Origin of the sequence: Devosia riboflavina (assembly GCF_000743575.1) — a bacterium.
Lineage (GTDB): Bacteria > Pseudomonadota > Alphaproteobacteria > Rhizobiales > Devosiaceae > Devosia > Devosia riboflavina.
Window position 1 is genome coordinate 343,823 of sequence record NZ_JQGC01000003.1, and the last position, 99,509, is coordinate 443,331.

The following is a 99,509-nucleotide window of genomic DNA, read 5'->3' on the forward strand; positions in this document are numbered from 1 at the left end:
GAAGCCATGGCGGCCGAGGAAGACGATCACCGCCGGCGGCTGCTCGACATTTATGTCGATCGGTTCGGCAAGCGGCTGGTGCCGATCCGTCGCGAACATGTGCGCGGCTTTCTCAATCGCAAGCCGGTCTGGTTGCTGAAGACCCTGACGCTTGAGCAGGCGCGCCAGCAGGTCTGGGAAATGGAGGAAAGCGCCTACCATTTTTATCTCGAGGCGGCGAAGCAGGCCAATGACGTGGGCATCCGCAAGCTGCTCGGCGATCTCGCCCGGGCCGAGCGCGGCCATGCGGCATCGGCCACAAAACTCGACGAAAAACTGCTGGGTGATGCCGGCCACGACACCGAGAAGGACGAGGCGCATCGCCAGTTCCTCCTCACTTATGTGCAGCCGGGCCTGGCCGGGCTGATGGATGGTTCGGTGTCGACACTGGCGCCGGTCTTTGCCGCCGCCTTTGCGACGGGCGATACGCACCAGACTTTTCTGGTCGGTCTTGCCGCCGCGGTGGGCGCCGGCATTTCCATGGGTTTTACGGAGGCTGCTTCCGACGACGGCAAGCTGACGGGTCGTGGCTCGCCCATCAAGCGCGGCCTTGCCGCCGGGATCATGACCGCCGTGGGCGGGCTGGGGCATGCCCTGCCCTATCTGATCCACGATTTCTGGACGGCGACCTTTATTGCCGGCCTCGTGGTGCTGCTCGAACTCTGGGCCATCGCCTTTATCCAGAAGCGTTACATGCAGACCCCATTCTGGCGGGCGGTGATGCAGGTGGTGCTGGGCGGCGCGCTGGTTTTTGCAGCAGGTGTGTTTATCGGCATGGCGTGAGGTCGGAGCCTAAGCCCCCGCCACCAGACTCGCAGCCTTCGAGCCGATCGCCATGGCCGGGGCATTGGTATTGCCCGAGACGATCTGCGGCATGATCGAGCAGTCGATGACGCGGAGGCCGTCAATGCCGCGGACCTTCAGCTCCGCATCGACCACGGCGGTGGGATCGTCGTCGCGGCCCATGCGTAGCGTGCCGACGGGGTGGTAGTTGGTCTTTACCGTCTGGCCGCAATAGTGGTTGAGGGCTTCCGGATCGTCCATCACAGCCTGGCCGGGAAGAAGTTCGGTATCGATCTTTGCCGCCAGCGGCGCTGATTTCAGCAGCTTTCGCGCTTCGTGGAGGGCCGCGATGGTGAGGCGGAGATCGTCGGGGGCACCGAAAAAATTGCAGTCGACCACCGGCTGATCGGCGGGGTCGGCCGAGCGCAGGGTAACGCTGCCGCGCGCCTCGGGGCGGAGGAGGCAGGACGTAAACGTGACGCCATAGGTGGGCTTGGCGGCCGAGACGTCGCGGTCGAGATAGACGATGGGGGCGCAATAGAGCTGGATGGTCGGGCGGCTGCCGCCATCGGGATCGAAGAACATGCAGGCTTCGATGCCGGTCGTGGTGACGGGGCCCGAATTGGTGAGGAGATATTGGAGGCCGTTGCGGATCATGTTCCAGCCGCGGTCCTGCCCAAAGTAACCTGACTTGCCCTTGGTGGTGGCAATGACCGGGACCTCGTGATGGTCCTGCAGGTTTTGGCCGACGCCGGCAATGTCGGCGACGACGGAGATGCCGTGCTGGCGGAGGTGCTCGGCGGGGCCGATGCCCGAGAGCATCATCAGCTTGGCGCTATTATAGGTGCCGGCGCCCACCAGCACCTCACGCTCGGCGCGGATGGTGTGGTTTTCGCCGTCCTTGGTATAGGCGACGCCGGTGGCGCGGCCATTTTCGATGAGGATGCGATCGACGCGAGCGCCGGAAATGATGGTCAGCTTGCCATCGGACTTCAGCGGATCGAGGAAGGCTTTTACGGCGTCCGAGCGCTCCTTGTAGCGACCCCATTGCCCATAGGTGTGCTGCATGATGCCGACGCCGAATTGGGTTGCGCCGTTGAAATCGGGATTGGCCTTGTGGCCGAGCGCCTGCGCTGCGGCGATGAAATCGTGGGTGGTCTGCGTCGTATAGCCGGGGTCGGAAACGCGGAGGGGTCCGCCATTGCCGTGGAAACCGTCGTGGAGGCGCGCATTGTCTTCCACGGCCTTGAAATGGGGAAGTATGGCGTCATAGGACCAGCCGGGATCATTGCCGAGGCTTTGGGCCCAGCCGTCATAATCCTCCTTCTGGCCGCGCATATAGACCATGGCATTGACCGAGGAGCCGCCGCCCAGAACTTTTGCCACCGGCACGATGGGCGCGCGTCCGCCAAGCTGGGGCTGCGGCACGGTCTTGTGCATCTCGAGGAACGTGTCCTGGCCCAGATATTTCATATAGCCGGCCGGCATGGCCATGATGCGATTGGTGCGGGCGCGACCGCGCTCCAGCATCAGGACGGAAAAGCCGAATTCTTTCACAAGCCGCCAGGCCGTGACCGAGGCAGCCGAGCCGCCGCCGGCGATGACGAAATCATATGTGGGCATAATATCTCCTCTTGGCGGGAGATTAGGCGGCGGAAAGCAGGTCTTCTAGTCGGCTATCGAGGATAGTGCCCACTCGCGCGCATTCCTTGGCAATTTCCCGGATGAAATCGACCAGCATGGGCCGCTCCAGCGCTGTCAATGAACGGACCACCATGGCAGTATCGCGATGGAGGGGCTCCACATCGATGGGCAGGATTTCGACAAGGCGTCCGGCCGCGATATCGTCGGCGACAGCTGAATTGACGAAAAAGCCGATGCCCTCGCCCTTGATGGCGAGGCGGCGGGCTGGCCCGGTGGGCAGTTCGACGCTGGTGGGCGCGCGCCGGGTCAGGGCGGTGGACGCTTCCGGAGCCACCTGCCACCAGATCAGCGAAATGACCCGCGGCACCAGTGCCAGCACCTCTTCGATTTCCGGCGTGGCGCTGAGCTTGGCGGCCTTATCGGCCGAGATGACCAGAGGTACGCGCTCGCGCATGGTCAGCAGCGGCACGAGATCGACGGCGAGGGGTTCAAGATTGGGCCAGCAGAGGATGCCCAATTCGGATTCGCGCTCATGCAGCATTTCGGCGATCTGGGCCTGGCGGCCCTCGTTTACCACAACGTCCACCGCCGGATATTTTTCCTGAAAGCGCAAGAGGCTTTCGGTGATGAGCGGGGAGACGAGGCTGCGCAGCGAGGCGATGGCGATGCGGCCGCGCTCGACCCGGCGCAGGGCCTCGCGCGCTTCCTGTGCCGTGCCGATGATGCGGCGGGCAAAGGGCAGAAAGGTCATGCCCTGATCGGTGAGGCTGACCGTCCGCCCGCGGACGAAAAGGGTGACGCCAAGCAGTTGTTCGAGCGCCCGCATACGCATCGAGGCAGTCGCCTGGGTGATGTTCAGATAGGCCGCCGCCTTGGTGAAACTCTGCTCGCGAACGATGCGGTCAAAAGTGCGAAGCTGGTCGAGGTCCATTGGATTGGCTTATGCAAGAGCGGTCGATAAGCCGGAATATGGTTTGTCACATAGAACATGTCTATGCGCTGAATGGCGCATGACGCATTGCGTTATATAACGCAGCGCGTTATGATTGCGCATGATCCAGAGCTTTTCGGACGGCGAAACGGAGCTGATCTGGGCCGGCCACCGCAGCCGCAGGCTGCCGGCGGACATTCAGTCCGTGGCTCTGAGGAAATTGCGTCTGCTTCACGCCGCCCGGGTCATCGGCGACCTGAGGGTGCCACCAGGCAATCGGCTCGAAGCGCTCAAAGGCGATCGCGCCGGACAATGGAGCATTCGTATCAACGATCAATGGCGCATCTGTTTTGTCTGGGATGAAGGAGGACCGAGCAATGTCGAAATCGTCGACTACCATGGATGAGGCCCTGCCCAATCCGCATCCGGGCGAAATCCTGCTCGAGGAATTTCTGAAGCCCATGGGGCTCAGCCAGAATGCACTCGCCCGCGCCGTGCATGTGCCGCCCCGGCGCATCAATGAGATCGTCTTGGGGCAGCGCGGTGTGACGGCCGACACGGACCTGCGACTGGCGCGTTATTTCGGACTGTCGGAAGGTTTTTTCCTGTCGCTGCAGATCGAGTTCGATCTTATGCAGCGTCGGCGCGAGTTGGGCGATGATCTCAAGGCGATAGAACCGCGCGCGGCCTAGCTGCTCTCGTTGCGTGCCCGGGATTCTTCGGCCAGAGCCTGCTTGCGCGCCTTGGCTTTGGCGGCGATTTCGGCGACGGCGTCGCCGAGGTGGGCCGTGCCGCGCTTTTTGGCGAGGTCCATCTGCTTCTGCCGTTCCGCTGCTGCTTCGTGCTTGGCCGTATCGTCGATGCAATAGGGGCAGGATAGGCCTTCGGCAAAGTGCTTTTGCTGGCGATCCGCTTCCGTCAGCGGATGGCGGCAGGCGCGGCAGAGGGTGGCGTCGCCAAGTTCAAGGCCGTGGCCGACCGAGACGCGCTCGTCGAACACGAAGCACTCGCCGGCAAAGCGGCTCTCTTCCTTGGGCGTCACTTCAAGATATTTCAGAATGCCGCCCTTGAGGTGGAAGACTTCCTCAAAGCCTTGGCTCAGCAGGTAGGACGAAGCCTTTTCGCAGCGGATGCCGCCGGTGCAGAACATGGCGACCTTCTTGTCCCGGGCGGGATCAAGGTTTTTCGCCACATAGTCCTTGAACTCGACAAAGCTCGCCGTCTTGGGATCGAGCGCACGCTGAAAAGTGCCGAGGCCGACTTCATAGTCGTTGCGGGTATCGACCAGCACCACGTCGTTGCGATCGATCAGCGCGTTCCAGTCTTCGGGCTCGACATAGGTGCCGACCTGTTTTGACGGATCAGCCTCGGGCGCGCGCAGGGTGACGATTTCGGGTTTGAGCCGCACCTTCATGCGCAGGAACGGCGCTTCGTCGGCGAAAGAATATTTGGTCTCGGCGCCAAGGAGGCGGCTACCGAAGGGACCGGAGACAAACAGAAAATCGGAGAGGGCGTCGATGCCTTCCGGCGTGCCGGCAACCGTGCCATTGATGCCTTCGGGCGCCAGGATAAGCGTGCCCTTGATGCCGCGATTGCAGCAGAAGGCGGCGAGCGGGGTTTTCAGCGCTTCGGCATCGGGCAGGGAGGCGAATTTGTAGATCGCCATCACCTTGTATGGATGATTGTCCTGTTGCACAGTGGTGGCAGATTCTGGGTTGAGCGCGGTCATGGCGCGCTCATACCACCGGCCGGGCCCGGCGTCACGGGCGGCCGCAAGCAAGACATCGGGAGGACTATTTATGACCTATCGGGCGGATAACGCACGCTATGACACCATGCCCTATCGCCGTTCCGGGCGCTCGGGCTTGAAATTGCCGGTCCTCAGCCTCGGCCTCTGGCAGAATTTCGGCGGTACGCGCGACTATCCCGGCGCCATGGAAATCCTGGGCTATGCCTTCGATCAGGGCATTACCCACTTTGACCTTGCCAACAATTACGGGCCGCCGGCGGGTTCATCGGAAGAGCTGTTCGGCCAGGCGATGGCGCGCGATTTCCGTCCCTATCGCGACGAGATGATCATCTCGACCAAGGCCGGCTACAATATGTGGCCAGGCCCCTATGGCGAATTCGGCAGCCGCAAATATCTGCTGGCGAGCCTTGACCAGAGCCTCAAGCGCCTGGGGCTCGACTATGTCGATATTTTTTACTCGCATCGTTTCGATCCCGAAACGCCGCTCGAAGAAACCATGGGCGCGCTGGCCCATGCGGTGAAATCGGGCAAGGCGCTTTATGTCGGTGTCTCCTCTTATCCCGAAAAGGAAACGCGCGAGGCGCATCGGATTCTGAAAGAGATGGGCGTGGCGACGACTATCCACCAGCCGAGCTATTCGGTGCTCAATCGCTGGATCGAAAATGACAAAACGATCGATGCCTGCGGCGAACTGGGCATTGGCGTGATCGCCTTCTCGCCGCTGGCACAGGGCGTGCTTTCCGGAAAATACTCGTCGGGCGGCGACAAGGCCGGGACGCGCGGCGCCAATCCCAATGGCTCGCTGCGCGCCAGCCATGTCGAGCCGCGCGTGCTCGAGGCGGTGGACAAGCTGGGTGTCATTGCCCGGAATCGCGGGCAATCGCTGGTGCAATTGGCGCTGGCCTGGGTGCTGCGGCGCAAGGAGGTCACCTCGGCGCTGATCGGGGTGCGGACGCTCGAACAGCTCAGGGATAATCTTGGGGTGATCGATAATCTGGACCTGAGCGCCGAGGAAATTGTCGCGATTGATGAGGCGACTAAGGACGGGCAGATGGAACTGCATCCGCGACCGCAGGGGTGGTTGCGCTAGGGCACGATGTTGCGGCTCAAGACGCCGTTCTTCCCGGATGCATCGCACCCCCACCCTTGATCCCTCCCCACAAGGGGGAGGGAGACGATGGAACCGAGACGGTTGAGGCCTGCGCCTCCCTCCCCTTGATGGGGAGGGAATGAGGGTGGGGTGACAGAGAGCCCCGGGACACCTTAGTCCCGCCGAGCCTCAAACCATCATCGACTGCAGCGCACCCATGGCGGCGAGCGAGCCGGAATTGTTGGCAAAAGTCACCGAATGCATGCCGGTCGTGAGATCGCCGGCGGCAAAAATGCCTGGCTTTGAGGTCGCCTGCATGTCGCCGATAGCGAGCATGATGCCGGTCGGCGTTTCCTTGGTTTCGAGGCCAAGTTGCAGGTGCAGGTCCGCCGAGGGCCGATTGCGCGGATGCGCATAGAGGGCTTCGAGCCCTATCTGCGAACCATCTTCCATGGTGACGCCGGAAATGCGCCCGCCATCGTGCTGAATGGAAGCCAGCTTGCCGTCGACAATTCTGACGCCGCGCTTTTCAAGCTTGCTGCGTTCTTCGTCGATGATGTCGTTGCCATCGAGGATCAGCGTGATGTCATCGGTCCAATTGGCATAGAGCACCGGGCCATGGAGCGACATGGGCGAGGAATAGAGGAGGCCCCAGCGTGTGCCGGCCACTTCGTAGCCATGGCAGAAGGGGCAATGGATGACCGTCTTGCCCCAGCTCTCGGCAAAGCCCGGAATAGCGGGAAATTCATCGACAATGCCATAGCTGAGAATGATCCGGCGGCCGGAAATCGTCTCGCCTTCGGCCGTGGTGACGATAAAATTGTCCGGCTCGCCCGAAATGCCGATGGCCCGGCCGCTGACCTGTTTCACCGTTGGATACTGTGCCACCTGGGCACGAGCCGCCTTCAACAGGTCCCCCGGCGGGGTGCCGTCGAAACCGAAGATATTGTGCGCGTGTTCGGCATAGCGATTGCGGTTGAGGCCGGTGTCGAGAACGGTGACCTGGCGGCGGGCCCGCCCAAGCTGCATGGCCGCGGTGAGGCCGGCAAAGCTGCCGCCGATAATGATGACATCCTGCATGAAAAAATCTCCGTTCGTCGCAATGGCGTTTGCAATGTAATAACATAACACAAATGTCAAGCCGAGGTTTCACTCCCGGTTGGTTTGACCTAAGGTGCGGTCCGGACAGCCCTTGGGAGAGAGAATATGCGTCGTCTCTTAGCTTGCCTTGTTATTGGCCTCATTGGGATTTCGCCGGCTCTGGCCTTCGATGCCGGAACGCAGGATGTGCTGGACCGGATGAAGGTCGGCAAGCTGGTTCCCATTACCGAGATCGCCACGCTGATGCGCAATTCCGAGCGCTGGTGCTATGCCGAGGACGAGGGGAGCTGCTCCTGGTCGGACATTTATCTCGATGTGACCGAGACGGGCGCGACCTATGAGATCGGCAATGCCTGGGACGCCGACCGCGACGTGATCTTTACCGATCATGGGACGTTCGAAGAGGGCCGCTATATCTGCGAGACGGGCTATGATTGGGTGCCGACGCTGCGCGCCGTCAATCGGGCCGATGGCTCGGCCATCAATGGCCGCCCACTCTGGGAGCTCAAGACCGAAATCGGCGAGGGCCGCAGCGAGGGCGTGGACTGTTTTGACTATGTGCTGAAGGGCGCGGATGCGGAGGCCGAGACCATTACCCTCTTGCAGCGGCAATTTACCGATGGCGTCACCGACACGAGCAATGACGTGACGGTGACCCTGCATTTCAATGCGGCAACGGCCTCGGCGCTGACCTGGTATTACTGACCGCCCTGGGCGGCAAGCCAGGTCGGATCGGGATCGATCGGCGTGATGACGTCGAGCAGCACGCCATTGGGGTCGGCGGCAATGAAATGGCGCTGGCCGAAAACTTCGTCGCGGAGGGGTTGGGCGATCCTTATGCCTTTGCTGGCAAAGCGCTCGGCTTCCGCCGCGGCATCGGCCACTTCGAAGCTGAGGATCAGGCCCGAGGTCGGCCGGCGGCCTTCGGGCGGAATGGTTTCGTGGTCATGGGCGATCACGGCCAATTCCTGCGAGCCGCTGGGCGCGCGCAGATGCATGTACCAATCGCTGGCAAAAACCTCGGTAAAGCCAAAAGTGTCTTTGTAGAAGGCGGCGGTGGCGGCGACATCCTTGACCTGCAAGAGCGGATAATAGGCTGAGAACATCGGTCTCTCCTTGCAAAAGTGACATTTTAGAAACATACTGGTTGTACGTAACAATAACAAACACGGTGTATGTATGCAAGCGCAGAGACGAACGCAGGAAGAGCGCCGCGATGCGACACGTCGCGCCCTGATCACGGCGGCGCGTCGCCTCTTTGCCGAATTGGGCTATGGCGCCACCAATACGCCTGCAATTGCGGCCGAGGCCGGGGTGACGCGCGGCGCACTCTACCACCACTTTGCCGACAAGCAGGCGCTGTTTGAGGCCGTGGTCGAGGAAGAGCACGCCCTGCTCGCCCTCGCCATCAACACCGCCGCGGAAGCCGAGGATGAACCCGGCCCCGTCCGCGCGCTGATCGAAGGCGGCGATGCCTATCTCGCCGCCATGCAGGATCCCGGCCGCCGCCGTATCCTGCTCATCGATGCCCCGGCAGTGATGGAGCGCAGGAAGCTCGACGAGATCAACGCCCGCTTCGGCCTCAAGACGCTGATCGAAGGCGTCTCCGCCGCCATCGCGGCCGATGCCATCCGCGACCTGCCGGTCGTGCCGCTGGCCCAGCTCCTCGACGCGCTTTTCGACCGGGCCGCGCAGGCGCCGGCCGAAGAACTCGCCGATTATCGCAAGAGCATCAAAGCCCTAATTAGGGGCCTAAAGACCTGATTCCAGATTTTTGACCTTTTCGGCCAGTGCCTGCACGGCGGCAATGAGCGGGGCGATGAAGCTGGAATAGCGCAGGGCCTGCTGGCTGTCGGCATCGTTATCGTCGACCAGCACGTGGCCGCCGAAATTGGCTGCGCCATGCGCCTGGGCTGTGGCGAGTACCTCCTGCGCGAGGAGGCCGTAATGCACGCGCGCGTCCGTCGCATTATCGCGCCAGCGATAGCGCACCGGGTTCAGCGCCAGGATGAAATCGAGGCCGAGATCGGTCGGGAAAATGTCGGTCTTGAGGCGCTGGTCCGAGGTCTGGATCGTGCCGGTGGCCGACCAGACGGCGCTCCAGCGCGCGCCGCTGGCGCCGAGGGTTTGGGCATTGTCGGCAATGGGCTTTACCGCGCCAGAGAAGCTGGCGCTGCCATCGCTGGCGATCACGAGGGCATTGCTCCAGGTGCTGCCATCGCTGCTGATTTTCAGGCGCCAGGCATTGTCGGCGAGCAGACCAATTTCGGCGCGGCCCGACCAATTGCTCTGGAACAGGAGGCTCGCGGTATCGCCCGCGCTCGCCTTGTTGAGTTTTAGCTGATGCCCTGCCCCATCATGGCTGAACAGCGTCGCGTCGGCCGCAATCGACAGGCGATTGGTGGTGTCGGCATCGGCATTGATGCCCAATTGCGGCAGGCCAGCGCCGGTGGCGGCGACGGCAATCCAGCCCGTACCGGAAAAGACCAGGAGCGTGCCGGTTGCCTTGTCGAAAACCTGCCAACCCGGCGCGGGGTCATAAAAGCGCCAGGCGCCCGCCTGGAAGGCGGCGATTTCCTCACTGTGTCCGGACCAGGCGCCGGTGGCGGCAGCCGGGACGATCCAGGCTTCGCCCTCGAGCGGCGTGGCCGGGGGGACTGTAGCGGTGCTCGCTTCGATACTGGCCTGCACCAGCGCGTCGAGCCGCATCAGGGCTTCATTATGGGTGATGTGTTTGAGCGCCTGCCCGGAAATGATCTGGGGCAGGCTGAGGCGGGGGGTGTCGTCCATGGGTCAGGCAGTCCTTGTTGAGAGATTGCCCCATTGTCCTCCCGCCGCGAGGGGCGGGGATTAGCGGGATAAGTGCAAGACCCTTCCCTTTATGCGCCGAGCCTATATGAGAAGCCCTCATAGATTGAGCCCGAGAGCGGAATGAGCGCACCCATCCACATCGTCCTCGCCTTTGACGACAACTTTTGGGCCCCGGCCTATACGGTCATGCGCTCGGTCTGCCTCTCCACCCATCGGCGTGGGGATCTCGTCTTCCACCTGCTGCATATGCCGATCAGCGACGAGCATCGCTATGATCTCGAAGGTGTGGTGCGCGAATTCGGCGCGAGCCTGCGCTGGTATCCCGTCGCCGATTCCGCGCTGTTCGATTTCTTCGTCGCCGAACTACCAGCCTCGACCCAATGGCCGAAGATCGTCTATGCCCGCATGCTGGTGGCTGATCTCCTGCCCAGCGATATCGAACGCGCCATCTATCTCGATTGCGACATGCTGGTGCGCGCGCCGATCGAAAAGCTGTTCGATATCGATCTCGAGGGCCAGCCCCTTGGCGCCGTGCGCGATGCCATAGCGCCGTTCATCGCGGGACGACGCGATATGCGGCAGAACAAGGGCATTTTCGATGCGGCTGACCCCTACTTTAATTCTGGCATGCTCGTCATGGACCTTCCCCAATGGCGCAGCATCGACATTAAGGCGGAGATCGCCGCCATCGCCGGTCGTGGGCTGATGGATCGGCTCTACTACGACCAGGACATGCTCAATCTGGTTTTTCTCGGGCGCTGGACACCGCTCTCCTGGCGCTGGAATACGATCGACGCCCATCCCGCCCACGAAGCGCTCGATGCGGGAATTCTGCATTACACGCTCAAGGGAAAGCCCTGGTTCCTGCTTTCAGGCATTCTGCGCCGCGCCGCCTATGCCAGGTGGTATCGCCACGTCATGACCAATGAACTTTTCTATCGCTTTGCGCGGCATCGCTGGAAGCGGTGGTGGCTGAAGAAGTTGCGCTTGGGGCGTTAAGCGGCCTTCGAGGGATCAATTCCCTCGCGGGCGCAGAGTTTTGCCAATGCGCTCCCCGCCTCGGGTAGAGGCAGGCCGGCGCGGCCGCGGTCGGTGAGTTGGCTGCGCCAGAGATGGATGCCGAGGGTTTCGGGTTTTATGGCCGCGTCGAGGTCGGAGCCCGCTTTCATCAGCGCTGGAATGCCTTCATAGGGCACGGGATAGAAGGTGGCCGAGGGCAAGACGCGGGCCGTGAGGCCGTGTTGCGCTACGAAATGGGTCAGCGCCATGGGGCCGGTGGCGCCATATTGCATGTGTTCGGGCGTTACCCTGTCGCCCACGAGACGGCGAATGGCGACTTCCACGCGGCGGAGCGGGGGCAGGTGCGGCTCAAGGAGCGGGCGCTTTTTTTCCTCGAAGACCGAGATGAGATCGGAGAGGAGCGGCGCATCCGACGGCATATAGAGCACGGCGCCATTGACCGAACCCGGCCGTTCCCAGGCCATGAGATAGTCGAAGGGACCCTCCATGGGCCGCAGGCAATACATGTCGAGATCGGCATAGACGCCGAGCCCGGCTTTCAGCGCGGCATAGCGGAAATGGTCGGAAAAGACGCCGGGTGTGCCGCGGCCCTTGTAAAAGACCAGCTTTTCCTGTGGCAACACATTTGTCGCGTCGCGCCATTCGGCACCTGCCGGCAGGCCGGTGACGGGCTCGTAGGAATAGACCTCTACCCGGTGACCCTGCCGGACGAAGGAGGTGATGCACAGAATTTCGAGCCAACTCATCGGGCCGTGCCAGAAGCTGACAATGGTGGGCAGGGTCATGCGGCAATCCTTGTTCGGCGCGGGCCTTAGCATGGGCGGCCGAGATGCCAAAGGGCTCTCATCCTAGTCGAGCGCGCCCAGCGCCTTTGCGATCTTGCCTTCGAAGCGTTCGAGACGTTGGGCATCCACGTTCTCGGCGCCGTGGAGGGAGAGCATCCTGAACTCCGCCTGCGGGGCGCAGGAGCCGACTATGGCCATTTTCAGCACCTTTTTTACTGGCTGGTGCATGACCAGCCTGTCGACCCACCAGGGCGAACCAAGGGTCGTCACCACGGTGACGGATTTCAGCCCGGTCAGTTTCGGGCGGATCGGCGTGCCATGCTCATAGGCAAAGCCGGGCGTCCAGACGCGGTCGAACCAGCCCTTGAGCATGGCAGGCAGGGAAAACCACCAGGTGGGAAAAACCAGGACAAGATGGTCGGCGGCGCTGAGCCTTGCCTGTAGCGGCTCGATATCGGGCGGAACAATCAGGGTCGTGTATTGGGCGCGCCTTTCCTCCGCGCTCAGGGCCGGCGCAAAGCCATGGGCATAAAGGTCGAGCCGGTCGACCTCGTGCCCGGCTTCGATCAGCATTTGCGCGATACGGCCGCCCAGATGCGCATTGAGGCTGTCGGCAAGCGGATGGCACTGGACCAGGTGGATGCGCATGGGACCTCGGGAACGAAAAGCCGCCGCCTCCTTAAGGAAGCGGCGGCACTTTGGCGAGAGCCGGCAGAGCCGTCAATTGGCGGCTGAGCGGCGGCGATATTCGCTGGCTATGTAGATCGCCGCAAAGGCGAAGACGGCGCCGACGCCGACCTGCAACCAGTCGAATTTTTGCAGGAAATCGACGGTGAAGGCCATGGCGTCAAAAGCCTGCTGCCCCTCCCAGACGCGGTCGAGATAGTCGAAGGCGATCGGGAATTGCGAGCGATAGTTGAGAAAATCCCAGGTGCGCGTCGCAAAGGGATGCATGCCGCCGCCCATGACGACCCATTCGAGCACGGAGAGGATCGAGGGCAGTAGCAGCGCGAGGGGAATGGCCCAGCGACCGGCCGCCGTGCCCATGGCCCCGACCAGCGCCATGTAGGGCAGGTACCACAACAGCGCACAGGCGATGACCACGAGCAAGACGAGGCTCATCTGCGCAAAGATGACCAGGATGCTCCAGAGCAGGGTGGCGCTGCCGAGGCCGGCGATCATCGTCGTCACATAGGCAACGCCGAACATCAGGACGATGCTGAGCAGGGCCACGGCAAAGATCGAGCCGGGCAGGATGGTCACGGCGGCGGTGAGCTTGCTCAACAGCACCTTCAGGTCCGAAGCCGGCATGGACTTCCAGAACAGCATGGCATTGTTGCGCTTGTCGGCGGCAAAGCCATCGGCGCAGTAAAAGAACAGCACGAAACCGAGATAGACCAGCCACCCGGCGGCGAGCGCGGCAAAGCCGGCCTCGAACACCCAGGTGGGCATGACGGTCAGCATCTGGCCGGAAAAGCGCGTGTTGATGCGGTCGACACTGAAGGCAAAGATGGTGAGCAGAAAGACGATCGCGACCATGACCAGGGGCGCGATGAAGAAGGCACCGCGATGCTCGATATATTCGCGATGCACGAGGGCAGCAAAAGCCTTCATCGGGCGGTCTCCGGATTGGCGGTCGGGCGCTGCATCAGCGCGACGAAGAGGTCGCTGAGGGTGGGCGTCGAGACTTTGCCCAGCGGTTCGAGGGTTTCGCGGGCGACACCGTCGAAGATGAAAACGGTCTGGCCGAAGCGGGTTTCCTCATAGACCGCGCCGAGGGCGCGGGCCTGAGCCTGCTGTTCCTGCTCATTGGTCACGAGCTGGGAAAATTTCTCGTTCACCGTCTCCATCTGCATATGGAGGATCAGGTCGCCGTCCCTAATGAACATGATGTCCGAAAGCATGAACTCGATCTCGTCCACCTGGTGGGTGGTGATGATCAGGGTGCGTTCCTCGGTCATATAGTCTTCGAGAAGGCGCCGGTAAAAGCGCTTGCGATAGGTGATGTCGAGGCCGAGGGTCGGCTCGTCCAGCACCAGAAGTTTCGCGTCGATCGCCATGACCACGGCGAGGTGGAGTTGCGCCACCATGCCCTTGGACAGGGTCTTGATCTTCATCTCGGGCTTGATGTCGGTGCCTTCGAGGAAGCTGCGCGCCTTGTCGGTCGAAAAATTGGGATGGATGTTGGAGAGGAGCGCAAAGAGTTCGCGGACGCGCAGGAAGCGCGGCAGGCTCGCGACGTCCGAGATGAAAGCGACGTTTTCCATCAGTTTGGCACGGCGAGCAAAGGGATCCTCGCCGAGGACGCGAATGGTGCCCTCATAGCTCGTGAGGCCCAGCATGGCGTTGAGCGTCGTGGTCTTGCCCGCGCCATTGTGGCCAACGAGCCCATAGATGCGGCCGGCGGGAATGTCGAAATCCAGCCCATGCAGGATTTCCTTGCGGCCGAATTTTTTCCTGAGGCCCCGCGCGGTGACGACGGGTTCCAGCGTCGAAGAGGTGTCGGTCATGGCTTTGGCTCCACCGGGGTTTCGGCAAAGAGGGTTTTGGGATCGAGGTCAAGTGCCTTGATCTGGGTGAGAATGCGCGGCCAATCCTCTTTCAGGAACTTGTCGCGCTCGTGGGTAAGCAGTTTTTCGCGTGCGCCTTGGGTAACGAACATTCCAAGACCCCTCCGTTTTTCGACCACGCCGATCTCGACCAGGGCTTCAAAAGCCTTGGTAACCGTCAGCGGATTGACCGAAAGTTCTGCTGCGATCTGGCGCACCGAAGGCAGGGCATCGCCCTCCCCCACCGCGCCACGCAGGATCATCTCGATCAGCCGCTGCCGGATCTGCACGAAGATCGGCTGGCTCGCGTGAAAATCATCCATGTTTCGTGCCTATCTAGTGTGCTACACATGTATCACACTAAATGAGGGAGTCAACTGTCGATGCGACGGCAAAAGCGAGCCGTGCCGGGATTGGCAAAAATATTGCCTATGGTCCGCCAATGGCGCCTTTCAGCGCCGTCCGGGGCCGCGCATGCTAAACTACGGTTCTCTATCGTTGTTTGCGGTCTTGCTCTGGCCACGATCGACTGGCATAAGGGCGACCATACGTTTCTGCCTAAGTCGGCGGCCTCTTTCCGGTTTTTCCGGTCCTAGGCTCTAAGATCCATGTTGCGAACGTCTGTAGGCCCTCTTGCATGTTGCGGAGGGGAACGCTCTTCGCTTCGGCTCCGAGCTTTAAGGAAATCAAAATGGCCACCATCACCGGCACCGTCAAATTCTTCAACGCCACCAAGGGCTTTGGCTTCATCACTCCCGAAACCGGCGGCAAGGACCACTTCGTCCACATCTCCGCCGTTCAGCGTTCGGGCGTCGATGGCCTCTACGAAAACGACAAGGTCACCTACGAAGTCGAGACCGGCCGTGACGGCCGCGAGTCCGCTGTCAACCTGACCCTGATCCAGCAGTAAGCTCCACAAGAGCGCTGCTGTCGCCGCAAGCGGCGACCTGAATTTTAGCCCGCCTGGCTTGCGCCTGGCGGGCTTTTTGCTGCTTGCGGGCATAAAAAAAATGGCGCCCTTGCGGGCGCCAGTTCACTTGGGAGGTTCGGGAATAGGGGGCCGGCCTTAGCCGTTATTGCCCCAATTGTTGTTGTTCTGGTTGTTGTCGCCAAAACCCTGGCGATTGCCACGGTGCTCGCTCATGAAGCGATCGAACTCTTCGCGATCCTTGGCCTTGCGGAGATTGGCCATATAGTCGTGGAAGGCGTCGATTTCGGCATCGAGGCGGGCGCGTTCTTCATCGAGGCGGCGAAGCTGTTCGGCGCGGTAGTCGTCGAAGGCAGCATTGCCCGAGGAGGAATAGTCACGGCCCATGCCGCCAAAGTGCTTCTTGTTGTTGCGCATATAGCCACATCCCTTGTTCCAGTAGGCCTGTGCTTTTTCGGCAGAGCCGCCAAACTTCTCACCCCAGAGGATGTAGCCGAGGACGGCGAGGCCGATGGGCCAGAAGATGATGAAGCCGAGTACCATGAGGGCGATGGTCAGTGGCGACCATTGCGGTTTGATGATTGCTGTGTTCATGTCGTTTCGTTTCCCAGTCACGTCGCGATGCTGATAACGTGGCCCTCCCGGGGGCAGGATCAAGAATGTGCCTATGGGATTTTTTGGCTTGAAATGACGCTTTTCCCTTCCTATGCGGCGCATAGAAGTTCCCCAAAACCATGAGTGAAGAAAGCCTTTCCATCAGCGACGACGCTTCGCATTGGCGCCCCTTGCGCCTGCAGACGCTGGTGCTGCTGCGCTGGCTGGCCGTCGTGGGGCAGACCGTGGGCGTGCTCTTTGTCCATCTGGGCCTTGGCTATCCGCTGCCGCTTTGGGAATGCCTGGCGCTGATCGCGCTTTCGGCCGGGCTCAATGTCGGGCTCTTCATGCGCTACGGCGCCAAGGGCCAGCTTTCCCCGCATTTTGCGGCCATTCAGCTCGCCTTCGATCTCTGCCAATTGGGTGGGTTGCTAGCGCTGACCGGCGGGCTGCTCAATCCTTTTGCCCTGCTGCTCCTGGCGCCGGTTTCGGTGTCGGCGACGACGCTACCGCCGCGGGAGACGCTGCTGATTTCGGCACTGGCTGCCGTTCTGGCCTCGGTGATTTCGGTTCTCCACATGCCCCTCCCCTGGGTGCCGGGCGAGGAATTGGTGTTCAACCGCATCTATGTGATCGGCATCTGGGTCTCGATCATTTGCGGCATTGCCTTCATTGCCGCCTATACGATCCGCGTCGCCCATGAATCGCGCCTGATCGCCGATGCGCTGGCGGCGACGGAACTCGCCCTCTCGCATCGCGAGCAGCTCTCGGCGCTCGATGGGCTCGCCGCCGCCGCGGCGCATGAACTGGGCACGCCGCTCTCGACCATTGCACTCGCCGCCAAGGAAATGCGGGCCGAGGTCGAGGAAGGCAGTCCGCTGGCCGAGGACGTGGAACTCATCATTTCGCAAGCCGCCCGCTGCCGGGCCATTCTCTCAAAGCTGCGAAACCTCGGCAGCGATCCGGCCGACATGTTCGCCAAGGCGCCGCTCACCGATATTCTGGCCGAAGTCGCGCGGCCGCATGAGGGCCGCGGCAAGGTGATTTTGTTCTATTCCGAACGCGCTACCGGCACGCCCCCGGTGTTTCCGCGCTCGGTGGGCCTGCTCTATGGCCTTGGCAATCTCATCGAGAACGCCACCGGCTATGCGCGGGAAACCGTGCGCATCCAAACCGAATGGGACCAGGCGACGATTACCGTCACGGTGACCGACGATGGCCCCGGCTTTGCGCCCGAACTCATCGCGCGGCTGGGCGAACCCTATCTCACGACGCGTCCACGCGATCCGCAGGGGGCAGACGCCCACCAACCCGGCGGATTGGGCCTCGGCATCTTCATCGCCAAGACCCTGCTCGAGCGCACCGGCGCCCGCCTCAGTTTTGAAAATGAAAAACCCACGGGCCATGCCCGCGTCACCATCACCTGGCCGCGCGCGGCACTGTGATCGTGTCGCACCCTGCCGATTTTGACGAAAGAGCGGCAAACGCCTAAAGAAAGCGCCATGAACACGCTCGAAGAACTCCTCGCGGCCGATCCCAGCCTGTTGCTGGTCGATGACGATGCGGCCTTCCTCACCCGGCTCGAACGGGCCATGGCCCGGCGCGGCTTTGCCGTACGCACTGCCGGTTCCGTCGCTGCCGGCGTTGCGGCGGTGGCCGAACAGCCCCCCGCCTTCGCGGTCGTCGATCTCCGCCTCGAAGACGGAAATGGGCTCGAAGTGGTTTCGGCGCTGCACCAGGCAAGGCCTGATGCCCGTGCCGTGGTGCTGACCGGCTATGGCAATATCGCCACCGCGGTCACCGCCGTAAAACTCGGGGCGATGGATTATCTCTCCAAACCCGCCGATGCCGACGACGTCATCAATGCGCTGCTCGCCACCGGCGAAGACAAGCCCGAGCCTCCGGAAAATCCGATGTCGGCCGACCGGGTGCGCTGGGAGCATATTCAGCGCGTTTATGAACTGTGCGATCGCAATGTTTCGGAGACGGCCCGCCGCCTCAACATGCACCGGCGCACGCTGCAGCGGATCCTGGCCAAGCGCGCGCCGCGCTGATCTTTCTTCACCTCTCCCTCTGGGGGAGAGGTCGACGCAAAGCGTCACCGAATTCGCATTCGCGAATTTCGGTAGGGGTGAGGGGGCCTTCCCCCCGCCGCTTGCCAAAGGCCCCCTCACCCGGCTTGCAAGCAAGCCGACCTCTCCCCCAAGGGAGAGGTGAAGGTCGGGCCGCCTCAAACCACAAACAAATTCGAAAACCCGCCAAAGATCATCCGCTGGCCGTCGAACGGCATGTCAGGGACGCTCTTCATCGCCGGGTCTTCCATCATCCTCTTCATCACCACGTCGCGCGTCGCCTTGTCCGGATATTCGATCCAGGAGAAGACGATCACTTCATCTTCCTTGGCCTGCACGGCGCGCTGGAAGTCGGTCACCTTGCCGGCAGGAACATCATCGCCCCAGTTCTCGACGGTGCGCGTGGCGCCCCATTGCCTGGCGAGTTCGGCGACGCCACGGGCGTGGGTGATGTACTGTTCCTTGTTTGCCTTGGGCACGGCAGCGACAAAGCCATCGATATAGGTCATTTCGTCTCTCCTCATTCTTGCAAGCAAAACAGCTCGGGCACCATCACGGTTGCCCGCTGCCTCGACTTTGACGAATGGGTGGGGCTAAGTTCGACGCCCAAGAAGAAAAATCTGGAGTTTTTCGATGACGGTGACCCTCCATTTCCACGGCGCAGCAGGGACGGTCACCGGATCGTGCTACCGCGTGGTGCACCCACAGGGGCAGTTCCTCGTCGATTGCGGGCTGTTTCAGGGCAATAAATCGGTGCGCGACCTGAACCTGAAGCCCACGCCGTTCAATCCCAAAGAAATCGATTTTTTGCTCCTCACGCATGCGCATATCGACCATGCGGGACTGCTGCCAAAACTCTATGCCGAGGGCTGGCGCGGGCCGATGTGGATGACCGAACCCACTGCCGGCCTTCTCGAATATCTCCTTCCCGACAGCGCCGGCATTCAGGAAAGCGAAGCCGAGCGCGAGACCAAGAAGCGCGGCCGCCGCGGCGATGAACCGGCCAAGCCGCTCTACACCATGGAAGACGCCACCGAGGCGCTGCTGCATCGGCAGACCTGCGGATATGGCGAGTGGATCAATCCCGGTCCGGGCGTGCGCGCCCGCTATTGGAATGCCGGCCATATCATCGGCTCGGCCTCCATCGAGGTCGAAGTGATCAATGGCGATGGCAAGCCGGTGCGCCTGATGTTTTCGGGCGATATCGGGCCGGACGAGAAGGTGTTTTACAACGAGCCGGAAGGCCCCTCGGACTTCGACTATATCCTCTGCGAATCCACCTATGGCGGGCGCGAGCGCGAAGACTATACGCTGGTGCAGCGCCGCGAAGCGCTGAAGACCGAAATCAACCTTGCCATGCAAAAGGGCGGCAATCTCGTCATTCCCGCCTTCGCCGTCGAGCGTAGCCAGGAACTCCTGCACGATATCGGCGTCCTCATCCGCAATGGCGAGATCGATCCGCGCCTCGTCGTGCTCGACTCGCCGCTTGCGAGCAAGGTGACCGGCGTCTATCGCAAATATGCAAAGATGTTCGAGGATACCGAGCTGACCGCGGACGAGCTCTTCAACGATCCGCGTTTCCGCATCATCGAAGCGGTTGAGGATTCAAAGGCGCTCAATGCCATCAAGGGCGGTGCCATCATCATGTCGGCCTCGGGCATGGCCGATGCCGGGCGCATAAAACACCACCTGCGCAATAACCTGATCCGCTCCAATGCCACCGTGCTCTTTGTCGGCTATCAGGCGCCGGGCACGCTGGGGCAGATCATTCTCTCCGGCGCCAAGGAAGTGCGCATTCACGGCACGCTGGTGCCGGTGCGCGCCACCATCCGCTCCATGGGCAATTATTCGGCCCATGCCGACCATTCCGAACTCATGGAGTGGATCAAGGAGCGTCTGCCGGCACATGGCGCCATCTTCCTCACCCATGGCGAGGACGAGGAGCGTACGGCCCTCCGCGCCGCGCTGATGGCCACAGGCCTCGGCGGTGACCAGATCGTCCTGCCCCAGCTCGACGACTATTTTGAACTCACCGCCGCCGGCATTGCCGCCGCAAGGGCGCCGGCGGCCCGTCGCGTGGACCTGAAACAGTTGCCGGCCGATTGGCACAATGCCTTCTCGGATTTCACCATCCGCCTCAGCCAGCGTCTCCACGACCTGCCCGACGGCGAAAAACTGGCGCTGATGACCTCGCTGCAGCGAAAACTCTCGGAACTGGGCGCCGCGCCCAGCCCCACGCCGGTGCCGACGCCGGTCACCCCGGTCGAGACGCAGGCGTTCGACGAATAGTTTTTTAGGATGCCGGGCGCGGCTTCAGGCGCCCAGCCATCACGAAGGTCAGGACAAGCAGGGGAATGAGCATGGAAAACGCCATGCGCACCCCGAGCCCCTGCGCCACTGCGCCGATCAGTGCCGGCGCGCCGAGATTGACGAGCTGGAAGATCAGCGTCGTCGCGGCCACATTCTGGCTCGCCGGGCGATCGCCGATGCGCGCGGCGGCGGATAGCATCAGCGGATAGAGCACGCAGATGCCGATGCCGACGATCACGAAACCGGCCAGCGCCACATAGGCATTGGGCGAGAGCACAATAAGCACCATGCCCGATATGGCGATGGCCGACAGCACACGCGCCACGGGCACCGGGCCAAACCTGTCGATCACCTTGTCGGCCAGAAACCGCCCCGCAGCCATGGCGGCCAAGAGCGCCGGCAGAGCCAGCGACTCGACGAAGGGCGACACTTCAAAATTGTCGCGGAGATAAATGATCGACCAGGCGCGCGAAGCGCCCTCGGTGAGACCGGCACCAAGACCGAAGGCGACAAGCCCAAGGGTCGCCAGCGTCGGCAACGCCAGCTTTTTTACTTTTTCGCCGCTATGCGGACGCGGCGGCATGACCGGCATGGGCACGACGACGACCAGCAGCAGCACGATGAGCACCGGTACCAGCGCCCAGAGGTGGATGGCGGGATCGACATGAAAACCGCGCAGCGTCGCGCCCAGCAGCGAGGTGAGCAGAAAACCGACGCTCCAGACGCCGTGGCAGGTGTTCATCACCCGCGCGCCCGTCGCTGCCTCGACCCGGTCGGCCTCGACATTCATGGCGATATTGCTGAGCGAAAAACCGATGCCATTGAAGGCGAGGAGGGTGAACAGCGCCACCGGGTGCAGCAGCACGGTGGCGAGCGCCGCCGTGATGATGACGATGGGCAGCACCGCCAAAATGGTCCGCCGCGGCCCAAAACGCTCGATGATGGCGCTCGAAAACAGGAACATGGAGAGCGCGCCGAGCGGCTGGCCCATCAGCACCAGGCCAAGCTGGCCCTCGGAAAGCCCCATGGCGACCTGCAGATCGGGAATGCGCGTATGGATGGCGCCAGCGGCCAGGGCGTGGGTGAAGAACAGCGCAATAACGCGCCAACGGGCAGAGGTCATGGTCTAGTCAATATTTTAGCGCGGACCGGGGTCCATCAGCACATGAATGCGGTCGGCGCCCATGCGGGCGAGCTTGAGCATCAGTGCCTTGCGGCGGGCGGGAGCAAGAGGGGTATCGGGACTATCGCGCAGAATGGCGCCATCATGCCCATCGGCAACAATGAGGCCCTCGCTTTCCGGGAAGATTTCCTCGTCGAGCTCGGGTGGTTTGGCAAAGAAGAACTTGTCGGAAAACTCGCGGTATTCGGGCCATTTGCGGTCGACCTGAAAATCGATCAGGCTCGACTTGATCTCGATGATCCAGATCTCTCCCTTGGGGCCGACTGCCAGCACATCGGCGCGCCGCCCATTGCTGAGCGGCACTTCGGCGTAGCAGGCCATGTCGTGCCGCTCACGCAGCATGCGCATGACCCCGCGCTGCACGCGCAGGGCCGTGGCCGACTGTCTTAAATCGACAATGGAGGGCAGGTCCTCAGCCATGGACAACCACGGCAGGTTTTCGCGCTGGCAGGGCGCGGATGACCAAGAGCGCCGCTACCAGTAATGGGACTACGACCCAATAGGACATGCGGATGCCGAACTCTTCGGCGACGAAGCCCAGCAGCGGCGGCGCGAGGAAGAAAACCACAAAGGTCATCTGCCCGAGCGAGGCGACATTGACCGAGGCCGGCCGATCGGTGCGCTGCGCCGCCGCAGAGACGGCCAGCGGATAGACGGCAGAGCAGCCGATGCCGGTCAGCACGAAACCCAGGAGCGCCACATATTCATGCGGCGCCGTCGCCACGAGGATGAGGCCGGTCATGGCGACCAGCAGCAGCGTTGCCGCCACGGCGCGGGGCGAGAACCGGTCGACGACGCCATCCATGGTCAAACGCGCAACGGCCATGGCCAGCGAGAATACGGTGACGCTGAGCCCGCCGATAAAGGGTTCGACGTGAAAAACGTCGCGCATATAGATCGCCGACCAGTCGATCCCGGCGCCTTCAGCGAGGAGCGGCGCGGCGCCGATGATGCAAAGCGCGGCAAGGCCAATGGTCGGGAAGGCGATGCGTGGCGCTTCGCCCGCATGGGAATCGGGCCGCAGCGGTGCATTTTCGATGCCGCGGAAGACGAAGAGGCCGGCAAGTACGACAACGATCAGCGCCGATACCAGATGCACCGTGACCGGCACACCGGCCTGCCGCAGACCGGAACTGATCAGCGCCGTGACGAAAAAGCCGAGGCTCCACATGCCATGGGTGCGGCTCATGATGCCGTAGCCGAGCTGGGCTTCGAGCCGATCCGCCTCGAGATTGACGATGATTTCTACCGCACCCGCGCAGATGCCGGCGAAAAACAGCAGCGGCACCACGAACAATGCCGAGGGCATGAAGGGCACCAGCGCATAGAGCGCCGAAGCGATGAAGATGGTGACGAAGATGCCGGTGCGCGCCGGATAGCGGGCGATGAAGGGGCCGGAAAAGGTGAGGCCCACCAGCGCCCCGCAGGACATGGCGATCAGCATCAGCCCCAACTGCCCCTCGCTCAGTCCAAACTGGAGCTGCAGATCGGGGAGACGCGACAGCATGGCGCCCATCGAGAGCGCGAAAATGAAAAAGACCCCGAAGATCCGGTGGTGCGGACGCATGAAAGAAATCTCCTTGCCCGGGTTCTGTCGCCCAGCGGCGTCAGAACCCGTCAGCAATCAGCCGAGCGGCGTCGGCTCGGGCGGCAGGCCATGGGGTGCTTCTACCTTTTTGGTGCCCAGAGCGAAACTGGAGGCCCAGAGGCCGGCCAGCAAGAGCGGCAGGCAGATAAGGTAGGACCAGCGGATGCCAAAATATTCGGCGACGAAGCCGAGCAGCGGCGGGGCGAGGAAGAAGACCACGAAGCTGACCTGGCCGATGGCTGCCACATTGACCGCGGCGGGGCGATCCGTGCGCTGCGCTGCAGCCGAAACGGCCAGCGGATAGACGGCCGAGCAGCCCGCGCCCATAAGGGCAAAGCCGACCAGCGCCAGCGTCGCCGTCGGCGCTGTGCCAACGAGCAGTGCGCCGAGGCTTGCGGCGGTCAACATGACCATGGCGACATAGCGCGGGCCGAAGCGGGCGACGATGGGATCTGCCGAGAGACGCATCGCCGCCATGAAGAAGGCAAAGAGCGTCAGGCCCATGCCGCCGATGAAGGGCTCCACGGCAAAGACGTTGCGCATGTAGATGGCCGACCAGTCGATCCCCGCGCCTTCGACGAGGAAAGCGGCAAAACCGATGAGGCAGAGCGGCAGGAGGCCGAGATTGGGGAAGGCAAAGCGATGGCTACCTTCGCCCTCGGCCCGCACCGGCTTTGGCGCCTCGGTGGCCGAAAACAGCAGGTAGCCGGCCACGGCCACGACGATGATGGCCACGATGCCGAGATGCCAGCCGGCAGAAAGCCCCGACTGCCGGATCATGGCGCCGAACAGTGCGGTGACGAAGAAGCCGACGCTCCAGAAGCCGTGGGCACGGTTCATGAAGCGCTGGCCGGTCTGCACTTCGAGCCGGTCAATCTCGACGTTGAGATTGATTTCCAGCGCGCCGGCGAGCAGGCCAGCGACGAAAAGCACGGCGAACATGGCCGGCGCCACCGGCAGCCAGGGAATGGTCGAAAAGAGCAGCGCGGGACCGAGCACCGTAAGCAGCGCCGTCTTGCGGAAGCCGAGTTTTTCGACGACCGGCGGCCCAAAAGTCAGAGAAATCAGCGAGCCGATGGCCATACCGATCATGGTCAGGCCCAATTGCCCCTCGGTGATCCCGAGATGGGTCTGGATATCGGGCAGGCGCGCCATCAGCGCGCCTGTCGTTACGGCGAAGAGGAAGAAGCTGGCATAGATGCGGTGCTGCGGGGCGATCATGAGGTGGCCTCACGCAGTACCGGCTTGGGCGACAGGACATGCGCCGTGGCAAATCCGAGCAGGACGAGCGGAATGCCGACGCCAAAAACCCACTGGATACCGAAATGCTCGCCGATAAAGCCGAGGAGCGGTGGTCCAAGGAGGAAGGCAGTGAAGGAGAATTGCGCCAGCGCTGCCACATTGACGGCGGCCGGGCGATCGGTCTGCTGGGCGGCAGCCGACATGGCGAGCGGGAAGAGGGCCGAGGAGCCGACGCCGATCAGCGCAAAGCCAAGATAGGCGACCCAGGCGGCCGGAGCAAAGAAGGCCAGCAGCACGCCGATACCGAGGACGGTGAGCAGCACGCGGGCGACGAGCACCGGGCTGAAGCGTTCGACAAAACTATCGGCAAAGAAACGCGCGACACCCTGCGAACCGGCAACGGTCGCCACGGCAAGGCCGGCCCAGAAGGGCTCGGCATTGAAAAGGTCGCGCATATAGATGGCCGACCAGTCGATCCCGGCGCCTTCCATAAGCATGGCGGAGAGACAGACGCCGACCAGGGCCATGATGGTAGCGGTCGGGCGGGCAAAGCGCGGGGCTTCATCGGTGCTGGTGCCGGCGCGATGCGGCGCGGGTTCGAAGCGGCCCAGAATGGTGAGCGTCGCGACGATGATCACCGGGATCATGATGAGCAGGTGATAGTGCACTTCGAGCCCGGTCTGGGCGATGAAGGAACCAACCATGCCGGCGGCAAAGAAGCCGAGGCTCCAGAAGGCATGGGCGCGGCTCATGATGCGGCGGCCGATGGCGTGCTCGACGCGGTCGGCCTCGACATTGATGATGACTTCAATGGCGCCGATGGTCAGACCCACCGGCAGCAGCAGGAGGAAAAATGTCAGCGGTGTCTGGGCCCAGCTCGCAAGAGCATAGAGCGCCGAAAGCAGGGGAATGGCCGTGAGCAGCACGCGGCGATAGCCGATGATTTCGACCACGCGACCGGCAAAGGTCAGCGAGATCAGCGTACCGACAGCCGAACCGATCAGCGCGAGGCCCAAGGCCCCTTCGCCGACGCCCATGGCCGTCTGGATATCGGGCAGACGCGGAAAGATGCTGCCCATGGCAAAGGAATAAATGAAAAAAGCCCCAAAGACCTTGATCTGGGGCGGCAGCTCAATGCCGAATCGCATGATGGAAAAATGCTCTAAAGATCAGACCGGGCCGACGTTAGGGCATTTCACACGCAAGTGAAATGGGCGCGCAACGGCCCGAATAGAGTTTATTGCAACGTTTGCATTGCTGCCACAGCGGGCTGCGTGTTGAAAAATTCGTCGCGCAGCACGGAAACGCCATCGAGCAGATTGCGGGTGATTTCGAGCCGCCGGAACGGCCCACCAATGCGATTGGCGATCGGGCTGGGCTTGAGCGAAGCAACGCGATTGCGCCGGTCGGGGCCAAAGTAGCCTTCGGTCTCGTAAAAGACCATGTTGTGCCCGATCTGCCGGGCGAGGCGCTGGCGCAGTTTCGGCTTGGATTGGGGCAGGGCCACGATATCGTCAAAGCCCATATTGATGCAGGCCATGATGGTTTCGACGGAGGGATCCCCCGCGCAATAGACCATGGGCGAAAAGCGAATGGCGCGCGAGGACGAGAAGCGGATGGCTTCGGCGACAGGCCTGATTTCCCTCAGGTCGGTCGTCGCCGAAAACAGAAAATAGCAGACCGGGGTTTCGCCCGCCTGCTGCTCCACCTGGTTGAGGCCGCGATAGTCCGACACGCCGGCAAAGCCGAGATCGCCGGCCATGTCGAAAAGCGTCTGCCAGGCCGCGTCCCCTGGCCCGACGACATAGGCGTATGCTTTCATAGCACCGCTGTCCCTGCTGCATTCCCGGAAGCGGATGCTAGGCCCAAGCCCCTAATGGGGACCTAACGAAACGCTCGGTAACTACCCGTAGACCGGCTTTTCCCCGCGAAACAGCGGCCCATTTTCCTGCATCAGCGCCGCGATGCGCTCGGTGACGGCGCGCACGGCAGGGGTGTGGCGCTCCTCATGGTGGCAAACGAGCCATTGGTCGGTTTCAAGCTCGGGAATGGTGCCGGCCATGCGGTCGACCCGCGGGTCGCTGTCCCCGACAAAGCAGGGAAAGACCGACATGCCCGCACCCGCCGCCACCAGCTCCATGACGCTCATGGCGTCATTGCCGCGCGTCGCGATGCGGTCGCCATGCCTCGCATTGAGCCAGCGCGCCGAATGGGTCTGGCTGCCCTCGCCGGCGGTGCCGACGAAATAGCCCGCCGCCACGCCGCTGATCAGTTCTGGCCGCGCATAGAGACCATAGGCGACTTTTCCAATGAGCCGCCCCGCCAGCCATTGCTCGGTCGGACGCTGGTTACGGATGCCGATATCGGCATTGCGCCGGCCGATATCGACCTTGTGGCTGGCGGTGACGAGTTCGAGCGCGAAGCGATCCCCCGCCGTCCAGATTTTTCCAATGTTGCGGGCGAGGAATGCCGAGGTCCAGGGCCCGGCGGAGACACGCACCACGCGCTCGCCGATAGCGCCGTCCTTCCAGCGTTTTAGCGACAGCATGGCGCCTTCGACCTCTTCGGCGCGCAGCAGCAGTTCTTCCCCCGAAGGGGTCAGCCGATAGCCGGTCTGGCTGCGCACGAAAAGCGGTTCGCCCACCTGGCGCTCGAGCGCCGTCACCCGCCGCCCGAGCGTTGCCGCCGAAAGGCCTGTTGTCTCCGTCGCTGCACTTAGTCCGCCCAGCCGCGCCACATCGAGAAACAGCCGGAGATCGTCCCAGGAGAAATCCATTTTTCATTTCTGCAAAGTGCCTTGCAGTCTCGACTGTAGCTCAACGGCATGGGAAAGCGCAAATATCTCCTCATCGGATCGCCGGGAGCGGTCCTGATCTCAAGCGAAAGCACCAGTTTTGAAACGCCGGATAGAAGTCCGGCGCAGGGGTGCTTTCGCGCGAAATTCCGAGGAGACGAAATCATGTTCGAACCCATCACCAATCGGCTGCGCCGCTGGCACTTGCGCAATATCACGCGGCGAAAGCTGTCGCTGCTCGACGATCGCCTGCTGACCGATATCGGCACCAGGCGCAGCGGCATCAACGACTTCATTTCCGCCCAATTTGAGAAGGGATGCTGACCATGATGGATAAGCGCAAACTTGGGCCCAATGGCCCCAGGGTCGGTGCCGTCGGCATGGGCTGCTGGGCCATTGGTGGCCATTTTACCCTCGACGGACGCAATGATGGCTGGGGCCAGGTCGATGACGCGCAATCGGTGCGTTCCATCGAACTGGCGCTCGATCTCGGCGCAAGCCTGTTCGACACCGCCGATGCCTATGGCACCGGCCATAGCGAAAGCATTTTGGGCAGCGCGCTCAAAGGCCGTCGCGACGAGGCCTTTGTCGCCACCAAATTCGGCTTTACCTATGACGAGGGCAGCAAGGCGCTGGTCGCGACCGATGTGTCGCCGAGCTATATCGAATGGGCCTCGGGCAAGTCGCTGAAGCGCCTGGGCATGGACCATATCGATCTCTACCAGATCCATGTCGGCGATCTCAGCGACGATGTCGCCGACCGGGCCGGCGAGGCCCTTGAAAGTCTTGTCGAAAAGGGCCGTATCCGTGCCTGGGGCTGGAGCACCGACAATGCGGCCTCCGCCCGGCGCATGCTGAAATTCCCGCATTTTGTCGCGGTGCAGCAGGAATTGAGCGTGCTCTGCGACGGGCCGGACATGCTGGCGCTCTGTGCCGAGGCCGAACTTGCCAGCCTCAATCGCTCGCCCCTCGCCATGGGCATGCTCAGCGGCAAGTTTTCCGCTGCCTCACGCCTGGGCAAGGACGATGTGCGGGCCGCGGGTCATTCCTGGGTGCGGTTCTTCGCCGATGGAAGGCCAAAGCCGGAAACTCTCGCCATGGTCGATGCGCTGCGCGACCTCCTCACCACAGGCGGCCGCACGGTGGCGCAAGGCGCGCTGGGCTGGAACCTCGCCCACTCGCCGCACACCATTCCCATCCCCGGCTTCAAGACCGAAGCGCAGGTCCGCGACAATCTCGGGGCATTGGAAAAAGGCCCCCTGCCCGCGGCCGTCATGGCCGAGATTTCGGACATTCTGAACAAGGAAATCGAACATGTTTGATGCCGACACACTGGCCGAAACAACCATGAGCACCAATCGCCTCGGCCGCTTCGGTCCGGTCAGCCGGCTTACCCTTGGCGGTGGCGGCATCGGCCAGGTCTGGGGTCCGACCTCGGAGGATGAGGCCGTGGCGACGCTGCGCGCTGCGGTCGATGGCGGGATTTCACTCCTTGACGCTGCGCCCGGCTATCTCATCTGCGAAGCCATGATCGGCCGGGCTTTCGAGGGCCGGCTGCCCAATGGGGTGCGCGTGACCACCAAATACAGTCTGGGCACCGTGCCCGAGGACGAGGTCTTTCCGCGGCTCAAGGCGTCGCTCGAAAAGAGTCTGATCGCCATGCGGCTCGAACGGGTCGACATGATGCTGCTCCATAGCGAAATCCGGCCGGACGATTATGAGTATCCGCCCGGCGAGCCGCCCAAGAATGAGCGCTCGACCAGTCTCTCGCTCTATCGCAATGCCGTGCGCCCGGCTTTTGCGCGACTGGTCGAGGAGGGGTTGATCGGCGATTGGGGCATAACCGGCATCAACCATGCCGCCGCCACCGTAGACGCGCTCTCATCCGGCCCCGTGCCGGCCGCTGTGCAGGCCATCGCCAATCTGCTCGACAGCCCCGGCGCCATGAATGGCACCGGCCTCGCCCCGCGTCCGCGCGATGTCATTGCGGCAGCGCAGGCGGCAGGCGTTGGCGTCATGGGCGTGCGCGCTGTGCAGGCGGGCGCGCTGACCAGCCGCTTTGACCGGCCCGATACGCATGGGCCGGACCGGGAGGATTTTGCCCGGGCCCAATCTTTCCGCGATCTCTGTGACCGCTGGGGCGACGACCCGGCGCTTGTCGCCCATCGCTATGCGCTCGGTATTCCTGGCGTCGATACGCTGGTGCTCGGCGTCAAGAACCGGGAAGAATTGCGCATGGCCTTCGAGGCCGAAAGGCGCGGACCGCTCGATCCCGACCAGCTCGCCGCCATCGAGGTTTTGCGCCTGAGATAACAAAAGGCCGCCCTAGGGGGCGGCCTTTTACTGACTTATGAGATCGGGAGAGATCACATCTGATCGAGGCAGACCGAGGTCGTGCCGCGATTGCGGAAGCCGAGGGCCGTAGCCGCGGCTTTCGAAAGGTCGATAATGCGCTTGCCATGAAAAGGCCCGCGATCATTGATGACCACTTCAATCGACTTGCCCGAGTTCTGGTCGGTGACCTGAACCTTGGTGCCGAAGGGGAGAGAACGATGCGCCGCCGTCATGGCGTTTTCGTTGAAGATTTCTCCCGATGCAGCCCGCTTGCCGTTAAAGCCGGGGCCATACCAGGAAGCGCCACCACATTGGGCGTAGGCTGCCGAGGAGGAAAGTGCGAGGGCAGCCGCCGCTGCGGCGACGAGAACGGCTCTTCTGATCAATGGTCTATGCTCACTGAAGTTGTCGATGAGCATTGCCTAAAGATGACGCGCGGCGTGATTAAGGGCGGAATCGCGCGGGATTGTGCTGTGTTGCCTCATTGCCGCAGGTCTGGCGGCATCAATTCATTAACCATTCAGCCAGTCTTGATCGATTCTTAGAAACTGAATCTCAGGAATTGCCGAATTAGCGCTCTGCTAACCGAGATCGGTAAGAATCAGGAAACCACTTTGTTCGCTGTGGCCATGAGGCAACGGTTCCCGAAAACTGGCCGCAAGCCCCGGATTTCGGCCGATCAAGCCTGTGAATTACGGGAAATCCGGCCTTTTCAGAAAATTCGAACAGTGAATGTGGCCGATTTGGGCGGCCCGAAACGGCAATTACGGCAAAGAAAATGGGCGATGGATGATCCACCGCCCAGGTCAGTCAGGGAGAAGACAGGTGCCTGTGGCTCAGCCACGGGGCTGCGGTACAATGCGCAGATAGGGCTTCAGTTCCTTCCAGCCCTCGGGATACTTGGCCTTGGCCGCTTCATTGGACACGGCCGGGACGATGATCACGTCCTCGCCGCTCTTCCAGTTCACGGGCGTCGCCACCTGGTGCTTGGCGGTCAGTTGCAGGCTGTCGATCACGCGCAGCACTTCATCGAAATTGCGGCCGGTCGAAGCGGGATATTCGATCTTGAGCTTTACCTTCTTGTCCGGGCCCACGACGAAGACGGAGCGGACGGTCAGGGTATTGTCGGCGTTCGGGTGGATCATGTCATAAAGACGCGCCACCTTGCCTTCGGTATCGGCCAGGAGCGGGAAATTGAGCGCCGCGCCCTGGGTCTCTTCGATGTCCCTTGCCCAGCCGCCATGGTCTTCGAGTTTGTCGACCGAAAGGCCAAGCACTTTGACGCCGCGCTTTTCAAACTCGGGCTTGAGCTTGGCGGTATAGCCGAGCTCGGTGGTGCAGACCGGGGTAAAGTTCTTGGGGTGGCTGAACAGCACCGCCCAGGACCCTTCAATGTAGTCGTGGAAGTGAATGGTGCCCTCGGTGGATTCGAGGGTGAAATCAGGGGCGGTGTCGCCGATCAGGATCGCCATGTTTGTCTTCCCTTGCCGCCACGGGGCGGCGCTAAATGTCTGAAAAGAGAATATCGTGCCCCATGCCGCCGTTTGAAGCGGCTGCGGGCGGAACGCTTTTGCCTTGTTTTAGCAAGACCCGGCAAGCCTTTGCCTGCCGGGGGCGCAGACGAGAATGGCCTATTGCACCATGACCGAGCCGGAAACCGCGGCGCCGGTCGGCGCGCCGTTCTTCCAGGTCACGTCGAGCCCGTTGAGCGGCACGACCGAAAGGCTCATCTTGCCCGAGCCCTGCTGGATTTCCCGCGCATGGGCGAGATAGATCAGCGAATTATTGGCCTGGTCATAAATGCGGGTCACGCGCAGCGACTTCCAGATCAGCGAACGGGCTTCCTTGAAGATTTCCTCGCTGCCGCTCTTCGGAATGTCGCCCACGGTGATCGGGCCCACAGCCGAGCAATCGAGCGCCGAATAGGACGGGTCCTCGAACCAGTTGCCCTGGCTGATGCGATCGATGAAGGAGCGGTTGAAGAACGCCAGGTGGCAAACGACGCCCTGCACATCGGGATCGGCCACAGCCTCGATGGAAATGTCATTGCCGGTCCAGTCGACCCCGACATTGCCCACCTCCGAGCGATTGCCGCAGGCGGCAAGGGCAAGAACGGCGGCTCCGAAAACGGCAAGGCGGGCAAATCTGTGCATTGAGTCCTCCAGCAATGTTTTTACAACATGGTTGGTGAAAAGAGCTGTCGCAAGTGGCCTTCCATCGTCATTGCCGGGCTTGTCCCGGCAATCCATCTCGCCGCCGCATGGACTACCGGGACAAGCCCGGTAGTGACGACGGAATGAAGAGCGTTGCGACTAGAAGCGATCTCTACGCGCCATGAACATTTCGAGCCATCGCACCAAGAGCGAGAGCGAAATGGTCATGGTGAGATAGACGAAGGCCACGACATTATAGGTCTCGAAAAACTGGAAGCTCGAAGAAGCGTGGAGCTTTCCAAGCTGGGTAATGTCCTGCACGCCCAGGGCGGAAACCAGCGCCGAGTCCTTCACCATGGAGACGAAATCATTGCCGAGCGGCGGCAGGATGGTGCGCAGCGCCTGGGGCATGATGACGAGGCGAAAGCACTGAAAGCGCGAAAGGCCCAATGAGCGCGCCGCCTCGACCTGGCCACGACCCACCGCCTGGATACCGGCGCGAAAGATTTCGGCGATGAAGGCGGAATAGCAGATGGTCAGCGCCAGGATCGCGCGCCAGACGAAATCGAAGCCGCGGATCGTTGCCGGCTCCATCCAACCCAGTTGAATGAGCGGACCGACAACCCAGTTGAAGGCCGCAACCAAAGCCGGCGCGCCGACAAAGGCGATGTAGAATAGGAAGACGAGGATCGGGATGCCGCGGATGATTTCGACGTAAAAGGTCGCGATCTCGCGCAGCACGCGGATATTCGAGGTGCGTGCGAGAGCAATGAGCAGGCCCAAAATGGTCGCGAGGCCAAAGGCGACCAGCGTCACCCAAAGCGTCGTCAGCACCCCGCCCGAGAGCTTTTGGAAAATATCGGCATATGTTTCGTCAGCCGTGATGGCCCAGAAGCCGAGCACGAACAGCAGCCCGACGGCGAGCAGCCACCAGGGCATACGGGCAAGAATGGAGGGACGGCGCGGGCGGGTGGTCATGATCACTTTCGGCAGGTTTGGAGCATTCGGCCCCACCCCACCCTCATTCCCTCCCCATCAAGGGGAGGGAGGCGCTTGCCTCAGCGCCTCGGCTCTATCGTCTCCCTCCTCCTTGCGGGCTTCGAGCCGCGCCGGAGGCAAGATCGCTCCAGTGGAGCGATCTTAGGGGAGAAGGATCAAGGGTGGGGGTGCGGCAAGCACCGGACGCGGCTACTCACCCGAATATTCAAAGAACCAATAGTTGATCCGCTCATCGAGCCAGCCTTCGGCCTTGAGCTGGTCGAGTGCGGCATTGAAGGGTTCCACGAGGTCCGAGCCCGGCGTCAGGATCAGCCCGAGCGGATCGGCCTTGATGGCTTCGCCCACCTGCTTGAAGGCACCGGGATCGGCGCCGATATAGCCGGCAGAAGCGGCCTGGTCGGCAATGACAGCATCAACATCGCCGGCCTTCACCGCCTGAACGGCCGCACCAAAGCTGTCGAAAACTTTCACGCGCGGATTGGCTTCGTCGCCGTCGAGCACGTCATAAATGGCGGTGTAGAAGGACGAGGTGCCAGCCTGGGCGCCGAACAGCAGCTCCGGATCACCGGCAAAGCTTTCCTTGCTGGTGATGCGCTCTTCATCGGCCCGCACGAGGAAATACTGTTCCACGGTGATGAAGGGTTTGGTGAAATCGATCTGCTCGTCGCGCTCGGCGGTGATGGTGATGCCGTCGGCGCCGACATCGAACTGACCGGTGCGCACCGATTCGATCATCACATCCCAGGCAACGAGGTCCCATTCGACCTTGGCATTGAGGCGCTTGGCGATCTCGTTGATCACGTCATATTCGAGCCCCACGCCCTCGCCGGTCTTGGGATCGGCGAAATTGAGCGGGTAATAGGCGTTTTCCGTCACCGCATGGATGGTGCGGCCGGCAAGATCGGGCAGGTCCTGGGCCATGGCCGGCAGGCTGAGAAAGGCCGCGGCGGCCACGGCGAGGAGGGAAGAGGTCCTAAACATCGATGCGTCCCCAAATGTTCTGGTCGCCGGACAATATTGCGGTTTGCGGCACGGGGCGAGGCGCCCCGGCCAATTTTAGTTCCGAAAAGACCGGCGCGCAGCGAACAAGCACGGCGCCATGCCGCCCAAAGCGGAAATCTCTATTCAGCAGAGCAAAACCCCGCCGACTGCAGCCCTCAGGCCTCGTCGACGACGTCTGCGCCCGGGCCATTCTTCTTCAGCGAAGCGATGGCATTGGTGGCGCTGGATTTCTGCTTATAGGTCTCGGTGCGGGCCATGGTTTCGTTGTTGGAAGCCACGAAGCGCACGAAATGCTGGCCGTCCTTGGAGGCGACGATCTCGAAGCGATAACCCTTGCCTTCTTCGCCCTGGGAGACGTCGACCGTCGCCGCTTCCGGCGCGTTCTTCTTCAGCGACTCGACCGCCGATTTGGCTGAAGCCTTCTGCTTGTAGTTTTCCGACCAGAAAATCGTCTCGGCATTATAAACGAAAGCGAACTTGAACTGCTCGTTTGCAGCCGCGGTGATCTTGAACTTATGAGCCATGACGCCAGGCCTCCCTCAGGTTCGATCACCAAAGACTAGCGAAAACCCGGCATTTGGAAAGACTTATTTGCCTTCGACGCGGTCGATATGGCCCAGGCTGCGCTCGGGATCGATCCGGTCGCGCACCATTTGCTTGAGGACCCGGCTATCGGGAAAGCCGCCATCGCGCTTGCGCTCCCAGACCAGCTCATCGTCGAACCGGATTTCGAAAATGCCACCGGTGCCCGGCACCAGCGTCACCGATTTGAGTTCGATGGAAAAGGTGGACAGCAGTTCCTGCGCCATCCAGGCCGAACGCAACATCCAGTTGCACTGTGTGCAATAGGTAATGGCGATGGCGGGTTTTCCCGCCGTCGCAATGGCGGGCTTTTCCGCCGTCGGAATCGCCGGCTTGGCGGCCGCGTCGTCGCTCATTTGCGCTTCTTCTTGCCCGTCTCGCTGGGATCGACGAGGCTCGCCAGAATTTCGTCGACGAGGTCGAGATCCTGCCTTTTGCCGGCCGCCTGCTGCTGCAGGTCGACGAGATAGGAGGTGGTGTAATAAAGCCGCCGCGCCAGCATGCCGGCAATGTGCAGCGAGAATTCGGGATGCCCGTCGAGGAAGGTCAGGGCATCGGGAATTTCGTAGGCTTCCACTTCGGAGAGAGCCTTCACGGTCGCGGAATGCGGCATGTCGAGCAGCACCGCCATTTCGCCGAAAATCGAGCCGGGCTCGTCGACATGGGTCACCTGCGTGCGTTCGCGGATGATCTCCACCTGCCCCTCGATGAGGACATAGAGTTTGCCCAGGCGCTCGCCCTCGGGGAGGATCACCTGCCCCGACTTGAAACGCTGCTTTTTCAGATCCCTGCAATAGTCGAGAATATCGGCCATGGCCCGCCCTCGTTCATCCGCCGCCGCCTAAATTAAAGGCTTTGCGGCGCAAAGCAATCTGGCTTGGGGCCCTTCCCCGGATCGTCACCCTCGGGCTTGACCCGAGGGCTCTATATTTGCCGGACCCGTTGTGAAGTACAGTGTCCTCGGGTCAGGCCCGAGGATGACGTTCAGAGTGCGATCCGCCTAAAGCAGCTTCTCGATATCGCCGGCAATATCGGCCGGTTCCGTCGCCGGGGCAAAACGCTCCACGACCTTGCCGTCCCGCCCGATCAGGAATTTCGTAAAATTCCACTTGATGGCTTCGCTCCCGAGCAGCCCCGGCGCAGACTCCTTGAGCCACTTATAGAGCGGATGCGCCTCCTCGCCATTGACGTCGATGCGCTCGAAAATCGGGAAGGTCACGCCGTAATTGACTTCGCAGAATTGAGCGATCTCTTCGCTGGTCCCCGGCTCCTGGCCGGCAAACTGGTTGCACGGAAAGCCGAGCACCACGAAGCCGCGATCCCCATATTGCCTATAGAGCGCTTCGAGCCCTTCATATTGCGGGGTCAACCCGCATTGGTTCGCCACATTGACCACCAGGATCACCTTGCCGGAAAAGTCGGCAAGATTTTGCGGCGCGCCGCTCAGGAGAGGCAGGGTGAAGTCGGCGAGCGTGGTCATGGAATTTTCCGGGAGGCAGAGGAGAATAGTCTCATGTGCACCCGCGGTGGCGATAGTTCAATGCGGCACAATGAAAAAGGCCCCGGTTTACCGGGGCCGCTGAGATCAATTGCCGAATAGGAGATCCATCAGCGTGCGCTGCGAATTCTCGTTCTGATAGACCGGCTGCTGCGGCTCTTGGCCCACGGAAGCGGGCGGCGCGAAGGGGCTCGTCGGTTGCACCTGCTGGCCCTGGAACTGCTGCTGATTGGCAGCCGGGGCGCTCGGCACCCAGACCTGCTGGCCCGTCGCCGGATCGGTCACCAAGACCATGGGCAGGCCGGTCTGCGGATCGATCGGGGCGGCATTGTTTGTAAACGCCGCATTCGGGTCGGTGGTGAAAGCCGCATTGGGATCGGTCTGCAGCGGCAAGCCGGTCACCGGGTCGATGGCCTGGCCCTGCGCATCGTACTGCGTCTGGGTCTGGTCAAATCCCCCATTGATCGGCAGGCCCGTATTGGGATCGGTCATCTGCCCGGTCTGGATCGGCGGATTGGTGCTGGCACCGGTCCCCACAGGCGCAAGGTTGGCATTGGGCAGGCCCGTGGTGGGATCGATGGCCACGACCTGGCCCGTCGTCGGGTCGGTCATGGTCTGCACCGGCTGGCCCGTGCCGCCATCGACATATTGCACCTGCGGCTGGCCGGTCGTCGGATCGATCACCGGCTGCCCCGTTGCCGGGTCGATCAATTGCTGGGCGATCAACTGGCCCTGATAGGAGCCGCCGGGAATACCGACCGGCGAGCGCCCGGCATGAGCCTTGGTCATGAATTCGGACCAGATGGCCGCCGGCACATTGCCGCCCGACAAGGTGGTCTTGGTGTCATTGTCATTGCCCAGCCACACGCCGGTGACCATGGCCGAGGTATAGCCGACAAAGAGCGCGTCGCGGGCGTTCTGGCTGGTGCCGGTCTTGCCGCCAAAATCCCAACCGCCCAGATTTGCGCCGCGCCCCGTGCCCACTTCCACAGCGGTCTTGAGCATGTCGTTCATTTCGGCGAGCACATTGGGATCGACGACGCGGCCGGGGCCGGCATCGGAGGCTTCATAGAGCTGCGTGCCATCCTTGGAGGTGATCTTGGTGATCACATTGGGAATGACACCCATGCCGCCATTGGCAAAGGGCGCATAGGCCGAGGTCAGTTCGAGCAGGTTCACTTCCTGCGTGCCGAGCGCGATGGACGGCACCGGGGTCATGGGCGAGGAAATACCCATGCGCGTCGCGACATCGATGACGGCTTCCGGGGTCACGTCGATGGCAAGACGACCGGCAATGGTATTGAGCGAATAGGCAAGGCCCTGGCGCAGGGTGACGGTGCCGGCATATTTGCCCGAGGCATTGCGCGGGCTCCAGCCATTATATTCGAACTGGGCGTCCTCGGCCAAAGTGTCGGGAGTATAGCCCTTTTCCATGGCCGCCATATAGACGAAGGGCTTGAAGGTCGAGCCGGGCTGACGCTTGGCGGTCACGGCGCGATTATATTGGCTGGCTTGGTAATCGACGCCGCCGACCATGGCACGCACCGTGCCGTTGACATCCATGGCCACCAAAGCGCCCTGCGAGAAGCCGCGCTTGGGGCCTTCATTGGCCACGGCTTCGCGGACGGCAAACTCGGCGTCCTTTTGCATCTTCCAGTCGATGGTGGTCTGCACCACCACGTCATCCTTGATCTCGCCGATATAGGCGGTCATCAGGCTTTCGACCCAGTCGGCCACATAGGATTCCGAACCCGCGACCACCGTGCGCACCGTGCCCTGATCGGACGAAATCTGCGCCGCATCGGCTTCTTCGCGGGTGATATAGCCCTCTTGTGCCATAGAATTGAGCACAAGGCGCTGGCGCTCGATGGCGCGCTGCGGATTGGCCTTGGGATTGTAGGCAGAAGGCGCGGGCAGAATGCCGACCAGCATGGCGGCCTGGCCGAGCGACAGATTTCGCGCGGAAACGCCGAAATAAGTCTGCGCCGCGGCTTCGATGCCGGTGGCGCCGGAACCGAAATAGACGCGGTTCATATAGAGTTCGAGAATTTCTTCCTTGGTGAAATTCTGCTCGAGCCAGATGGCGAGGATCGCTTCCTGAACCTTGCGGCCCAGCGTCTGATCTGGGGTGAGGAAGAGGTTTTTTGCCACCTGCTGGGTCAGCGTCGATGCACCGCGCGTCACTTCGCGCGCCTGCACCGATTCCACTGCCACGGCGATGAGACCGATGGGGTCGACGCCAAAATGGCTCATGAAGCGCCGGTCTTCCGAGGCAATGAAGGCGGCGGGCACATATTGCGGCAATTCGCGGAAAGTGACGGCCTCGCCGCCGGTCTGGCCGCGATTGGAGATCAGGCTGCCATCGGCCGCCAGAATTCGGATATTGGGCGGGCGATCGGGAATGGCCCAGCTATTGGACGAGGGGAGCTGCGCGCCGTAATAGACGATGACGCCGATGACGGCGAGCCCGCCCCAGAGGCAGGCGACAAAACCCCACCAGAGCAGGCCCATGAGAAAGCCGCCCGAGCGCGAACGGCGCTTCTTGGGTTTGGCCGTTTCGGCCTTGCCGCGGCGCGGTTCCTTTTCGGCGCGGGCCGGCTTTTTGCCGCGCGGCGGCTTGCCGCCATTGCCGCCGCCGCCAATGGGACCGCCGGAGCGTTCGTCATCGACAAAGCCGCCGACAGACTGACCCAGGCTCGGCTCGACGCGCTGGCCCTTTGGACCACGCGCTTGCGGCTTGGCACCCCTATTGGGCTGGGCACCAACGCGATCATCGGCCGAAATGCGGAAGTCCATCGAGCAAACCTGTCCTAGGGAGTCTCATCCCGCTTCTATCCTGTTCTCTCCATGAGGGAAACAAAAGGTAAGCGGGAGGTTAAAATCCGTAGCGGCCGGTCGGGCGGCTCAGCGCTGCCCACAATCCATGTCTCGCGTTCGGATGAGACGCTTTTCCTCGGCAAATGTGGCCGGTTTATGTGAGTTTGGCGCAGGATTGAACGACTGTGTCGTCGACGCCACAACAAAGGGCCTGGCCTGATCTGGGACAGGCCCCGGCAATCGGTGACACCGAGAATGCGCCGGGCTAGGCTCGGATATCTCATGACCAGCCGCAAGAGCGCGCCAATGCCCCGCTTTCTCACCGTCTACACGATGCAGCCCGAGGACCTCGCCCGGTTTCGCAACCTGCCAAAGGCCGAGCAGGACGCGGTGGATGCCGTGGGCATTCCGCAATGAGCCGAATGGGAGAAGCGCAATGCCGCATCCTTCCCCGATCGCGGCGGCATGGTGGGCAAGACGCTGCGCGTCAGCAAGCATGGTATTTCCTCGGCCAGCAATGCCTTTTGCGGCTATATCGTGGTCGAGGCGGAAAGCATCGAGGCCGCGGCCAAGCTCTTTGTCGACCACCCGCATTTCGCGCTCTTCCCCGGCGACGGCGTCGACATCATGCCTTTCCTGACCGAACCCGGCGCCTGAACACAGGCACTGCCTTGCGGGCGCCATCTGGCCAAGGCAGAAAGCAGCATGCGTTCCTGCCTCGCCCTTCTGATTTTCATGCTCTCCGCCCTGTCACCCGCCCGCGCCGACATGGCCGACGCGGCATTCGACCGGGCAATCGCCCAATTCGAAACCGCCCGCCCTCACCTGCCGGCCGAACTTTTCGGGGTCGATGTCGCAGCCTATCGCGCCGCGCTGACTTTTAGAAAATTCACTTCAAGCCACTGGGGTGGCAGCATCATCATGCGCGTCGAAAATGGCAGCGAGGCGAACACTTCCTGCGCGCGCTTTGCCGCCTTCGTCAGCCTGCCGCCGAGCGAGGGAAAAGTCCGCCTGGTCCTCTGCCCGCAGTTTTCAACGCCCGGCGCCGATGCCCTGCGCACGCTGACCATTTTGCATGAACTGGTCCACGTCGTCGCCGGCCCCAATGAATGCCGCGCCATGGCTTTCGCCGCCCACATAGAGCAGGCGGCGACCGGTCGTTTCACTGACATCAGCAACTATTGGCGCGCCAATAGTTGCGAGGGATCGGGGTTCAGCCTGCCTTAGCGCCAGCCGAGACCCGGCGCCACATGGGTGAGAATGCTCTCGATCACATGGGCATTGTAGTCGACGCCGAGCTGGTTCGGGACCGTAAGAAGCAGCGTATCGGCTTCGGCAATGGCTTCGTCGCGCTTCAGCTCTTCAATGAGCTTGTCGGGCTCGGCCGTGTAGCCACGACCGAAGACGGCGCGCTTTTCCGGTTCGATATAGCCGAACTGATCCTGCTCGGAGCGGCCCGTACCGAAGAAAGCCCGGTCCTCGTCATTGACGAGCGCAAAGATCGAGCGGCTGACCGAGACGCGCGGCTCATGGGTGTGGCCCGCTTCCTTCCAGGCAGCGCGATAGGCGCGGATCTGCTCGGCCTGCTGAATATGGAAGGGTTTTCCCGATTCATCGAATTTCAGCGTCGATGACTGCAGGTGCATGCCCATCTTGGCCGCCCAGATGGCCGTCGCATCGCTCGCCGCGCCCCACCAGATGCGGTTGCGCAGGCCCTCGGAATGCGGCTCGAGCCGCAGCATGCCAGGGGGATTGGGGAACATGGGCTGCGGATTGGGCTGGGCAAAGCCCTTGCCCTTCAAGACCTCCAGAAAGACCTCGGCATGCTGGCGCGCCATATCCTGGTCGGTCTTGCCCTCTTCGGGCCCAAACCCGAAATAGCGCCAGCCATCGATCACCTGTTCGGGCGAGCCACGCGAAATGCCGAGCTGCAGGCGCCCGCCGGCGATGAGATCGGCCGCGCCGGCATCTTCAGCCATATAGAGCGGATTTTCATAGCGCATATCGATCACGGCCGTGCCGAGTTCGATTTTTTTGGTTTTTGCGCCGGCCGCGGCGAGCAGCGGGAAGGGCGAAGCCAGCTGACGGGCAAAATGGTGCACGCGGAAATAGGCACCATCGGCGCCGAGTTCCTCGGCGGCAACCGCCAGATCGATCGATTGCAGCAGTGCATCGGCGGCCGAGCGCGTGCCCGATTGCGGCGAGGGATTCCAATGCCCGAAGGACAGAAAGCCGATCTTTTTCATCTTTGCCTCATGGGCTTAATTCATCTCAAGCCATAGCTAGGCGGTGCGGCACCTCGGCACAAGGCGCCCAATGGGAACGGATTGGTCCAGCCCGGTGAACGATCCGCGCCCTTGGCAAGGCCGCCTCAGCCTGCAATAGGAGGACATGACCGATTCAAATGATGACTATGTCTATGACGATGCCACCGGCGAGTGGCGACCGGCTTCCGAAGTCGCTGCCGCTCAGGCACGGGCCTCCGAGGTTCGCGACGCTTCCGGCAATCTCCTCGCCGATGGCGACTCCGTCGTCCTGATCAAGGACCTCAAGGTCAAGGGCGCCGGCCAGACGCTGAAGCAGGGCACGGTCATCAAGTCGATCCGCCTGACCGACAATCCCGAAGAAATCGATTGTCGGCACGACGCCATCAAGGGCCTGGTCCTCCGCACCGAATTCGTCCGCAAGCGCTGAGACTTTCGGCGCCAGGAGAAAATGTCGCCCGAATCGGCCAAACTCGTCATCGGGAGAACTGCCGATGAAGATTGCCGCCGCCCAGACACGCGTCGAAAGCGATATTCCGTCCAGCGGCGCCGCAATCCGGGCAGTGCTTTCGGCCGCCGCCGCCGAAGGCGTACGGCTCGTGACTTTCTGCGAGGGCGCGCTGCCCGGCTATGCCAAATCCCAGATTGAGCGCCCCGACACCTGGGAAGGCTTCGACTGGAGCGCACAGGAAGCAGAGCTCCGTGGCATTGCCGCGCATTGCGTCACACTTGGCATCGCTGCCGTCGTCGGCGGCGCCCATCGGCTGAGCCCCGGCACCCGCCCCCACAATTGCCTCTATGTGTTTTCGGCCAGCGGCGAACTCGTGACGCGTTACGACAAGCGTTTCCTCTCCAATACCGAAATCACCGACTGGTACACGCCGGGTGTCGATCCCATCACCTTCGAGATGGATCGGTATCGCTTCGGCCTCGCCATCTGCATCGAGTCGCAATTCCCCGAGGTCTTCAGCGCCTATGAAGCGCTTGGCGTCGATGCCATTCTCTTCGGGAGCTACGGCATTCCGGAATATTTCCAGATCGCCCTCCGCGCCCATGCCGGGCTCAATTGCCTCTGGATCGTCGCGGCCACCCCGGCGCAGAGGGCGCCGGATGGTCCGGCGGGAATCATCGGTCCCGATGGCAAGGTGATCGCCCATTGTCCGGCCACAGCCGAAGCCGGCTTCGTTGTCGCGACGCTCGACCGTAACAAGCCAGACTATGACATTGCGCTCAACAAGGCCCGCCCATGGCGCGCCAAGGCGCGGCTGGGTGACATTTATCGCGAGCGCATGGTGGATGACGCGCGCAGCAGGGAGCGCACGCGCTACTGAGCCCAAACGAAAACCCCCGCTTTGCGGGGATTTTGTTGTTCCGAAACTTCGTGCCATTCGAGCACAGCTCTCATAGCCTAGCCTGCTCAAATCGCGCCACCGGCGCGATTTGTCCCTGCGGGCCGTGTTCAATGAACCATAAAGTTGTGGGTGCAGCCCGGTTTTCGGGCCTTCTGTGAAATTCTTGAATCATAAGACGTCCCGTTCTTGAACCATAAAGACTGGGAAAGACGCCATATTGAACCATAAAAATGTATGGCCGCAATTCTTCATGGCCGTCAGGGTCATGAACATGCCATGGACTATCTACCCGGCAGCTTGGCAAAAGCCGGCTTGAGGTATGCCCTGAGGATGGGTTCTGCTTCTTTAGCTTGCCGGTTGAGCTCGGTGTCGTCAGTGCCGGGCAATGAAAGCTCGGCGTCAGCCATCGCGATCATGAGTTGCCGTTGGTGATCCAAACCCAACTTGACCAGCGCCAGATCGATATCGATTTCGCCTTTGGAATAGGCTCGCAGGATCTGGAGGGGCGAAAACAATGTCGACTGCGGGTTCGTGGCAATATCATCGGCCATGGCTGTCTCTCAAATGCAGAGGATTCCTGCCCTATTAGATCTTGAACGTGGATACCGGTTCATCGTCGCCGGGGCGCAGGGTAGGCACGCTATCGCCCATGATCAACTTAATGGTCTGCCAGGCCGTGTCGGCCTGCTTGATATCGAAGGTCTCCGACATCCAGATCACGAAGGTCTCGGTGCTCATCATGTCCATGTCTAGCTCCAACACCCTAAGGGCCGCCCGGACCTTGCGATCGTCCATGATCGCGACGATCGCTTCGCCTTCTTGAATCAGGCCGTCGATCACCGTCATCGCGCTGAGGATGCTCCGGTCGCCCCTGTTGCTCCAAGACGGCTTCGATTCCGGTTTGCTTCCGGCGTCGCGCCAGTTGGTCATGGCCTTGCGGTATTCCTCGCCCTCGACGGTGGGCTGTTCATGAATGCGATCGGCATTGTCCGCGAACCATGTGGCGAGAATATCGCGCTGGCCGGTGCGCTGGTCGCTACCAGGATCAGGGTCGCGCACGGCCTCTTCCTTGACCATGTCGGTGACCCAGACGTCGGCCCCCGGCACGAACAACCAATCGAGACCTTCCGGACCGAGCAGCGACAGCACCGACAACGGCGTATTGTCCGCAATGAGGATTCGAGGTTTCCGTTCAAACACGGGCGCCACCCTTGCCTATGCCTAGGCGACGTTCGGCTCCGGCGATCTCGGCGTCGATCGCCGGACGATCCTTGCCGGACAGGGCATGGTCGGCGATCTTCAGTACGAACGCATCGAAGTCCCCAGTGTCGCGCCCGAGCGGATCTGACGGCAGGCCACGCTTCTCCACGGGTTTGCGGCCCCGAAGTTCGGTGGGCACGGGTTCGTTGGCAGAAGTCTTCAGGCGGGAGAACTCCTCCACGGTGACCAGCACGAAGCGGGGCTTGCCGTGATTGGTGATCACGACGGGCTCGACGAATGCCGATCGCTGGACTTCGCCGGTCTTCTGCTGGAGGTCGAGGGAACTGAACTGCTTCATGGAATCACCTGATGACCATTGGAATATACGTGTTTTATGTGTAATATCAACTGAAGTTCTGCTGACAGGCTCCACCTTGAAGTCAGGCAGGCAGCGGATGAAGCCCGCATTCGGTGTCGATGGAGGAACCCCAATGAAGATCGGATACTCATTGCTCCTAGGGGAGTACGTACCAGCCGATCAGGCTCGCTACGGCGACATGACAGGTTTCCAGATCGTCTGCCCCTGCTGCAAGGATCCGCTGATAAAGGTAGAGCGTCCCACGCCCAAAGACGTCACGGAATTCTTCTCTCACTACGCGAGCAAGCCCGGGATGGCAGACTGCGAGATGCGCGTCGCTTCGATCACCCAGGAAGACCGTACCCGCACCGACAGCGCATCGCGCGGCCAGAACCTGAAGGTCTTCCTCTCGGTGTATCGGGACGCGATGAGCCTGGAATTCGCCAACGACGACAGCCCCTGGAATGAATACCGGGAGATGTATGGCGTACGCTGGTTCGCGGATTTCCTGGCGTCCTACCTGAAGTCGGATGAATGGATCGGCGAGAAACGCGAGGAGTTGCTCGACTGGGGTCTGGAGCCGATCGACGCGCATCGGATCGCGTCGGAGACCGGGCTCGCCATTTCATACCGTCGCAAGGTCGCCAAGGACATCACCGACCACCTGACTGCGCCATACGCCGAAAAGAACCGGAGGTTCTCCGCAGAGTTCGCGATACGGACGCTGGTTTCCTTCAGGTGGTTTCTCAGGCGCCATGGCGACCCCGAGGAAAACATCGACTTCTCCCTCGCCAAGATCCTGACCGACGATCGAGAGGCTTTCGACATCTGGCTGGACGAGGTGAAATCCGAGGACCCGGAGCAGGAGCGTCACTTCCTGCGGCTGACCCACCTGGGCATGACGTTCCTGCTCCGCTCGATCATGGGCATGCCCGTTCTCGACATGTTGCGGAACCATCGTGCCGGCAAGCGCCCGCTCGAGGGGATAACGGCCCTCGACCACCTGCATGTGCGCGGGGACATCGACCTCTCCCTTCCGCACGATCCGGCATGGGTGGCACAAGGCACAAGGCCGTAGGGCATTTTGGCCGCAGTCAACCGGATGCCTAAAACCATAACAAGCAGCAGCCTTATTATGGTTTGAGCCACACCTACCCGTCAGGCATCGACCGGCATACTCTCCGCGACAATCGTCTTGGCTGCAGCCACCGCCTCTTCCTTGAAATAGAGAACCTTCCAGAACGGTGGTCTGGGACATGCAGGCTCGATGCCGGCCTCATCCAACAGGGCGATCGTATCCCGAGAACGCTTGGTACCCAGGATATCCGACAGCTCGGGTACCGTGACATAGGTCCGCTTAAATCGGTCGATTTCCTCTGGCGCCAGGAATGTCCCCTTCACTCCCGGCATTTTCTTGAGCACCTCGCGCTTCACGAAATCCGCGGTGGAATTGTAGGAGAGACCCAGCAACGGCGCCGCCGCCATCATGGTGAGGCCAGGTTCCTTCGCCTGCCTTGCGGCCCGGGTCATCGCTGAGGTGGAGACCAGGAATCGCGGAAGACCCGATGCCTTCGGGTCGATGGCAGCGACCGGTACGGTTCCGGCCAGAACCATCTGCACTCCCTTGGAGACGGTGACGCGGGCGAATTGCGAAGCCATGTTCAGGGGCAGGAGCCGCACGTCGGCAGCTAGGGAATGCAACGGCAAGACGAGCAGGCTTTCCAGCAGGTCACCAGCTGCAGCGGCGGGGAAGTCGTATTGGTTCAGTCCCGAACTGCCGGCATGGAACAGCGGCACCACCAAGCCGTCCTTGATCATCGGATTCACAGCTGCGGGCTCGACACCCAGCTCCAGGGCGATCTCGTTCAGGTTCTTGGATCCGCGGAGACGCTCGGCGATCTCGTCGACCTGGGCCCTGTCCAGCCGCGCTGGCTGACCACGTCGGTCCTTCCCGTCGAACATGCCCAGTTCCATGGCAATCCTGCGGAACTTGCCGAATGCCACGCCGCAGCGATCGGCAGCATCCCGAAGGGAGTAACCATTGTCGATCGGGCCCTGCCCCATCAGGTTATGCCCACTCTTCAACGTCAGGTTGGCACGGGCGTGCTCGGCGATCGCACCCTTCATGGCCGAAGCCAGCGGCGACTCGGGTTGTTCGTTCACCCACTGGTAGAACTCACCATAGGCACGCGTGACGCCCCACTTTCCCCTGCGCCCGCGATCATCGGCCACCAGACGGTCGAGCAAGGCGACGAAGCCGGTGTCGAGATCCTCGACGATGCCGTATCCGAGGTTCAACAGCCCGCGCTGCCCGAGAGCCTTCCTGGCACGGCGAAGTCGCCCGCTCTCGTCGTGCCAGGCCTGTCCCAACCTCTCCATGGCCATGACGGCCTCGCCGAAGGACATGCCTCCCAGCAGCGGATGGGGCACGTGATCGGGATTGACCAGGCGGTCGACGAGATAGGCATCGACGACGATATCCTCCGGGGCTAGGCGGCAGGTCCCGACCTTTCTCAAGTCGTGGCCGGCCTGGCAGTAGGTCATGCCGAAGCTCTGCCAGTTCCGCTTCTTGCCGCAGCCGCATTCGGCGGCCAGTTCGACGGCGTGCCGGGGACACGACGTTATAGCGACCACGTCCCACCAGCCGCGGTGATACGGTTCTTCCTTCAGGCATTCTGGACACCAGCGGCGCCTCGCGACGCTGTAATGGTCGCGGTGCATGGTCTGTCCGAGGAAGTCCACGCGCTTGTGCGTCGCCACGGGTGTCGCACGCGCAACCGCCAGGGAATCGGCCTGGCACGCATGGGCGACATCACCGGGATCGACGTTATTCACCAGGAACCCGCCGTTCACCCCGAAGCGCCCGAACGCCTGGCGAACCAGTCGCGATCCGTTGTGCTCCACCGTGCGGGCGAGCAGGGCATAGGAAGGCTCGTCCGGCCTGTGCTGGACCTTGAGCGGATAACGGATGCGGTTCGCCATGCGTCAGGACTTCTCGAAGCTGTCGTCGTCGTCGCGCTTGTTCTTGCGCTTGGACAGGTTCGTCTTCTCGTCTTCGTTCTCGACGTCATCCTTGGCAGTGGGCTTGCGACGTCGCACGGGCGGCTTGCCGAAGGGGTTGACGCTCTCGTCATCGCCGCGTCGCAGGCGCTCGAACGCCTGTGCCAGATGCCCCTTGCCGACGAACTCGGCACCGTCCCGATGGGCGAACGAGGTCGCACGGAACACCAGCTTCATGATGTTGTCCATGATGCCGGCGGTGGCCTGATGCATGTGGCGGGCCATGTCATCGCTTCCGAGTTCGGGTTCCACCTTGAGGATCATCTTTTCCTGGATGGTGTCCATGATACCGAGCCACTCTTCGCGGTCGTCCTCGTCCTCCCAATCGAAAGGACGCACATGAAGGTCACCCACGCTGCGCCGCTGCATCTGGCCATAGAGCCTGTGCACCGAGATCAGCTCCTCGGTACCGGCCATCACGATCCGATACGTGCTCTCGTTGAGGATCTCCTTGAGACCCCGCATCGTCTTGGTCGCGAACTTCTCCGAGCGGTCCTCGACGATATGGGTGAACTCGTCGAACACGATCATGCGAACATCCTGCTCCTTCAGCTGGCGCTGCACGGCGAGCCGCATGTCCGAGGCATCGGTGCTCATCAACCCCTCGCAATCCAAGGCGATCAGCATGGCCTGCTGGATGTTGACGAGGTTCGGGTTGGCCGGCGTCGACACGCGGATGACGGGGCGGCGAACTCCTGCAGGAGTCTCGAACGGTCCACCTCTCTCCTTGACGAAGTGGCGAAGGATCGTGCTCTTGCCGGCACCGGAAACACCATACATCAGACCGGCCCAACCTTCATGGACAGTCGGATCATCCTTGCTCCCGGCGAGATTGTAGAGGTCGTTGAGCCACTCCATGCCCTCTTCGTAGCGGGATTGCTCGATGGTCAGTCGACCGACCTTCTTGAGCAGCTCGAGCTCCCTGGGGTCGGCGGTCGACAGCATGGACGCGATATCGGGGGGATACATCCCGTTCTCGTCCTGCATCGCCACGATGTTGATTCGGGGTTCAGTCATCTTTCACCTTCATGATTCTGCGCGGGCGGGTTCTCGCCGGAACGGGTTCGGCGGGGTCGGAAGCAATTGGCTCTGTGGACGCCGCAGGCACTTCGGTTGGAGGCTCTGTGTGCTTTGCGGGGGCATCGACGGGAGATGCCGTGCCTTCCCGCTGCTGGCGCCGCTGCTCGAGGCGGGCCTCGGCGTCGTCCTCGGGATCCTCCACCGGCGTCTCGAGGTCGAGGAACTTGGCAGTCTCCCCGCCCTGTTCATGGTGACGGTGCATCTCGTCGATCAGCTCGCGCCCGATGCCGAGGAAGTGGGCGACGCGGGCACTCATGCGGCGGGACTTCTTGCCCTTGAGCATGGACATACCGAGATCGAACAGCTCCTTCTTGGCCACCAGCAGTTCGGCCATGCGGAGGCGACCGAGGCCGGCGATCTCCTTGGCACGGCGCTGGATCACCTTGTGCTGGTGCTCGGAGAGACCGCTGGCATAATCCTGGCGGCTGCACCTGGCCGGGAACGAGATCCCCTTCTCGGCGTCGATGACATGGATGACCGAAAGGTCCTGGGGGTCGTAACGGACTTCGACCATCGGATCGTGGTCGAAACCGTTGCGGTACATCGACAACTCGTCGGACCTGTAGCGCAGCCCGAAGATACGGATGCCTCGGCGCTCGGCTCGCCGCTTCTTGTAGGCACCGACGAGTTCGAGCAGGCTGCCGTGATCGCGAACCGGACGTGGTGGGTTGATCGCCACCGCATCGTTCCAGATGTCGATGCGACGCTTGTAGGTCTCCGGCTCGATGCCGATGTGATGGACGTCCACCAGCGCCTTGGTGATGAACAGGCGCAACTGGCTGAGCGTGATGGTGGCGTCCTTGCGCGGGTCGTAGGTCACGTCCGGGTTCTTGTCGATCCGCAGGACGTTGCCGGGGAACATGTCGACATAGGCAGTCTGGACCGTGCCCCAGAAGCGTTCGATCTTGCCCTTCTCCCAGGGTTCGCCGGGAGGCACGTAGTCGATATGGCAGTTCAGCGCCTTGGCCGACTTCTCGAAGGACTCGGCGTGGAAGGCAGCATCGTTGTCGAGCACGAAGGTACGCGGCACGCCGTTCACCGGCCAGGCGTTCTTGATGATCGGAGAACCGTCCTCCTTGCGCGGGAGATGATCGAGCTTCTTGAAGCCGATCACGTGCTTCAGGCACCTGGCGGCCGACACGTAGGACGGAGGATCGAACCCGATGTCGAAACCGGCGATCATGCCGGAGAAGCAGTCGATGGCCGCCATGAGATACGGCGTGCCGAGCGGGAAGCCGGTGGCATCGTCGACCACGAAGATGCGGAGATACTTGAAATCGGCCTCCACCCGCTGGAAGGGAAGCCGCACGTCGGGACCGTCGCCGACCGGGTGCATCTCGGCCCGGGCGGCTTGCGGTCCCTGGCGGCGGGAAAGCTTGGTCGTGCGGTCGACGGAGCGGCAGGCGATGGTGAAGGTCTTGTACGAAGGCCAGAGCCAGGCTTCGGGATCGGCCTTGAGGATCTCCAGGCAGATATCCTCGCCGCCATGGTGGTTCATGCACTCGGCGATGACATTGATGTATCGGGTCGACATCTTCGGGCGACCGAGATCGAGCCACTCCTTTACCCCGTTTTGCAGGGCCTTGAGCATGAAGGGTTCGAGGCGTCGTTCCCGATTTCCCCGGCGCCTATACGACGGGCACAGGACGCGGATGTCGCGACCGGCACGATCCCAGTCCACCCACCATTCGTTGACGCTGGCCCAGCCATGGGGCGCGGTATCGCCATGCAGTTCGGCGACTCCGTCTGCCAGAGCCGTCATGTTGGCCTCGGTCCGCTCGAATCGCTTCCCCCTGGCATCCACCTCGAGGCAATATCGCTGGCGACGATACATCTCGGTCTGCTCGACATCGGTGAAGGCCCGCAGGGAGCGCTCCAGCGATTCCTGTTTGCCGAGCGGGAAACGGCCTTCGCTCGCCATGACGAAGCGCAGGCGCTGGCGGTCGTGCCAGTCCTTGATGTCGCGGTTGCGCATCTTGTGCTCGACGCCCCTGACCAGGGGATCGGTGACGATATACCCGTGCGGATTGGTCGACCGGCTCTGCACGATGTAGAGCTTGCCATCGAGGTTGATGCCGTCGCCGGGAAGGAGATGGACGTCGTTGTCCTGCTGGTCGTCGGCGACGCCATTATCCAGTTGCGACATGTCTACCTCCTCCTCGACACTGGCGTGTCGCCGTCGAACAACCGGTCGGTCGCGAACGAGAACTCGCCCGAGGCAACCATGTTCAGGACCGCCCCGTAGGCCTGCTCATAGGAAAGCACGCCCTTCGCCACTACCTCGTTAAGCGTGAAGGTTAGCGATCCCTGAGTGGCCGTAAGGACCGCCTCGATATCGGCCCGGGGAATGAGACCCGAACCTGCCTGCGTGTTGACGATCATGGCGTTGGTCAGCCGGGGCTCGGACAGGATCGCGTGGTTGGTGAAGATCAGCAGGGTACGGTTGTCCTGCCGGTAGGCCTGACGAATCCGCTTCCACTTCGCCTTGTCGCGAGCCAGCTCCAGGTCGGTCAGCACCTCGACGTCCACGGTCCGGTCCACGGCACCGCGCCTCCCCTTTCGGACGATGCCGTACATGGCCCGATACCTCTCCCAGCCCTTGCCGCTCCAGAACAGGATCGGTTCGGGCTCCGGATCGACGCGACGGATCTCTGGCTGCATATGGACGAGTTCCAGGAACGGGGCGGCCAATGTTCCCTTGGTGGGGATCATCGAACCGTCCTTGTGGGAGGAGAACCACCCGTAATGGGAGATCCGTGATGGCGGGGTGCCGTTGCGGCACGTGGCCTTGACGACTGCAGGCACGAACATGGCTGAAGGCATGACGGACTCCTGGAGGCGGTCCGGTCGCTGGGCGTTTCCGGATCGGATGGCAGTCGGGAGGGGTGGGTGCGCGGGGCGCAGTGCTTCGCCGGCGCCATGGCTCGAAGCCGATGACGGGCGGTAGCTCGGGTATTCGTTTCGATACGGTCATGGGCGTCTCCGGAGACAAGGGCGCCCTGGCCTGCCGGACGGGGGTCCGGCGGGATGGGCAGGCATGGGAACGGGAGTGCGCTTCGCCGGAATGTTCCGGTTACCGCGATGCGTCAGCGGGCCGCTCGGAGCGGCAGGCTGCGGGAAGGGCGACCTAGAAGCGGATCGCCGACGCTACGGGTATGCACATGATGGCCTCCTCGATCGCGCAATGGGCGCGTTGGCAGTAATCTGTCGGGGAAAGGCGTTGCCAGCCGGAAATCCGGCGGGCGGTCAGAAGCGACCTAGGCTCGGGGTCCGGGCTGACGTCGCGATCCCGATGGGACGGACGTGTTTATGGTCGGGTTTTCTGGTCATGGTCGGTGCACCAACCACGGCAACATCGTGAAGGCAATATGCAGCCCGACAATCTTGGCGCCGATGCCTGACGCGGGATTAACGCAGTCCTTAAAATTGGTCCTATCCTCCACCTGATTGTTCATAACCGAGGCCCACGTTCGTCCGGTCGGTCGGCGAGTAGGCCGATCAATTCGTCGATGCGATCACGACTTGCGCCGTCCACCTCCGGATCTAAGGCAGCAACAGCGTTTGCCAGACCCGGACTACCGTCGTCCACGGCATGCACGACCGCCCACAGGGCGGGTTGAACAGCGCATATCTGCACGGGCCTCCCGGCCTTTGACACGGCCACCGCGGTTATTGGATCGTCCTCGAGCAAGGACAGGAACAGGTCGAAATATTCGTCCGGCAGCACACCCTGTGCATTGGCCACGAGCTCGGAATGCGACGTCAGGCGAATATCCGGACCTTCGCTTCCCCTGAACATGTTGCCGTCCATGACGCGGTAATCCGGGTCCACCCGGAAGAACGCCCGGGTCATTTCACGGACCAGGTCGGTATCGTCGGGCACCATGAACTCCAGTCTGTCCTCCAACCCATGGATGTCGTCCCGGTCCAGACGAAGGCCGTATCGGACCTCGAAAGCCTCGACTGCATGTCGACCGGCGAGCGGAACAAGGTCGAGTATGCCGGCCTGGTGCAGGACCTCGAGGATATCGGTCACGGCATTCGGCACCCGGTTCAGGCGCAATGCCTTACCCATGCGCGCCAATACGTCGATCCTGGGGGCGAGCTCCGCGAGTTCGGAGCGAACCCGCTCCCTCGTCGCGAGGAATTCCACGTGCAGGGTTTCCGTTTCAGGCGATCTGGGCCCGACCGAGGTCGAGCGCTTCTTCTTCGTCACCGGATCGGGCTGGTAGCGGTACAGGTACTCCCTTCCACCTACGGTCTTCCATTGCATGCCGCCACCCACCATTCCCTTTTGCTGCAACAGCGGACCCAGGGTGTTCCAGAAGGATTCCACCTCGGCCAGATAATGCTTTTCGTCATTGGAAAGGGGTGTGCGCTCGATCATAATGATACCGTATAACCTATTAATCCGGTTTTTGGTAGTAATTTCTTTTGTACGCTGCTTTTATGGTTAATCTCCGTCTTTGCACTGGCCCGGGTGGTTCCTTGCTTCGAGAGCCTCCATGCTTCCGGTCAGCAATGGAGAACATCATGTCGTCTGCCGCACCGGATACGCTTTTGCCCTACGCATACGAAGGCATGATCCTCGCCAGCTGGCGCCGGAATGGTTTCAAGGTGGCGCTTCGAGCGGAAGGCAGGCATGACCGCAAGGTCAAACCAGTCATGGTGACAGCCCTGGTTACCTGGAAGGGCAAGGACGGCTGGGAGAAATCGTTCGAGTTGCCGTATCGACCCGGGGCCGAGGAAGGGACATTCGGCATCTGGACGAACGGCATCCACAGCAGGCGGCATTTCGAGTACGAACCCGTGCCGGGAGAAGGCACGGACATGAACGATCCAACGACGGAAGAAGCGCGCGACACCCTTTCCGAGATCATGGGTGACGAGGCGATACCGGTGATCGCTTCCCACTACGTGAAAGCCGTGCTGGAAAACTGGCGCCGCGATACCGCCGACCAGGTAGCGTTCGAAGGCCAGGCCGCGGAATTCGCTTCCGCAGCGGCCCGCGCCGAGGAACTGATCGCATCCATCGACACGGACGTTCGCGCGTCGGGTCGCACTCCGAACCACGACGTGTACCCGAAAGAGCGTATGGTCACACCCCTGGGCACCTTGAAGATGCTTGTCTTGGTACCCACCCCGAAGAAAATGGACAGCGGTCTCCCGAACGCGTTCGGGGTACGGGACTTCAAGTCGGAGGATATCCGGTTCAGCCTTACCCACACGGGTTCCCTGGTGAAGAAGGTGAGAGCCTTCGACGCGGACGAGGACAACAGCTGTCCTCCGGGAATCGGCGGTCGCCTGGTCATGGCGACCGGGATCGCGGCGTTTAACCGGGACGGATCGCGCTCCAGCCAGAACCCGAGCTATATCGAGGTCGCATTCGAAGGCGTCGAGAAGACCCAGGGTCAGCTCTGGATCGCCAACGCCATCGAACGCCATCTCAAGCTTCGACCGACCTTGATCGACGAGACCAGAGCGCATCTCCTCAAGAGCGATATCGAGCGTCTCGGAGAGCACATGCGGGGCAAGGAAGCAGAAGCGAGACGCGTCACTCCCTCTATGACCTGGGAGGATTGCATCGAGCTGGCCGAAACGGTGGCAAGCCAGTTTCCGGACTCGGATCTGGATCTGCCGATCGAGACCGATGCGGCGGCAGCACCCCGCATGTAGTTCCGGCGAGGAAGCTTTCTGTCGAGCTGGCCGCACCGACCGACCCCGATCGTGATGCCTAATGTATCGCAGATGTTACGTTACGCCGTATAACGGAACATCTGCGATACATTAGGCAGTGGGGAGCGGTTCCAAGGCCTGGCGGGAGCGTCGTTGATGCCTTCACCGACCTTGACTAGCACGGAGCCTACTGCCTGCAGTTCACGGACGACGCGCTGCCTGTCTTCGGGAAGAAGTTCGGCCCGCACTTCCATGCCGAGTGAGTAACCGTCGCGCATCCTAGCCGGGATCGGCTGCGGACTTCGCCGCCTGGATCTCCCGCTGGCGGTCCGGCCAAGTTCCCTTGATATAATCGAGCACGGCAGTGATCTCGCTGTCGCTCATGACCGCCCCAAATCCCGGCATGTCGGTCTGGTAGCCAGGCATGATCGCTCCCGGGCCGTCCTTGACGATCCTGAACAGTTGCCGGTCGGAGTGATGCCAGGTGTGGCCGCTGGAGTCATGGGGCGGCGCCGGCAGCCGACCGGTGGGTAGTCGCACCTTCCAGTTCGGCTGGCCTTCCAAGTTCACGCCATGGCAGCTGGCGCAATGGTCGACATAGAGTTGCCTGCCCGGAATGTCCTCTGCCCGGGCCGGACCGGCCAGCGCCGTCAACGCCGCGGCGATCAGGAGGACGGCGTGTAGAGCGCTTCGATGACACGGCATTGCGCGACGACTCCTTTCCCGCATTTGGCGACCATCCGCGACAATTCGGATCTGAGGTTCTGCAGTTTCACAAGCCGTCGCTCCACCTCGTCCAGCTGGGCCTGCGCGATCCGGCTGGCGTCCACGCATGAGGCCTCGGGCCGTTCCTGCAAGGCCAGCAGGGTCTGTACCGACTTGAGGTCGAAGCCCAGTTCGCGGGCATGGCGGATGAAACCGAGTCGGCGGACGTCACTATCCTCGTAGACGCGGCGGCCATTTCCCAGGCGTGGCGGCAGGGGAAGTACCCCGGATCGTTCGTAGTACCGGATGGTCTCGATGTTGACCCCGGTTGCCCGGGACAGGTCTCCGATCTGCATTTTCGGCTTGCTCCTGTAGTGACTACAGGTTGTAGCCTGCACGCCGATTCAACTCAAGAAGGAGCATGTCCATGAGTGCCGCTGCCGAAACCGTCCGATACCAGGTCACCGGCATGGACTGTTCGTCCTGTGCCTCCAAGATCGAGGGCGCCGCCCGCAAGGTGGAGGGCGTCCACGACGTCAAGGTCTCGATCGCGTCGCAGGTCATGACCCTCGAAGTGGACGATCCGACCCGCCGGTTGCCGGTGCTCGAGACCGCCGTAACCGACCTGGGCTACCAGCTCGACCGGATCGGTGCACCGAAGGCTCCGGCAACCGAGCACGACCATGACGGGGACGGTGATGACGACGATCATATCCCCGACCTGTCGCACGTCACGCCGGCTTACAAGCGGGCTCTCTGGATCGTCGTCCTGCTCAACGTCGGCTATGGCATCGTCGAGATCGCCGGCAGCTTCATTGCCGGCTCCCAGGCGCTGCAGGCCGATTCCCTCGACTTCCTCGGCGACGGACTGATTTCCTTCCTCGGCCTGGTCGCCGTGGGATGGGGTCTTGCCGCCCGGGCGAAGGCGGCCCTGCTACAGGGTATCTTCCTCGGCCTGCTCGGGCTGGGCGTGGTGGCTTCCACCGTCTACCGGATCTTCATCGAGCACCAGCCCGAGAGCCTGTTGATGGGCGGGTTCGCGCTGGTGGCCTTCGTCGTCAACGTCCTCGCTGCCGTGGTGCTGCTCCCCCATCGCAAGGGAGATGCCAACATGCGGGCCGTGTGGCTCTTCTCGCGCAACGACGCCATCGGCAACCTGGCCGTGGTCGCGGCGGCGGCGGTCGTCTGGTGGACCGGTTCGCAATGGCCCGACCTGATCGTCGCCTTCGCCGTGGCCGGCCTGTTCCTGCAGTCCGCATGGTCGATCATCCGCGACGCACGCTCCGATCTCAAGCAGGCTGGCTCATGAGCAACCGCGACGCGTCCCTGCTCGTCATCCTCGGGGTCATCGGGCTGGATGCCTCCACCAAGGAGGCGGCGCTGATGTACCTTGACGGCGGCTCGATCCCGGTGCTGCCGGTGCTGAACCTGACGCTGGGTTTCAACCGAGGCGTCAGCTTCGGCATGTTCGCGGGGGACGGGACCGAGGGCTGGTGGGCCATCGTCCTGCTGACCCTGGCCATCTGCTCGGCGGTGGCATGGCTATGGCACAGGAGCCCACGGCTGTTGGAACGGATCGGCTATGCCCTCATCCTCGGCGGGGCCCTGGGCAATCTGGTCGACAGGATATCGGACGGCGCCGTGACCGACTTCGTCGACCTTCACGCCGGCGGCTGGCACTTCCCGACCTTCAACCTTGCCGATGTCGCCATCACCTTCGGCGTAATCCTGCTGCTAGTCTCGACGATCCGAGGGGTCGTTGCCCGAGACGAGCAGGCCTATAACTAGATGACCAAGACGTCCCGTCGCTCTGGAAAGGTGGTTCCGTGCACATTCTGCAGGGAAGTGACCATCCTTCCAAGGCGCATCCATATTGAAGGTTGTACCCTTAACCTTGAACATGGCCACCGAACCCGCACCCATATTCAAGGTTTTGCCGCTTGGCCTGCGTTTCCTGGATACTTGCCTGTCCTGGCGCCATGCTGGTGCATGATGTCGAAGATGGATCTCATTGACCCCGCCCAGTTCCCCGAGCTGCGCCTTTTGCTGTGGAACCGCGATGCCACCCGGCCCATCGGGCGGGATGAGGCGTTCGAGCTCTATGAACGCAACTGGCGGCATGTTGCCGTTGATCAACTTACCCTCGCCGAAAGCACCCTCATCGAAGAACTCAAGGAGGAATTCGGAAGCGGGCACATGCTCACAGGACCGCGGTGAGTTCACGCACTATTGCCGCCTACTCCCTCAATCAGTTTTCATGGGACCAACGCCGCAAATATCGCTTTTCGGATTCTGGTAGCGTTTTACGGAAGAACGAACCAGGAGATATCGTTTTCAGATTCCGATCAGTGGCGAAACCAGTGGCAAATATTAGTGGCAGAAAATACACTTGAGGTTGGCTCTGAAGCCCGTATTTATCGTTCGAAAACAGAGTGATAAAGCGGATAATTAGTGGCGAAAACAGCGGCGAGAAATAACAAGAGTGGCATTCCAATAGGTGCCGGGCACATTCTGACAAGGTCGACCGAGACTATGGAGGTCGGGCTTCCGGGTCGAACCCTGTCTCTGCTAGGCGCCTTGAAGGGATGGCAGGAAATTCCGGACTCGCCGTAACCGATCCGACCTTGTCAAATCCGGCAAATGCCGGACTGAAGGTTTTCGTCGCCAGGCCCTTCCGCTCTTACAGAAACCCGCGAAATGAACGCGTCCCTCGGGAGAGGCCGTCAACTCGCTCTTGGATTTAGCCATGAGCCGCGGACTTCCTCTCGAAAGAATCGGCGATCAAGGAGTGATAGACGATTGCTGGGAGCGACGCGCGTCGACAGCCGCATCGATGATGATCTTCGCTTCCGGCTCGAGATCGGCATAAAGGCTGTTGCGCAGCAGGTCACCCAGGATCTCTTGGACGGTACCGCTATCGGAAGTAAGCTCGACCTTGGTTTTCAGGGCATCCGGATGCTGTCGAAGGATCGACAATATTTCCAGACCTTCGGTTCCCACGGGCACTACTTGTTCGATGGCAGGCTGAAGATCCTGCCACACCCAGTCCTCTAGCTCCTCGGGAGTGCCTTGATAGTTGGCTTTGGCCTTGTCGACACTCTCGATGAGGTTTTCACGGGCCGAATTGTATAGGTCGCGATAGGTCTTCATAGTGTGCTCCCACCATTGTCGGGCTAGAATGGAGCAGAAGAGAGCAAGACACAAAATCCCGCATATCTACGTCTTACTAGACCGTTGGGATCTAGTCGGCCAGAGTTGCGGTTGGCTTACGGGCCTACCCGCTTCCGCTCCTACAAGGGCCTGGAAGATGAACGCCTCCCAGCTCTGGGAAACCACGCTGGATCCCAACGACCGCACCTGCTCAAGGTCGAGATCGACTGACCGACGAAGCCGACCACGTCTTCACCGCCATGATGGGCGACCTGGCCAAAAGAAAACCCCAGGGATCGCTCCCCGGGGTTAACGGAACCTCTTTATGGTTCAACTCGGTCTTTATGGTTCAATGCACAGCCGCAGTCTAGACGTCCAGGTTGCTCACGTTGAGCGCATTGTCCTGGATGAATTCGCGGCGCGGCTCCACGAGGTCGCCCATGAGGGCGGTGAAGATTTCGTCGGCTTCGCTGGTCTCGTCGATCTCGACGCGCAACAAGGTGCGGGCATTGGGGTCGAGCGTCGTTTCCCAAAGCTGTTCGGCATTCATTTCGCCGAGACCCTTGTAGCGCTGCAGCGAAACGCCCTTGCGGCCGGCATCGGTGACGGCCTTGAACAGCGAACTCGGCCCAAAGATCGAAATCGTGTCGCCCTTGCGCTTGAGCGTCGGCACGCCGCCAAAGAGTTCGTCGAGACGCCCGGCCAATTGCCGCAATTTTCGCGCATCGGCAGACTGGAGCAGCGCCCGGTCGATCTGGTGGGTTTCCGTTACGCCACGTACGGTGCGCGAAAAGGCCAGCGCGTCCTCGTCGGTGATCACGCCGCTCCAGCCGCGTTCCAGCTCGTCGGAAATGCGGTCGAGGCGGTTGGCCACGCGCTTCAGCGTCTCGGCGCTCTTGTCCGGGTCCGCCATGCCATCGGGATCGAGCCCGCCGACAATCGCGGCCTGTTCCACCAGATTGCGATTATAGCGCGTGTTGAGGTTCTTGATCGCATAGTCGATGTCGCGCGCCTGCTGCAGAATGGCCAGGAGGTCCGGCCCCGCATGCTCGACGCCATCGCGGGTCGTGAACACGGCTTCGTCGAGACCGGCATCGAGCAGGTAGTTTTCGAGCGCGCGCTCATCCTTGAGATATTGTTCCGAGCGGCCACGCGTCGCCTTATAGAGCGGCGGCTGGGCGATATAGATGTGCCCGCGCTCCAGCAGTTCCGGCGTCTGCCGATAGAAAAAAGTAAGAAGCAGCGTGCGGATATGGGCGCCGTCGACGTCGGCGTCCGTCATGATGATGATCTTGTGATAGCGCAGCTTGTCGGCGTTGAACTCTTCGCGGCCAATGCCGGTGCCGAGCGCCGTGATCAGCGTGCCGACCTGGTCGGACGAGATCATGCGATCGAAGCGCGCGCGTTCCACATTGAGGATTTTTCCGCGCAGCGGCAGCACCGCCTGGTTGGAACGATCACGGCCTTGCTTGGCCGAACCACCTGCGGAGTCGCCCTCGACGATGAAGATTTCCGACTTTGCCGGGTCGCGTTCCTGGCAGTCGGCAAGCTTGCCGGGGAGCGAGGAAATTTCGAGCGCGCCCTTGCGGCGGGTCAGTTCACGCGCCTTGCGCGCGGCTTCGCGGGCAGCGGCGGCTTCCACCACCTTGCCGACGATGACCTTAGCTTCGTTCGGGTGCTCTTCGAACCACTGGCCGAGCTTCTCGTTGACGATGTTTTCGACAACGGGGCGCACTTCGGAAGAAACCAGCTTGTCCTTGGTCTGGCTCGAAAATTTCGGGTCCGGCACTTTTACGGACAGCACGCAGGTCAGGCCCTCGCGGGTATCGTCACCCGAAAGCTCGACCTTTTCCTTCTTGGCGATGCCCGAAGAAGCCGCATAGCCCGTCACCTGGCGCGTCAGCGCGCCACGAAGACCGGCCAAGTGCGTACCGCCATCGCGCTGCGGGATGTTGTTGGTGAAGCACAGCACGTTCTCGTGGTAGCTGTCGTTCCATTGCAGCGCCACTTCGACGGTGATGCCGTCCTTTTCCGAGACCATGGTGATCGGCTTTTCGATCACCGGCGCCTTGGACTTGTCGAGATATCGAACAAAAGCCTCAAGGCCGCCTTCATAGAACAGCTCGACCTCGACCGGTTCGGGATGGCGGTGATCGCGGAGCAGGATACGCACGCCGGAATTCAAGAAGGCCAGTTCGCGCAGGCGATGTTCGAGCGTCTTGAAATCGAACTCGACCATAGTGAAAGTGTCGGTCGAGGGCAGGAAGGTGATTTCCGAGCCCGAGCGCCCTTCATAAGTGCCCGGCTGCTTGTTCTCGACATAGGAGCCCACCACCCTCAGCGGCGCATCGGCGACGCCATGGGTAAAGCTCATCTCATGCACTTCGCCATCGCGGCGAATATTGAGTTTCAAGAAGACCGAGAGCGCGTTCACCACGGAAACGCCCACGCCGTGAAGGCCGCCGGAAACCTTGTAGGAATTCTGGTCGAATTTTCCGCCGGCATGGAGCTGGGTCATGATGACCTCGGCCGCCGAGACGCCTTCGTCCTTGTGGATGCCCACGGGAATGCCGCGGCCATTGTCATTGACCGAGCAGGAGCCGTCGGCATTGAGCGTCACGGTCACGAGGTCGGCATGGCCGGCCAGGGCCTCGTCGATGGCGTTATCGACCACCTCGTAGACCATGTGATGCAGGCCCGAACCGTCATCCGTGTCCCCGATATACATGCCGGGGCGCTTGCGCACGGCATCGAGCCCTTTCAGCACCTTGATGCTGTCGGCGCCATACTCGTTCGGGGTCGGATTTTCGCTATCGCTCATGGGGTCCGAATCAGTCTCTTTGAACTTGCTTTTGTTCTAGCGGAAGGGGGCTAAATCCCCAAGAAAATTGCCGGTTTTCGTGGCTTTTGCTGGGCATAAGGCGGCCAAAAACTGGATGTCATTCCCGCCAAAGCGGGAACCTCTGTTTTTGGGCTGCCGCGAGATAACGGAGGTCCCCGCTTTCGCGGGGATGACACGCCTGTGGAGGCAAACTAGTCCCGCGCCACCCGGCCCTCGCGCACCGTAAAACGCTGCGCCCGGTCTTCCAGCGCCTCGAAAAGCACGGTGTCGGTCCCGGTCAGAAAACACTGCGTTTCGAGCCCATCGAGGGCCAGAAACAGCGCGCGTCGCCGATCGGGATCGAGATGCGCCGCAATCTCGTCGAGCAGCAGGAAGGGCACAATGCCGGTCCGCAGCCGCACGAGGCGCGCATGAGCCAGGATCAGCCCGATCAGCAGCGCCTTCTGCTCCCCGGTCGAGCCCAGAGCCGCCGGCATGTGCTTTTGCGCATGCATGACTTCCAGGTCGACCCGGTGTGGACCTGACGTGGTGCGTCCCGCCGCCCGATCAAGGCCGCGCGCTGCATGCCAGCGCTGCACAAGAAGGGCCTCGAGTTCGGCCGACGTCGTCGCCTCGGCGCCATCCTCGAAAAGCGGGGTCAGCGACAGTCTTGCCGCCGGGAAACTGGCATCGTCGAGGCTTTCGGCGATCAGCGCCTGCAGATGGGAAAGACTATCGGCCCGGTTGAGATGGATCGAAGCACCAAGCTCGGCCATCTGCACTTCGACGGCATTGAGCCAGCGCAGGTCGGAACCCTCTTCGAGCAGCTTGTTGCGCTGCCGCATGGCCTTTTCGTAGTCGGAGACGGCCGAAGAGTGCGAGGGGATCAGCGTCGTCACCAGCCGGTCGAGAAACCGCCGCCGCTCGCCCGCAGGCCCGGAAAAGAGCCCATCCATGCTCGGGGTCAGCCAGAGCACGCGCAGATAGTCGCTCATGGCCTCAATCGAGCGCGCATTGGCGCCATTGACCCGCACCCGCCGCCCGCCATCGGGCAGCGCACCGGTGCCGATATCGGCCGGCCCGTCATTGGTCTCAATGGTCGCCGCCACGGCCCAGTTCGTATCCGAACCCTGCTGCTGCAAAGTCTCAAAACTGGCGCCGCGCAGCCCGCGCCCCGGCGAAAGCACGGAAACCGCCTCGAGAAGATTGGTTTTTCCCGAGCCGTTCGATCCGGTCAGCACGACATGACGCTCGTCGAGATCGAGCGCCGCCGAAACGTAATTGCGGAAGGCGGTCAGCCGAAGCCGGGAGATATGGCGGATCATTTTGTCGTCACGCTCCGGCCTGGCCGAATTCGCCGCGCGAATTCGGTGACCCCTCGCCCCTTGCGGGAGAGGGACAGACCAACTTTGCGTTCAGCAAATTGGTCAGGGTGAGGGGTATTCTTTCCTCCGCAGAGGAGTAAGTGATTGGCTCCAATACCCCTCATCCGCCCCTGTGGGGCACCTTCTCCCGCAAGGGGAGAAGGGAAGCCGGTGCTCGTCGCTGATAGCAGCCTTACACCCGCATCGGCATCAGCACATAAAGCGCATTCGCCTCGCCCTCTTCCTTCACCAGCGTCGGCGAATTGGCATCGTTGAAGAGGAAAACAGCGCTTTCCGACCGAATCTGGCTGATGATGTCGAGGAGGTACCGCGCATTGAAGCCGATTTCGAAAGCGTCGATATCAAAATCGACCGCCAGCTCTTCGCTCGCCGTGCCGTGGTCTGGATTGGTGACCGACAATTCCAGTAGACCATCATGGGCCTGCAGCTTGACCGCCTTGCCGCCGCGATCCGAGGCAATGGTCGAGACGCGATCGACGGCCACGGCAAAGGCGCCGCGATCGACCAGCATCTGCTTGTCATTGTTCTTCGGCGTCACACGATCATAGTCGGGGAACGTGCCTTCAATGAGTTTTGAAAGCAGCACAACCGGGCCGACGGTGAAGCGAATTTTTGTATCCGAAACTTCCACATGCACGTCGCCATCGACGCCATCGAGCAGTTTCTGGACTTCGCCCACGGTCTTTTTCGGCACGATGATGCCGCTCATGCCGCGCGCGCCTTCCGGTGCCGCGATTTCCGCACGGGCCATGCGATGGCCATCGGTCGCCACAGCGCGGAACAGCGGGCCGGTCTGGGAATTGTCGACGGCGTGGAAATAGATGCCGTTCAGATAGTAGCGCGTCTCTTCATTGGAGATCGCAAACTGGGTGCGCTCGATCAGCTCGCGCAGCAAGGCCGCCGAAACGTCGAATTCATGCGCGAAGGCGCCGGACTTCAGGTCCGGGAAAGAATCCGGCGAAAGGCAGGCAAGGTTAAAGCGCGAGCGGCCGGAGGTGAGAACCATGTTCTCCCCGCCATCGGTCTCAAGCCGCACTTCGGCGCCATCGGCCAGTTTTCGCACGATTTCATAAAGCGTGTGCGCCGGTACGGTCGTCGTGCCGGGAGTGGACACCATGGCCGGCACGCTCTCCGTCACCTCGATATCGAGGTCGGTGGCGCGCAGCTCGACATGGTCGTCGCTGGCCTTGAACAGCACGTTGGCGAGGATGGGATAGGTGTTGCGGCGTTCCACAACCCGATGCACATGGCTCAGCGACTTGAGCAGATGGTTGCGTTCGAGCGTGACTTTCATATTCGGCATCTATCCCAAAAAAGCGCGGCAATCCGGCCGGGGCCGGGCAGGGACGTTTACATTCTCGTAAGAGGTTGGCAAGGCCAGCGCGACCATTCACCGCGCCCAAACTGTGGATCAGCTCTGGAAATAGATGGTCACCGAAAAGCGCTCCTCTGCATCGGCGCCCAACGCCTCGAGCCCTTCAAAGGGCACGCAACGATCGACCGCCGCCAGAATGCTGTCGGTCAAGACGCCACGCTTGCTCGCCGCCTTGGCGGATTCGGGCGCCAACATCGCCTCGCCATCGAGCCGACCGTCGCCGAAAAAGGCAATATCGAGCGCCAGGCGCTGGTCTTCCTCGCCCGGCGGCACGATCCAGCAGGACATCAACTGCTGCTGCACGCGGATGGCGATGGCCTGGTTCTGCTTGGCAATGGCTTCGGCGGAAAGACCCTGCGCCAGGACGGGCGCAGCGACGGAGAGAGCTAGGAGGAGAGCAAAAAGTCTGATCATGCGATCATGGGTGCCGAGCAGCCGAGGCCAGATCAAGGCACAGATCTGTCATCTGTACGAGTTTTGGGGATTGTCGCAGAGGAGACACAGCTCCAGCATGCAGAACGCCACTTTCGCTCTCACGAAAATGGCGTCCGGCCAAATTTGGCAAGCGGAAAACCCGCAGAGCCCTACTCCTCAAGCATGCGCTTCAGGAGCTCGATTTCCTGACCGAGTTCCAGGTCATCCTTGATCATCTGTTCCACCTTGCGCACCGAGTGAAGCACGGTCGTGTGGTCCCTGCCCCCAAAGCGGCGGCCGATTTCCGGCAGCGAACGGCTGGTCAGCGCCTTGGCCAGATACATGGCAATCTGGCGCGGACGCACCACGTCGCGCGAGCGGCGCGCCGAGAGCAGTTCGTTGCGCGGCACCTTGTAGTGGCGCGAGACAATCTTCAAAATATCCTCGATGCGGACGCGCTTGGCGTCGCGGGCACGGATGAGGTCCGCCAGGGTCTTTTCGGCCAGCGGCACGGTGATCAGTTCACCGGTCAACTGATTGGCAGCAACGAGGCGATTGACGGCGCCATCGAGGTCGCGGCCATGGCTGGTCACGGCGCGGGCGACATAGTCGAGCACCGCCGGCGGGAAGTGCATGCCAAAGCGCTGCGTCGCCTGATCGGCGCGGCGCTGCACGATGGCGCGACGCAGGTCCATGTCAAAGGTCGAGATCGGCACGACAAGCCCGCCTGAGAGCCGCGAACGGACGCGCTCATCGAGCATTTCGAGATCGCGCGGCGGCGCATCGCCGGCAACCACCACCTGCTTGGCGCCCGTCAGCAGCGCGCCGAGCGTATGGCCGAATTCAGTGGCCGACTTGCCCTGCAGGAACTGCATGTCGTCGATGAGCAGAAGGTCGACCTTGCGCAGCCATTCCTTGAAGCCGAGCGCCGACTGGCGCTGCACGGCCGTGATGAAATGGTACATAAAATGGTCCGCGGTCAGGTAGACGATGTTCTTGGAACTATCGGCCTGGCTGACGGCATGGGCGATGGCATTCAAGAGGTGCGATTTGCCGAGGCCCACGGTCGAGTGGATATAGACCGGATTAAAGGTGACGGTGTTATTGATCGCCGCATTGGCGATCTGTTTGGCGACCCCAAAAGCCATTTCATTGGCTTCGCCCGACACGAATGTATCAAAGGTCATGCGCTGGTCGATGGCGCTGCCGGCAAGGGCATCGCCCTTCTGGGCCTGCTGCACGAGGCGGGCAACCGGCGCGGCACTGGGCGCTTCAACGGCAGCCTGGATGGCGGGCTTTGCAGCAGGGGTTTCTTCGGCCGGCTCGGCGGCAACGACCGGCGCGGGAGCGAGGCGCGGCCGGGCCTGGCCATTGACGCGCAGGGTTACATGAAGGCGCGCCGCATCGGGAACGTCGTGGCGGAAGGCTTCGACGATGCGGTCGGAATAATTGGATTGCACCCAGGAGCAGAGGAAGCGCGTCGGGGCGGACAGGTGCACGAGGTCATCGACGAGCTCTTCAAGCTCAAGCCGGGCAAACCAGGAGGTAAAGACATCCTCGCCGACGGCCGCCTTGAGGCGGGCGCGCACACGCATCCAGAGGTCGCGCTGGGTGGCGGCGGGGGAATTTTCGCTCATGACAGGGTCGCCACTCTGGTTGACGGAAGAGGAGGAAGGAGAGGCGGCCACTGACCAGTCATCCCGTCCTGCGATTGCCTGTCGCATCATTATTTAGCCCTGTTTCGTTTTGCCCGTGCGGTCCGCATGCCGCCGGAGCTTGTTGTTCTCGCGCCCGCCGCTCCGTTTAAGAGACGAGCAATTCCTTGCTTCTCCGGAGAGGAGAAACATCGACCGCGACAGTTCCCTGCCATGGCCCCAATCAATCAATGTCGTGGTGTCGGCCGGACGGCCGAAGGACTAATACGCAGTGCCACCCCGAAGGAATCCGGCAGCACACCGTTCCGTCAAAAAGGTCATAACCAGCCCATGCTGTTCCGGCCTCGTGTGCCGAGACAGCCCCCAAACTCTTGCCCGAAGTGATCGTGTCCACACCGTGCCGGGGTCTTTTCGAGCCCCGCTTTTCCGTGCTGACCAGATTACTTTAGGGGGTTGGTTTTGGCCCCGCAACTGGTGAATCGATGAAATAGGGTCTTGACTCGGAGACAGAGATTTTACCCTCGGGCGAGGTCCAAAATTGCCTTTCCACAAGAGCCTGTGACTCAATGCAGAATCGCTTTTTCGTCCCTTTAACAAAGGGTGAAAAAATTATTCTCTTCCCCTGATACCGCCGATTTTATGTCGATTTGAACGCGGTTTAACGGCGCTCCGATTCCTCGGGTAACCTGTTAAATCTCAAGCGCTTTCCGCCTTGCTGCCCAAAGGTGAGGCATTCTACCACACTGTCACGGAAATGAAATGTGACGAGGCCACGACGAAAAACTTGCCCGTTCGACCAGTAAAGAAAAAGGGCCCCTTGCGGAGCCCGTTTCTTCTGTCGCGTCTGCCTTTGGGCGCCGCTTCAGACGATCGCGTCTCAGGCCTGGAGGGCCTTCACGCGGCTGTTGAGGCGGCTGACCTTGCGAGCGGCGAGGTTGGCATGAACGATGCCCTTGGTCGCAGCGCGGTTGATTTCCGGCTCGGCAGCCTTGAGAGCAGCAAAAGCGACGGCGTGATCGCCGGCGGTGATGGCTTCTTCGACCTTGCGGATGAAGGTACGAACGCGGCTACGACGCGACTTGTTGACCGCGGTGCGGGCTGCGATCTTGCGGGTAGCCTTTTTGGCTGAAGGCGTATTGGCCATAACGGTCCTCTTTAGCGTCCAACCGGCCAACAAGCGTCTAAAGTCGCAGGCGTCCGGGGTAAAATGAAATCGGCGGCTTTCGACTGCCGCCAAGTTGGGCGGTCTATAGGGGAAAGGCGCCAAGGCGTCAACAGGACTCTGTCGCCAAAGCCGGCATCTGGCCGCGCCTCACGGCTGCTTCTGGCACACCGGGCAAAAGAATGTCGAGCGCCCCGACTGTACGATACGCTCCACCGTCCCCGTACACATCGGGGTGGGACACGGCTCTCCTTCCCGGTCATAGACGGCAAAGCGGTGCTGGAAATAGCCCGAGCCGCCCTCGGCATTGCGAAAATCGCGCAAGGTCGAGCCACCCACCTCGATGGCTTCCGTAAGAACCTCCCGCACGGCATAGGAGAGATCCTCCAGCGCCTTCTTGGGCTTTTCGGCCTTGGTGAGGAGGCTGCGCGCTTCAATGGTGGGCAGGATGTGCGCCCGATGCAGCGCCTCGGCGACATAGATATTCCCGAGCCCCGCCACCACGCGTTGATCGAGCAAAGCCGCCTTGATCGGCGCCTTCTTGCCCTTGAAAGCCGCGGCCATTTCCTCGGCATTGAAATCATTGCCGAGCGGTTCCGGCCCCAGGTCCTTCAAATAGGAGGAATCCTCGGGTCGCTCGAACAGATCCACAAAGCCAAAGCGCCTGGGATCGGCATAGATCAGGTGGCTCTTGCCGTGCTCGGGATGGTCAATGGAAAAGATGAGGTGATCGTGTTTGGGCTCGGTGCCTGGTTCATAATAGCGCGGCGGCTTGTCGATGCCGTGCTCGGCAAAGCGCCACGACCCGGTCATCCCGAGATGGCTCAAAACCGTAAAACCGTTGTCGAGGGTCATGAGCAGGTATTTGGCCCGCCGCCCTACATTGGTCACCGTCGCGCCCGTCACCTTCTCGGCCAGGCCCTCGGGAAAGGGAAAGCGCAGGTCGGGCCGGCGCAGGTCCACCTTTTCTATACGCGCATGCAGCAACCAGGGTTCGAGCCCCCGTCGGACGGTTTCCACCTCGGGCAGTTCAGGCACCAGAATCTCCTTTACCCTGCGCGTTCTTGCGCCATGGGCTTTTGGTCACGCCTTATATATGGTGCGCGCCGATCCCATGTGGATGCCTAGAGCGCTTCCAGCAAAAGTGGCAACGGTTTTGCGGTTCGGAAGCGCGACCAAACGAAGACATAGTCTAGCAAAGAGGCGTGAGCCATGACCGAGGCGCGCGAAACCACCCATTTCGGCGAACAGACCGTGGCGCTCGAGGACAAGCAGGGCCTCGTCAACAAGGTCTTTCACGATGTCGCGGACCGCTACGATCTCATGAACGACCTCATGAGCTTTGGCATTCACCGCCTCTGGAAAGACGCGATGATCGCCGACCTCGCGCCGCCCCGCATGGGTAGCCGCGGCTACAGGGTGCTCGATATGGCCGGCGGCACCGGCGACGTTGCCGAGCGCATCGTCAACGCTTCGCACGGCTATGCCGAAGTCGTCGTCTCGGACATCAATTCGGACATGCTGCGCGTCGGGGCCGAGCGCGCCAAGACCTGGCGCTATCCGAGCCAGGCCAGCTTTGTCGAAGCCAATGCTGAAGAGCTGCCCTTCGAGAGCAATTCCTTCGACGCCTATACGATCGCCTTCGGCATTCGCAATGTGCCCCGCATCCAGCAAGCGCTCAACGAAGCCCATCGCGTCTTGAAGCGCGGCGGCCGTATTTTGGTCCTTGAGTTTTCCCAGGTCGACGTGCCTGGCTTCGATGCCGTCTATCGCGCCTTTTCCGATACGGTCATTCCGCCCATGGGCCGCGCCGTCACCGGCGATGCGCAACCCTATCAATATCTCGTCGAATCGATCCGAAAATTCCCCGATCCCGCGCGTTTCGACGCCATGCTATCTACGGCCGGTTTTAAGCGGGTCAAGCACACCGCCTTTTCGGGCAATATCGCGACGCTGTTTTCGGGCTGGAAGATTTAAGGCATGGGTCTCGGTTCCTATTTCCGCCTTTTCCACGCCGGCTGGGTGCTGGCGCGCGAAGGCGCCTTCTCCGTGCTTCCCGCCGAATCCCTGCCGCCCTCGATGAAGCTCGGCATTGGCCTCGCGCGTATCGTCGAGCGCCCGAGCGTTAGAAAAACCGGCCGCGTCGATCGGCTCAATGCCGCGCTCAACAAGCTCGGCCCGAGTTTTGTAAAATTCGGCCAGACCCTCGCCACCCGTCCCGATATCGTCGGCCCGCAAGCCGCCGCTGATCTTTCGGGCCTGCAAGATCGCATGCCGCCCTTCGACCCCGCGCTTGTCCCGGGCATTTTGTCCACGGCCCTCGGCCCCAAGGCGGACCTTCTTACCGAGATCAGCCACCCCGTCGCTGCCGCCTCCATCGCTCAGGTGCACAAGGCAAAACTGCGCCAGCCCGGCGCATTGCCCAAAACCGTGGCCATAAAAATGCTGCGCCCCGGCGTCTCCGAACGCTTTCATTCGGACACCAAGGCGCTCTATGCCGGCGCGCATCTGGCCGAAATCTTTGCGCCCTCGAGCCGCCGTTTGAAGCCGACCGAGGTCGTGAGAACGCTCGACCATTCGATGCGCATCGAACTCGACCTCCGCCTCGAAGCCGCCGCCATTTCCGAAATGGCGCAGAATATCAAAGACGATACCGGCTTCATCATCCCCGACGTGCAGTGGGACCAGGTCGCGCAAAACGTCCTCACCACCACCTGGGTCGATGGCATTCCGATCCGCGACCTTGCCGCCATGGACGCGGCCGGCGTGGACCGCAAGGCGCTGGCCGCAAAACTGCTGCAGTCCTTCCTGCGCCATGCCATCCGCGACGGTTTCTTCCACGCCGACATGCACCCGGGCAATCTCTTCGCCGATCCCAAGACCGGCGATGTCATCGCCGTCGATTTCGGCATCATGGGCCGCATCTCGAAACGCGAGCGAAAGTTCCTCGCCGATATTCTGTTCGGCTTCATCACCCGGGATTACCGCCTCGTCGCCCAGCGCCATTTCGACATCGGCTATGTGCCAAAGCACCAGTCGGTCGACGATTTTACCCTCGCCATCCGCTCGATCGGCGAGCCGCTCCATGGCCGCACCGCTGCCGACATTTCCATGGCCAAGGTTTTGGGCCAGCTCTTCGTCATCACCGAACTCTTTGATATGCAGACCCGCCCCGAGCTGGTGCTGCTGCAAAAATCCATGGTGCTGGTCGAAGGCGTCGCGCGAAACCTCGATCCCGATCTCGATATCTGGACCGTGGCCGAGCCCGTCGTCGGCGATTGGCTGCGCCGCGAGGAAGGCCCCGTCGGCCGTCTCGAAGAGCTTGCCGGTCATTTTACCCGCATGAGCGAGGCCCTTGGCCGCGTGCCCGTTCTCGTCGCCGAGGCCGAACAGACGCTGGCCGAACACCGCGCCATGATGGCCAAAAACCAGCCCAACCGTTTCATCAACACTGCCCTCGCGGCGGTGCTGGTCGCGGCCTTCGTGGTTCTCGTCCTTGCCGGCTGGCGCCTCCTTACAGGTAATTTCTAGGCCAACTTGCCGCTTGCCGAGCAAGTGCCTAGATTGCCGGCAAATCGGCTGCGGGAGACTTTCATGGGTTTTAAGACCATCGCCAAACTGGGCGCCATGCTGATGCTCGGCGGCTCGCTTGCGGGCTGTATCGACGCCACTGTCGATGTCGACGTCACCAGCGAGACGACGGCCAAGGCGACGCTGACCCAGGTCATGTCAGCCGACTTCTACGCCATGTTCAAGATGAACAACGCCGAGAGCGACAATCCCACGGAGTTCTGCTCCGAAGGTGACCTCGTCGAAAATGCCGATGGCAGCGCCACCTGCACGCTGGTCGAAGAAGGCACATTCGCAGAACTGGCAGCAATGGAAGGCGAGGAAAACGCGCTCTTCTTCACCCCGGCCGGTCCCGGCCTCGTGCGCGTCGCCCTGCCCACCGCAGAACTGACCGGCGAGCTCGGCTCCAGTGACGACATGGACGCCGAAACCAAGCAGATGGTGGAAGCCTTCTTCACCGGCCATGCCGTCACCATCCGCATTTCCGGCGCCGAGGTCACCGAAACCAATCTCGAACGCAGCGACGACAGGACTTCGGCCGAGATCGAAATCCCCTTCCTCGACCTCATCAACGGCACGGCCGACCTGCCCGACGAGCTCTTTGCCGTGGTGCGCGCGAAGTAATTGCAAGCTAACGGCACCCGGCGCATGGCCGGGCGCCGGCCTTGCTAGCCGCCGAGGCAGGGCAAGACGTCCTCGGCAAAATAGGGCTTCTGATCGACCCAGAACATATAGTCGACGCCCAGAAACGCCCTGGCAAAGCCATGCAGCATGGGCACCAGGTTCTTGTGCGCGCCGATATCGCGGGCCGTGCCGGTTTCCCCGATATAATTGCCGTCCTGAACCGCGATGCCGAGCGGCACGGCGAATTCTCCTTCATGCATCATGGCGAGCGCGTGATTGAGCTGGCCCCTCTTGGTGACCATCAGGTCGGGCGCGCCGAGGCCAACCCCGATTTCATTGCCGAATTCATAGAGTCCGCGCAGATAACCCTTGTCCTCCCAGGGCAGCCATTCATCGGGCATGAAATTGGCGTAGAGCATGGTCACCGATTGCGGAAACGCTGCCTTCAGCGCCCGCATATTGGCCTTGAGCCCTTCGACATAAAGCTCGGGTGAAAACGAAGCATCGCTTTCGGCCGAAACCCCGATCGCTGTCTCCTGCAGGTTGATGCCCTCGATGCGGCCATCGAACTCAGCCCCCAAAGCCGTCAGGAGCGCAGCAAACCGCGCTTCCACTGCGCGATTCCAGCGCTTGGCCACCCAGCCTTCCACCGTGCCGTCCTCGGCCTGCTGCGCGCTGATACCGTCGTCATACTCGTCGGAGAGCAAATAGTCGGGCACCGGCTTATATTGAGGCGAGAACGATGCATCCTGGAGCTGGATGAAGAGCTTTTTGCCATATTGGGCGAGATAGCCGAGATCATCCTCGATGGCGGAAAAATCGTAGTTCCCCTCGCTCGGCTCGAGCTGACGCCACGAATACATGATCTGGGCGCCGGCAAAGCGGGGGCTTTCCAACAAGGCATGATCGCGAATGGCCTCGCGATCCCGGCTGAAATAGACGAAGTGCGCGATGCCGTCGTCGGCGATCGGGCAGGTCGCGTTCTCATAAGCCTCATATGCCTTGTCATAGCGATCGGCGGGATTGTCCCAGGCGAGAACGGAAACGCTGGGCAAAAGCGCGGCCAGCGCGACGACGAGGCCAAGCGAGAGTTTTGGATGCATCGGATTTCCTATCAAGTGCAGCGGCCCAAGGGTCCGCCTGTGCCCGATGGTCTAGCGTCCGTCCGCCGTGGCTTCGCCCGCGAAGTGGTGCAGCCCTGGTGCAGATTTCGTGCAGGGATCAGCTCGGCGGAAAGGCGATCTCGAACACGGCGCCTCCTTGACCCCGTAAGGGCATTAGCCTCGCGCCATAAAGATCGAGCACGGCCATAACGATGGCCAGCCCCAGCCCCGTGCCGCCCATGTCGCGGCGCGTGGTGAAAAAGGGTTCACCCAGACGCGCGAGATCGACTTCGGCAAAGCCCACGCCATTGTCGGCGACGCGCAGCACCGTGCCGTTCCAATCGAGCGTCATCCGGTCCGCGCCGTGATGGCGGGCATTCTGCGCCAGATGCGCCAGAATGGTCTGGCCATGGGTCACCGAGAGCGGCAGCACCGCCTCCCCCTCGCTCAGCACAATCTCCAGTCCCGGAATTTCCGGGAGCATATCCCGCAACAGGCCGGGTTTGCCGGGCAGGTACTGACGCGAGCGGGTGATTTCCCGCAACTGGTCGAGCAGCTTGCCCATCCGCTCGCCCTGGCCCTTGATGGTGGCGATCAGCTTTTGCCGCACGTCCTCGGCCAGGCCGCCCTCTTCGAGCAGTTCCGCCGCCCCGACGATGGTTGTCACCGGCGACTTCAATTCATGCGTCACATGATTGGTATAGATGCCGATTTCCTTGCCGCGTTGCGACAAGCTGGCGGCCATGGTCATCACCGCCTCGCCCAGTTCGGCGATTTCCCGCATGCCATAGTGGTCGAGCGGGGCAAGATCGTCATGCGCACCTTTGGCAACCAGACGCGACTGATCGCGCAGGGCCTGCAGGGGGCGCAGCAAAACCCGCACCAGAAACGTGCCCATCACCAGCGCCCCCAGCAGCGTCACCCCGACCAGCGCCAGAAAGGCCAGGCCCTCTTCCGAAAAATAGCTTTCGAGCTGCGGCGGCGTACGCGAGATATAGATGGCGCCGATCACCCGGTTGGCGCTGATGACGGGATAGGCCACGAGAACCCGAAATCCAGCGCCACGGCTCAAGGACAGGAAAGACCAGCGCGCATCGGCATCGCTGCGCCAGCGCAGGGCCGCCCCCACCTCACCGCGCAAAGCCTTTTCGACCTCGGGCACGCCGGCAAAGCTCGTGGGCGTAGAGGCCAGAAGGTCCAGCCCCTGGAAATCGAGAAAGACCACGCTCGATAGGGTCGTTCGTCCCGCCCGCTCTTCAAGCGCGCCCAATGCCCCGGCAATCGCCTCATGGCGCGGACCCAGCCGCGCCTCGCTCGCCACGCCATCGGGGCGGACCGGCTCGATCTCATTGCTGCGCAGGTTGAGGAATGACTGGAATGTCCGCGTCCTGGCGCTCCAGAACACGCGCTTGTCGGGCGGCAGATAGTATCCCGGAATGGGATAATCGCCGCCCTCCGCCTCAAAAGCCCCGGCATAGGCCGCGGCATAAATAGCGGCCTGCTTGAGCAGCGAGGATTCGGTTTCACGAACGAACCAATTGGTGCCGATCTGCAGTGCCAGCATGGCCAGAACCGGCACGGCGAGGAGGCTCGCGCAGAGCACCAGCACGACCAGCGCCATAGATGGGCGCCATTTTAGCGTGACCGGGCTCACGCCGGGCCCGGCCCGCTTATGCAGGAGCCCAGCCGCAGTCCCACGCCGCGCACAGTCTGCACCACATCGGCATAGCCAAGCGCCGCCGCCTTGGCCCGGATGTTGCGGACATGGCTATCCACCGTTCGCCCCGAGAGGTTGGCATTGCCGCCAAAAACCGCGTCGATCAACCTGTTGCGATCGACCATCCGATCCTTCTGGTCGAGCAGCATTTTCAGTATGGCAAATTCCGTTGCCGTCAGATCAAGCACACGACCGCCCAGGGTGCAGACATGCCGGCCGGCATCGACGCGTAGATCACCATGGCCCTGCACGGGGTTTTCGTCCAACCGGCCGCGCGCCAGGATAGCCTTGATGCGCAAGACCAGCTCCCGCGGCGAAAAGGGTTTCGTGACATAGTCGTCGGCGCCCAGTTCAAAGCCCAGCACGCGGTCGATTTCATCGTCCTGCGCGGTCAGGAACAGCACGGGCAGGCGCGATATCTCGCGAATGGAACGGCAACAGGCAAAGCCGTCCATATCCGGCATGCCCACATCGAGCACGACGAGATCCACATTGCCCTGGCGCACCGCGTCGAGAGCAGGCAGCCCGCCGGCCGCTTCCCGGACCTGCATGCCGGCCTTTTCCAGCGCGACCCGGACCACCATGCGAATATCGGGATCATCATCGACGACCAGAATGCTGGCCTGCATCGCTTCCCCTGGGGCTACCGATTTCCATGGTAGCGGCATAGGCGGGCGACGATGGGGTTGGCAAGATGGAGAGGGCCGGAGAAGGGTGTTGGCACCCTCCTCCGGTTCGATAGCGTGATTACTCGGCCTTGAGGAAGTCGGCGACGTCGAGGAGAATATATTCGTTGTCGTCGGCGCGGCCGGCTTCGCGTCCGGTCGAGCCCGGATAGTTGTTGTCATTGGCAACAACGATGGTGGTTGCGTCGACAAGATCGACGTCTTCGATGGTCACGAAGGGGAAGGTGAAAACCCCATCCTTGCTGCCGCGCGGCGCCAGCGCCTCGGGGTCCTGAATGTCAATCAGGTCGATATAGGCGATCTTTTCGAGCACACCGTTTTCGTCGGTCCGGGCGAGATCGACGAGATAGATGCGCTTGAACGCGGCGGCCTTTTCGCGGCCATCGTCGCCTTCATTATTGTCGCGCTCGATGATGAGGCCACGGGTGCCCTCAAAGATATTGAAGTCGCCAATGGCATTGCCGGCGTCTTCGAGCGGATAGTAGCGAACCGTATCGCTCCAGGCGGCGTCGGCCACGTTGAATTCGAGAACGCGCAGCACGGTCTTGTCGCCGATGGTTTCGAGCGTGCCCGAAGCTTCGTCGAAGAAGGGCTTTTCGAGCAGCGGATAGAGCGTCGTGCCGTCGATCGACTGCGCCATGCCTTCATAGCCGCCGGAACGGCCGGTATTGATGCCGGCCACCACAGCGCCGGCAGCCGGCTGCGAGGTGAACTGGTTGTCGGGCGACTTGTAGTCGACGCCGGCCGGATTGGTCTTGATGACCTGCAGCACGACGCCCTCGGCATCGACTTCGATCAGCCAGGGGCCGAATTCGTCGCCGATCCAGTAATTTTCGCCAACCGGCTGGATGGATTCAGGGTCGAAATCGGCGCCGGTGAGATAGCGGCTCTCGCTGTGCTCGGTGACGATCGGGAAGGGAACGACGCGGTTCAGGTCCTTGAGGAAAATGGTCTTTTCGATACCGACCTTGCCCGCGTCCCAATCCATTTTCAGGATGTTGAACATCAGCATGGCGTCGGACGAATTGGCCTTGTTGCCAAAACCATTGTCGGTGAGGAACAGGAAGCGGTCTTCGCCGAGCGAACGCACGCCGCTCATGCCCTGGAGCGGCTGGCCGGGGAACGGCATGGCAATGCCGGAAGCCGGATTGGCCCAGCCATAGGGCGTCTCGACGCGGGTGCCCGAGGTGAAGCGGCCGGACATCTGGAGGCCAGCCGGTGCATCGACCGGAGCGGGCAGGAAAGTCTGGGCCGGCAGTTGGGCATGGGCCTTGAGCACGGCTTCAAACTTGGCCGGGCCTTCGGCGCTATCCTGCGCCATAGCAAGGGATGCGAGGAGGCTGAGGCTGACGCCAAGGGCGAGCGCTTTGAGCATGGTTCTCTCCGGAAGAAAAATGGATGCCCTGCCCTAGCCAACAGGCATGTCGCCGTGATCACAGCGGCGTGAAGGCGCTGTGACAGCGCCGCGTGCCGCCAATGGGATGGCGCATCGAGGAGGCTACAAAACGACATCACCAGTCCGCCGTAACGTTATGACGTAACTACATTTCCGTGTCACATGGCCGGTCTAATGGGGTTGATGAACCGGCCAGTTTTCTCCTGTCCGGCCGCTCCAACCCAAGAAGGTGAACATCATGGTAAAGCTCTCCCGGGCTCTCTTCGCTGGCGTTTCCACGCTCGCCCTGACCCTGCCGGTTCTGGCCCAGACTGCCCTGCCGCAGGCCGATGACAGCTACTTCCTGGCCGCCCAGGAACAGCTCGCCGCCAAGGAAGCGGTCCAGCCGAACACCGGCAAGGCCAAGAACGTCATCATGTTCATCGTTGACGGTCTCTCCATCCCGACCATCACCGCTGCCCGTATCCACGAAGGCCAGTTGGCCGGCGTCGATGGCGAAAGCCACTCGCTCGCCTTCGAAACCCTCCTGCCGCACACGGCCCTGGTAAAGACCTATACGCACGACAGCCAGGTCGCCGACTCCGCCCCGACCGCCACCGCCATCACCTCGGGCATCAAGTCGCTCAACGGCACCATCGGCGTCGACCAAACCGCCGTGCTCGAAGACTGCTCGACCCAGGCCGGCTCGACCACGATGTCGATCTTCGAACAGGCCGAAGAAGCCGGTCTTGCCACAGGCATCATCTCGACCGCCCGCATCACCCACGCCACCCCGGCTGCTGCCTATGCGCACACCGTCGGTCGCGACTGGGAAGCCGATACCAACCTGCCCGAAGACGCCGTCGGCAAGTGCGCCGATATCGCCGCGCAGCTCGTCGACTGGTCGTTCGGCGACGGTTTTGAAGTCGTGTTCGGCGGTGGCCGCGCCAACTTCATGCTCGACAGCCAGAAGGATCCGGAAGACGAGACCCGTACCGGCGCCCGCAAAGAACGCGACCTGATCGCCGACTGGCAGGCCAAGTACAATGACGGCCAGTATATCTGGAACAAGGAAGGCTTTGACGCCCTCACCGCCGAAACCAGCCATGTCCTGGGCCTCTTCAACGGCTCGCACATGCAGTACGAAGCCGACCGTGAATCGGATGCCGGTGGCGAACCCTCGATCGCCGAGATGACCACCAAGGCCATCGAAATCCTCGAAAAGAACGAAGACGGCTTCGTGCTGATGGTTGAAGGCGGTCGCGTCGACCACGCGCACCACGCCGGCAACGCTGCCCGCGCCCTCACCGACGCCATCGCCGTTTCGGAAGCCATGAAGGCCGCCTATGACGCCGTGAACCCGGAAGAGACGCTCATCCTCCTCACCGCCGATCACAGCCACGTCTTCTCGATCGCCGGCTACCCGACCCGCAACAACCCGATCCTCGGCATTGCCGGCACGGGTGACGATGGCCTCCCCTACACCACTCTCGGCTACATGAACGGCCCGGGCGCGAAGACCCTCGAAGAAGGTGCCGATGTCACCGCCATGTCGGGCGAGGAAGTCCGCGCTGCCCTGCAGCGCGCCGACCTCACCGAAGTCGACACCACCGACATCGACTTCCTGCAGCAGGCCCTGATCCCGATGGGTTCGGAAAGCCATGCCGGCGACGACGTTGCCGTCTTCGCCCAGGGTCCGCAGGCCTATCTCTTCGACGGCGTTATCGAACAGAACCTGATCTACCACGTCATGGCCAAGGCCATCGGCCTCAACGCCGCCAAGTAATTATTGACCCCGCAGGTGGCCGCCGGTTCTCCGGTGGCCATTTGCTTTTCACGAGGCCGTGAGTGTCACACGCTGGGGGATGCGGTTCTCATAGACTGTGCCCGGATGCCGAGCCACCACCGAAAGGACGCCACCATGGATAGACGCAATTTTCTGGGCCTTGCCGCCTCGGGAACACTGCTGGGTGCGTTCGGACTTTCAACGCCCGCCTTTGCCGACCTCCCGTCCCTGCGCTTCCGCGACATGTATTCGCGCGGAAAAGACCTTTCGGACGAGGCTATCGCGCTCGAAGGCCAGCGCATCGTCATGACCGGCTATATGGCGCCGCCGCTCAAACCCGAGATCAATTTCTTCGTCCTCACCAAGACGCCCATGGCCACCTGTCCGTTCTGCGACGACGCGACCGACTGGCCGAACGATATCGTCCTCTCCTATTTCGAGGGCGACATGAAATTCACCCGCTTCTCCAATCTCATCCGCGTCGAAGGCACGTTCGACACGGGCATCGAGACCGATGGGCCGACCGGCTTCGTGAGCAAGGTGCGCCTGCTCGACACCAGCTACACCATTCTCTGAGTTTTCCATGCCGGGACTGCCTCTGGCCGTTTCCGGCCTGCGCCTCGCCTTTGCCGGCGCCGATGTCATCGACCTGCCCAGCCTCGCCATAGCGCCGGGCACCATGACCGTGCTCTCGGGCGCCTCGGGCTCGGGCAAATCCACCCTGCTCTACCTGCTCTCCGGGCTCCTCCGTCCCGATGCCGGCTCCATTGCCTGGGCCGGGACCGATATTGCACTTCTGGGCGAAAGCCGGCGCGACCGCTGGCGTCGCAAAGAGGCTGGCTTCATCTTCCAGAATTTTCATCTGATCGAAGAAATGAGCCCGCTCGACAATGTGCTGGTGCCCATCTGGCTCGACAGCTTCTCGGCCAATGCAAAAAGACGACGCGCGCTCGACCTGCTGCGCCAGCTCGATGTGCCGGCCGAGCGCGACAGTGTCGCCAAACTCTCGCGCGGCCAGCAGCAGCGCGTCGCCATCGCCCGGGCCCTGAGCGGCAATCCCAGCATCATCTTTGCCGATGAGCCCACGGCCAGCCTCGATGCAGCCGCGGGCGAAACCGTTGCCGCCATATTGCAGCGCCTCGCCCGCGAAGACGGGCGCACCGTTGTCGTCGCGACCCACGATCCCGCGCTCAAGGTGCTGGCCGACCAATCCTTGCTGCTCGATCACGGCAAAAGGGAACCGGCGCCATGAACCCCTTTCCCATCGCCTGGGCCTCGCTGCGCCGCAACAGTTTTACCGGTGTTTTGTTCCTGTTGATCGTGGCCCTCGCCGTGGCGCTTGGCATCGCCATTTCGGCCCAGGAACGCGCCCTCCGCATCGGCAGCGCCCGCGCCGCCGACAAGTTCGACCTTATCGTCGCCGCCCCCGGCAGCCACAATGACGTGCTGTTCTCGACCGTCTATCTCGATCCCACGGCCGTCGAACTGCTCGACCCAGCCATCACCCGCCTGCTGTTCGAGGAAGCCGAGGCCGATTTCGTCGCCCCGATCGGCTTTGGCGATGCCATCGGCAGTGATCCCGTCGTCGGCACCGTGGCCCCCTTCGTCGATCATCTCTCTGGCGGCCTTGCCGAAGGCCGGCTCTTCGAAGACATCAATGAAGCGGTTGTCGGTGCGCTCTCGCCCCATGCCGTCGGCAACGAGCTCGAAGTGTCGCACGGCCATGGCGGCGCCACCGGCACCGATGCGGATGCCGCCGCCGATGCCATCGAGGCCGGCGAAGCCGTGCCCGGCGGCGATGGCGATCATCCGCACATCACCATTGTCGGCCGTATGCAGCCCACCGGCACGCCCTGGGACCGTGCCATTGTCGTGCCCATCGAATATAATTGGGCCGCGCATGGCCTCGGCACCGGCCACTTGCCCCAAGACACCCATATCGGCGCGCCCTTCGATCCCGATGCCCTGCCCGGCCTGCCGGCCGTGGTGGTCAAACCGAAGGACGTGGCCGCCGCCTATGGGCTCCGCGCCGCCTATCGCACGCCGCAATCGACCGCCTTCTTTCCCGCCGAAGTGCTGGTGGAGCTCTATGCTCTACTCGGTGACGCGACAGCCATCATGAGCGGCCTGACCCTCGCCGCGCAGGCGCTGGTGGTCGCGGCGATCCTCGCGGGCATCGTCGCCATTCTCGACCTGCAGCGCCAGCGCTTTGCCGTGCTGCGCGCCCTCGGTGCCTCGCCGCTTTTCATCTTCACCACGGTCTGGATCTATGTCGCCGCCATCGTGGTCACCGGGGCGCTGGCCGGGCTCGTGCTCGGTTGGGGCGCGGCGTGGGTCGTCTCCGACCTTCTGGCGCAATCGACCGGCGTCGCCATGCGCGCCGAAATCGGCGCGCGGGAACTATCGCTGGTCAGCACGCTGGTCGGGCTCGGCCTCCTCCTCGCGGTGGTGCCGGCGCTGATCATCTACCGCCGGCCCGTGGTGGACGCCCTGCGCTGATCAGTGGCTGTGCCCGGCATGGCTATGCGCCATGGCGTCTGATGCTTCCACCTCGACGCTGATCTCCAGCTCACCATCGCCGAGGAGCAGGTGTAGCGGAAAGTGATCGCCCTCTTTGAGTTCAACCGTCAGGTCATTGAGCCGCAGGCCCAGGCCATTGGGGTCGAAATCGACCCCCCCGCCCGGAAGCTGGAATTCGCCGACCGGCTGATAGGCCATGGCGCCATCCGCTCCCATCGTGGCCCCCACGACTTCGACACTCCCAGCAATTTCCGCCTCGGCCCCGTTCAGCACCACGGGATCGCCCGCATTCTCGATTTCGAAGAAAACCACGGCATCGCCGCCCTCTGCCGTGGCGCGCGTCCAGGCATGGATGACGGTGATGGCGCCAAGGCTCGCCTCATGGTCATCATGCGCGTGGTCCTGCGCCAATGCGGGCGCCGAGGTCAGCAGTAGCAGCGGCAAGACGAAGGGGCGCAGAGAGCTGGTCATAAGAGGCTCCGGTCATGGTGCAATGATCGGCCTAAAGCCTCCAAACGACAGGCTGGTGACGCTCAGCTCTGGCGCGCCATCAATTTCTGTGCCTCGCCCGCCGGCATGGGCCGGCCGAGATAATAGCCCTGCACCTCGGTACAGCCCTCGGCCCGCAGGCGTTCGAGCTGCTCGGCGGTTTCGACGCCCTCGGCCGTGGTCGAAATGCCAAGGCTGACACCCATGCCGACGACGGCACTGACAATGGCCGCATCGCCGGAATTGTCGACGATCTCGCGCACGAAGGACTGGTCGATCTTGATCTTGTCGAAGGGGAAGGAGCGCAGATAGGAGAGCGAGGAATAGCCCGTGCCAAAATCGTCCATGGAAATACGAACGCCAAGGGCGCGAAGCTGATGCAGCACGGCGACATTGGCCTCGCTGTCATGCAAAAGCACCGATTCGGTGATTTCGAGTTCCAGGCGCCCCGGCTCGATACCCGACATGGTCAGGGCCGACGCCACCAGATTGGCGAGCTTTTGCCCCTTGAACTGCACCGCCGAAATATTGACCGCGACGCGCATATCCTCGGGCCATTCCGCCGCATCCCGGCAAGCCTGGCGCAGCACCCATTCGCCAATGGGAACGATAAGGCCGATATCCTCGGCCAAGGGAATGAATTCGATCGGCGGCACCATGCCGCGCTCTGGATGGTTCCAGCGCAGCAGCGCTTCAAAGCCGGTGATCTTGCCGGTCTCGACGGAAACGAAGGGCTGGTAGCGGAGGGTAAATTCGCCCACGACAAGCGCCCCGCGCAATTCGACCTCCAGCGCCCGGCGCGCCTTTACCCGCGCATCCATTTCCGGCTGGAAATAGCGGAAGGTGCCGCGGCCCTCGTCCTTGGCGCGGTAGAGCGCCATATCGGCGTTCTTGAGCAATGCATCGGCGCTTTCCCCGTCGGTGGGGGCCATGGCAATGCCGATCGACGCCCCAATGACCACCATCTGGCCATCGACGTCATAGGGCTGCGACAGGACCGCAATCAGCCGGTCCGACAGCATGCCGGCCTCGCCGGGCTCGGCGAGATCGCGCTGGATCACCGCGAATTCGTCGCCGCCGAGACGGGCAACGAGATCGTTTTCCCGCAGCGCCCCGCGCAGGCGCCCACTGACCTGTTGCAAGAGCTTATCGCCGACCGGATGGCCGAGCGTGTCGTTGACGTCCTTAAAATAATCGAGGTCGATGCAAAGGATCGCCGCCGGCTGCTCGTGGCGCTCGACATGGCGCAGGGTGCGACGCAGTTCGTCGAGGAAAAGCACGCGATTGGGCAGCGCGGTCAGGGCGTCGTGATGCGCCATGAAACTGATGCGCGCCTCGGTCTTGCGCTGCTCGGTGACGTCGACGACCACCGCAAGCCGCGCCGCCTGTCCCTGATAATCGACCTGGCGGGAATAGACCCGCACCTCGATGATGGAGCCATCGGCTTTGAGGTGCTTCCAGATATCGCCGGTATCGCTGGGGATCGTCGGCTGCGCCAGGATCTGGCGCACGCGCTCCCTTTCCTCTTGCGGCCTGATATCGAGGAGGCTCATCGACAGAAACTGTTCGCGGCTATAGCCATAATGCTCGACCGCGACGGCATTGACGTCGCGCATCTGCATGGTTTCGGGGCAATAGACGAACATGGGCAGCGGGCTGTCCTGGAACAGCAGACGGAAGGATTCCTCGCGGTTGCGGATTTCGGTGACGTCGATCAGGCTGGCCGATACCAGGTCCTCCATGGCCGAGGCGCGCATGGAAAAATAGCGCACGCCGCCAAGCGCGGAGGGATAGGAGAATTCGAATTCGACGGCCGCCTTGGTGCGCCAGGCTTGGACCAGTTGATCGACGGCCCCGGTGCCGCGCAGATGCGGAAAGAGGTCGGTGAGGCGCTGCCAGCGCAGGGCATCGATCGATTGACTCACGAGATCGGCGGCACCCTGGTTGAGCGCGACGAGCCGGAAATCATCGACCACGCCCTCGCGGCCACGCACCGGCGCCAGCGCCATGAGGCCGCCCGTGGTCGAGGCGAAGATCGCATCGACGAGGCTGTATTTTTCCATGCGCGGACGCGCATAGGCGAGCAGCAGCGGTCCGCCCCAGCGGCTCGAAAGCGGAAAAATGACGAGATCATAGGCGCGGACATAGCCGCTGCGCTCGGGATAGGCGACAAGATGCACGGGCTGTTTTTGCCGCAAAGCTTCCTCGAGGCCATCGAGCAGCACATGGGCGCAATCGGGCGGCAGCGCTTCGATATTGCGCCCCGCAGCCTCCCCGCCGATCCATTCTTCAAAGGCGGGGCCCGCATGGGCAAAAACGAAAGTGCCGTCGGAAAGCGCGCGCACGAGGGCGGTGTGATTGCCGGCGCGCCCGGTGCGGCCAAGCACGACCTCGTCATAAAGCGGCAGATGGGTCGGTCTCTCGGCCGTCCGCCAGTTCCGGTAGAGCACATGGAGATCGAGCCCGGCATTTTCGCCGTGCAGGAATTCCTCGATGCCCCGGCGTCCGGCGGCAGCGCCGCTGGGCTGGGGATTGGCCTGGACGATCGCGGCGGATAGCGACATCAAAATCTCCTGCCACCAGGATAAGCTGCTGGAACGGCGGGAAATATCTACATCACCAACAGTTCTCAGCTCGTTGCCGACTTCGTCATAAAGGCGTCATACGCGCCAGGCCGAAAAACACCCTTCGGCGCGCCTCTCGGCAAGTGTCATCCAATGGTTAAGGAGAGCCGCTAGAGCCCACTTCATCCAGGCCGCGCATCTGGCGCGGCACCAACGGAGACGACAAGATGCGCATGCTGCTCGCTGCCGGCCTGATGCTGGCCTCTGCCCTCACCCCTGCCCTCGCCCAGGAAGGCACGCTGGTGCTCTATACCAGCCAGCCGCAGACCGACGCGCAGCAGACGGCCGATGCCTTCATGGCAAAATATCCCGGCATCAAGGTTGATTGGGTGCGCGATGGCACGCCGCAGATCATGGCAAAGTTCCGCTCGGAACTGGAAGCCGGCGCCCCGCAGCCGGACGTTTTGCTAATCGCCGACGTCGTCACCATGGAAGGGCTGAAAGCCGAAGGCCTGCTGCTCGATTACGCCGATGCCGACCTGACCGGCTATCCGGAGGGTCTGCACGACGAAGACGGCGCTTATTTCTCGACCAAGCTGATCACCACCGGCATCGTCTACAATACCGCTGCCACCATGATCCCGGCGAGCTGGGAAGACCTGACCAAGCCCGAAGCCCAGGGCCAGATCGCCATGCCGAGCCCGCTGACCTCGGGCGCCGCCATGATCCACACCGTAACCCTCACCGAAAACCTGCCCGAAGGCTGGGATTTTTATAGCGCACTGGCCGCCAATGGCGCCCAGGCAGCCGGTGGCAATGGCGGCATTCTCACCGCCGTTTCCGGCGGCGAAAAGCTCTATGGCATGATCGTCGACTACATGCCGATCCGCGAAGCCGCCAAGGGCGCACCGGTGAAATTCGTATTCCCGACCGAAGGCGTTTCGGCCGTTACCGAACCGGTGGCGATCCTGAAATCGGCGCAGAACCCGGACAATGCAAAGCTCTTCATCGATTTCCTGCTCTCCGAAGAAGGCCAGCAGCTTGCCACGAGCCAGGGCTATATCCCGGCACGCGATGGCGTCGCCCTGCCCGAAGGCTATCCCGACCGCTCGGAAATCAAGGTTCTTTCCTATGACGCCGCGGCGGCTCTCGCCAATGATCAGGCCAACAAGGACCATTTTGCCGAAATTTTCGGCCAGTAAGCGCGCGTGACTATTGCGCCTATCCATGACGTGCCGCGCCCTGCAACGGGTGCGCGCATGACGAAACTGGCAGGGCGGGTCACTCCCGCCCTGCTGGCCATTCTGGTCGTCGCCATTCTCGCGGCCCTGCCGCTGGGCCGGCTGGTGGTCACGGCGCTGGTGGGGCCAAGCGGCATTGATTTCGCGCCGCTTTTGGCCCGGCTCATGCGCAGCGCCACCCAGAAAGCCATTTTCAATACGCTCGACACTTCACTCTTTGGCGCCCTGCTGGCCCTCGCCATCGGCGCCCCCTTCGCCTTTCTCGTCGCGCTGACCGATATGCCGCTGCGGCGCGCCCAAGGATTTTTGCTGCTGCTGCCGCTGATGATTGCGCCGCAGGTCACGGCCCTCGCCTATATGCAATTGCTCGGACCTTCGAGCGCACTGCTCGGCACTTTTGGGCTCGCCCCCGCGCCGGGTACTGCCAATCCATTGCTGGGGCGTGGCGGCATTATTTTGCTTTACGGCGTTCAGCACGCGCCGATTGTTTTCATTACCCTTCGTGCCGGGCTCACCGCCCTGCCGCGCGACTATGTCGAAGCCGCCCGGGCGGCCGGCGCAAAACCCTGGCGCGTGTTGCTTGATGTCATCGTGCCCCTGCTGCGCCCCTATTTCCTCGCGGCGCTGGCTTTGGCCTTCGTTTCGGGCGTTGGCAACTTGGGCATTCCGGCACTGTTGGGCATGCCGGCCAATTATTTCACGCTGGCGACGCTGATCTACCAGCAACTGGCCGGCAATGGGCCCAGCGTGTTGCCGCAAGTCGCCATGCTCTCGCTCGTCATCGCCGCCATCGCCATTGCCGGCATTGCCCTGCAATCGCTGGGCCAGAGCAAGACCGGCTTTGCCATCGCGCGCGGAATGCCGGCGCGCTTTGCGCTCAAGACTTGGCGCTGGCCGGCGGCGATCGCAGGCCTTGCGCTGATCTCGATCATTCTCATCCTGCCGCTCCTGGCGCTGGTGACCACCTCGCTGGTGCCGGCCTATGGCGTGCGCCTCAGCCTTTACACCGTAACGCTCGACAATTATGCCGAAGTGCTGTTGCGCCAGGCTTCCACCACGCGCGCCTTTTTCAACTCGTTCTATCTCTCGGGCCTTGCGGCACTGATCCTCGCCCTTTCCGCCGTGCCGGTGGCACTCGGCCTCCGCCATCTGCCCCCCCGCGCGCGGTCGGGCCTCCATGGCCTTGTCGACCTGCCCTATGCGCTGCCGGGCATTGTCCTCGCCATCGCCTGCATCCTGCTTTTCCTGCGGCCCCTGCCGCTGATCGGCAGTCTTTACAACACGCCCTGGATCATTCTCGTCGCCTATCTCATGCGCTTTGCCGCTCTCGCTTTGCGCCCGGTCGACGCCGCACTGGGCCAGATACCGCCACAAATGAGCGAAGCCGCCGCCGCTGCCGGAGCGGGAAGCTGGCGGCGATTGCTGACCATCACCCTGCCGCTGGCCGCGCCCGCCGCCGTCGCCGGGGCGCTGCTGGTCTTCATGAGCGCCTTCAACGAATTGACAGTTTCGGCCCTGCTCTGGTCCAACCGCAACGAGACCCTCGGCGTCATCCTGTTCTCGCTCGACGAAGCCGGCCTTTCCGCCCAGGCCTCGGCCATCGCGGTCGTGACCGTGCTCGTGGTCGTGATCCTGCTTCTGATCCTGAACCGGCTGGGTTCGCGCCTGCCCGCAGGCGTGCTGCCCTGGCGCTGACTTTTAAGCCGGAACGCTCCAGGCATCGTCGACGGTGACACGCACCTCTTCGCCAATGCCGCGCCGCGTCGGCAGGTCGGCGACGAGCGTGTCGCCATTGGCGAGGACAAGCGTCGTCTCATAACTCGCGCCGGTATAGCGCAGGCGCAGAACCGAAGCGGGCAAGCCGGTTTCTGTGAGACGCACGGCATGGGGCCGCACAAGCACCTTGCCTCGGGAAGAAGCCGAACCGCGAGCAGCAAAACCATGGCTCGCCGCAACAAGCGAGCCACGGCCGACAAAGCCGGCAACCATGGCATTGGCCGGCTCACCATAGATTTTCTCTGGCGTTCCGATCTGCTGCACCCGGCCGCCATCGAGCACCACGATCGTGTCGGCCAGGGCCAGGGCCTCCGACTGATCATGCGTCACGAAAACAATGGTGGCGCCGGTCCGCTTGTGGGTATCGGCAAAGACATCGAGCATGGCGGCGCGCAGATGCACATCGAGATTGGCCAGCGGCTCATCGAGCAGGATGATCATGGTGCCGGTAACCAGGCATCGGGCCAGCGCCACCCGCTGCCGCTGCCCGCCGGACAGCGCGTCGACGCTGCGGCGCTCATATCCGGTCAGCGAAACCATGGCGAGGGCTTCCGCCGTCCGGCGCTCGATCTCGGCGCGCCCAAAACCCCGACCCTTCAGCGGATAGGCGACATTGGCGGCGACATCCATATGCGGCCAGAGCGCATAGGACTGGAACACGATGCCCAGATTGCGCTCTTCCGGCGGCACCATGCGCGTGCCGTCGGCCATGACATCGCCTTCGAACCGGACCACCCCCATTGTCGGCTGTTCGAAGCCGGCAATGAGGCGCAAGAGCGTGGTCTTGCCGCAGCCGGAAGGCCCCAGCAGGGCCGTGAACGACCCCGCCGGAAATTGCAGCGAAATATCGGTGAGGGCCCGGCTATCGCCAAAAGACTTGCCGACGGCATCGAGTGTGATCGTGGTCATCGCGCCTGACTAGAGATGATCCATGACAGTTCAGCGACGCCGCTAAACGTCCTCGAACAGCGCCCGCCTGATCTCCTCCCAGCTCTGCTTGTTCGGCGCCGTCAGCAGAAAACCCTCGGTCATGGTCGGCCGATAGGGTTTTCCATTGACCAGCGCCGCATAGCCGCCGGCCTCGGCATGGATCAAAGCGCCCGCCGCGTGATCCCAGGGCATGATGCCGGCATTGAGACAGAAGCTCATCGCCCCGGTCGTCAGCATGCGATATTCCCAGGCCGAGCAGCGCCAGGTCGTCGTGCGCGAAAAACGCAGAAGGCGCGGCGCCATTTCGGCCTGCAATTGCGGCGTGAACATATGGAGCGGCACGAAGCCGTGCATCTCCGCAATCGGCCCCGGCCCGGCCACCGCAAGACCGCTCATCGCGCCATCAGCCGAGACATGCCAGGCGCCCAGCCCCGGCCGGGCGACCAGAAAATCGCCCATGACCGGATAATGGATGATCCCGGCAATGGTCCTGCCATTGGCCACAATGGCCAGCATCGAGCCGAAAGTCGGCACGCCATGGGCAAAGTTCCAAGTGCCGTCGACGGGGTCGATGATGGCCACAAGATCGGCCGCACCAATCCGTTCGAGGATGGACCTATCCTCCGACACCGCCTCTTCGCCGACCACGACGATCCCCGGAAGCCGCTCGGTGAGGAGCCCACCCAGCGCGTGTTCCGCCGAGATATCGGCGTCAGTGACGACATCGTCGGGCGCGGTCTTGGCCCGCATGCTGCCCGAGGTGATCGCCTCAAAGCGCGGCAGGATTTCGGCTTTCGCCACCGCCCGCATATCGGCCATCAGGGTTTTGAGCAGCGCGTCGCTGATCTCGTTCATGCACGTTTCTCGATATAGGCTTTCAGCGCCGCCGGCTGGTCGGTCTGGATGGCGCTGATCCCGGCGTCGATCAGGCGACCCCAGATCTTGTCCGGGTCCGCCAGCGCCGCCGTATCGGTCCATTCCCCGCTACTAACCATATCGAGCGTGTTCTTCCAGAGCGCCATGCCCGCCGCCTCGAACGCCCCGCGATTGGCCGCAATGGTATCGATATGATCGAAGCGGATTTCGCTCATGAACGGTTTCAGTTCGGAAAGCACCGCCAGCGTCTCGCCGGTCCCGTTCTCGGTAAAGCTTGCCATGGCCATGAAAGGTACGCCGGCAATGTCCTGCGCCTTGACCCAGGCGACGTGCTCCGGCGTCATCACGGTGGTCTTGAGGTCGACATAGGCCGCGGCATCCATTTCGCGGGCGCAGGCCGCGACCTCGGAAAACAGCCCGCGATCCTTCAAATCGAGATCAGCAAAGATGCGGCCGCGAATGATTTCGAGCGCCTGCTTCAGCGTCGGAATGCGCTGGTCGGTCAGCGCGCGCCCTTCCCCGCCATCATCGGCGCGGAGAGCAATGGCCTGCAATTCCGCCATGGTAAAGGTCTCGGCATCGCGGTCGATACCCGCCATGCGCAGCAGGGTATCGTCATGCATTAGAAAGAGTTCGCCATCGGCGCTTTTGCGCACATCGAGCTCGACGATATCGACACCGATGGCAATGGCATTCTCGATCGCTGCCAGGCTATTTTCCGGCGCGCCATGCCAGGCGCCGCGATGGGCAGCGACGGCGCAGCGGCGCGCGGGATCGGCGATAAAATCCTTATAGGTCATTGGTCTTGCTTTCATTGGGCGCTGAAGGCGCCGGGGATGGCACGGCCGGTTTCCGCGTCGAAAAGATGAAGACGCAGAGGCGGGAAGGTAAGCGAGAGATTGGCCTCGGTGCCGATATCGGCACCGAAGGGGGTGGCGATGCGGAGAAGATTGCCGCCGAGATCGGCAGCGAGAATGGCGTGCGAGCCGAGGTCCTCGCGATAGCGCAGTCCCGCCTTGATCGGCCCCTCGCCAACGAGAATATCTTCCGGGCGAATACCCAATTGGTAATCCCCGAAAACCGGGCATTCGACCAAGACCTGCCCATCGGCAAGCCGCAGCACTTTGCCGTCGCCGGTAACCGGCACGATGTTCATCGGCGGCGCGCCGATGAATTTGGCGACGAAGACCGAGGCCGGCTTGTGATAGATCGCCTTGGGCGTGTCGAACTGCTCGATCCGGCCCTTGTTGAGGATCAGGATGCGATCGGCCAGCGTCATGGCTTCCACCTGGTCGTGGGTAACGAAGACGGTCGTCGCCCCGATGCGGCGATGCAGTTCCGCCAGTTCCATGCGCATGTCATGGCGCAATTGCGCGTCGAGATTGCTGAGCGGCTCATCGAACAGCAGCACGCCCGGCTCACGCACGATCGCGCGGCCGATAGCCACACGCTGGCGCTGGCCGCCGGAGAGTTGCCCCGGCTTTCGCGCGAGGAGATCAGAGAGGCCGAGCATTTTCGCCACCGCCTCGACCCGCTCGACGCGTTCGGGCTTGGGCATGCCGGCAACCTTGAGGCTATAGGCGATGTTTTCGAAGACGCTCATATGCGGATAGAGCGCATAATTCTGGAACACCATGGCGCAGCCGCGCTCCTTGGGTTCAAGGTCCTGCACTTTTCGCGCCCCAAAGCTGATCGTCCCGCCGGAGACGCGTTCGAGCCCCGCGATCATCTGCATCAAGGTAGACTTGCCGCAACCCGAGGGACCCAGGACGACGGTAAATTCCCCCGCGCGCAGTTCGGCATCGAGCGGGGGAATAACCTGGGTCGTGCCATCGTAGGATTTGCTGACATTTTCGAGCACGATGGCTGAAGCCGCAGCGCGAATGGCGCTGTCGATGCTGGTGTCGATTGCGTTCATCTTACTTCTCCGAAAGCACGAGCCCGCGCACGAGATAGCGTTGCAGCACGGCGATCATGACGAGGGGGATTATCGAGACGACGACAGCGCCCGCCATAATCAGTGGAAAATCGGGCATCACGCCTTCCATGTCGGGCGCAAGGCGCGCGAGGCCGACAACGGCGGTCTGCATATTGGGGGTGGAGCTGGCAACGAGCGGCCAGAGATATTGCGTCCAGCCGCCGAGGAAGGTCAGCACGAAGAGCGCCGCAAAACTCGGCCGCGAGAGGGGCAGCAGGATATCGAAGAGAAACCGGATCGGCCCCGCCCCGTCCATGCGCGCCGCCTTGACCAGGTCCTTGGGCAGGACAAGGAAAAACTGGCGGAACAGGAACGTGCCCGTGCCATGCGCGACGAGCGGCGCGATCAGCCCGAAATGGGTGTTGAGCACACTCCATTCGAGCACGACCGGCGCGCCGAATACCCCGGCGATGAGGCCATTGAGCCCGATAATATCGAGCAGCGCATTGATCGGCGAGAGCACATTTGACGCCACCTGATAGGTGGTGATGACGCGGATATCGAGCGGCAGCATGATGGTGGCGAGGATGCTGGCGAAAACCACGCTGCCCCAGCGCACGGGAAAGAACACCAGCGCATAAGCCGAGATGAACGAGAGCACACAGGTGACCAGCGCATCGCCCACGGCAACCACCAGCGAATTGGCCATCTGCTGGGGAATGCGCGTCTCGGAGAAGATGCGGATCACATTGGTGAAGAACTGGTCGCCGGGATACCAGACGAGGCCATTGCGCAGCATGAATTCATAGGACTGCGTTGATGTCGTCAGCGTCAGATAGAGCGGCCCCAGGATATAGAGCATGCCGAGGAACAGCACTGCACTGGCGACGAGATTGAGGGAACGGGCGTTTTCGACCATGTTTCAGCGCTCGTAATTGATGCGTCGGCCGAGGAAGGCGAACTGCGCCCCCGTCAGCAGCACGACGAAGACCATGAGAATGGCGGTCTGGGTGGCGGCGCCCGAGAGGTCGTAGCCGTTAAAACCGTCGACGTAGATTTTGTAGACGAGGAGATTGGTCGAGCCGCCCGGCCCGCCCTTGGTCATGGTGTCGACCAGCGCAAAGGCCGAGGTGACGCTTTCGGTGAATTCGAGCACCAGCGTCAAAAACACCTGCGGCATGATCAGCGGCAATTGCACATCGAAGATGCGGCGCCAGGCGCCCGCCCCATCCATGGCCGCAGCCTGGTGCATGGTGCGCGGCAGCGATTGCAGACCCGCGAGCAGAATGACGAAATTGAACGGAATGCCACTCCAGACATGGGCAGCGATGAGCATGATGAAAGCATCGGTGCCGTCGATGCCCGGCGCCCAGATGCCGGGAAACCACTGGTTGAGCGGCGACAGGATGCCGACGAATGGATTGAAGATAAACGCAAAAATCACGCCGATCGACGCCCCGGCAACGCCTTTGGGCCAGACCAGCACGTTTCGCGCGGGCTGCGACAGCCGCAGTTGCCGATCAGCAGCCACGGCCAGGATCAGCGGCACCAGCACGGCAAGGCTCGAGCCGATCACCATGAAGATGACGGTCCGCTTGCCTGCTTCCCAGAATTGCGGATCGGAAAGGACGCGGGCGAAATTGGCCCAGCCGACAAAGATCGAGCCGCCGCCAAACGGACGCTCCAGGAAGAACGACCAATAAAAGGCCTGGAAGATCGGCACATAGAAGAAGATGACGATCAGCAGCGCCAGCGGCGTGACCAGCAGGACCGGCAGCCAGCGATTGGCGAACAGTGCTTGAGTTGGCGAGGACATGGATGCGGCCCAGAATGAGGGGACCGGCACGGAGCATTGCTACCCCGTGCCGTTCTGCCGGGGATCAGGGAAGCTTGACGCCCTGGTAGGTCTGCTCGAAGCGGCGCAGGAGTTCGTCACCGCGCTTCTTGGCATTGTCGAGGGCGGCCTGCATGGTCGGCTCGCCGTTCCAGGCTTTCTGGGTTTCTTCCATGAAAACTTCGCGGAACTGCACGTAGAAGCCCAGACGCACGCCGCGGCTGTCTTCGGTGCGCGGCTGGTTCATGGATTCGATGCCGATGGCAGCGGTCGCATATTTGGCAGCGTCGGCTTCGCCTGACGCTTCGATGGCGCCAAGCACGTCCTTGGTCACCGGGACATAGCCAGTGGCCGCGGTGAAGGCCATCTGCTGTTCGGGCCGGCGCAGGAAGTCGAGAAAACCCTTGGCGGCCGCGACTTCGGCGTCTTCGTGGCCCTTCATCACATAGATGGAAGCGCCGCCGACCAGCGTATTGTGGCGCTCATAGCCTTCATACATCGGGGCCATGTCGACACTGACTTCATACTTGCCCTCAAAGGCCTTGGCCGAAGCCGCATAAGAGCCCGAGGAACCTTCCATCATGGCGCATTCGCCGGCGTTGAAAGCATCGGCATATTTGCCGGCCTTGGTGTCGACGCCGAGACGGACGAGACCTTCCTTGCGCCATTCGACGAGGTTGGTCAGGTGCTGCACCACAAAGGTGGTGTTGAGCACATATTCGGCGTCGAGCCCGTCATAGCCATTGTGGTTGGAGGCGATCGGCAGGCCGTGGCGCGCCGAGAACTGTTCCAGCACGCGCCAGGTATCGCCATCGGTGACGAAGGGGCAGGCATGGCCGGCTGCCTTCAGCTTTTCGGCGGCAGCCTTGATCTCTTCCCAGGTTTTTGGCGTCTCGGTGATGCCGGCTTCCGCAAGCTGGGTCTTGTTGGTGTAGAACAGCAGCGTCGACGCATTGTAAGGCTGCGAGAACAGGCGACCGTCCGAGGTCTCGTAGTAAGCGCGGGCGCCGTCGATGTAGTTGGCCCAGTCGACGTCGGGCAGGATTTCCTGCACCGGCACCACGGCGTCGGACAGCATCAGGTCGAGCGTGCCGGCGTCAAAAAACTGGATCAGCACCGGCGCATTGCCCGAGCGATAGGCGGCAATCGCCTTCTGCATCGAGACTTCGTAGCTGCCCTGACCGACGCAGGTGACCTTGTCCTGCGATTGGGACGCGTTGAAGGCATCGCACTGGGCGAGAATGGCAGTCTCGACGCTGCCGGTATTGCCGTACCAGAATTCGAAATCGGTGGCCTGGGCCGCACCGGCGCCAGCCATCAGGGCAGCCGTAGTGGCTGCCAGAGTGAACATCTTCATCATTGCCTCGCCTGTCATGAAAGCGGTCGCGGTGAGCCCCGGTCGACCGACGATGCTATTACTACACTTTAGGTGTAACAAATCCATGACAGTGCTGACAAGGCACTGTGATTGCCTCGCCGTCTGGCCGATATCTCCGGCTGAAACCGGTGTTTCGTCGTTGAAATATTACACTCTTTTGGTAATGAAAGCGGGTGGAGAGAAACGATGACCTATTCGCCCGAAACGCTCATTGCCCCGCGTTTTTCCCGCGCCGCCGAGGGTGGCGTCGTCTCGCCCAATGAGCGCGCCCTTTTGCGGCTCATCTGGCGCAATCCGGGCATGTCGCGATCCGAGATCACGCCCCATATCGACCTGACCCAACAGTCGGTCTATCGCATCATCGACCAATTGGCCGAACGCGGCATCGTGGCGCTCGGCGCCCCAAAACCGGGCGTAGGCCGCGGCCAGCCGAGCCCGACCCTGCGGCTCGACGGGCGGCACGCCTATAGCTGCGGCATCTCGGTCAATACCGACGTCATCGGCATCTGCCTCATGGACCTCGCCGGCCGCATCCTCGGCGAAGCCAGCGTTCCCTTGCGCGAATCCAGCATGGCCGAGGCGCTGGACCTCGTGGCCGAGGAACTGGCCGGTCTGCAGCGGAGCAATGGACTGTCACCGGATAGTTTCTTCGGCATCGGCTTTGCCATTGCCGGCTATCACGTCGGCGGTACGCGCTACAATGCGCCCCTGCCGCTCCACGAATGGTCGCTGATCGAACTCGGCCCCTTGATGGCCGAATTTTTCGGCCGTCCGGTCTGGGTCCACAATGGCGCCAATACCGGCACCATCGCCGAATCCATGTTCGGCGTCGGCCGCTATATCAAGCATTTCGCCTATCTCAGCTTCAATTACGGCTTTGGCGGCGGGCTGATCAGCGATGGCGAACTGCTGCTCGGGGGCAATGGCAATGCCGGCGAATTCTCCGGCATTTACGACGCCGAAGAATCCAAGCGCCGCCCGGCGCTGCAATATCTGATCGAGCGCCTCAATCACAACGGCGTCGAAGTCCCCTCCATCAGCTACATGCGAAAATACTTCGATCCTAACTGGCCGGGCGTCGCCGAATGGGTGGAAGAGGTAACGCCGGCTTACAACCGCATGATCAACGCCATCCGCGCCGTCATCGACCCGCAGGCCATCGTCTTCGGCGGCCAGGTGCCCTCGGACCTGGCGCAGATGCTGATCGCCAAGACCCATATCTTCGACCGCCCGCGCTATGGCGTAAATCGCCCCGGCCCAAAGCTGATCGTCTCGGAAATTTCGACCGACGCCTCGGCCATGGGCGCCGCCGTCACCCCGTTCAGGGCCGCCTTCTACTAAGCGGACGTCCACAGGCTGGCTTGGTGCTGTTGTCGATCCCGGCGATGGGGGCTACAACCTTGCCAGGCGTTTCGACCGCAAAAATCGCGACAAACAACCCCAGAAAAGAGAGTGCGCATGTCAGGCTTTGCCGGGTCCTTTAAGCTGGAAATCAAGGTACTCGATCCGCGCCTTGCCGAATGGGGCCTGCCGAAATACCACTCCGAACTGGCCGCAGCGGTCGATATCCATGCCTGCATCGACACGCCCTGGACCATTCACCCGCAGGAAGCGCCCGTGCTGGTTCCCTCGGGCTTTGCCATGCACATTGCCGATCCCCATATCGCGGCGCTGCTCATTCCGCGCTCCGGCTCCGCCCATAAGCGCGGCCTGGTCTTGGGCAATAGTGTCGGGCTCATCGATGCCGACTATACGGCCCAGGTTTTCGTCAGCGCCTGGAACAGAAATCCATCCGGCGACCCCATCGTCATCCAGCCCGGCGAGCGGATCGCGCAGATGTTCTTCGTGCCGGTGCTCCGGCCCCACTATGAAATCGTCGAAGAGTTTTCCGCAACCAGCGGGCGCGGATCGGGCGGTTTTGGCTCGACCGGAACCGGCATCTAGCACGAGGAGGAGCGGCCGATGACATCGAACCTTGCCCGGATCGCCCAGGTTTTCGGGCTTTTTGCCTTGCTCACTCCGCCCGCTCTGGCCGGCGACCGGGCACTGATCGACTTCATCGGCTTTTCGCCCGATGCCAAATATTTCGCCTTCGAGGAATTCGGCATCCAGGATGGCTCCGGCTTTGCCTATTCCAATATTTTCGTCGTCGATCTCGAAAACGACACCTGGCTCGACGGCACCCCCATTCGCATGCGCAGCGAGGACGAAAACAGGCCCCTGCTGCAGGTTCGCTCCGAAGCCAATAGCCAGGCCATAAAAATCATCGCCGACAAGGAAATCTTTGTGCCGGCCGAGATCGCCGTCCTCATCGGCGATGGCGCCGTCGATATCGACGCCCAAAACCTCGCCTTCGGCCTCCCCGGCTATGAACGCGGCACAGTGCAGGAAGAGCGCCTGCTTTCCCTCAAGACCTTCCCGTTAAAATCCTCCGAGGATTGCGACCTTTGGTTCGATACCCCGCCGCAGGGTTTTGAATTGACCCTTGCCGTGGGCGAGAGCAGCACCATCATCCATCGCGACGAGACCCTGCCGAAGTCGCGCGGCTGCGTGCTCGATTATCGCCTCTATGCCGTGGTCCTTCCCGGGCTCGACGCGCCGCGGGGCAGGGGCGTTGCCATTGTCTCCACCTATCCCGGCGGTTTTGAAGGACCGGATCGGCGCTTCCTCGCGGTGCCCCTTGCCTTCTGACGCCCCGCTTTCGCCCGAGGAATCCCGGCGCTATGCGCGCCACCTCGTCCTCAAGGGTTTTGGCGGCGCTGCCCAGCAAAAGCTCAGGGCGGCGAGCGCGCTCGTCGTCGGCGCCGGCGGCCTCGGCAGCCCCGCCATAGCCTATCTTGCCGCAGCCGGCATCGGCCGGCTGGGCATTGTCGACCCCGACACGGTGTCCCTCTCCAATCTGCAACGCCAGATCGTCCACACCAGTGCCGGCATTGGCGCGGGCAAGTCCGAGAGCGCCAAAACCTTCGCGGAAAATCTCAATCCGCATGTTGCGCTCGACGCCCTTGCCGAGGCCATCACGCCGGAAAATGCCGAAGCCATGCTCGCGCCCTATGATCTCGTCCTCGATGGCACCGACAATCTCGTCACCCGCCGCCTCGTCGCCGCCGCGGCCGCTGCCCGGCAAAAGCCGCTGGTCTCCGGCGCCGTGTCGATGTTTTCCGGCCAAGTGACAGTCTTCGCCCCGCATATCGGCGGCCCCAGCCACGACGCGCTCTTTGCCGATGAGGCGGACGACGAAAACCTCCCCTCCTGCGAGCTCAACGGCATTTTGGGGCCTGTCACCGGCGTCATCGGCACCTTGATGGCGATGGAAGCGATCAAGATGATCACCGGCACCGGCACACCGCTGATCGGCCGCGTCCTCGTTTATGATGCGCGGGACGCGCAGTTTTCGGAAATTTCTTACTGACAGCCCCAGAACTTTCCTCAAACTCGATTGTCACCCCGGCTTTAGGCCGGGGCCCATCTTGAGATCTCGGGATGGATCCCGGCCTTCGCCGGGATGACAGCCGGTGGGGCGATGCACCACCGAATGAGGCTCTACCCCTCCCGCAGTTCCCGCGCGATCCACTCGATCACCCCGGCCAATCTTCGCGGCACGAATTGCCGCGAGGGATAGACGGCGTGGATCGGCAAAGCCAATTTCCGCCACCCCGTAAGAACTTCCACCAGTGCGCCACTCTCCAAGTCCTCTTCCACCAGCACGCGCGGCGCATAGGCCAGGCCCACCCCTTCCAGCGCCGCCGCCCGCATGGCCTCGCCATTGTCGACACCAAAATTGCCCCGGACCGCAGCCAGAACCTCGCGCCCCTCCGCATCCCAAAAGCGCCAGAGATCGCGCGGCGAGAGATTGAGGCTGATGACGCAACGATGGTTTCCCAGTTCGTCCGGATGCGTCGGCGTCCCCATGCGCCTAAAATAGTCGGGCGAAGCACAGCAGGCAAAATCATAGGTTCCTATCCGCCGCGCAATCAGGCTCGACGGTTTGAGATTGCCGATGCGAAAGGCCAGGTCATAGCCCTCGGCCACGAGATCCACATTGCGGTCGAGCAGCGCCATTTCCACCGATACGGCAGGATGGGCATTTGTGAAGCGTGCCAGGGCCGGTGTCAGCCGCTTCACCCCCAAGGTCGTCGAGCCGCTGATCCTGATATGGCCCACAAGATCCTCCGCCTGCGGATGGGCAATGTCTGCCAGCGCCTCGACCTCTTCGAGAATCCGCGTCGCCTTGGCGAGAAATTCCTGGCCGGTCTCGGTCAGCCGCTGGCTGCGTGTCGTCCGCTCGATCAGTTTTACGCCGTAATCCTCTTCCAGCGCCAGGATGCGGCGCCCGACCATGGCGGGCGACACATTGAGCCGCGCGGCGGCTTTTGAAAAGCTGCCCGCGGTCGCGGCCGTCACAAAGGTGCGGAGATTGACGAGATCGACCATTCGATACTTTTGCGCAATTATCTTGTTCTATTTCAAGACATTCACGCGAGAATAGTCCCGTCCTAAATTCTCTCCATCGAAACCGCCACACGGAGAGAAGAAATGACCACCGCAATCATCGGTCTTGGGAATATGGGTTCGGGCCTGGCCCGTCGTCTGGCCGGCAAGGGCAATCTCGTGCTCGCTGCCCGCAATGAAGCCGCCGCCGCAACGCTCGCCGCCGAAATCGGCGCCACCAGCGCCTCCATCCCGGCGGCCATTGCCGGTGCCGATACCGTTGTCCTGGCACTGCCCTATGCCTCGGCGCTCGAACTCGCCAAATCGGGTGCGCTCGATGGCAAGGTGGTCGTCGACATCTCCAACCCCATCAAGCCGGATTTTTCCGGCCTTTCCATCGGCTTTGAAACCTCGGCCGCCGAAGAAATCCAGAAGGCCGCTCCCGCCGCCAAGGTCGTAAAGGCATTCAACACCATCTTTGCCGGCCTCTTTGCCGCGCCCAAGGATGACACGGCCAATGTGCCCGTCTTCCTTGCCGGCGACGACGCTGCCGTGGCGCAAGTCGAAACCCTGGTCAAAAATTCCGGCTTCGCCGTCGAAAAGACCGGCGCGCTCGACGCCGCCCGTCTCCTCGAACCCGTTGGCATGCTCAATATCCGCTTCGGCTACGGCCTCGGCCGTGGCACCGCCATCGCGCCGGCCTGGTTGGGCCTTTAGGCCTTACCACCAAACGTCATCCTCGGGCCTGACCCGAGGACACTTCACTTAATGATCCAGCAAGCGCAGAGCCCTCGGGTCAAGCCCGAGGGTGACGGCGTTCGGCGAGCAGTCCAAAAACAAAAAGGCGGGCCAAAGCCCGCCTTCTTCAATTCCAAAAATGCCGTCGCCTCACTTGGGCGCCAGCACCATGACCATCTGGCGGCCTTCCGAGCGCGGCTGGCTTTCCACCTTGGCGATGGTTTCCATCTGCTCGCGCACTTTGACGAGGAGCGACATGCCGATATCCTGGTGGGCCATTTCGCGGCCACGGAAACGCATCGTCACTTTCACACGGTCGCCTTCGCCCAGGAACCGTTGCACAGCCTTCATCTTGGTCTCGTAGTCATGGGTATCGATGTTCGGCCGGAGCTGAACTTCCTTGACTTCGATGACCTTCTGCTTCTTGCGCGCTTCGGCGGCCTTTTTCTGGGCAGCATATTTGAAGCGGCCAAGATCAAGCATCTTGGCAACCGGCGGGGTCGAGTTCGCGGCGATCAGCACGAGGTCGAGCCCGGCTTCCTGGGCTTCGGCAAGTGCATCGCGCGTACGAACTATGCCGCGGTTTTCGCCTTCGGCATCGATAAGCTGGACGTCGGGGCTGGTAATGTCCTCATTGGCAAGCGGCCCATCTTTCTGGGGCGCCGTTGGTCTCATTGGACGACGAATGGCAAGCGTTCCTTGTGCTGTTTCTGCCGAGGGGTGAATTCGGGCCTAAAATCGTGTTAGCGGGGTAAGAAGTCAACAGCCGGATATGCTGATTTTCCGGGTGTTGCCCCCGGGGGACGCTTATCCGTTTGCCGGTAAAGATCGCAAACGAGCAAAGAGTTCCGCGTGACTTCCCTTCCACGACAGTTCCTTAGCATCGGCGCAGCGCAAAACCAGCGCAATATCGCCTATATCCAGCGCCCCGGACGATCTCCCGGGCTTTTCTGGCTCAATGGTTTCCGCTCGGTAATGACCGGAATCAAGGCCAGCACCCTCGACGCCTTCGGCGCGGAACAGGGTCTGGAGGTGACGCGATTCGATTATTCCGGCTATGGGGAGTCGGGCGGCGACTTCGACGAGGCCACGATCACGCGCTGGCTCGAAGAGACCATTGCGGTTTTTAGCCAGACTCACGGCCCCCAAATTGTCGTCGGCTCCTCCATGGGCGGCTGGCTGGCTCTGCTCCTCGCGCGACACCTCCTCAAAACCAGCCAGAAGCGTTTGCAGGGCCTGATCCTCATCGCCCCCGCGGTCGATGCCACCCATGACCTCATTCCCACCCGCTTCACGCCGGAACAGCTTGCCACCCTCGCCGAACGGGGTTTTGTCGAGCGGGTCAGCAAATATGGTGACGGCGACTATCGCTATACCAAGGCGCTGCTCGACGACGGCGAAAACCACCTGCTCTTCGGCCGCGTCATCGAAACCGGCTGCCCCGTCCACATCCTGCAGGGCGGTAGAGACCCCGACGTCCCCCCGGCCCATGCGCAAAAACTGCTCACCCACATCCTCCACGACCCGGTGACCTTCACGCTGATCCCCGATGGCGACCATCGGCTGAGCCGGGAAGAGGACCTCGAACGGCTACGGCAGGCGGTGCTGGGGATGATGTGATCCGACACCAAGCCCCCGCCCGCTTACCAAACGGAGATCCCCTGAGTTCTCAAACGAAGTGCAACACCTTTGTAAGG

General features: G+C 62.2%; 101 protein-coding genes and 1 pseudogene (1 of these 102 cut by a window edge). 38 read left to right on the top strand and 64 right to left on the bottom strand.

Translation table 11 applies throughout. The annotated features are described in order from the left end of the window. On the top strand, nucleotides 1-822 hold the 3' portion of the coding sequence (gene mbfA, locus JP75_RS04790; RefSeq protein WP_035079897.1) for an iron exporter MbfA. 159 nt of this gene lie to the left of the window's left edge; only the last 822 of its 981 coding nucleotides appear in the window; the start codon falls outside the window, past its left edge; its stop codon occupies nucleotides 820-822. A 9-nt stretch (nucleotides 823-831) separates the two neighbouring features. On the opposite strand, the gene JP75_RS04795 is transcribed toward mbfA, so the two are convergent. Both JP75_RS04795 and JP75_RS04800 read right to left on the bottom strand, forming a co-directional pair. Beyond that, nucleotides 832-2,445: a GMC family oxidoreductase gene (locus JP75_RS04795; protein ID WP_035079900.1), complete on the bottom strand. Its 1,614-nt coding sequence runs from the start codon at nucleotides 2,443-2,445 to the stop codon at nucleotides 832-834. Between the two features lie 22 nt (nucleotides 2,446-2,467). Then, nucleotides 2,468-3,397, bottom strand: coding sequence for a LysR family transcriptional regulator (locus tag JP75_RS04800; protein ID WP_035079903.1), 930 nt, complete (start codon nucleotides 3,395-3,397; stop codon nucleotides 2,468-2,470). A 121-nt stretch (nucleotides 3,398-3,518) separates the two neighbouring features. Between JP75_RS04800 and JP75_RS04805 the strand changes: the two genes are divergently transcribed. Both JP75_RS04805 and JP75_RS04810 read left to right on the top strand, forming a co-directional pair. Continuing rightward, nucleotides 3,519-3,803 carry a type II toxin-antitoxin system RelE/ParE family toxin gene (locus tag JP75_RS04805; protein WP_035079906.1) on the top strand — a complete coding sequence of 95 codons (285 nt, stop codon included), beginning with the start codon at nucleotides 3,519-3,521 and terminating at the stop codon, nucleotides 3,801-3,803. Continuing rightward, on the top strand, nucleotides 3,775-4,089 hold the full coding sequence (locus JP75_RS04810; RefSeq protein WP_035079909.1) for a HigA family addiction module antitoxin: 315 nt from the start codon (nucleotides 3,775-3,777) through the stop codon (nucleotides 4,087-4,089). Before JP75_RS04805 ends, JP75_RS04810 begins: the two co-directional genes overlap by 29 nt. Here JP75_RS04810 and trhO read toward each other — a convergent pair. Continuing rightward, entirely contained in the window at nucleotides 4,086-5,126 is a 1,041-nt protein-coding gene (gene trhO, locus JP75_RS04815) for an oxygen-dependent tRNA uridine(34) hydroxylase TrhO (RefSeq protein ID WP_169745519.1), read from the bottom strand. The two genes, JP75_RS04810 and trhO, sit on opposite strands and share 4 nt — an antisense overlap. 70 nt (nucleotides 5,127-5,196) lie before the next feature. Here trhO and JP75_RS04820 point away from each other — a divergent pair, with 70 nt between their 5' ends. Beyond that, the gene (locus JP75_RS04820) at nucleotides 5,197-6,237 is read left to right on the top strand and encodes an aldo/keto reductase (RefSeq protein ID WP_035079912.1); all 1,041 of its coding nucleotides are present in this window, start codon (nucleotides 5,197-5,199) and stop codon (nucleotides 6,235-6,237) included. Nucleotides 6,238-6,426: 189 nt separating this feature from the next. Here JP75_RS04820 and JP75_RS04825 read toward each other — a convergent pair whose 3' ends face one another. Then, nucleotides 6,427-7,317, bottom strand: a complete 891-nt coding sequence (locus JP75_RS04825) for an NAD(P)/FAD-dependent oxidoreductase (RefSeq protein WP_035079914.1) — start codon at nucleotides 7,315-7,317, stop codon at nucleotides 6,427-6,429. A gap of 126 nt (nucleotides 7,318-7,443) precedes the next feature. Between JP75_RS04825 and JP75_RS04830 the strand changes: the two genes are divergently transcribed. Continuing rightward, nucleotides 7,444-8,043 (top strand): hypothetical protein, encoded by a 600-nt coding sequence (locus JP75_RS04830; protein WP_035079918.1) that lies wholly within the window; start codon nucleotides 7,444-7,446, stop codon nucleotides 8,041-8,043. Here JP75_RS04830 and JP75_RS04835 read toward each other — a convergent pair. Next, nucleotides 8,037-8,444, bottom strand: a complete 408-nt coding sequence (locus JP75_RS04835; protein WP_035079921.1) for a VOC family protein — start codon at nucleotides 8,442-8,444, stop codon at nucleotides 8,037-8,039. The genes JP75_RS04830 and JP75_RS04835 overlap by 7 nt on opposite strands. A 73-nt stretch (nucleotides 8,445-8,517) precedes the next feature. Here JP75_RS04835 and JP75_RS04840 point away from each other — a divergent pair, with 73 nt between their 5' ends. After that, nucleotides 8,518-9,102, top strand: coding sequence for a TetR/AcrR family transcriptional regulator (locus JP75_RS04840; RefSeq protein WP_035079924.1), 585 nt, complete (start codon nucleotides 8,518-8,520; stop codon nucleotides 9,100-9,102). Here the strand turns inward: JP75_RS04840 and JP75_RS25085 are convergent. Then, entirely contained in the window at nucleotides 9,091-10,128 is a 1,038-nt protein-coding gene (locus tag JP75_RS25085; RefSeq protein WP_051960362.1) for a DUF2793 domain-containing protein, read from the bottom strand. The two genes, JP75_RS04840 and JP75_RS25085, sit on opposite strands and share 12 nt — an antisense overlap. 141 nt (nucleotides 10,129-10,269) lie before the next feature. Here JP75_RS25085 and JP75_RS25090 point away from each other — a divergent pair, with 141 nt between their 5' ends. Further along, the gene (locus tag JP75_RS25090; protein ID WP_051960363.1) at nucleotides 10,270-11,148 is read left to right on the top strand and encodes a glycosyltransferase family 8 protein; all 879 of its coding nucleotides are present in this window, start codon (nucleotides 10,270-10,272) and stop codon (nucleotides 11,146-11,148) included. On the opposite strand, the gene JP75_RS04855 is transcribed toward JP75_RS25090, so the two are convergent. The 5 genes from JP75_RS04855 to JP75_RS04875 form a co-directional block, all read right to left on the bottom strand. After that, nucleotides 11,145-11,954, bottom strand: coding sequence for a glycosyltransferase family 32 protein (locus JP75_RS04855; RefSeq protein WP_160194638.1), 810 nt, complete (start codon nucleotides 11,952-11,954; stop codon nucleotides 11,145-11,147). The genes JP75_RS25090 and JP75_RS04855 overlap by 4 nt on opposite strands. A 63-nt stretch (nucleotides 11,955-12,017) precedes the next feature. Next, nucleotides 12,018-12,602 carry an NAD(P)H-dependent oxidoreductase gene (locus JP75_RS04860; RefSeq protein WP_035079930.1) on the bottom strand — a complete coding sequence of 195 codons (585 nt, stop codon included), beginning with the start codon at nucleotides 12,600-12,602 and terminating at the stop codon, nucleotides 12,018-12,020. A gap of 72 nt (nucleotides 12,603-12,674) precedes the next feature. Further along, nucleotides 12,675-13,568, bottom strand: a complete 894-nt coding sequence (locus JP75_RS04865) for a hypothetical protein (protein WP_035079933.1) — start codon at nucleotides 13,566-13,568, stop codon at nucleotides 12,675-12,677. Beyond that, the gene (locus tag JP75_RS04870; protein ID WP_035079936.1) at nucleotides 13,565-14,464 is read right to left on the bottom strand and encodes an ABC transporter ATP-binding protein; all 900 of its coding nucleotides are present in this window, start codon (nucleotides 14,462-14,464) and stop codon (nucleotides 13,565-13,567) included. The genes JP75_RS04865 and JP75_RS04870 overlap by 4 nt, the downstream gene beginning before the upstream one ends. Continuing rightward, nucleotides 14,461-14,826: a GntR family transcriptional regulator gene (locus JP75_RS04875; RefSeq protein WP_035079938.1), complete on the bottom strand. Its 366-nt coding sequence runs from the start codon at nucleotides 14,824-14,826 to the stop codon at nucleotides 14,461-14,463. Before JP75_RS04875 ends, JP75_RS04870 begins: the two co-directional genes overlap by 4 nt. Nucleotides 14,827-15,194: 368 nt before the next feature. Between JP75_RS04875 and JP75_RS04880 the strand changes: the two genes are divergently transcribed. Then, nucleotides 15,195-15,413 (top strand): cold-shock protein, encoded by a 219-nt coding sequence (locus JP75_RS04880; RefSeq protein WP_035079940.1) that lies wholly within the window; start codon nucleotides 15,195-15,197, stop codon nucleotides 15,411-15,413. Between the two features lie 156 nt (nucleotides 15,414-15,569). Here JP75_RS04880 and JP75_RS04885 read toward each other — a convergent pair whose 3' ends face one another. Continuing rightward, nucleotides 15,570-16,025, bottom strand: coding sequence for a DUF2852 domain-containing protein (locus tag JP75_RS04885; RefSeq protein ID WP_035079942.1), 456 nt, complete (start codon nucleotides 16,023-16,025; stop codon nucleotides 15,570-15,572). A 140-nt stretch (nucleotides 16,026-16,165) separates the two neighbouring features. Here JP75_RS04885 and JP75_RS04890 point away from each other — a divergent pair, with 140 nt between their 5' ends. Further along, a complete protein-coding gene (locus JP75_RS04890) occupies nucleotides 16,166-17,470 on the top strand; it encodes an ActS/PrrB/RegB family redox-sensitive histidine kinase (protein ID WP_035079945.1) in 1,305 nt (434 codons plus the stop codon). Nucleotides 17,471-17,527: 57 nt separating this feature from the next. Further along, complete coding sequence (locus JP75_RS04895) at nucleotides 17,528-18,079, top strand: ActR/PrrA/RegA family redox response regulator transcription factor (protein ID WP_035079947.1); 552 nt, start codon at nucleotides 17,528-17,530, stop codon at nucleotides 18,077-18,079. A gap of 176 nt (nucleotides 18,080-18,255) precedes the next feature. On the opposite strand, the gene JP75_RS04900 is transcribed toward JP75_RS04895, so the two are convergent. Beyond that, complete coding sequence (locus tag JP75_RS04900) at nucleotides 18,256-18,606, bottom strand: DUF1428 domain-containing protein (protein ID WP_035079949.1); 351 nt, start codon at nucleotides 18,604-18,606, stop codon at nucleotides 18,256-18,258. A gap of 124 nt (nucleotides 18,607-18,730) precedes the next feature. Here JP75_RS04900 and JP75_RS04905 point away from each other — a divergent pair, with 124 nt between their 5' ends. Beyond that, nucleotides 18,731-20,386 carry an MBL fold metallo-hydrolase RNA specificity domain-containing protein gene (locus JP75_RS04905; RefSeq protein WP_084587479.1) on the top strand — a complete coding sequence of 552 codons (1,656 nt, stop codon included), beginning with the start codon at nucleotides 18,731-18,733 and terminating at the stop codon, nucleotides 20,384-20,386. Nucleotides 20,387-20,390: 4 nt separating this feature from the next. On the opposite strand, the gene JP75_RS04910 is transcribed toward JP75_RS04905, so the two are convergent. The 7 genes from JP75_RS04910 to JP75_RS04940 form a co-directional block, all read right to left on the bottom strand. Beyond that, nucleotides 20,391-21,530, bottom strand: a complete 1,140-nt coding sequence (locus JP75_RS04910) for an MFS transporter (RefSeq protein ID WP_084587480.1) — start codon at nucleotides 21,528-21,530, stop codon at nucleotides 20,391-20,393. Nucleotides 21,531-21,545: 15 nt separating this feature from the next. Beyond that, on the bottom strand, nucleotides 21,546-22,010 hold the full coding sequence (locus tag JP75_RS04915; protein WP_035079951.1) for an MmcB family DNA repair protein: 465 nt from the start codon (nucleotides 22,008-22,010) through the stop codon (nucleotides 21,546-21,548). Then, on the bottom strand, nucleotides 22,003-23,157 hold the full coding sequence (locus tag JP75_RS04920; RefSeq protein WP_035079953.1) for an MFS transporter: 1,155 nt from the start codon (nucleotides 23,155-23,157) through the stop codon (nucleotides 22,003-22,005). Before JP75_RS04920 ends, JP75_RS04915 begins: the two co-directional genes overlap by 8 nt. A gap of 57 nt (nucleotides 23,158-23,214) precedes the next feature. Next, nucleotides 23,215-24,399 carry an MFS transporter gene (locus tag JP75_RS04925; protein ID WP_051960364.1) on the bottom strand — a complete coding sequence of 395 codons (1,185 nt, stop codon included), beginning with the start codon at nucleotides 24,397-24,399 and terminating at the stop codon, nucleotides 23,215-23,217. After that, nucleotides 24,396-25,568 (bottom strand): MFS transporter, encoded by a 1,173-nt coding sequence (locus JP75_RS26950; RefSeq protein ID WP_051960365.1) that lies wholly within the window; start codon nucleotides 25,566-25,568, stop codon nucleotides 24,396-24,398. The genes JP75_RS04925 and JP75_RS26950 overlap by 4 nt, the downstream gene beginning before the upstream one ends. Nucleotides 25,569-25,657: 89 nt before the next feature. Then, nucleotides 25,658-26,242, bottom strand: coding sequence for a hypothetical protein (locus tag JP75_RS04935; RefSeq protein WP_035079956.1), 585 nt, complete (start codon nucleotides 26,240-26,242; stop codon nucleotides 25,658-25,660). Between the two features lie 81 nt (nucleotides 26,243-26,323). Then, nucleotides 26,324-27,196, bottom strand: coding sequence for a LysR family transcriptional regulator (locus JP75_RS04940; RefSeq protein WP_035079958.1), 873 nt, complete (start codon nucleotides 27,194-27,196; stop codon nucleotides 26,324-26,326). Between the two features lie 183 nt (nucleotides 27,197-27,379). Between JP75_RS04940 and JP75_RS26430 the strand changes: the two genes are divergently transcribed. Genes JP75_RS26430 through JP75_RS04950 form a run of 3 tightly spaced genes read left to right on the top strand, consistent with a single transcriptional unit; the run spans nucleotide 27,380 to nucleotide 29,527 of the window. Further along, nucleotides 27,380-27,538, top strand: coding sequence for a DUF1127 domain-containing protein (locus JP75_RS26430; protein WP_160194639.1), 159 nt, complete (start codon nucleotides 27,380-27,382; stop codon nucleotides 27,536-27,538). Then, nucleotides 27,532-28,536 (top strand): aldo/keto reductase, encoded by a 1,005-nt coding sequence (locus JP75_RS04945; protein WP_035079961.1) that lies wholly within the window; start codon nucleotides 27,532-27,534, stop codon nucleotides 28,534-28,536. The genes JP75_RS26430 and JP75_RS04945 overlap by 7 nt, the downstream gene beginning before the upstream one ends. After that, nucleotides 28,529-29,527 carry an aldo/keto reductase gene (locus tag JP75_RS04950; protein ID WP_051960366.1) on the top strand — a complete coding sequence of 333 codons (999 nt, stop codon included), beginning with the start codon at nucleotides 28,529-28,531 and terminating at the stop codon, nucleotides 29,525-29,527. Before JP75_RS04945 ends, JP75_RS04950 begins: the two co-directional genes overlap by 8 nt. A 53-nt stretch (nucleotides 29,528-29,580) precedes the next feature. On the opposite strand, the gene JP75_RS04955 is transcribed toward JP75_RS04950, so the two are convergent. The 10 genes from JP75_RS04955 to JP75_RS05005 all read right to left on the bottom strand — a co-directional run bounded on the left by JP75_RS04955 (nucleotide 29,581) and on the right by JP75_RS05005 (nucleotide 38,578). Then, complete coding sequence (locus JP75_RS04955) at nucleotides 29,581-29,934, bottom strand: septal ring lytic transglycosylase RlpA family protein (RefSeq protein ID WP_244446256.1); 354 nt, start codon at nucleotides 29,932-29,934, stop codon at nucleotides 29,581-29,583. A gap of 450 nt (nucleotides 29,935-30,384) precedes the next feature. Then, nucleotides 30,385-31,020, bottom strand: a complete 636-nt coding sequence (locus tag JP75_RS04960; RefSeq protein WP_035079966.1) for a peroxiredoxin — start codon at nucleotides 31,018-31,020, stop codon at nucleotides 30,385-30,387. A 159-nt stretch (nucleotides 31,021-31,179) separates the two neighbouring features. Beyond that, nucleotides 31,180-31,701, bottom strand: a complete 522-nt coding sequence (locus tag JP75_RS04965) for a CreA family protein (RefSeq protein ID WP_051960367.1) — start codon at nucleotides 31,699-31,701, stop codon at nucleotides 31,180-31,182. A gap of 159 nt (nucleotides 31,702-31,860) precedes the next feature. Further along, on the bottom strand, nucleotides 31,861-32,679 hold the full coding sequence (locus JP75_RS04970; RefSeq protein WP_051960382.1) for an amino acid ABC transporter permease: 819 nt from the start codon (nucleotides 32,677-32,679) through the stop codon (nucleotides 31,861-31,863). A gap of 210 nt (nucleotides 32,680-32,889) precedes the next feature. Next, nucleotides 32,890-33,681: a substrate-binding periplasmic protein gene (locus tag JP75_RS04975; protein WP_035079969.1), complete on the bottom strand. Its 792-nt coding sequence runs from the start codon at nucleotides 33,679-33,681 to the stop codon at nucleotides 32,890-32,892. Nucleotides 33,682-33,857: 176 nt separating this feature from the next. Continuing rightward, nucleotides 33,858-34,226, bottom strand: a complete 369-nt coding sequence (locus JP75_RS27340; RefSeq protein ID WP_035079972.1) for a YegP family protein — start codon at nucleotides 34,224-34,226, stop codon at nucleotides 33,858-33,860. Nucleotides 34,227-34,289: 63 nt separating this feature from the next. Continuing rightward, nucleotides 34,290-34,640 (bottom strand): Rdx family protein, encoded by a 351-nt coding sequence (locus tag JP75_RS04985; protein WP_084587482.1) that lies wholly within the window; start codon nucleotides 34,638-34,640, stop codon nucleotides 34,290-34,292. Beyond that, on the bottom strand, nucleotides 34,637-35,098 hold the full coding sequence (locus JP75_RS04990; RefSeq protein WP_035079976.1) for a Crp/Fnr family transcriptional regulator: 462 nt from the start codon (nucleotides 35,096-35,098) through the stop codon (nucleotides 34,637-34,639). Before JP75_RS04990 ends, JP75_RS04985 begins: the two co-directional genes overlap by 4 nt. Nucleotides 35,099-35,284: 186 nt before the next feature. Further along, entirely contained in the window at nucleotides 35,285-35,764 is a 480-nt protein-coding gene (locus JP75_RS04995; protein ID WP_035079979.1) for a glutathione peroxidase, read from the bottom strand. 105 nt (nucleotides 35,765-35,869) lie between these two features. Next, nucleotides 35,870-38,578, bottom strand: coding sequence for a transglycosylase domain-containing protein (locus tag JP75_RS05005; protein ID WP_051960368.1), 2,709 nt, complete (start codon nucleotides 38,576-38,578; stop codon nucleotides 35,870-35,872). Between the two features lie 327 nt (nucleotides 38,579-38,905). Between JP75_RS05005 and JP75_RS05010 the strand changes: the two are divergent. Further along, nucleotides 38,906-39,256, top strand: a pseudogene (locus tag JP75_RS05010) (hypothetical protein). 48 nt (nucleotides 39,257-39,304) lie between these two features. Beyond that, nucleotides 39,305-39,826 (top strand): hypothetical protein, encoded by a 522-nt coding sequence (locus tag JP75_RS05015; protein WP_035079984.1) that lies wholly within the window; start codon nucleotides 39,305-39,307, stop codon nucleotides 39,824-39,826. Here JP75_RS05015 and JP75_RS05020 read toward each other — a convergent pair. Next, on the bottom strand, nucleotides 39,823-40,845 hold the full coding sequence (locus JP75_RS05020) for an LLM class flavin-dependent oxidoreductase (protein WP_035079987.1): 1,023 nt from the start codon (nucleotides 40,843-40,845) through the stop codon (nucleotides 39,823-39,825). The genes JP75_RS05015 and JP75_RS05020 overlap by 4 nt on opposite strands. 145 nt (nucleotides 40,846-40,990) lie before the next feature. On the opposite strand from JP75_RS05020, the gene JP75_RS05025 reads away from it, so the two are divergent. Continuing rightward, on the top strand, nucleotides 40,991-41,293 hold the full coding sequence (locus JP75_RS05025; RefSeq protein ID WP_035079991.1) for an alkylphosphonate utilization protein: 303 nt from the start codon (nucleotides 40,991-40,993) through the stop codon (nucleotides 41,291-41,293). A 64-nt stretch (nucleotides 41,294-41,357) separates the two neighbouring features. Beyond that, nucleotides 41,358-42,194, top strand: a complete 837-nt coding sequence (locus JP75_RS05030; RefSeq protein ID WP_035079993.1) for a carbon-nitrogen hydrolase family protein — start codon at nucleotides 41,358-41,360, stop codon at nucleotides 42,192-42,194. A 302-nt stretch (nucleotides 42,195-42,496) separates the two neighbouring features. Here the strand turns inward: JP75_RS05030 and JP75_RS05035 are convergent, their stop codons facing one another. From JP75_RS05035 to JP75_RS05045, 3 genes are read right to left on the bottom strand one after another with little or no spacing between them, the layout of a single operon-like run. Beyond that, the gene (locus tag JP75_RS05035; RefSeq protein ID WP_035079996.1) at nucleotides 42,497-42,766 is read right to left on the bottom strand and encodes a hypothetical protein; all 270 of its coding nucleotides are present in this window, start codon (nucleotides 42,764-42,766) and stop codon (nucleotides 42,497-42,499) included. Between the two features lie 34 nt (nucleotides 42,767-42,800). After that, on the bottom strand, nucleotides 42,801-43,415 hold the full coding sequence (locus JP75_RS05040; RefSeq protein WP_152565733.1) for a hypothetical protein: 615 nt from the start codon (nucleotides 43,413-43,415) through the stop codon (nucleotides 42,801-42,803). After that, the gene (locus JP75_RS05045; RefSeq protein ID WP_035080002.1) at nucleotides 43,408-43,773 is read right to left on the bottom strand and encodes a type II toxin-antitoxin system prevent-host-death family antitoxin; all 366 of its coding nucleotides are present in this window, start codon (nucleotides 43,771-43,773) and stop codon (nucleotides 43,408-43,410) included. Before JP75_RS05045 ends, JP75_RS05040 begins: the two co-directional genes overlap by 8 nt. Nucleotides 43,774-43,906: 133 nt before the next feature. On the opposite strand from JP75_RS05045, the gene JP75_RS25095 reads away from it, so the two are divergent. Then, complete coding sequence (locus tag JP75_RS25095) at nucleotides 43,907-44,851, top strand: hypothetical protein (protein ID WP_051960369.1); 945 nt, start codon at nucleotides 43,907-43,909, stop codon at nucleotides 44,849-44,851. A gap of 80 nt (nucleotides 44,852-44,931) precedes the next feature. On the opposite strand, the gene JP75_RS05055 is transcribed toward JP75_RS25095, so the two are convergent. The 5 genes from JP75_RS05055 to JP75_RS05075 form a co-directional block, all read right to left on the bottom strand. Beyond that, nucleotides 44,932-46,755, bottom strand: coding sequence for a TniQ family protein (locus JP75_RS05055; protein ID WP_035080005.1), 1,824 nt, complete (start codon nucleotides 46,753-46,755; stop codon nucleotides 44,932-44,934). A 3-nt stretch (nucleotides 46,756-46,758) separates the two neighbouring features. Further along, nucleotides 46,759-47,850: a TniB family NTP-binding protein gene (locus tag JP75_RS05060; RefSeq protein WP_035080008.1), complete on the bottom strand. Its 1,092-nt coding sequence runs from the start codon at nucleotides 47,848-47,850 to the stop codon at nucleotides 46,759-46,761. Continuing rightward, the gene (locus tag JP75_RS05065) at nucleotides 47,843-50,059 is read right to left on the bottom strand and encodes a Mu transposase C-terminal domain-containing protein (RefSeq protein ID WP_035080011.1); all 2,217 of its coding nucleotides are present in this window, start codon (nucleotides 50,057-50,059) and stop codon (nucleotides 47,843-47,845) included. The genes JP75_RS05060 and JP75_RS05065 overlap by 8 nt, the downstream gene beginning before the upstream one ends. 2 nt (nucleotides 50,060-50,061) lie before the next feature. Next, the gene (locus JP75_RS05070) at nucleotides 50,062-50,736 is read right to left on the bottom strand and encodes a hypothetical protein (protein ID WP_035080014.1); all 675 of its coding nucleotides are present in this window, start codon (nucleotides 50,734-50,736) and stop codon (nucleotides 50,062-50,064) included. 628 nt (nucleotides 50,737-51,364) lie between these two features. Beyond that, nucleotides 51,365-52,300, bottom strand: a complete 936-nt coding sequence (locus JP75_RS05075; protein WP_035080016.1) for a nucleotidyltransferase family protein — start codon at nucleotides 52,298-52,300, stop codon at nucleotides 51,365-51,367. Nucleotides 52,301-52,446: 146 nt separating this feature from the next. Between JP75_RS05075 and JP75_RS05080 the strand changes: the two genes are divergently transcribed. Then, nucleotides 52,447-53,589, top strand: coding sequence for a hypothetical protein (locus tag JP75_RS05080; RefSeq protein ID WP_035080019.1), 1,143 nt, complete (start codon nucleotides 52,447-52,449; stop codon nucleotides 53,587-53,589). Between the two features lie 279 nt (nucleotides 53,590-53,868). Here the strand turns inward: JP75_RS05080 and JP75_RS05090 are convergent, their stop codons facing one another. Further along, entirely contained in the window at nucleotides 53,869-54,294 is a 426-nt protein-coding gene (locus JP75_RS05090; RefSeq protein ID WP_035080024.1) for a c-type cytochrome, read from the bottom strand. Continuing rightward, nucleotides 54,255-54,650: a MerR family transcriptional regulator gene (locus JP75_RS05095; protein WP_035080026.1), complete on the bottom strand. Its 396-nt coding sequence runs from the start codon at nucleotides 54,648-54,650 to the stop codon at nucleotides 54,255-54,257. Before JP75_RS05095 ends, JP75_RS05090 begins: the two co-directional genes overlap by 40 nt. Nucleotides 54,651-54,721: 71 nt before the next feature. Here JP75_RS05095 and JP75_RS05100 point away from each other — a divergent pair, with 71 nt between their 5' ends. The 3 genes from JP75_RS05100 (at nucleotide 54,722) to JP75_RS05110 (ending at nucleotide 56,511) form a co-directional block, all read left to right on the top strand. Further along, nucleotides 54,722-55,603, top strand: coding sequence for a cation efflux transmembrane domain-containing protein (locus JP75_RS05100; protein WP_244446257.1), 882 nt, complete (start codon nucleotides 54,722-54,724; stop codon nucleotides 55,601-55,603). Further along, the gene (lspA, locus tag JP75_RS05105; protein ID WP_035080030.1) at nucleotides 55,600-56,082 is read left to right on the top strand and encodes a signal peptidase II; all 483 of its coding nucleotides are present in this window, start codon (nucleotides 55,600-55,602) and stop codon (nucleotides 56,080-56,082) included. Before JP75_RS05100 ends, lspA begins: the two co-directional genes overlap by 4 nt. 213 nt (nucleotides 56,083-56,295) lie before the next feature. Beyond that, nucleotides 56,296-56,511, top strand: a complete 216-nt coding sequence (locus JP75_RS05110; protein ID WP_244446258.1) for a hypothetical protein — start codon at nucleotides 56,296-56,298, stop codon at nucleotides 56,509-56,511. 564 nt (nucleotides 56,512-57,075) lie between these two features. Here the strand turns inward: JP75_RS05110 and JP75_RS05115 are convergent. From JP75_RS05115 to mutM, 8 genes are all read right to left on the bottom strand, one after another. Beyond that, a complete protein-coding gene (locus JP75_RS05115; protein WP_035080035.1) occupies nucleotides 57,076-57,444 on the bottom strand; it encodes a hypothetical protein in 369 nt (122 codons plus the stop codon). Between the two features lie 367 nt (nucleotides 57,445-57,811). Then, a complete protein-coding gene (gyrB, locus tag JP75_RS05120; RefSeq protein ID WP_035080037.1) occupies nucleotides 57,812-60,265 on the bottom strand; it encodes a DNA topoisomerase (ATP-hydrolyzing) subunit B in 2,454 nt (817 codons plus the stop codon). A gap of 212 nt (nucleotides 60,266-60,477) precedes the next feature. After that, nucleotides 60,478-61,590 carry a DNA replication/repair protein RecF gene (gene recF / locus JP75_RS05125; RefSeq protein WP_035080039.1) on the bottom strand — a complete coding sequence of 371 codons (1,113 nt, stop codon included), beginning with the start codon at nucleotides 61,588-61,590 and terminating at the stop codon, nucleotides 60,478-60,480. Nucleotides 61,591-61,822: 232 nt separating this feature from the next. Further along, entirely contained in the window at nucleotides 61,823-62,944 is a 1,122-nt protein-coding gene (gene dnaN / locus JP75_RS05130) for a DNA polymerase III subunit beta (RefSeq protein ID WP_035080288.1), read from the bottom strand. Between the two features lie 117 nt (nucleotides 62,945-63,061). Continuing rightward, nucleotides 63,062-63,475 (bottom strand): hypothetical protein, encoded by a 414-nt coding sequence (locus JP75_RS05135; protein ID WP_035080041.1) that lies wholly within the window; start codon nucleotides 63,473-63,475, stop codon nucleotides 63,062-63,064. Nucleotides 63,476-63,609: 134 nt separating this feature from the next. Next, complete coding sequence (gene dnaA, locus JP75_RS05140) at nucleotides 63,610-65,076, bottom strand: chromosomal replication initiator protein DnaA (RefSeq protein ID WP_035080043.1); 1,467 nt, start codon at nucleotides 65,074-65,076, stop codon at nucleotides 63,610-63,612. Nucleotides 65,077-65,971: 895 nt separating this feature from the next. Then, nucleotides 65,972-66,238 carry a 30S ribosomal protein S20 gene (gene rpsT / locus JP75_RS05145; RefSeq protein WP_035080045.1) on the bottom strand — a complete coding sequence of 89 codons (267 nt, stop codon included), beginning with the start codon at nucleotides 66,236-66,238 and terminating at the stop codon, nucleotides 65,972-65,974. Between the two features lie 168 nt (nucleotides 66,239-66,406). After that, entirely contained in the window at nucleotides 66,407-67,294 is an 888-nt protein-coding gene (gene mutM / locus JP75_RS05150) for a bifunctional DNA-formamidopyrimidine glycosylase/DNA-(apurinic or apyrimidinic site) lyase (RefSeq protein WP_035080048.1), read from the bottom strand. A gap of 174 nt (nucleotides 67,295-67,468) precedes the next feature. On the opposite strand from mutM, the gene ubiE reads away from it, so the two are divergent. The 3 genes from ubiE to JP75_RS05165 all read left to right on the top strand — a co-directional run bounded on the left by ubiE (nucleotide 67,469) and on the right by JP75_RS05165 (nucleotide 70,450). Further along, complete coding sequence (gene ubiE, locus JP75_RS05155) at nucleotides 67,469-68,233, top strand: bifunctional demethylmenaquinone methyltransferase/2-methoxy-6-polyprenyl-1,4-benzoquinol methylase UbiE (RefSeq protein WP_035080051.1); 765 nt, start codon at nucleotides 67,469-67,471, stop codon at nucleotides 68,231-68,233. A 3-nt stretch (nucleotides 68,234-68,236) separates the two neighbouring features. After that, a complete protein-coding gene (ubiB, locus tag JP75_RS05160) occupies nucleotides 68,237-69,787 on the top strand; it encodes a 2-polyprenylphenol 6-hydroxylase (RefSeq protein ID WP_051960370.1) in 1,551 nt (516 codons plus the stop codon). Nucleotides 69,788-69,850: 63 nt separating this feature from the next. Then, on the top strand, nucleotides 69,851-70,450 hold the full coding sequence (locus JP75_RS05165; RefSeq protein ID WP_035080054.1) for a hypothetical protein: 600 nt from the start codon (nucleotides 69,851-69,853) through the stop codon (nucleotides 70,448-70,450). Between the two features lie 44 nt (nucleotides 70,451-70,494). Here the strand turns inward: JP75_RS05165 and JP75_RS05170 are convergent, their stop codons facing one another. The 4 genes from JP75_RS05170 to JP75_RS05185 all read right to left on the bottom strand — a co-directional run bounded on the left by JP75_RS05170 (nucleotide 70,495) and on the right by JP75_RS05185 (nucleotide 75,331). Next, on the bottom strand, nucleotides 70,495-71,553 hold the full coding sequence (locus JP75_RS05170; RefSeq protein WP_035080059.1) for a hypothetical protein: 1,059 nt from the start codon (nucleotides 71,551-71,553) through the stop codon (nucleotides 70,495-70,497). Between the two features lie 118 nt (nucleotides 71,554-71,671). Beyond that, nucleotides 71,672-73,174, bottom strand: a complete 1,503-nt coding sequence (locus JP75_RS05175) for an ATP-binding protein (RefSeq protein WP_035080062.1) — start codon at nucleotides 73,172-73,174, stop codon at nucleotides 71,672-71,674. A 29-nt stretch (nucleotides 73,175-73,203) separates the two neighbouring features. Beyond that, the gene (locus tag JP75_RS05180) at nucleotides 73,204-73,899 is read right to left on the bottom strand and encodes a response regulator transcription factor (RefSeq protein WP_035080065.1); all 696 of its coding nucleotides are present in this window, start codon (nucleotides 73,897-73,899) and stop codon (nucleotides 73,204-73,206) included. Between the two features lie 118 nt (nucleotides 73,900-74,017). Then, the gene (locus tag JP75_RS05185) at nucleotides 74,018-75,331 is read right to left on the bottom strand and encodes an esterase-like activity of phytase family protein (RefSeq protein ID WP_035080066.1); all 1,314 of its coding nucleotides are present in this window, start codon (nucleotides 75,329-75,331) and stop codon (nucleotides 74,018-74,020) included. Nucleotides 75,332-75,590: 259 nt separating this feature from the next. Here JP75_RS05185 and JP75_RS05190 point away from each other — a divergent pair, with 259 nt between their 5' ends. The 4 genes from JP75_RS05190 (at nucleotide 75,591) to JP75_RS05205 (ending at nucleotide 79,616) form a co-directional block, all read left to right on the top strand. Continuing rightward, nucleotides 75,591-77,117, top strand: a complete 1,527-nt coding sequence (locus JP75_RS05190) for an alkaline phosphatase (RefSeq protein ID WP_035080067.1) — start codon at nucleotides 75,591-75,593, stop codon at nucleotides 77,115-77,117. Between the two features lie 135 nt (nucleotides 77,118-77,252). Continuing rightward, nucleotides 77,253-77,693 carry a twin-arginine translocation signal domain-containing protein gene (locus JP75_RS05195; RefSeq protein ID WP_035080068.1) on the top strand — a complete coding sequence of 147 codons (441 nt, stop codon included), beginning with the start codon at nucleotides 77,253-77,255 and terminating at the stop codon, nucleotides 77,691-77,693. Between the two features lie 7 nt (nucleotides 77,694-77,700). After that, nucleotides 77,701-78,369: an ABC transporter ATP-binding protein gene (locus JP75_RS05200; protein ID WP_035080072.1), complete on the top strand. Its 669-nt coding sequence runs from the start codon at nucleotides 77,701-77,703 to the stop codon at nucleotides 78,367-78,369. Further along, complete coding sequence (locus JP75_RS05205; protein ID WP_035080074.1) at nucleotides 78,366-79,616, top strand: FtsX-like permease family protein; 1,251 nt, start codon at nucleotides 78,366-78,368, stop codon at nucleotides 79,614-79,616. The genes JP75_RS05200 and JP75_RS05205 overlap by 4 nt, the downstream gene beginning before the upstream one ends. On the opposite strand, the gene JP75_RS25100 is transcribed toward JP75_RS05205, so the two are convergent. Both JP75_RS25100 and JP75_RS05215 read right to left on the bottom strand, forming a co-directional pair. Then, nucleotides 79,617-80,108: a copper chaperone PCu(A)C gene (locus tag JP75_RS25100; protein ID WP_051960371.1), complete on the bottom strand. Its 492-nt coding sequence runs from the start codon at nucleotides 80,106-80,108 to the stop codon at nucleotides 79,617-79,619. It lies immediately after the preceding gene. A 62-nt stretch (nucleotides 80,109-80,170) separates the two neighbouring features. After that, nucleotides 80,171-82,690 (bottom strand): putative bifunctional diguanylate cyclase/phosphodiesterase, encoded by a 2,520-nt coding sequence (locus JP75_RS05215; RefSeq protein ID WP_084587484.1) that lies wholly within the window; start codon nucleotides 82,688-82,690, stop codon nucleotides 80,171-80,173. 227 nt (nucleotides 82,691-82,917) lie between these two features. On the opposite strand from JP75_RS05215, the gene JP75_RS05220 reads away from it, so the two are divergent. Together JP75_RS05220 and JP75_RS05225 are read left to right on the top strand one after the other, a co-directional pair. Continuing rightward, nucleotides 82,918-83,892: an ABC transporter substrate-binding protein gene (locus tag JP75_RS05220; protein WP_035080076.1), complete on the top strand. Its 975-nt coding sequence runs from the start codon at nucleotides 82,918-82,920 to the stop codon at nucleotides 83,890-83,892. 57 nt (nucleotides 83,893-83,949) lie between these two features. Beyond that, nucleotides 83,950-85,626 (top strand): ABC transporter permease, encoded by a 1,677-nt coding sequence (locus tag JP75_RS05225; protein WP_035080078.1) that lies wholly within the window; start codon nucleotides 83,950-83,952, stop codon nucleotides 85,624-85,626. Between the two features lie 3 nt (nucleotides 85,627-85,629). Here the strand turns inward: JP75_RS05225 and JP75_RS05230 are convergent, their stop codons facing one another. The 7 genes from JP75_RS05230 to JP75_RS05260 form a co-directional block, all read right to left on the bottom strand. Continuing rightward, nucleotides 85,630-86,616 carry an ABC transporter ATP-binding protein gene (locus JP75_RS05230; protein WP_035080080.1) on the bottom strand — a complete coding sequence of 329 codons (987 nt, stop codon included), beginning with the start codon at nucleotides 86,614-86,616 and terminating at the stop codon, nucleotides 85,630-85,632. Nucleotides 86,617-86,658: 42 nt separating this feature from the next. After that, on the bottom strand, nucleotides 86,659-87,492 hold the full coding sequence (locus JP75_RS05235; protein ID WP_035080084.1) for an inositol monophosphatase family protein: 834 nt from the start codon (nucleotides 87,490-87,492) through the stop codon (nucleotides 86,659-86,661). Beyond that, a complete protein-coding gene (locus tag JP75_RS05240) occupies nucleotides 87,489-88,313 on the bottom strand; it encodes a glycerophosphodiester phosphodiesterase family protein (RefSeq protein WP_035080086.1) in 825 nt (274 codons plus the stop codon). Before JP75_RS05240 ends, JP75_RS05235 begins: the two co-directional genes overlap by 4 nt. Nucleotides 88,314-88,324: 11 nt before the next feature. Continuing rightward, nucleotides 88,325-89,431 carry an ABC transporter ATP-binding protein gene (locus tag JP75_RS05245; protein ID WP_035080089.1) on the bottom strand — a complete coding sequence of 369 codons (1,107 nt, stop codon included), beginning with the start codon at nucleotides 89,429-89,431 and terminating at the stop codon, nucleotides 88,325-88,327. Nucleotide 89,432: 1 nt separating this feature from the next. Beyond that, nucleotides 89,433-90,350: a carbohydrate ABC transporter permease gene (locus JP75_RS05250; RefSeq protein ID WP_035080091.1), complete on the bottom strand. Its 918-nt coding sequence runs from the start codon at nucleotides 90,348-90,350 to the stop codon at nucleotides 89,433-89,435. 3 nt (nucleotides 90,351-90,353) lie between these two features. After that, nucleotides 90,354-91,247 (bottom strand): carbohydrate ABC transporter permease, encoded by an 894-nt coding sequence (locus tag JP75_RS05255; RefSeq protein ID WP_035080094.1) that lies wholly within the window; start codon nucleotides 91,245-91,247, stop codon nucleotides 90,354-90,356. Between the two features lie 64 nt (nucleotides 91,248-91,311). Further along, a complete protein-coding gene (locus tag JP75_RS05260; protein WP_035080296.1) occupies nucleotides 91,312-92,622 on the bottom strand; it encodes an extracellular solute-binding protein in 1,311 nt (436 codons plus the stop codon). A 207-nt stretch (nucleotides 92,623-92,829) separates the two neighbouring features. On the opposite strand from JP75_RS05260, the gene JP75_RS05265 reads away from it, so the two are divergent. The 4 genes from JP75_RS05265 to JP75_RS05280 all read left to right on the top strand — a co-directional run bounded on the left by JP75_RS05265 (nucleotide 92,830) and on the right by JP75_RS05280 (nucleotide 96,055). After that, nucleotides 92,830-93,984, top strand: a complete 1,155-nt coding sequence (locus JP75_RS05265) for an ROK family transcriptional regulator (protein ID WP_035080097.1) — start codon at nucleotides 92,830-92,832, stop codon at nucleotides 93,982-93,984. A gap of 117 nt (nucleotides 93,985-94,101) precedes the next feature. Next, entirely contained in the window at nucleotides 94,102-94,587 is a 486-nt protein-coding gene (dut, locus tag JP75_RS05270) for a dUTP diphosphatase (RefSeq protein ID WP_035080099.1), read from the top strand. Nucleotides 94,588-94,605: 18 nt separating this feature from the next. Continuing rightward, nucleotides 94,606-95,334: a DUF2259 domain-containing protein gene (locus JP75_RS26965; RefSeq protein WP_035080100.1), complete on the top strand. Its 729-nt coding sequence runs from the start codon at nucleotides 94,606-94,608 to the stop codon at nucleotides 95,332-95,334. Beyond that, the gene (locus JP75_RS05280; RefSeq protein WP_035080102.1) at nucleotides 95,324-96,055 is read left to right on the top strand and encodes a HesA/MoeB/ThiF family protein; all 732 of its coding nucleotides are present in this window, start codon (nucleotides 95,324-95,326) and stop codon (nucleotides 96,053-96,055) included. The genes JP75_RS26965 and JP75_RS05280 overlap by 11 nt, the downstream gene beginning before the upstream one ends. 131 nt (nucleotides 96,056-96,186) lie before the next feature. Here JP75_RS05280 and JP75_RS05285 read toward each other — a convergent pair whose 3' ends face one another. Beyond that, nucleotides 96,187-97,077 carry a LysR family transcriptional regulator gene (locus tag JP75_RS05285; RefSeq protein ID WP_035080104.1) on the bottom strand — a complete coding sequence of 297 codons (891 nt, stop codon included), beginning with the start codon at nucleotides 97,075-97,077 and terminating at the stop codon, nucleotides 96,187-96,189. A 102-nt stretch (nucleotides 97,078-97,179) separates the two neighbouring features. Between JP75_RS05285 and JP75_RS05290 the strand changes: the two genes are divergently transcribed. Further along, nucleotides 97,180-97,791, top strand: a complete 612-nt coding sequence (locus JP75_RS05290) for an NADPH-dependent F420 reductase (RefSeq protein ID WP_035080108.1) — start codon at nucleotides 97,180-97,182, stop codon at nucleotides 97,789-97,791. A gap of 171 nt (nucleotides 97,792-97,962) precedes the next feature. Here JP75_RS05290 and infC read toward each other — a convergent pair whose 3' ends face one another. Continuing rightward, nucleotides 97,963-98,499, bottom strand: coding sequence for a translation initiation factor IF-3 (infC, locus tag JP75_RS05295; RefSeq protein WP_201772904.1), 537 nt, complete (start codon nucleotides 98,497-98,499; stop codon nucleotides 97,963-97,965). Nucleotides 98,500-98,664: 165 nt separating this feature from the next. On the opposite strand from infC, the gene JP75_RS05300 reads away from it, so the two are divergent. Next, the gene (locus tag JP75_RS05300; RefSeq protein ID WP_035080113.1) at nucleotides 98,665-99,432 is read left to right on the top strand and encodes an alpha/beta hydrolase; all 768 of its coding nucleotides are present in this window, start codon (nucleotides 98,665-98,667) and stop codon (nucleotides 99,430-99,432) included. Nucleotides 99,433-99,509 lie beyond the last annotated feature (77 nt).

Excerpts from the sequence above, each read along its gene's own strand:
- JP75_RS04795 (WP_035079900.1), bottom strand. The coding sequence starts at position 2,445 with ATGCCCACATATGATTTCGTCATCGCCGGCGGCGGCTCGGCTGCCTCG.
- JP75_RS04800 (WP_035079903.1), bottom strand. The coding sequence starts at position 3,397 with ATGGACCTCGACCAGCTTCGCACTTTTGACCGCATCGTTCGCGAGCAG.
- JP75_RS04805 (WP_035079906.1), top strand. The coding sequence starts at position 3,519 with ATGATCCAGAGCTTTTCGGACGGCGAAACGGAGCTGATCTGGGCCGGC.
- JP75_RS04810 (WP_035079909.1), top strand. The coding sequence starts at position 3,775 with ATGTCGAAATCGTCGACTACCATGGATGAGGCCCTGCCCAATCCGCAT.
- trhO (WP_169745519.1), bottom strand. The coding sequence starts at position 5,126 with ATGACCGCGCTCAACCCAGAATCTGCCACCACTGTGCAACAGGACAAT.
- JP75_RS04820 (WP_035079912.1), top strand. The coding sequence starts at position 5,197 with ATGACCTATCGGGCGGATAACGCACGCTATGACACCATGCCCTATCGC.
- JP75_RS04825 (WP_035079914.1), bottom strand. The coding sequence starts at position 7,317 with ATGCAGGATGTCATCATTATCGGCGGCAGCTTTGCCGGCCTCACCGCG.
- JP75_RS04830 (WP_035079918.1), top strand. The coding sequence starts at position 7,444 with ATGCGTCGTCTCTTAGCTTGCCTTGTTATTGGCCTCATTGGGATTTCG.
- JP75_RS04835 (WP_035079921.1), bottom strand. The coding sequence starts at position 8,444 with ATGTTCTCAGCCTATTATCCGCTCTTGCAGGTCAAGGATGTCGCCGCC.
- JP75_RS04840 (WP_035079924.1), top strand. The coding sequence starts at position 8,518 with ATGCAAGCGCAGAGACGAACGCAGGAAGAGCGCCGCGATGCGACACGT.
- JP75_RS25085 (WP_051960362.1), bottom strand. The coding sequence starts at position 10,128 with ATGGACGACACCCCCCGCCTCAGCCTGCCCCAGATCATTTCCGGGCAG.
- JP75_RS25090 (WP_051960363.1), top strand. The coding sequence starts at position 10,270 with ATGAGCGCACCCATCCACATCGTCCTCGCCTTTGACGACAACTTTTGG.
- JP75_RS04855 (WP_160194638.1), bottom strand. The coding sequence starts at position 11,954 with ATGACCCTGCCCACCATTGTCAGCTTCTGGCACGGCCCGATGAGTTGG.
- JP75_RS04860 (WP_035079930.1), bottom strand. The coding sequence starts at position 12,602 with ATGCGCATCCACCTGGTCCAGTGCCATCCGCTTGCCGACAGCCTCAAT.
- JP75_RS04865 (WP_035079933.1), bottom strand. The coding sequence starts at position 13,568 with ATGAAGGCTTTTGCTGCCCTCGTGCATCGCGAATATATCGAGCATCGC.
- JP75_RS04870 (WP_035079936.1), bottom strand. The coding sequence starts at position 14,464 with ATGACCGACACCTCTTCGACGCTGGAACCCGTCGTCACCGCGCGGGGC.
- JP75_RS04875 (WP_035079938.1), bottom strand. The coding sequence starts at position 14,826 with ATGGATGATTTTCACGCGAGCCAGCCGATCTTCGTGCAGATCCGGCAG.
- JP75_RS04880 (WP_035079940.1), top strand. The coding sequence starts at position 15,195 with ATGGCCACCATCACCGGCACCGTCAAATTCTTCAACGCCACCAAGGGC.
- JP75_RS04885 (WP_035079942.1), bottom strand. The coding sequence starts at position 16,025 with ATGAACACAGCAATCATCAAACCGCAATGGTCGCCACTGACCATCGCC.
- JP75_RS04890 (WP_035079945.1), top strand. The coding sequence starts at position 16,166 with ATGAGTGAAGAAAGCCTTTCCATCAGCGACGACGCTTCGCATTGGCGC.
- JP75_RS04895 (WP_035079947.1), top strand. The coding sequence starts at position 17,528 with ATGAACACGCTCGAAGAACTCCTCGCGGCCGATCCCAGCCTGTTGCTG.
- JP75_RS04900 (WP_035079949.1), bottom strand. The coding sequence starts at position 18,606 with ATGACCTATATCGATGGCTTTGTCGCTGCCGTGCCCAAGGCAAACAAG.
- JP75_RS04905 (WP_084587479.1), top strand. The coding sequence starts at position 18,731 with ATGACGGTGACCCTCCATTTCCACGGCGCAGCAGGGACGGTCACCGGA.
- JP75_RS04910 (WP_084587480.1), bottom strand. The coding sequence starts at position 21,530 with ATGACCTCTGCCCGTTGGCGCGTTATTGCGCTGTTCTTCACCCACGCC.
- JP75_RS04915 (WP_035079951.1), bottom strand. The coding sequence starts at position 22,010 with ATGGCTGAGGACCTGCCCTCCATTGTCGATTTAAGACAGTCGGCCACG.
- JP75_RS04920 (WP_035079953.1), bottom strand. The coding sequence starts at position 23,157 with ATGCGTCCGCACCACCGGATCTTCGGGGTCTTTTTCATTTTCGCGCTC.
- JP75_RS04925 (WP_051960364.1), bottom strand. The coding sequence starts at position 24,399 with ATGATCGCCCCGCAGCACCGCATCTATGCCAGCTTCTTCCTCTTCGCC.
- JP75_RS26950 (WP_051960365.1), bottom strand. The coding sequence starts at position 25,568 with ATGCGATTCGGCATTGAGCTGCCGCCCCAGATCAAGGTCTTTGGGGCT.
- JP75_RS04935 (WP_035079956.1), bottom strand. The coding sequence starts at position 26,242 with ATGAAAGCATACGCCTATGTCGTCGGGCCAGGGGACGCGGCCTGGCAG.
- JP75_RS04940 (WP_035079958.1), bottom strand. The coding sequence starts at position 27,196 with ATGGATTTCTCCTGGGACGATCTCCGGCTGTTTCTCGATGTGGCGCGG.
- JP75_RS26430 (WP_160194639.1), top strand. The coding sequence starts at position 27,380 with ATGTTCGAACCCATCACCAATCGGCTGCGCCGCTGGCACTTGCGCAAT.
- JP75_RS04945 (WP_035079961.1), top strand. The coding sequence starts at position 27,532 with ATGCTGACCATGATGGATAAGCGCAAACTTGGGCCCAATGGCCCCAGG.
- JP75_RS04950 (WP_051960366.1), top strand. The coding sequence starts at position 28,529 with ATGTTTGATGCCGACACACTGGCCGAAACAACCATGAGCACCAATCGC.
- JP75_RS04960 (WP_035079966.1), bottom strand. The coding sequence starts at position 31,020 with ATGGCGATCCTGATCGGCGACACCGCCCCTGATTTCACCCTCGAATCC.
- JP75_RS04965 (WP_051960367.1), bottom strand. The coding sequence starts at position 31,701 with ATGCACAGATTTGCCCGCCTTGCCGTTTTCGGAGCCGCCGTTCTTGCC.
- JP75_RS04970 (WP_051960382.1), bottom strand. The coding sequence starts at position 32,679 with ATGACCACCCGCCCGCGCCGTCCCTCCATTCTTGCCCGTATGCCCTGG.
- JP75_RS04975 (WP_035079969.1), bottom strand. The coding sequence starts at position 33,681 with ATGTTTAGGACCTCTTCCCTCCTCGCCGTGGCCGCCGCGGCCTTTCTC.
- JP75_RS27340 (WP_035079972.1), bottom strand. The coding sequence starts at position 34,226 with ATGGCTCATAAGTTCAAGATCACCGCGGCTGCAAACGAGCAGTTCAAG.
- JP75_RS04985 (WP_084587482.1), bottom strand. The coding sequence starts at position 34,640 with ATGAGCGACGACGCGGCCGCCAAGCCGGCGATTCCGACGGCGGAAAAG.
- JP75_RS04990 (WP_035079976.1), bottom strand. The coding sequence starts at position 35,098 with ATGGCCGATATTCTCGACTATTGCAGGGATCTGAAAAAGCAGCGTTTC.
- JP75_RS04995 (WP_035079979.1), bottom strand. The coding sequence starts at position 35,764 with ATGACCACGCTCGCCGACTTCACCCTGCCTCTCCTGAGCGGCGCGCCG.
- JP75_RS05005 (WP_051960368.1), bottom strand. The coding sequence starts at position 38,578 with ATGGACTTCCGCATTTCGGCCGATGATCGCGTTGGTGCCCAGCCCAAT.
- JP75_RS05015 (WP_035079984.1), top strand. The coding sequence starts at position 39,305 with ATGCGTTCCTGCCTCGCCCTTCTGATTTTCATGCTCTCCGCCCTGTCA.
- JP75_RS05020 (WP_035079987.1), bottom strand. The coding sequence starts at position 40,845 with ATGAAAAAGATCGGCTTTCTGTCCTTCGGGCATTGGAATCCCTCGCCG.
- JP75_RS05025 (WP_035079991.1), top strand. The coding sequence starts at position 40,991 with ATGACCGATTCAAATGATGACTATGTCTATGACGATGCCACCGGCGAG.
- JP75_RS05030 (WP_035079993.1), top strand. The coding sequence starts at position 41,358 with ATGAAGATTGCCGCCGCCCAGACACGCGTCGAAAGCGATATTCCGTCC.
- JP75_RS05035 (WP_035079996.1), bottom strand. The coding sequence starts at position 42,766 with ATGGCCGATGATATTGCCACGAACCCGCAGTCGACATTGTTTTCGCCC.
- JP75_RS05045 (WP_035080002.1), bottom strand. The coding sequence starts at position 43,773 with ATGAAGCAGTTCAGTTCCCTCGACCTCCAGCAGAAGACCGGCGAAGTC.
- JP75_RS25095 (WP_051960369.1), top strand. The coding sequence starts at position 43,907 with ATGAAGATCGGATACTCATTGCTCCTAGGGGAGTACGTACCAGCCGAT.
- JP75_RS05055 (WP_035080005.1), bottom strand. The coding sequence starts at position 46,755 with ATGGCGAACCGCATCCGTTATCCGCTCAAGGTCCAGCACAGGCCGGAC.
- JP75_RS05060 (WP_035080008.1), bottom strand. The coding sequence starts at position 47,850 with ATGACTGAACCCCGAATCAACATCGTGGCGATGCAGGACGAGAACGGG.
- JP75_RS05065 (WP_035080011.1), bottom strand. The coding sequence starts at position 50,059 with ATGTCGCAACTGGATAATGGCGTCGCCGACGACCAGCAGGACAACGAC.
- JP75_RS05070 (WP_035080014.1), bottom strand. The coding sequence starts at position 50,736 with ATGCCTTCAGCCATGTTCGTGCCTGCAGTCGTCAAGGCCACGTGCCGC.
- JP75_RS05075 (WP_035080016.1), bottom strand. The coding sequence starts at position 52,300 with ATGATCGAGCGCACACCCCTTTCCAATGACGAAAAGCATTATCTGGCC.
- JP75_RS05080 (WP_035080019.1), top strand. The coding sequence starts at position 52,447 with ATGTCGTCTGCCGCACCGGATACGCTTTTGCCCTACGCATACGAAGGC.
- JP75_RS05090 (WP_035080024.1), bottom strand. The coding sequence starts at position 54,294 with ATGCCGTGTCATCGAAGCGCTCTACACGCCGTCCTCCTGATCGCCGCG.
- JP75_RS05095 (WP_035080026.1), bottom strand. The coding sequence starts at position 54,650 with ATGCAGATCGGAGACCTGTCCCGGGCAACCGGGGTCAACATCGAGACC.
- JP75_RS05100 (WP_244446257.1), top strand. The coding sequence starts at position 54,722 with ATGAGTGCCGCTGCCGAAACCGTCCGATACCAGGTCACCGGCATGGAC.
- lspA (WP_035080030.1), top strand. The coding sequence starts at position 55,600 with ATGAGCAACCGCGACGCGTCCCTGCTCGTCATCCTCGGGGTCATCGGG.
- JP75_RS05110 (WP_244446258.1), top strand. The coding sequence starts at position 56,296 with ATGGATCTCATTGACCCCGCCCAGTTCCCCGAGCTGCGCCTTTTGCTG.
- JP75_RS05115 (WP_035080035.1), bottom strand. The coding sequence starts at position 57,444 with ATGAAGACCTATCGCGACCTATACAATTCGGCCCGTGAAAACCTCATC.
- gyrB (WP_035080037.1), bottom strand. The coding sequence starts at position 60,265 with ATGAGCGATAGCGAAAATCCGACCCCGAACGAGTATGGCGCCGACAGC.
- recF (WP_035080039.1), bottom strand. The coding sequence starts at position 61,590 with ATGATCCGCCATATCTCCCGGCTTCGGCTGACCGCCTTCCGCAATTAC.
- dnaN (WP_035080288.1), bottom strand. The coding sequence starts at position 62,944 with ATGAAAGTCACGCTCGAACGCAACCATCTGCTCAAGTCGCTGAGCCAT.
- dnaA (WP_035080043.1), bottom strand. The coding sequence starts at position 65,076 with ATGAGCGAAAATTCCCCCGCCGCCACCCAGCGCGACCTCTGGATGCGT.
- rpsT (WP_035080045.1), bottom strand. The coding sequence starts at position 66,238 with ATGGCCAATACGCCTTCAGCCAAAAAGGCTACCCGCAAGATCGCAGCC.
- ubiE (WP_035080051.1), top strand. The coding sequence starts at position 67,469 with ATGACCGAGGCGCGCGAAACCACCCATTTCGGCGAACAGACCGTGGCG.
- ubiB (WP_051960370.1), top strand. The coding sequence starts at position 68,237 with ATGGGTCTCGGTTCCTATTTCCGCCTTTTCCACGCCGGCTGGGTGCTG.
- JP75_RS05165 (WP_035080054.1), top strand. The coding sequence starts at position 69,851 with ATGGGTTTTAAGACCATCGCCAAACTGGGCGCCATGCTGATGCTCGGC.
- JP75_RS05170 (WP_035080059.1), bottom strand. The coding sequence starts at position 71,553 with ATGCATCCAAAACTCTCGCTTGGCCTCGTCGTCGCGCTGGCCGCGCTT.
- JP75_RS05175 (WP_035080062.1), bottom strand. The coding sequence starts at position 73,174 with ATGGCGCTGGTCGTGCTGGTGCTCTGCGCGAGCCTCCTCGCCGTGCCG.
- JP75_RS05180 (WP_035080065.1), bottom strand. The coding sequence starts at position 73,899 with ATGCAGGCCAGCATTCTGGTCGTCGATGATGATCCCGATATTCGCATG.
- JP75_RS05185 (WP_035080066.1), bottom strand. The coding sequence starts at position 75,331 with ATGCTCAAAGCGCTCGCCCTTGGCGTCAGCCTCAGCCTCCTCGCATCC.
- JP75_RS05190 (WP_035080067.1), top strand. The coding sequence starts at position 75,591 with ATGGTAAAGCTCTCCCGGGCTCTCTTCGCTGGCGTTTCCACGCTCGCC.
- JP75_RS05195 (WP_035080068.1), top strand. The coding sequence starts at position 77,253 with ATGGATAGACGCAATTTTCTGGGCCTTGCCGCCTCGGGAACACTGCTG.
- JP75_RS05200 (WP_035080072.1), top strand. The coding sequence starts at position 77,701 with ATGCCGGGACTGCCTCTGGCCGTTTCCGGCCTGCGCCTCGCCTTTGCC.
- JP75_RS05205 (WP_035080074.1), top strand. The coding sequence starts at position 78,366 with ATGAACCCCTTTCCCATCGCCTGGGCCTCGCTGCGCCGCAACAGTTTT.
- JP75_RS25100 (WP_051960371.1), bottom strand. The coding sequence starts at position 80,108 with ATGACCAGCTCTCTGCGCCCCTTCGTCTTGCCGCTGCTACTGCTGACC.
- JP75_RS05215 (WP_084587484.1), bottom strand. The coding sequence starts at position 82,690 with ATGTCGCTATCCGCCGCGATCGTCCAGGCCAATCCCCAGCCCAGCGGC.
- JP75_RS05220 (WP_035080076.1), top strand. The coding sequence starts at position 82,918 with ATGCGCATGCTGCTCGCTGCCGGCCTGATGCTGGCCTCTGCCCTCACC.
- JP75_RS05225 (WP_035080078.1), top strand. The coding sequence starts at position 83,950 with ATGACGAAACTGGCAGGGCGGGTCACTCCCGCCCTGCTGGCCATTCTG.
- JP75_RS05230 (WP_035080080.1), bottom strand. The coding sequence starts at position 86,616 with ATGACCACGATCACACTCGATGCCGTCGGCAAGTCTTTTGGCGATAGC.
- JP75_RS05235 (WP_035080084.1), bottom strand. The coding sequence starts at position 87,492 with ATGAACGAGATCAGCGACGCGCTGCTCAAAACCCTGATGGCCGATATG.
- JP75_RS05240 (WP_035080086.1), bottom strand. The coding sequence starts at position 88,313 with ATGACCTATAAGGATTTTATCGCCGATCCCGCGCGCCGCTGCGCCGTC.
- JP75_RS05245 (WP_035080089.1), bottom strand. The coding sequence starts at position 89,431 with ATGAACGCAATCGACACCAGCATCGACAGCGCCATTCGCGCTGCGGCT.
- JP75_RS05250 (WP_035080091.1), bottom strand. The coding sequence starts at position 90,350 with ATGGTCGAAAACGCCCGTTCCCTCAATCTCGTCGCCAGTGCAGTGCTG.
- JP75_RS05255 (WP_035080094.1), bottom strand. The coding sequence starts at position 91,247 with ATGTCCTCGCCAACTCAAGCACTGTTCGCCAATCGCTGGCTGCCGGTC.
- JP75_RS05260 (WP_035080296.1), bottom strand. The coding sequence starts at position 92,622 with ATGAAGATGTTCACTCTGGCAGCCACTACGGCTGCCCTGATGGCTGGC.
- JP75_RS05265 (WP_035080097.1), top strand. The coding sequence starts at position 92,830 with ATGACCTATTCGCCCGAAACGCTCATTGCCCCGCGTTTTTCCCGCGCC.
- dut (WP_035080099.1), top strand. The coding sequence starts at position 94,102 with ATGTCAGGCTTTGCCGGGTCCTTTAAGCTGGAAATCAAGGTACTCGAT.
- JP75_RS26965 (WP_035080100.1), top strand. The coding sequence starts at position 94,606 with ATGACATCGAACCTTGCCCGGATCGCCCAGGTTTTCGGGCTTTTTGCC.
- JP75_RS05285 (WP_035080104.1), bottom strand. The coding sequence starts at position 97,077 with ATGGTCGATCTCGTCAATCTCCGCACCTTTGTGACGGCCGCGACCGCG.
- JP75_RS05290 (WP_035080108.1), top strand. The coding sequence starts at position 97,180 with ATGACCACCGCAATCATCGGTCTTGGGAATATGGGTTCGGGCCTGGCC.